The sequence below is a fragment of the Serratia inhibens genome (genome assembly GCF_003591175.1).
GTDB classification, from domain to species: domain Bacteria; phylum Pseudomonadota; class Gammaproteobacteria; order Enterobacterales; family Enterobacteriaceae; genus Serratia; species Serratia inhibens.
This window is the reverse complement of sequence record NZ_QYYG01000013.1, coordinates 1-105,820: the sequence shown is the minus strand read 5'-3', so window position 1 is coordinate 105,820 and position 105,820 is coordinate 1. Positions and strand designations below refer to the sequence as shown.

The 105,820-nt window shown below is 55.6% G+C and carries 102 protein-coding genes and 1 rRNA gene; 46 read left to right on the top strand and 57 right to left on the bottom strand.

The genetic code is table 11. From position 1 onward, the window contains the following. Positions 1 to 4: 4 nt before the first annotated feature. Positions 5 to 120, top strand: a 5S ribosomal RNA gene (rrf, locus tag D4100_RS24835). A gap of 73 nt (positions 121 to 193) precedes the next feature. On the opposite strand, the gene mobB is transcribed toward rrf, so the two are convergent. Together mobB and mobA are read right to left on the bottom strand one after the other, a co-directional pair. Continuing rightward, on the bottom strand, positions 194 to 709 hold the full coding sequence (gene mobB / locus D4100_RS24830; RefSeq protein WP_006320205.1) for a molybdopterin-guanine dinucleotide biosynthesis protein MobB: 516 nt from the start codon (positions 707 to 709) through the stop codon (positions 194 to 196). Further along, the gene (gene mobA, locus D4100_RS24825; RefSeq protein ID WP_119805444.1) at positions 702 to 1,295 is read right to left on the bottom strand and encodes a molybdenum cofactor guanylyltransferase MobA; all 594 of its coding nucleotides are present in this window, start codon (positions 1,293 to 1,295) and stop codon (positions 702 to 704) included. Before mobA ends, mobB begins: the two co-directional genes overlap by 8 nt. A 151-nt stretch (positions 1,296 to 1,446) precedes the next feature. On the opposite strand from mobA, the gene D4100_RS24820 reads away from it, so the two are divergent. From D4100_RS24820 to dsbA, 3 genes are all read left to right on the top strand, one after another. Next, the gene (locus D4100_RS24820; protein ID WP_006320193.1) at positions 1,447 to 1,716 is read left to right on the top strand and encodes a YihD family protein; all 270 of its coding nucleotides are present in this window, start codon (positions 1,447 to 1,449) and stop codon (positions 1,714 to 1,716) included. A 104-nt stretch (positions 1,717 to 1,820) separates the two neighbouring features. Next, a complete protein-coding gene (locus D4100_RS24815; protein WP_119805443.1) occupies positions 1,821 to 2,807 on the top strand; it encodes a serine/threonine protein kinase in 987 nt (328 codons plus the stop codon). Between the two features lie 29 nt (positions 2,808 to 2,836). Beyond that, entirely contained in the window at positions 2,837 to 3,460 is a 624-nt protein-coding gene (gene dsbA, locus D4100_RS24810) for a thiol:disulfide interchange protein DsbA (protein WP_006320191.1), read from the top strand. 42 nt (positions 3,461 to 3,502) lie between these two features. Here dsbA and D4100_RS24805 read toward each other — a convergent pair whose 3' ends face one another. Beyond that, positions 3,503 to 4,399, bottom strand: a complete 897-nt coding sequence (locus D4100_RS24805) for an acyltransferase (RefSeq protein ID WP_119805442.1) — start codon at positions 4,397 to 4,399, stop codon at positions 3,503 to 3,505. A gap of 499 nt (positions 4,400 to 4,898) precedes the next feature. Between D4100_RS24805 and polA the strand changes: the two genes are divergently transcribed. Together polA and spfP are read left to right on the top strand one after the other, a co-directional pair. Next, complete coding sequence (gene polA / locus D4100_RS24800) at positions 4,899 to 7,700, top strand: DNA polymerase I (RefSeq protein WP_006320189.1); 2,802 nt, start codon at positions 4,899 to 4,901, stop codon at positions 7,698 to 7,700. 206 nt (positions 7,701 to 7,906) lie between these two features. Next, the gene (spfP, locus tag D4100_RS26120; protein WP_071892919.1) at positions 7,907 to 7,954 is read left to right on the top strand and encodes a small protein SpfP; all 48 of its coding nucleotides are present in this window, start codon (positions 7,907 to 7,909) and stop codon (positions 7,952 to 7,954) included. Between the two features lie 277 nt (positions 7,955 to 8,231). On the opposite strand, the gene yihA is transcribed toward spfP, so the two are convergent. Continuing rightward, the gene (gene yihA, locus D4100_RS24795) at positions 8,232 to 8,879 is read right to left on the bottom strand and encodes a ribosome biogenesis GTP-binding protein YihA/YsxC (protein WP_006320188.1); all 648 of its coding nucleotides are present in this window, start codon (positions 8,877 to 8,879) and stop codon (positions 8,232 to 8,234) included. 742 nt (positions 8,880 to 9,621) lie between these two features. Between yihA and yihI the strand changes: the two genes are divergently transcribed. Both yihI and hemN read left to right on the top strand, forming a co-directional pair. Beyond that, positions 9,622 to 10,170 carry a Der GTPase-activating protein YihI gene (yihI, locus tag D4100_RS24785; RefSeq protein ID WP_119805441.1) on the top strand — a complete coding sequence of 183 codons (549 nt, stop codon included), beginning with the start codon at positions 9,622 to 9,624 and terminating at the stop codon, positions 10,168 to 10,170. Positions 10,171 to 10,352: 182 nt separating this feature from the next. Next, positions 10,353 to 11,726, top strand: coding sequence for an oxygen-independent coproporphyrinogen III oxidase (gene hemN, locus D4100_RS24775; protein WP_006320186.1), 1,374 nt, complete (start codon positions 10,353 to 10,355; stop codon positions 11,724 to 11,726). A gap of 33 nt (positions 11,727 to 11,759) precedes the next feature. Here the strand turns inward: hemN and D4100_RS25650 are convergent, their stop codons facing one another. The 4 genes from D4100_RS25650 to glnA all read right to left on the bottom strand — a co-directional run bounded on the left by D4100_RS25650 (position 11,760) and on the right by glnA (position 16,063). Next, a complete protein-coding gene (locus D4100_RS25650; RefSeq protein ID WP_006320185.1) occupies positions 11,760 to 11,882 on the bottom strand; it encodes a YshB family small membrane protein in 123 nt (40 codons plus the stop codon). Positions 11,883 to 11,995: 113 nt separating this feature from the next. Further along, the gene (gene glnG, locus D4100_RS24770) at positions 11,996 to 13,408 is read right to left on the bottom strand and encodes a nitrogen regulation protein NR(I) (RefSeq protein ID WP_006320184.1); all 1,413 of its coding nucleotides are present in this window, start codon (positions 13,406 to 13,408) and stop codon (positions 11,996 to 11,998) included. Between the two features lie 8 nt (positions 13,409 to 13,416). Continuing rightward, a complete protein-coding gene (gene glnL / locus D4100_RS24765) occupies positions 13,417 to 14,466 on the bottom strand; it encodes a nitrogen regulation protein NR(II) (protein ID WP_006320183.1) in 1,050 nt (349 codons plus the stop codon). Between the two features lie 187 nt (positions 14,467 to 14,653). Continuing rightward, entirely contained in the window at positions 14,654 to 16,063 is a 1,410-nt protein-coding gene (gene glnA / locus D4100_RS24760) for a glutamate--ammonia ligase (RefSeq protein WP_006320181.1), read from the bottom strand. A gap of 370 nt (positions 16,064 to 16,433) precedes the next feature. Here glnA and typA point away from each other — a divergent pair, with 370 nt between their 5' ends. The 5 genes from typA to fabY all read left to right on the top strand — a co-directional run bounded on the left by typA (position 16,434) and on the right by fabY (position 21,363). Beyond that, positions 16,434 to 18,257, top strand: a complete 1,824-nt coding sequence (typA, locus tag D4100_RS24750) for a ribosome-dependent GTPase TypA (RefSeq protein ID WP_006320180.1) — start codon at positions 16,434 to 16,436, stop codon at positions 18,255 to 18,257. 170 nt (positions 18,258 to 18,427) lie between these two features. Beyond that, positions 18,428 to 19,018: a glucose-1-phosphatase gene (gene yihX / locus D4100_RS24745; RefSeq protein ID WP_006320179.1), complete on the top strand. Its 591-nt coding sequence runs from the start codon at positions 18,428 to 18,430 to the stop codon at positions 19,016 to 19,018. Positions 19,019 to 19,067: 49 nt separating this feature from the next. Continuing rightward, complete coding sequence (locus tag D4100_RS24740; protein WP_006320177.1) at positions 19,068 to 19,958, top strand: virulence factor BrkB family protein; 891 nt, start codon at positions 19,068 to 19,070, stop codon at positions 19,956 to 19,958. Continuing rightward, on the top strand, positions 19,955 to 20,392 hold the full coding sequence (gene dtd / locus D4100_RS24735) for a D-aminoacyl-tRNA deacylase (RefSeq protein ID WP_006320175.1): 438 nt from the start codon (positions 19,955 to 19,957) through the stop codon (positions 20,390 to 20,392). Before D4100_RS24740 ends, dtd begins: the two co-directional genes overlap by 4 nt. Positions 20,393 to 20,415: 23 nt before the next feature. Beyond that, positions 20,416 to 21,363, top strand: coding sequence for a fatty acid biosynthesis protein FabY (gene fabY / locus D4100_RS24730; protein ID WP_006320171.1), 948 nt, complete (start codon positions 20,416 to 20,418; stop codon positions 21,361 to 21,363). Between the two features lie 38 nt (positions 21,364 to 21,401). Here the strand turns inward: fabY and D4100_RS24725 are convergent, their stop codons facing one another. Then, positions 21,402 to 23,063 carry an AsmA family protein gene (locus D4100_RS24725; RefSeq protein ID WP_119805439.1) on the bottom strand — a complete coding sequence of 554 codons (1,662 nt, stop codon included), beginning with the start codon at positions 23,061 to 23,063 and terminating at the stop codon, positions 21,402 to 21,404. Positions 23,064 to 23,194: 131 nt separating this feature from the next. Beyond that, a complete protein-coding gene (locus tag D4100_RS24720) occupies positions 23,195 to 24,595 on the bottom strand; it encodes a nucleobase:cation symporter-2 family protein (RefSeq protein WP_006320167.1) in 1,401 nt (466 codons plus the stop codon). Between the two features lie 241 nt (positions 24,596 to 24,836). Here D4100_RS24720 and gltS point away from each other — a divergent pair, with 241 nt between their 5' ends. Then, the gene (gene gltS / locus D4100_RS24715) at positions 24,837 to 26,048 is read left to right on the top strand and encodes a sodium/glutamate symporter (RefSeq protein ID WP_006320166.1); all 1,212 of its coding nucleotides are present in this window, start codon (positions 24,837 to 24,839) and stop codon (positions 26,046 to 26,048) included. Positions 26,049 to 26,105: 57 nt separating this feature from the next. Here the strand turns inward: gltS and recG are convergent, their stop codons facing one another. Genes recG through gmk form a run of 5 tightly spaced genes read right to left on the bottom strand, consistent with a single transcriptional unit; the run spans position 26,106 to position 31,968 of the window. Continuing rightward, a complete protein-coding gene (gene recG / locus D4100_RS24710; RefSeq protein WP_119805447.1) occupies positions 26,106 to 28,187 on the bottom strand; it encodes an ATP-dependent DNA helicase RecG in 2,082 nt (693 codons plus the stop codon). Beyond that, positions 28,184 to 28,879: a tRNA (guanosine(18)-2'-O)-methyltransferase TrmH gene (gene trmH / locus D4100_RS24705; protein WP_006320164.1), complete on the bottom strand. Its 696-nt coding sequence runs from the start codon at positions 28,877 to 28,879 to the stop codon at positions 28,184 to 28,186. Before trmH ends, recG begins: the two co-directional genes overlap by 4 nt. A gap of 5 nt (positions 28,880 to 28,884) precedes the next feature. Further along, on the bottom strand, positions 28,885 to 30,996 hold the full coding sequence (gene spoT / locus D4100_RS24700; RefSeq protein WP_006320163.1) for a bifunctional GTP diphosphokinase/guanosine-3',5'-bis pyrophosphate 3'-pyrophosphohydrolase: 2,112 nt from the start codon (positions 30,994 to 30,996) through the stop codon (positions 28,885 to 28,887). A gap of 18 nt (positions 30,997 to 31,014) precedes the next feature. Further along, positions 31,015 to 31,290, bottom strand: a complete 276-nt coding sequence (rpoZ, locus tag D4100_RS24695; RefSeq protein ID WP_004953385.1) for a DNA-directed RNA polymerase subunit omega — start codon at positions 31,288 to 31,290, stop codon at positions 31,015 to 31,017. A gap of 54 nt (positions 31,291 to 31,344) precedes the next feature. Beyond that, on the bottom strand, positions 31,345 to 31,968 hold the full coding sequence (gene gmk, locus D4100_RS24690; RefSeq protein WP_006320149.1) for a guanylate kinase: 624 nt from the start codon (positions 31,966 to 31,968) through the stop codon (positions 31,345 to 31,347). Between the two features lie 284 nt (positions 31,969 to 32,252). Here gmk and ligB point away from each other — a divergent pair, with 284 nt between their 5' ends. Further along, complete coding sequence (gene ligB / locus D4100_RS24685) at positions 32,253 to 33,956, top strand: NAD-dependent DNA ligase LigB (RefSeq protein WP_043912778.1); 1,704 nt, start codon at positions 32,253 to 32,255, stop codon at positions 33,954 to 33,956. Positions 33,957 to 33,963: 7 nt separating this feature from the next. Here the strand turns inward: ligB and D4100_RS24680 are convergent, their stop codons facing one another. Continuing rightward, positions 33,964 to 35,523: an MFS transporter gene (locus D4100_RS24680; protein WP_119805438.1), complete on the bottom strand. Its 1,560-nt coding sequence runs from the start codon at positions 35,521 to 35,523 to the stop codon at positions 33,964 to 33,966. 116 nt (positions 35,524 to 35,639) lie between these two features. Here D4100_RS24680 and D4100_RS24675 point away from each other — a divergent pair, with 116 nt between their 5' ends. Then, entirely contained in the window at positions 35,640 to 36,533 is an 894-nt protein-coding gene (locus tag D4100_RS24675; RefSeq protein ID WP_006320143.1) for a LysR family transcriptional regulator, read from the top strand. Positions 36,534 to 36,539: 6 nt separating this feature from the next. Here the strand turns inward: D4100_RS24675 and D4100_RS24670 are convergent, their stop codons facing one another. Beyond that, a complete protein-coding gene (locus D4100_RS24670) occupies positions 36,540 to 37,157 on the bottom strand; it encodes a trimeric intracellular cation channel family protein (protein WP_006320142.1) in 618 nt (205 codons plus the stop codon). 292 nt (positions 37,158 to 37,449) lie between these two features. Between D4100_RS24670 and D4100_RS24665 the strand changes: the two genes are divergently transcribed. Beyond that, complete coding sequence (locus tag D4100_RS24665) at positions 37,450 to 37,884, top strand: DUF3574 domain-containing protein (protein ID WP_119805446.1); 435 nt, start codon at positions 37,450 to 37,452, stop codon at positions 37,882 to 37,884. Positions 37,885 to 37,914: 30 nt separating this feature from the next. Here the strand turns inward: D4100_RS24665 and D4100_RS24660 are convergent, their stop codons facing one another. Then, a complete protein-coding gene (locus tag D4100_RS24660; protein WP_006320140.1) occupies positions 37,915 to 39,099 on the bottom strand; it encodes a NupC/NupG family nucleoside CNT transporter in 1,185 nt (394 codons plus the stop codon). Positions 39,100 to 39,443: 344 nt separating this feature from the next. On the opposite strand from D4100_RS24660, the gene D4100_RS24655 reads away from it, so the two are divergent. Then, positions 39,444 to 39,833 carry a hypothetical protein gene (locus tag D4100_RS24655; protein ID WP_119805437.1) on the top strand — a complete coding sequence of 130 codons (390 nt, stop codon included), beginning with the start codon at positions 39,444 to 39,446 and terminating at the stop codon, positions 39,831 to 39,833. 54 nt (positions 39,834 to 39,887) lie between these two features. On the opposite strand, the gene D4100_RS24650 is transcribed toward D4100_RS24655, so the two are convergent. After that, positions 39,888 to 40,751, bottom strand: a complete 864-nt coding sequence (locus D4100_RS24650; RefSeq protein ID WP_006320138.1) for a YicC/YloC family endoribonuclease — start codon at positions 40,749 to 40,751, stop codon at positions 39,888 to 39,890. A 126-nt stretch (positions 40,752 to 40,877) separates the two neighbouring features. On the opposite strand from D4100_RS24650, the gene rph reads away from it, so the two are divergent. Together rph and pyrE are read left to right on the top strand one after the other, a co-directional pair. Next, on the top strand, positions 40,878 to 41,594 hold the full coding sequence (gene rph / locus D4100_RS24645; protein ID WP_004953365.1) for a ribonuclease PH: 717 nt from the start codon (positions 40,878 to 40,880) through the stop codon (positions 41,592 to 41,594). Positions 41,595 to 41,687: 93 nt separating this feature from the next. Next, entirely contained in the window at positions 41,688 to 42,329 is a 642-nt protein-coding gene (gene pyrE / locus D4100_RS24640; RefSeq protein ID WP_004953362.1) for an orotate phosphoribosyltransferase, read from the top strand. A 47-nt stretch (positions 42,330 to 42,376) separates the two neighbouring features. Here the strand turns inward: pyrE and slmA are convergent, their stop codons facing one another. From slmA to coaBC, 3 genes are all read right to left on the bottom strand, one after another. Then, complete coding sequence (gene slmA / locus D4100_RS24635; RefSeq protein WP_006320137.1) at positions 42,377 to 42,973, bottom strand: nucleoid occlusion factor SlmA; 597 nt, start codon at positions 42,971 to 42,973, stop codon at positions 42,377 to 42,379. A 411-nt stretch (positions 42,974 to 43,384) separates the two neighbouring features. Beyond that, on the bottom strand, positions 43,385 to 43,843 hold the full coding sequence (gene dut / locus D4100_RS24630) for a dUTP diphosphatase (protein ID WP_043912776.1): 459 nt from the start codon (positions 43,841 to 43,843) through the stop codon (positions 43,385 to 43,387). Then, the gene (gene coaBC, locus D4100_RS24625; RefSeq protein WP_199685737.1) at positions 43,821 to 45,038 is read right to left on the bottom strand and encodes a bifunctional phosphopantothenoylcysteine decarboxylase/phosphopantothenate--cysteine ligase CoaBC; all 1,218 of its coding nucleotides are present in this window, start codon (positions 45,036 to 45,038) and stop codon (positions 43,821 to 43,823) included. The genes dut and coaBC overlap by 23 nt, the downstream gene beginning before the upstream one ends. A gap of 181 nt (positions 45,039 to 45,219) precedes the next feature. On the opposite strand from coaBC, the gene radC reads away from it, so the two are divergent. The 4 genes from radC to mutM all read left to right on the top strand — a co-directional run bounded on the left by radC (position 45,220) and on the right by mutM (position 47,471). Beyond that, the gene (radC, locus tag D4100_RS24620; RefSeq protein WP_006320129.1) at positions 45,220 to 45,903 is read left to right on the top strand and encodes a RadC family protein; all 684 of its coding nucleotides are present in this window, start codon (positions 45,220 to 45,222) and stop codon (positions 45,901 to 45,903) included. A gap of 263 nt (positions 45,904 to 46,166) precedes the next feature. Next, positions 46,167 to 46,403 (top strand): 50S ribosomal protein L28, encoded by a 237-nt coding sequence (rpmB, locus tag D4100_RS24615; RefSeq protein WP_004931195.1) that lies wholly within the window; start codon positions 46,167 to 46,169, stop codon positions 46,401 to 46,403. A gap of 11 nt (positions 46,404 to 46,414) precedes the next feature. Next, positions 46,415 to 46,582, top strand: coding sequence for a 50S ribosomal protein L33 (gene rpmG / locus D4100_RS24610; RefSeq protein WP_002208990.1), 168 nt, complete (start codon positions 46,415 to 46,417; stop codon positions 46,580 to 46,582). A gap of 79 nt (positions 46,583 to 46,661) precedes the next feature. Beyond that, a complete protein-coding gene (mutM, locus tag D4100_RS24605; RefSeq protein WP_006320127.1) occupies positions 46,662 to 47,471 on the top strand; it encodes a bifunctional DNA-formamidopyrimidine glycosylase/DNA-(apurinic or apyrimidinic site) lyase in 810 nt (269 codons plus the stop codon). On the opposite strand, the gene coaD is transcribed toward mutM, so the two are convergent. From coaD to waaA, 3 genes are read right to left on the bottom strand one after another with little or no spacing between them, the layout of a single operon-like run. Continuing rightward, a complete protein-coding gene (gene coaD, locus D4100_RS24600) occupies positions 47,472 to 47,957 on the bottom strand; it encodes a pantetheine-phosphate adenylyltransferase (protein ID WP_006320126.1) in 486 nt (161 codons plus the stop codon). Positions 47,958 to 47,960: 3 nt separating this feature from the next. Continuing rightward, positions 47,961 to 48,734, bottom strand: a complete 774-nt coding sequence (locus D4100_RS24595; protein ID WP_006320125.1) for a glycosyltransferase family 2 protein — start codon at positions 48,732 to 48,734, stop codon at positions 47,961 to 47,963. Further along, on the bottom strand, positions 48,735 to 50,012 hold the full coding sequence (gene waaA, locus D4100_RS24590; RefSeq protein WP_006320124.1) for a lipid IV(A) 3-deoxy-D-manno-octulosonic acid transferase: 1,278 nt from the start codon (positions 50,010 to 50,012) through the stop codon (positions 48,735 to 48,737). Between the two features lie 125 nt (positions 50,013 to 50,137). Here waaA and D4100_RS24585 point away from each other — a divergent pair, with 125 nt between their 5' ends. Beyond that, on the top strand, positions 50,138 to 51,151 hold the full coding sequence (locus tag D4100_RS24585) for a glycosyltransferase family 9 protein (RefSeq protein ID WP_119805436.1): 1,014 nt from the start codon (positions 50,138 to 50,140) through the stop codon (positions 51,149 to 51,151). A gap of 31 nt (positions 51,152 to 51,182) precedes the next feature. Here D4100_RS24585 and D4100_RS24580 read toward each other — a convergent pair whose 3' ends face one another. From D4100_RS24580 to rfaQ, 3 genes are read right to left on the bottom strand one after another with little or no spacing between them, the layout of a single operon-like run. Then, on the bottom strand, positions 51,183 to 52,280 hold the full coding sequence (locus D4100_RS24580; protein WP_119805435.1) for a glycosyltransferase: 1,098 nt from the start codon (positions 52,278 to 52,280) through the stop codon (positions 51,183 to 51,185). Positions 52,281 to 52,282: 2 nt separating this feature from the next. Next, a complete protein-coding gene (locus tag D4100_RS24575) occupies positions 52,283 to 53,410 on the bottom strand; it encodes a glycosyltransferase family 4 protein (protein ID WP_006320117.1) in 1,128 nt (375 codons plus the stop codon). After that, the gene (gene rfaQ, locus D4100_RS24570) at positions 53,407 to 54,489 is read right to left on the bottom strand and encodes a putative lipopolysaccharide heptosyltransferase III (protein WP_119805434.1); all 1,083 of its coding nucleotides are present in this window, start codon (positions 54,487 to 54,489) and stop codon (positions 53,407 to 53,409) included. The genes D4100_RS24575 and rfaQ overlap by 4 nt, the downstream gene beginning before the upstream one ends. A gap of 212 nt (positions 54,490 to 54,701) precedes the next feature. Between rfaQ and D4100_RS24565 the strand changes: the two genes are divergently transcribed. The 3 genes from D4100_RS24565 (at position 54,702) to D4100_RS24555 (ending at position 57,915) form a co-directional block, all read left to right on the top strand. Then, on the top strand, positions 54,702 to 55,658 hold the full coding sequence (locus D4100_RS24565) for a polysaccharide deacetylase family protein (RefSeq protein ID WP_006320113.1): 957 nt from the start codon (positions 54,702 to 54,704) through the stop codon (positions 55,656 to 55,658). A gap of 1 nt (position 55,659) precedes the next feature. Continuing rightward, on the top strand, positions 55,660 to 56,751 hold the full coding sequence (locus D4100_RS24560) for a glycosyltransferase family 9 protein (protein ID WP_006320111.1): 1,092 nt from the start codon (positions 55,660 to 55,662) through the stop codon (positions 56,749 to 56,751). A gap of 66 nt (positions 56,752 to 56,817) precedes the next feature. Continuing rightward, on the top strand, positions 56,818 to 57,915 hold the full coding sequence (locus D4100_RS24555) for a glycosyltransferase family 9 protein (RefSeq protein ID WP_119805433.1): 1,098 nt from the start codon (positions 56,818 to 56,820) through the stop codon (positions 57,913 to 57,915). A 41-nt stretch (positions 57,916 to 57,956) separates the two neighbouring features. Here D4100_RS24555 and D4100_RS24550 read toward each other — a convergent pair whose 3' ends face one another. The 5 genes from D4100_RS24550 to rfaD all read right to left on the bottom strand — a co-directional run bounded on the left by D4100_RS24550 (position 57,957) and on the right by rfaD (position 62,988). Then, positions 57,957 to 58,958 carry an O-antigen ligase family protein gene (locus D4100_RS24550; RefSeq protein ID WP_006320109.1) on the bottom strand — a complete coding sequence of 334 codons (1,002 nt, stop codon included), beginning with the start codon at positions 58,956 to 58,958 and terminating at the stop codon, positions 57,957 to 57,959. A 151-nt stretch (positions 58,959 to 59,109) separates the two neighbouring features. Next, positions 59,110 to 60,012 (bottom strand): sugar glycosyltransferase, encoded by a 903-nt coding sequence (locus D4100_RS24545; RefSeq protein WP_119805432.1) that lies wholly within the window; start codon positions 60,010 to 60,012, stop codon positions 59,110 to 59,112. Continuing rightward, positions 60,012 to 60,983 carry a lipopolysaccharide heptosyltransferase RfaC gene (gene rfaC, locus D4100_RS24540; RefSeq protein WP_006320107.1) on the bottom strand — a complete coding sequence of 324 codons (972 nt, stop codon included), beginning with the start codon at positions 60,981 to 60,983 and terminating at the stop codon, positions 60,012 to 60,014. The genes D4100_RS24545 and rfaC overlap by 1 nt, the downstream gene beginning before the upstream one ends. Positions 60,984 to 60,989: 6 nt before the next feature. Further along, a complete protein-coding gene (rfaF, locus tag D4100_RS24535) occupies positions 60,990 to 62,036 on the bottom strand; it encodes an ADP-heptose--LPS heptosyltransferase RfaF (RefSeq protein WP_006320106.1) in 1,047 nt (348 codons plus the stop codon). Between the two features lie 22 nt (positions 62,037 to 62,058). Further along, positions 62,059 to 62,988: an ADP-glyceromanno-heptose 6-epimerase gene (gene rfaD, locus D4100_RS24530; protein ID WP_004953280.1), complete on the bottom strand. Its 930-nt coding sequence runs from the start codon at positions 62,986 to 62,988 to the stop codon at positions 62,059 to 62,061. A gap of 240 nt (positions 62,989 to 63,228) precedes the next feature. Here rfaD and kbl point away from each other — a divergent pair, with 240 nt between their 5' ends. Together kbl and tdh are read left to right on the top strand one after the other, a co-directional pair. After that, positions 63,229 to 64,425: a glycine C-acetyltransferase gene (gene kbl, locus D4100_RS24525; protein ID WP_006320105.1), complete on the top strand. Its 1,197-nt coding sequence runs from the start codon at positions 63,229 to 63,231 to the stop codon at positions 64,423 to 64,425. Positions 64,426 to 64,434: 9 nt separating this feature from the next. After that, positions 64,435 to 65,460 (top strand): L-threonine 3-dehydrogenase, encoded by a 1,026-nt coding sequence (gene tdh, locus D4100_RS24520; RefSeq protein ID WP_006320103.1) that lies wholly within the window; start codon positions 64,435 to 64,437, stop codon positions 65,458 to 65,460. Between the two features lie 34 nt (positions 65,461 to 65,494). Here tdh and D4100_RS24515 read toward each other — a convergent pair whose 3' ends face one another. The 3 genes from D4100_RS24515 to gpmM are packed head-to-tail and all read right to left on the bottom strand — an operon-like array spanning position 65,495 to position 69,351. After that, positions 65,495 to 66,460, bottom strand: a complete 966-nt coding sequence (locus D4100_RS24515) for a divergent polysaccharide deacetylase family protein (RefSeq protein ID WP_119805431.1) — start codon at positions 66,458 to 66,460, stop codon at positions 65,495 to 65,497. 2 nt (positions 66,461 to 66,462) lie between these two features. Beyond that, positions 66,463 to 67,797 (bottom strand): murein hydrolase activator EnvC, encoded by a 1,335-nt coding sequence (gene envC, locus D4100_RS24510; RefSeq protein ID WP_043912134.1) that lies wholly within the window; start codon positions 67,795 to 67,797, stop codon positions 66,463 to 66,465. A 9-nt stretch (positions 67,798 to 67,806) separates the two neighbouring features. Further along, positions 67,807 to 69,351, bottom strand: a complete 1,545-nt coding sequence (gene gpmM, locus D4100_RS24505) for a 2,3-bisphosphoglycerate-independent phosphoglycerate mutase (RefSeq protein WP_119805430.1) — start codon at positions 69,349 to 69,351, stop codon at positions 67,807 to 67,809. A gap of 297 nt (positions 69,352 to 69,648) precedes the next feature. Here gpmM and D4100_RS24500 point away from each other — a divergent pair, with 297 nt between their 5' ends. The 5 genes from D4100_RS24500 (at position 69,649) to cysE (ending at position 72,896) form a co-directional block, all read left to right on the top strand. Next, a complete protein-coding gene (locus D4100_RS24500) occupies positions 69,649 to 70,083 on the top strand; it encodes a rhodanese-like domain-containing protein (RefSeq protein ID WP_004953261.1) in 435 nt (144 codons plus the stop codon). A 28-nt stretch (positions 70,084 to 70,111) separates the two neighbouring features. Then, on the top strand, positions 70,112 to 70,360 hold the full coding sequence (grxC, locus tag D4100_RS24495) for a glutaredoxin 3 (protein WP_006317728.1): 249 nt from the start codon (positions 70,112 to 70,114) through the stop codon (positions 70,358 to 70,360). A 59-nt stretch (positions 70,361 to 70,419) separates the two neighbouring features. Further along, positions 70,420 to 70,890, top strand: a complete 471-nt coding sequence (gene secB, locus D4100_RS24490) for a protein-export chaperone SecB (RefSeq protein WP_006317729.1) — start codon at positions 70,420 to 70,422, stop codon at positions 70,888 to 70,890. After that, on the top strand, positions 70,890 to 71,909 hold the full coding sequence (gene gpsA / locus D4100_RS24485; protein ID WP_006317730.1) for an NAD(P)H-dependent glycerol-3-phosphate dehydrogenase: 1,020 nt from the start codon (positions 70,890 to 70,892) through the stop codon (positions 71,907 to 71,909). The genes secB and gpsA overlap by 1 nt, the downstream gene beginning before the upstream one ends. A gap of 165 nt (positions 71,910 to 72,074) precedes the next feature. Next, complete coding sequence (gene cysE, locus D4100_RS24480; protein WP_006317731.1) at positions 72,075 to 72,896, top strand: serine O-acetyltransferase; 822 nt, start codon at positions 72,075 to 72,077, stop codon at positions 72,894 to 72,896. A gap of 65 nt (positions 72,897 to 72,961) precedes the next feature. On the opposite strand, the gene D4100_RS24475 is transcribed toward cysE, so the two are convergent. The 5 genes from D4100_RS24475 to cpxR form a co-directional block, all read right to left on the bottom strand. Next, a complete protein-coding gene (locus tag D4100_RS24475) occupies positions 72,962 to 73,633 on the bottom strand; it encodes a DUF3313 domain-containing protein (protein ID WP_119805429.1) in 672 nt (223 codons plus the stop codon). A gap of 131 nt (positions 73,634 to 73,764) precedes the next feature. Continuing rightward, a complete protein-coding gene (locus tag D4100_RS24470) occupies positions 73,765 to 74,514 on the bottom strand; it encodes a CHAD domain-containing protein (RefSeq protein WP_119805428.1) in 750 nt (249 codons plus the stop codon). A gap of 63 nt (positions 74,515 to 74,577) precedes the next feature. Beyond that, positions 74,578 to 75,051, bottom strand: coding sequence for a tRNA (uridine(34)/cytosine(34)/5-carboxymethylaminomethyluridine(34)-2'-O)-methyltransferase TrmL (gene trmL, locus D4100_RS24465; RefSeq protein WP_119805427.1), 474 nt, complete (start codon positions 75,049 to 75,051; stop codon positions 74,578 to 74,580). A 63-nt stretch (positions 75,052 to 75,114) separates the two neighbouring features. Continuing rightward, entirely contained in the window at positions 75,115 to 76,488 is a 1,374-nt protein-coding gene (gene cpxA / locus D4100_RS24460; RefSeq protein WP_006317735.1) for an envelope stress sensor histidine kinase CpxA, read from the bottom strand. After that, complete coding sequence (gene cpxR, locus D4100_RS24455) at positions 76,485 to 77,183, bottom strand: envelope stress response regulator transcription factor CpxR (protein ID WP_004953234.1); 699 nt, start codon at positions 77,181 to 77,183, stop codon at positions 76,485 to 76,487. Before cpxR ends, cpxA begins: the two co-directional genes overlap by 4 nt. Before the next feature lie 148 nt (positions 77,184 to 77,331). Here cpxR and cpxP point away from each other — a divergent pair, with 148 nt between their 5' ends. The 4 genes from cpxP (at position 77,332) to D4100_RS24435 (ending at position 81,215) form a co-directional block, all read left to right on the top strand. Continuing rightward, on the top strand, positions 77,332 to 77,826 hold the full coding sequence (cpxP, locus tag D4100_RS24450; protein ID WP_043912136.1) for a cell-envelope stress modulator CpxP: 495 nt from the start codon (positions 77,332 to 77,334) through the stop codon (positions 77,824 to 77,826). Between the two features lie 116 nt (positions 77,827 to 77,942). Further along, positions 77,943 to 78,845, top strand: coding sequence for a CDF family cation-efflux transporter FieF (fieF, locus tag D4100_RS24445; RefSeq protein WP_119805426.1), 903 nt, complete (start codon positions 77,943 to 77,945; stop codon positions 78,843 to 78,845). 231 nt (positions 78,846 to 79,076) lie between these two features. Then, complete coding sequence (pfkA, locus tag D4100_RS24440) at positions 79,077 to 80,039, top strand: 6-phosphofructokinase (protein ID WP_006317738.1); 963 nt, start codon at positions 79,077 to 79,079, stop codon at positions 80,037 to 80,039. A gap of 186 nt (positions 80,040 to 80,225) precedes the next feature. Then, positions 80,226 to 81,215: a sulfate ABC transporter substrate-binding protein gene (locus tag D4100_RS24435; protein WP_006317739.1), complete on the top strand. Its 990-nt coding sequence runs from the start codon at positions 80,226 to 80,228 to the stop codon at positions 81,213 to 81,215. A 279-nt stretch (positions 81,216 to 81,494) separates the two neighbouring features. On the opposite strand, the gene D4100_RS24430 is transcribed toward D4100_RS24435, so the two are convergent. The 3 genes from D4100_RS24430 to D4100_RS24415 all read right to left on the bottom strand — a co-directional run bounded on the left by D4100_RS24430 (position 81,495) and on the right by D4100_RS24415 (position 83,767). Then, a complete protein-coding gene (locus D4100_RS24430; RefSeq protein WP_276330842.1) occupies positions 81,495 to 81,701 on the bottom strand; it encodes an E492 group microcin in 207 nt (68 codons plus the stop codon). A gap of 580 nt (positions 81,702 to 82,281) precedes the next feature. After that, on the bottom strand, positions 82,282 to 83,049 hold the full coding sequence (gene tpiA / locus D4100_RS24420; protein ID WP_006317741.1) for a triose-phosphate isomerase: 768 nt from the start codon (positions 83,047 to 83,049) through the stop codon (positions 82,282 to 82,284). 127 nt (positions 83,050 to 83,176) lie between these two features. After that, positions 83,177 to 83,767, bottom strand: coding sequence for a DUF1454 family protein (locus D4100_RS24415; RefSeq protein ID WP_043912141.1), 591 nt, complete (start codon positions 83,765 to 83,767; stop codon positions 83,177 to 83,179). 201 nt (positions 83,768 to 83,968) lie between these two features. Between D4100_RS24415 and D4100_RS24410 the strand changes: the two genes are divergently transcribed. After that, positions 83,969 to 84,394, top strand: a complete 426-nt coding sequence (locus D4100_RS24410) for a DUF805 domain-containing protein (RefSeq protein ID WP_006317743.1) — start codon at positions 83,969 to 83,971, stop codon at positions 84,392 to 84,394. A 10-nt stretch (positions 84,395 to 84,404) separates the two neighbouring features. On the opposite strand, the gene fpr is transcribed toward D4100_RS24410, so the two are convergent. Next, the gene (fpr, locus tag D4100_RS24405) at positions 84,405 to 85,151 is read right to left on the bottom strand and encodes a ferredoxin--NADP(+) reductase (RefSeq protein ID WP_119805424.1); all 747 of its coding nucleotides are present in this window, start codon (positions 85,149 to 85,151) and stop codon (positions 84,405 to 84,407) included. A 3-nt stretch (positions 85,152 to 85,154) separates the two neighbouring features. Continuing rightward, on the bottom strand, positions 85,155 to 85,778 hold the full coding sequence (locus tag D4100_RS24400; protein ID WP_006317745.1) for a helix-turn-helix transcriptional regulator: 624 nt from the start codon (positions 85,776 to 85,778) through the stop codon (positions 85,155 to 85,157). Between the two features lie 296 nt (positions 85,779 to 86,074). Between D4100_RS24400 and emrD the strand changes: the two genes are divergently transcribed. Continuing rightward, a complete protein-coding gene (emrD, locus tag D4100_RS24395; RefSeq protein WP_119805423.1) occupies positions 86,075 to 87,259 on the top strand; it encodes a multidrug efflux MFS transporter EmrD in 1,185 nt (394 codons plus the stop codon). Positions 87,260 to 87,293: 34 nt separating this feature from the next. Here the strand turns inward: emrD and glpX are convergent, their stop codons facing one another. The 3 genes from glpX to D4100_RS24380 form a co-directional block, all read right to left on the bottom strand. Continuing rightward, the gene (gene glpX, locus D4100_RS24390) at positions 87,294 to 88,304 is read right to left on the bottom strand and encodes a class II fructose-bisphosphatase (RefSeq protein WP_006317747.1); all 1,011 of its coding nucleotides are present in this window, start codon (positions 88,302 to 88,304) and stop codon (positions 87,294 to 87,296) included. A 130-nt stretch (positions 88,305 to 88,434) separates the two neighbouring features. After that, positions 88,435 to 89,943 carry a glycerol kinase GlpK gene (glpK, locus tag D4100_RS24385; RefSeq protein ID WP_006317748.1) on the bottom strand — a complete coding sequence of 503 codons (1,509 nt, stop codon included), beginning with the start codon at positions 89,941 to 89,943 and terminating at the stop codon, positions 88,435 to 88,437. A gap of 43 nt (positions 89,944 to 89,986) precedes the next feature. Beyond that, positions 89,987 to 90,832: an MIP/aquaporin family protein gene (locus tag D4100_RS24380; RefSeq protein ID WP_006317749.1), complete on the bottom strand. Its 846-nt coding sequence runs from the start codon at positions 90,830 to 90,832 to the stop codon at positions 89,987 to 89,989. A gap of 538 nt (positions 90,833 to 91,370) precedes the next feature. Between D4100_RS24380 and zapB the strand changes: the two genes are divergently transcribed. Further along, entirely contained in the window at positions 91,371 to 91,610 is a 240-nt protein-coding gene (zapB, locus tag D4100_RS24375; RefSeq protein WP_004953193.1) for a septal ring assembly protein ZapB, read from the top strand. Positions 91,611 to 91,667: 57 nt separating this feature from the next. On the opposite strand, the gene rraA is transcribed toward zapB, so the two are convergent. The 7 genes from rraA to priA all read right to left on the bottom strand — a co-directional run bounded on the left by rraA (position 91,668) and on the right by priA (position 99,782). Continuing rightward, positions 91,668 to 92,153: a ribonuclease E activity regulator RraA gene (rraA, locus tag D4100_RS24370; protein WP_006317750.1), complete on the bottom strand. Its 486-nt coding sequence runs from the start codon at positions 92,151 to 92,153 to the stop codon at positions 91,668 to 91,670. Between the two features lie 75 nt (positions 92,154 to 92,228). After that, a complete protein-coding gene (locus tag D4100_RS24365; protein ID WP_006317751.1) occupies positions 92,229 to 93,146 on the bottom strand; it encodes a 1,4-dihydroxy-2-naphthoate polyprenyltransferase in 918 nt (305 codons plus the stop codon). A 93-nt stretch (positions 93,147 to 93,239) separates the two neighbouring features. Next, positions 93,240 to 94,574, bottom strand: a complete 1,335-nt coding sequence (hslU, locus tag D4100_RS24360; RefSeq protein ID WP_006317752.1) for an HslU--HslV peptidase ATPase subunit — start codon at positions 94,572 to 94,574, stop codon at positions 93,240 to 93,242. A gap of 12 nt (positions 94,575 to 94,586) precedes the next feature. Further along, positions 94,587 to 95,117 carry an ATP-dependent protease subunit HslV gene (gene hslV, locus D4100_RS24355; protein ID WP_004953184.1) on the bottom strand — a complete coding sequence of 177 codons (531 nt, stop codon included), beginning with the start codon at positions 95,115 to 95,117 and terminating at the stop codon, positions 94,587 to 94,589. A gap of 102 nt (positions 95,118 to 95,219) precedes the next feature. Further along, positions 95,220 to 96,203, bottom strand: a complete 984-nt coding sequence (gene ftsN / locus D4100_RS24350; RefSeq protein WP_119805422.1) for a cell division protein FtsN — start codon at positions 96,201 to 96,203, stop codon at positions 95,220 to 95,222. A gap of 65 nt (positions 96,204 to 96,268) precedes the next feature. Further along, positions 96,269 to 97,297 carry a DNA-binding transcriptional regulator CytR gene (gene cytR, locus D4100_RS24345; protein WP_006317754.1) on the bottom strand — a complete coding sequence of 343 codons (1,029 nt, stop codon included), beginning with the start codon at positions 97,295 to 97,297 and terminating at the stop codon, positions 96,269 to 96,271. Between the two features lie 289 nt (positions 97,298 to 97,586). After that, positions 97,587 to 99,782: a primosomal protein N' gene (gene priA, locus D4100_RS24340; protein WP_119805421.1), complete on the bottom strand. Its 2,196-nt coding sequence runs from the start codon at positions 99,780 to 99,782 to the stop codon at positions 97,587 to 97,589. 201 nt (positions 99,783 to 99,983) lie between these two features. Here priA and rpmE point away from each other — a divergent pair, with 201 nt between their 5' ends. After that, entirely contained in the window at positions 99,984 to 100,199 is a 216-nt protein-coding gene (gene rpmE, locus D4100_RS24335; protein WP_004953176.1) for a 50S ribosomal protein L31, read from the top strand. A gap of 77 nt (positions 100,200 to 100,276) precedes the next feature. Here the strand turns inward: rpmE and metJ are convergent, their stop codons facing one another. Further along, positions 100,277 to 100,594 (bottom strand): met regulon transcriptional regulator MetJ, encoded by a 318-nt coding sequence (gene metJ, locus D4100_RS24330; protein WP_006317756.1) that lies wholly within the window; start codon positions 100,592 to 100,594, stop codon positions 100,277 to 100,279. Between the two features lie 317 nt (positions 100,595 to 100,911). Between metJ and metB the strand changes: the two genes are divergently transcribed. The 3 genes from metB to metF all read left to right on the top strand — a co-directional run bounded on the left by metB (position 100,912) and on the right by metF (position 105,638). Continuing rightward, positions 100,912 to 102,072, top strand: coding sequence for a cystathionine gamma-synthase (metB, locus tag D4100_RS24325; RefSeq protein ID WP_006317757.1), 1,161 nt, complete (start codon positions 100,912 to 100,914; stop codon positions 102,070 to 102,072). A gap of 2 nt (positions 102,073 to 102,074) precedes the next feature. Continuing rightward, the gene (locus D4100_RS24320) at positions 102,075 to 104,510 is read left to right on the top strand and encodes a bifunctional aspartate kinase/homoserine dehydrogenase II (RefSeq protein ID WP_006317758.1); all 2,436 of its coding nucleotides are present in this window, start codon (positions 102,075 to 102,077) and stop codon (positions 104,508 to 104,510) included. 234 nt (positions 104,511 to 104,744) lie between these two features. Then, a complete protein-coding gene (metF, locus tag D4100_RS24315; RefSeq protein WP_006317759.1) occupies positions 104,745 to 105,638 on the top strand; it encodes a methylenetetrahydrofolate reductase in 894 nt (297 codons plus the stop codon). Positions 105,639 to 105,820: the final 182 nt, after the last annotated feature.

Genomic DNA, 105,820 nt, shown 5'->3' with positions numbered 1-105,820 from the left:
TTTGCCTGGCGGCAATAGCGCGGTGGTCCCACCTGACCCCATGCCGAACTCAGAAGTGAAACGCCGTAGCGCCGATGGTAGTGTGGGGTCTCCCCATGCGAGAGTAGGACACTGCCAGGCATCAAATAAAGCAACAAGCCCTACGTGAAAGCGTAGGGCTTTTTGTTTTTGGGTCGGGAAATAACGGACGCAGCTACGCTGCGCCTTTTAACCACTCGACTATGAACGCAGCTATTGTCTCAGGCTGGTTTAGATCCAAAGATGTAATCCCAGCAACAGGCCGATCGCTGGCTACCGCAATAACAAACTTATCCAGCATATCCTCCAGCGGTCTGCCTATATTTTCACGATACAGAATGATCTTGCTCACCGGCTCATGTTTAAACCCTTCCACTAAAATCACATCCACCTTGTCACTATCAAATCGGCTGGCCAGATAGTGCAAATCAAGTGGCAATTGCTCTGGTGTTTCTGTCATCAGTGCCCACCGGCGATCGCTGGCAACCAGTGTTTGATCGGCACCTGCCTTACGTAATTCATAACTGTCTTTGCCTGGCGTATCTACATCCATATCATGATGTGTATGTTTAATCAGCCCAACGCGGATTTCCCGCTGTCTCAATAACGGTATTAACTGCTTAAGTAGTGTGGTTTTACCTGTACCACTATAGGCTGCAATGCCCAGTAAAGGAGGGAGAGGATTATTCATGGGGGAATCCTTTTTCCTGCAGCCAACGCTGGCAGTCTTCTCGCGTGTTAAGGTTGTGGAAAGCCGCTTGTTGGCCCGTGAACGGTACCTGGTGTGCGCCTGCTGCGTCCAGGAACAACATAAGCTTTCGATCCCCCCGAGCCAGATAACTCGCCAGCTTAGGCGCGAGGCTGGTATGCAACAGCGCCAGAGTTGGGTGCGCGCGCTCCCCGTCGCTGGCATAGGCGGCCAGTGAGCGGCCTTTTTGCTGCCAGAGTTGTTCAACCAGCGTGGTGGGGAAATCGGGTACATCGCAGGGAACAAATACGACCCATTCAGTGGTGGCATATCTCAGCCCGGCCAGTATGCCGGCCAAAGGGCCGGGAAAGTCAGGCGTTAAATCACCGATCGTCGGAAGACCGCTTTCCTGATAGCGGGCCTGGTTACGGTTAGCGCTGATGGCCATCGGGCCTACCTGCGGCCGTAACCGGGTCAGAACGTGCTTATAGAGCGGTATTCCGGCAACCTGAACCAGGCCTTTGTCCTCTCCCCCCATGCGGGTGGCGCGCCCTCCGGCCAGAATAATGCCGGTAATGTCTTCGTGCATATTTCTCATCCTGCATTGTGGCTAACGTCCTGATTGTAGCGCTAAAGCCGGTGTGGCATCAGGATTTACCTTTATTGACAAGCTGCTTCTTTCACTGCGTTGGTAAGCCTGTTACTTTGTGTGCTTATTCATTCTATTGGACGATATTGCGATGAAAACGCACCGCGTAAACGAGCTGATTGAGCTGTTACACCCGGCCTGGCAGGAAGAGCCGGATCTCAATCTGATTCAGTTTTTGCAAAAACTGGCGCAGGAAGCCGGTTTTCAAGGTGATTTGGCTGAGTTGAGTGATGATATTCTGATCTACCACCTGAAAATGCGCGGCAGCGCCGGCACGGAACAAATCCCAGGGCTGAAAAAGGATTACGAAGAAGACTTTAAAACGGCCTTATTGCGCGCCCGTGGCGTTATAAAGGATTAGCATTTGTGCGGTAGGGCTGAACCAGTGCTCGTGAAATTTGTCATTAATGCTACTATTTCTCATTCCCGGCACAGTGTTGTCACCCAATGAAACTGAATGTTGTTATGAACAACTCTGCTTTTAATTTTCAAACCCTGTCGCCCGATCTGATCATGGACGCGCTGGAAGGGGTTGGCCTGCGTGTAGATTCTGGGCTAACGGCGCTGAACAGTTATGAAAACCGCGTCTACCAGTTTATGGACGAAGATCGTAAGCGCTACGTGGTGAAGTTTTACCGCCCGGAACGTTGGAGCGCGGCGCAAATTATTGAAGAACACCAGTTCGCCGGGGATCTTGCCCTGGCGGAGATCCCCGCGGTTGCGCCTCTGGCCCTGCAGGGCAATACGCTACATATTCACAGCGGTTTCTTTTTTACCGTATTTCCCAGCGTTGGCGGGCGGCAGTATGAGATCGACAATCTCGATCAACTGGAGTGGGTTGGCCGTTTTCTGGGGCGGATTCATCAGGTGGGCAGTGAAAACCTGTTTGTGGAGCGTCCCACTATGGGGATTGAAGAGTATCTCACCGCGCCGCGTGAGGTACTGGCCGGCTGTAAACTGTTGCCCAAGGCACAGCGCGACAGCTTCCTGACCGCGACGGACACTCTGATTGAGGCGATAAAACACCATTGGCATCTGGACTGGCAGCCGCGGCGTTTGCACGGCGACTGCCACCCGGGCAATATCCTGTGGCGCGATGGCCCGCTGTTTGTTGATCTTGACGATGCGCGTAATGGGCCGGCGGTACAGGATCTGTGGATGTTGTTGCACGGTGAGCGCCGTGATCGCCTGATGCAGCTGGACGTTTTGCTGGAGGCTTACTCAGAGTTTGCCGAGTTTGATCAGAGTGAGTTGGCGTTGATCGAGCCGCTGCGTGCCATGCGAATGGTGTACTACTTGGCATGGGTAGCTCGCCGTTGGCAGGATCCCGCATTTCCTAAAAGTTTTCCGTGGATGGCGGAGTCTGATTTCTGGTTATCTCAGACCGCGGCATTTACTGAACAGGTTAAGCTGTTGCAGGAACCCCCTCTGCAGCTGATGCCAATGTATTGAAGCTTTAACATAATGGAGAGTTTAGTCTTATGAAGAAAATATGGTTGGCACTCGTTGGCATGGTAATGGCATTCAGTGCCTCTGCTGCGCAGTTTAGCGATGGTTCTCAGTATGTAACCCTGGACAAACCTGTGACCGGTGAGCCTCAGGTACTGGAGTTCTTTTCCTTCTATTGCCCGCACTGCTATCAGTTCGAGCAGGTTTATCACGTTTCCGAGAATGTGAAAAAAGCGCTGCCTGTGGGCACCAAAATGACCAAATACCACGTTGAGTTTCTGGGGCCGCTGGGTAAACAGCTGACTCAGGCCTGGGCGGTCGCGATGGCGCTGGGTGTGGAAGATAAAGTGAGCCCGCTGATGTTTGAAGCCGTACAGAAAACTCAGACTGTGCAAACTCCTGATGATATCCGTAACGTGTTTGTCAAAGCGGGCGTGAGCGCTGAAGACTACGATGCGGCATGGAACAGCTTTGTGGTGAAATCCCTGGTGGTTCAACAGGAAAAAGCTGCGGAAGATCTGCAACTGCGCGGCGTACCGGCAGTCTTTGTTAACGGTAAGTTTATGGTTAAAAATGACGGTCTGGACACCAGCTCGATGGATGCTTACGTGAAGCAATTCGCCGACGTGGTCAAATTCCTCAGCCAGCAGAAATAACTGAAATTGAAAGTGAAGAACGCCGGCTCAGCCGGCGTTTTTTTAACGGTATTGCCGCTTTAACTTATCCAACAGTCTGTCTTTTTCCTGCCACAGCGTATTCAACCACAGTTGGAAACGCCGCTTAAAGAGCTTGTCGTTAAAGTAATCGCCATGCAGGGTTTCATCGATAGGCAGCAGCTCAATTCTCACCACAATACGCTTTAACCGGCCGCACAACATATCCATAAAAGGCCGTTCGCTATTTTCCGGATAAAGCAGGGTGACATTTAACACTTTATCGAACTGCTTGCCTAATGCACTGAGCGTAAAAGCAATGCCGGCGGCCTTTGGAGCGAGTAAATTGTGATAAGGGGAGCGGGTTTTAATTTTCTTGGCTTCAGTAAAGCGAGAACCCTCCACAAAATTGACGATAGTGGTCGGGCGTTTACGGAATTTCTCGCAGGAGCGTCGTGTGGTTTCGATATCCCTACCACGTTTTTCCGGATGCTTGAGCAAATAGCCACGCGAATAGCGCTTCATGAATGGCATATCCAGCGCCCAGCAGGCGAGGCCGACAAAAGGTACCCAGGCTAGCTGTTGCTTGAGAAAGTATTTATTCATGGGAATATGATTACGGAACAGCACGCACAGCACGACAATATCCGACCAGCTTTCATGGTTGCTGATAAGCAGATACCAGTTTTTACGTTCCAACCCCTCCAGCCCTTGAATATCCCAGTGCAGCTGCCGGTTAATGCGCAATAGCAGCGCCAATCCCTGACACCAGCACCACATCATAAAATCGGCAAAGGCGGAGATATGTCGCCAGATGGCAGGATAAGGGATCAATAGCTTAACGATACCGGCCAATGCGATGGGGATCGAACACAGTACGGTCACCAAAATGGCAAGCAAGGCAGAAAATATAAAGATAACAGGGGATAATAGTCTTGGCATGGTTATGGGCTGATGGTCTATGGGAGCAGCGTTACATGCCGATATGCATGAACAAAAAAATATTTTAACAGAAACAGCAGGGAGAAGACGCTCGTTAACAGCAACAGTTTTCATCGCCGAACAAATAATCATTTGCTGCGTTTTCGTGCAACTTGCTCATCTTGTGCTAGGGTAATTGAGGTGCCAAATTTGATCAATGGAGCGATTAAAATCGAGCGCAAGTTATATCCACAAATTGTGTAAAAGTCGACAAATACTCCTCGTCAAATTAACGCCATTTAACACTGTGATTTCAATAGGAATTTTATTTCCAATTATAACGATAAACGTATCGTTATAATCTGCTGTCTTTTCTATGCACAAAGTTATCCACAGGCAGGATCTTGCGGATCGCTTCGCATAATCACATCATTTTCATCCGCAATGCACGCTAAGGTTCGTCTCAGGCGGCCAGCTATGGCATGCTTACCACTATGTCCGATCACGATAAAGAAACGCTATGGCCCAAATTGCAGAAAACCCATTAATCCTGGTTGACGGTTCCTCTTACCTCTACCGCGCTTATCACGCCTTCCCTCCGCTGACCAATTCCGCGGGCGAACCGACCGGGGCAATGTACGGCGTACTGAATATGCTGCGCAGCCTGCTGCTGCAGTACCAGCCAAGCCATGTTGCGGTGGTGTTTGATGCCAAGGGAAAAACCTTCCGTGATGAGCTGTTCGCAGAGTACAAATCACATCGCCCACCGATGCCGGACGATCTGCGCGCTCAAATTGAGCCACTGCATAAAATGGTCAAGGCCATGGGCCTGCCGCTGTTGGTCACGCCTGGTGTAGAAGCGGATGACGTTATCGGCACGCTGGCACTGGAAGCCGAAAAGGCCGGCCATGCAGTGTTGATCAGCACGGGTGATAAAGACATGGCACAGTTGGTCACACCGAACGTTACGCTGATCAACACCATGAATAACACCATTCTTGGTCCGCAAGAAGTATGCGATAAGTACGGCATTCCGCCGGAGCTGATTATCGACTTCCTGGCGCTGATGGGCGACTCCTCGGATAACATCCCTGGTGTGCCCGGAGTCGGTGAGAAAACCGCACAGGCCCTGTTACAGGGGCTTGGTGGGCTGGATGCACTCTATGCCAACCTGGACAACATCGCCACGCTCAGCTTCCGCGGCGCCAAAACCATGGCAGCCAAGCTGGAACAGAACAAAGAGGTGGCGTATCTCTCCTATAAGCTGGCGACCATTAAAACCGATGTAGAGCTGGATCTTTCCTGCGCCGATCTCGAAGTCTCTGCGCTGGACGTCGACACGCTGCAACAGTTGTTCAAACAGTACGAATTCAAACGTTGGCTGGCGGATGTTGAAGCCGGCATTTGGCTGGAAGGCAAAAAAGGTACCGGCGCGAAAGCGGCCAGCGCGGTGAAACCTGCCGGCGTAGCCGTGGACACCCCAAAAGTTGCTGCGGAAGCGACGCTGTCGCAAGAGGGCTACGTCACTATACTGGACGAGGAGACCTTCGCTGACTGGCTCAAAAAGCTGAAAAAAGCCGAAGTGTTTGCCTTTGATACCGAAACCGACGGTCTGGATACCCTGACTGCCAACCTGATCGGCCTATCCTTTGCCATTGCGCCGGGCGAAGCCGCTTACCTGCCAGTGGCGCATGATTATCTCGATGCACCGGCACAGTTGGATCGCACCTATGTGCTGGAAACGCTGAAACCGTTGCTGGAAGACGAGAAAGCGCTGAAGGTTGGCCAGAATCTGAAGTTTGATATGGGCTTGTTGGCGCGTTACGACATCACCCTGCGCGGCATTGCCTTCGACACCATGCTGGAGTCCTATGTGTTGGACAGCGTGGGCGGTCGCCACGACATGGACAGTTTGTCCGATCGCTATCTCGGCCATAAAACCGTTACCTTTGAAGAGATCGCCGGTAAGGGCAAAAAGCAGCTCACCTTCAACCAGATTGCTCTGGAGCAGGCGGCGCCTTACGCGGCTGAAGATGCCGATGTCACGCTGCAACTGCATTTGGCGATGTGGCCGCAGCTGAAAGAAAGCGCCGAGCTGCTGACGGTGTTCAATGAGATTGAAATGCCGCTGCTGCCAGTGCTGTCGCATATCGAGCGCACCGGGGTACTGATTGATCAAAGCATTTTGGCCGCCCACTCCATCGAGTTGACCAAGCGTCTGGCCGAGCTGGAAATTCAGGCGCATGAATTGGCAGAAGAGCCTTTCAACCTTGCGTCGACCAAACAGCTGCAGGCGATCTTGTACGAAAAGCAAAAGCTGCCGGTACTGAAGAAAACCCCAGGCGGCGCGCCATCGACCAACGAAGAGGTGCTGGCCGAGTTGGCGCTGGATTATCCGTTGCCGAAGGTGATTCTGGAATACCGTGGGCTGGCGAAGCTAAAAACTACCTATACCGATAAACTGCCGCTGATGATTAACCCGTTCAGTGGGCGGGTGCACACCTCCTATCATCAGGCGGTGACGGCGACTGGGCGTCTCTCCTCCAGCGATCCGAACTTGCAGAACATTCCGGTGCGTAACGACGAAGGGCGCCGCATCCGGCAGGCATTTATTGCCCCTGAAGGCTACCGCATCGTCGCGGCCGACTACTCGCAGATTGAACTGCGCATCATGGCCCACCTGTCGCAGGACGAGGGGTTGTTGAAGGCTTTTGCTGCCGGTAAAGATATCCACCGGGCTACCGCCGCCGAGGTATTTGGTCTGCCGCTCGACAAGGTGACGAATGAGCAGCGCCGCAGCGCCAAGGCGATTAACTTTGGCCTGATTTATGGCATGAGCGCATTCGGTTTGGCGCGTCAGTTGGGGATCCCGCGTGGCGAAGCGCAACGCTATATGGATCTTTATTTCGAGCGTTACCCGGGCGTGCTGGAGTATATGGAACGCACCCGCCAGCAGGCTGCCGAACAGGGTTATGTCAGTACGTTGGATGGTCGTCGCCTCTATCTGCCGGACGTCAGTTCCAGCAATGGCATGCGTCGCAAGGCCGCCGAACGTGCGGCGATCAACGCCCCTATGCAGGGGACTGCAGCCGATATCATCAAGCGTGCGATGATTGAGGTGGACGCCTGGCTGCAAGGTCAGGACGAGCCATTGGTGCGTATGATCATGCAGGTACACGATGAACTGGTGTTCGAGGTGCATGAGTCAGCGATTGAGGCGTCCAGCCAGCGCATCCGCGAGTTGATGGAAAACAGCATGACGTTGGCGGTACCGCTGAAAGTGGACGTCGGCGTGGGTGCTAACTGGGATGAAGCCCATTGATAACGCGGTTGCCCACCCGTTAATCCCTCACTGAGGCGCTAACTGGTGATAACCTAAGCACTTTTCGTAATTTAGCTACAAGATGCGGCGATTGTTTCCCCAACCTCGCCGTTATTACGCACTAAGTTGTGTAAGTAAACTACAAAAAATTCTTTTGCACTGCGAAAAAATCATGTAGAGTTACAGGCGTAGGGTACAGAGGTAAGATGTTCTATCTTTCAGACCTTTTACTTCACGTAATCGGATTTGGCTGAATATTTAGCCGCCCCAGTCAGTATTGACTGGGGCGTTTTTTATTGTAAAAACAACACTTACCCATAGTTTTTTCCTATTCTCATCCGCCTATCATCCTCTGATAAATCCTCTGTTATTGCCCGTCGGTTCTGGTGTTGCCGATAAGGTGTCATAAGAAATTATGATGGTTTTTCGTCAAAGCTGTAATTAGATAACGAAAATCACCTACTACCATGAATAACAGGCATAAAAAAGCCGATGCGTTTCCACATCGGCTATTGCGGCATCTGCGGCAGGTTACTCGCCGGCAGCGTCGTCTTCCGGTAACACTTCCGGCGGGATCTCGTTAAACCAGGTATTCAGTTTCTGGCTCAGCTTGTCGACACCGATTTTTTTCGGTGAGGAGAAGGCTTCTACCTGGATATCGCCCATAAACGGCACTACCGCTTCGCGCACCATATTGAGCTGCGCTTTACGCGCGCCGGAGGCAAGTTTGTCCGCTTTGGTCAGCAGAACCAGCACTGGCGTACCAACATCGACTGCCCATTGAATCATCTGCTGGTCGAGATCCTTCAGCGGGTGGCGGATATCCATCAGTACCACCAGGCCTTTCAGGCAGTTGCGCATCTGCAGGTATTCACCCAGCGCCCGCTGCCACTTGCGTTTCATTTCTTCAGGAACTTCTGCGTAACCATAACCCGGAAGGTCGACCAGGCGGATACCTTCTTCTACTTCAAACAGGTTGATGAGCTGGGTACGGCCAGGCGTTTTACTGGTACGTGCCAGACCTTTTTGATTGGTCAGGGTATTTAACGCGCTGGATTTACCGGCATTAGAGCGGCCGGCGAAGGCAACTTCAATACCTTCATCCCCCGGAAGATGGCGAATATCGGGCGCACTGGTGACGAAATGGGTCACATGATAATTGTAATTCTTGCTGGTCAAAATTTTTCGTCTCCGCGAGGATGGCTAACTGGTTGGCGATTATAACTGCATCAGCGGCAAAAATGGTGTGTTTCTCTGTTTTTAAGCGCCGGGCCAGCAGGGCGTGGCAGTCACGTCGCCTTGAGCGTGTGAGACATTTGCCATTCGAATAGTAGGTAATGTCGCTTTATTCGAAAGTGATTTTTATTCTTTTTATTAAAAAACAAAAAGTTAATATTTCTCTGCGTTATTGATGATAGGCATTCCGCGGCAGATACCTTGAGCACCCCCCTCAATCGCGTAAAGTAGATTGCAGCACAAGGCTGTGCAGGAGTAAGGAACATCCGGGAAGGGTGACAAACCTCAGGGAACGCACGGGAAGTGCAATGAGTGCCAGGATGACCTCAGCAGGACGCCTTGTTTGCACCTGAATGTGTGAACAACACAAGGATGGTGAAGTTATTGCAATTAGGATGCCCGCAGGAAGCGCGCTCAGGAAGAGTGGATGCGAACGGATTGCGCCATGGACGATTTCCCTTTCAGGATGAAGGACGTAGTAGCAGGGAGTGCGTTTATAGCAGAGGGAAAAACCAGGATGTTGAGTGTGCGCATGGAGCGCGTGGCAGGAATATCCTTCGAAAGAGGGTGAGAAATAGGCGGCAGGTTTAACCTGCCGCCTTTTTTCTTTGTCCGCTTTCTGCTAGATTCCGCCGCAATCGTATAGCATCTCTATACTGAATCTACATACCTAAGAGCGTACGCTATGAACCAGCCATCAAAAGCACCTCGCGCCCCACGCAGCAGCGCGGCGACGTCGAAATCGAAAAAGAAAAGCCGTGTGGAGCTCGATCAGGAAGCCCGCGAACGCAAGCGCTTGAAAAAACGCCGTGGTCTCGCTTCCGGTTCTCGCACCCAGGTTGAGTCTGCTAATCAGAAAAACAAGGCCGAGGCGCAGGTCAAAGATCCGCGTATTGGCAGCAAAGTACCGGTAGCGCTGGTGGCTGAAGCTAAACCAAAAGCCAAACCGCAGCCTAAGCCGAAGGCTGAAGCCAAACCGCGCCTGTCGCCGGAAGAAGAGCTGGCGAAACTGGAAAATGATGAGCGTTTGGATGCGTTGCTGGATCGTATCGACGACGGCGCGACGCTGAACGCCGAAGATCAGGCTTACGTTGACCAGACGCTGGATCGCATCGATGCGCTGATGGAGCAATTGGGCATTGAGCTGGGCGACGACGAAGACGATGAAAAAGAAGAAAAGCAGGAAGACATCCTGAAACTGCTGAAAAGCGGTAACCCGAAAGACGTATTTTAACGTGCCATGTGGCCGATCCTGATAATAGCCCTACTCTTGATGTGTTATCTGCTGTGGTTATTCGGTAAACTATGGCGGCTGTCTAAACGCAAAACGCGTTTTCGCAGCGCTTCCGCGGCCAGACAGCGTAGACAACTGCCCATTTCCCGGCCCGGTAGGAAAAAATATCGGAAGGAGTGAGCATGTCAGAGCAGGCAATCGTCTGGGATCTGGCCCTGATCCAGAAATATAACTATTCAGGGCCGCGTTATACCTCATACCCCACGGCGCTGGAGTTTAACCAGGGTTACGACGAAGCGGCGTTTCAACGCGCCGCAGCGCGTTATCCTGAGCGTCCGTTGTCACTGTACGTGCATATTCCGTTCTGCCATAAACTCTGTTATTTCTGCGGCTGCAACAAGCTGGTGACGCGTCAGACGCACAAGGCTGATGAGTATCTGGCGGTGCTGGCGCGTGAAATTGCCCAGCGCGCCCCGTTATTTTCCGGGCGTAAGGTTGGCCAGATGCACTGGGGCGGTGGCACACCTACCTACCTCAGTAAATCGCAAATCAGCAGATTGACGGCGATGCTGCGACAGCACTTTGATTTTCTGCCCGATGCGGAAATGTCGATCGAGGTCGATCCGCGCGAGATTGAACTGGACGTACTCGATCATTTACGCAGCGAAGGTTTCAACCGCCTGAGCATGGGGGTGCAGGACTTCAATAAAGAGGTTCAGCGGCTGGTGAACCGTGAGCAGGATGAAGAGTTTATCTTTGCCCTGATCGCTCGTGCCAAGGCGTTGGGATTTAATTCCACCAATATCGATTTGATTTACGGTCTGCCAAAACAGACGCCGGAGAGTTTTGCATTCACCCTGGAGCGGGTGGCGGAACTAAACCCGGATCGCCTCAGCGTGTTCAACTATGCGCATTTGCCGAGTCTGTTCGCCGCACAACGCAAGATCAAGGACGCCGACTTGCCAAGTGCACAGCAGAAACTGGATATCCTGCAGCAGACCATCGCTTCTCTGACTGAGGCCGGTTATCAGTTTATCGGCATGGATCACTTTGCTCGCCCGGATGATGAGCTGGCGGTGGCCCAGCGCGAAGGCAAGCTGCACCGCAATTTCCAGGGCTACACCACCCAGGGCGACAGCGATCTGTTGGGGTTGGGCGTTTCCGCCATCAGCATGTTAGGTGACAGCTATGCGCAGAACCAGAAAGAGCTGAAGACCTATTACAGTAGCGTTGAGGTGCAGGGCAATGCGCTGTGGCGGGGCTTGGCGATGACGGAAGACGACTGCCTGCGGCGTGAAGTAATCAAAACTCTGATCTGCAACTTCCAATTGGGCTATCGCGCGATAGAACAGCAATACGCTATCGACTTCGCCGCTTACTTTGCCGAAGACTTGCAACTGCTGGCACCCTTTGAACGCGATGGGCTGGTGGAGCGTGATGAGCAAGGCATTCGCGTAACGCCACGCGGGCGTTTGCTGATCCGCAATATTTGCATGTGTTTTGATCTCTATCTGCGTCAGCAGGCGCGCACTCAGCAGTTCTCGCGGGTGATTTGATGCATAAAAAACGGCCGCTGATGCGGCCGCTTTTCAACTGAAGAAATTAATCAGTGCTGCGCACAGCACCGCAGCAACGGCTGCCTGCGGCGTGTGACTGGCGGAAGAGCCAAGCTCTGCGCCTTGGGAAATAAATACGATGAATGAGTCCAACATCCTGAGCCTCCAGAGTGTGCGACCCGATCATACTGCGACTATGCAGGCTGTAAAGCCTGGAGTAGCCGTTTTTTTGTGCGCTTGATTGCGTTTTTTATAATCAATGACGCAAACTATTCCATTCCCAGCTCTTTCAATTTCCGCGTTAAGGTATTGCGGCCCCAGCCCAGCAGCCGGGCGGCTTCTTGCTTATGCCCCTGGGTGTGACGCAGCGCGGTGGTGAGCAGCGTACGCTCCATCTCCGGTTGTGCTTCCGACAACAGGTTTTGATGACCGGAACGCAGGGCGCGATCGGCCCACTGCGCCAGCAGCGTAGCCCAACTGTCCGGCAGGCTGTGGCCGGCGGCTTCCGGTGCGGAGGTTTCAAACAGCTCGCTCGGCAGATCCTGGATCAGCACTTCCTGTCCGGCGGCCATCACGGTCAACCAGCGGCAGGTATTTTCCAACTGGCGCACGTTCCCTGGCCATGGCAGGCGGGTCAGTGCGGTTTCGGTTTCCGGATGCAGATTCTTCGCTTCAACGCCCAGCTCTTTTGCCGCTACCTGCAGGAAGTAGCGCGCCAGACGCGGAATATCCTCACGGCGCTCGCGCAGTGGCGGCAGGTGCACGCGGATCACATTCAGGCGGTGAAACAAGTCTTCGCGGAATTTGCCTTCCTGGACCCGCAGTTCCAGGTTCTGATGCGTGGCGGCGATGATACGCACGTCCACCTTCACTGGCGCATAACCGCCGACCCGGTAGAATTGGCCGTCTGCCAGCACGCGCAGCAAGCGGGTTTGAACGTCCAGCGGCATATCGCCGATTTCGTCCAGGAACAGTGTGCCGCCGTCGGCCTGCTCAAAACGGCCCTGGCGGATCTGATTGGCGCCGGTAAAGGCTCCTTTCTCATGGCCGAACAGTTCGGATTCGATCAGGTCTTTGGGGATCGCCGCCATGTTCAGCGCGATAAAAGGCGATTTGGCGCGCGGGCTGTGGCGATGCAAGGCATGGGCCACCAACTCTTTACCGGTCCCTGATTCACCGTTGATCAGCACGCTGATCGACGAACGCGACAGGCGGCCGATGATGCGGAAAACATCCTGCATCGCCGGTGCCTCGCCGATAATGTCCGCAGCCGGATCGTTGGCAGGCTGGCTGCGCGCCGGCTGTTGCTGTTCCTGATAGTGGCTGATGGCGCGTTCTACCAGCGCCACCGCTTCATCGATATCAAAGGGTTTGGGCAGATAATCGAACGCCCCTTGCTGATAGGCGCTGACGGCGGCGTCCAGATCCGAATGTGCGGTCATTATGATGACCGGCAACATAGGGTGGCGCTGTTTGATCTGCTTGAGTAACGCTAAACCATCCATACCCGGCATGCGGATGTCAGACAGCAACACGTCGGGAGTTTGCGTGGCCAATGCTTCCAGCACTGCGTTGCCACTGTCGAAGGTGGCGCAGCTCACACCCGCTCCAGTGAGCGCGCGTTCAAGCACCCAGCGGATGGAGCTATCGTCATCGACGATCCAGACTATCCCTCGTTGCATAGAAAACCTCACTGGCGAATAGGCAGGTAAACCGAGAATTCGGTATGTCCTGGCCAACTGTTAAATTCAATTTTTCCGCAATGCTGATCGATAAGATTACGGGCGATGGATAAACCCAGGCCGGTACCGCCTTCGCGGCCGCTGACCATCGGGTAGAACAGGGTGTCCTGTAACTGCGCCGGTACGCCGGGGCCGTCATCTTCTATATCGATACGTGCCGCCAATCGGTAGCGAGTGCCGTGCAGGGTGATCTGGAACGCGGTGCGGGTGCGCAGCGTGATAGTGCCACCTTCAGCGCCCAGCGCCTGCAGGGCATTGCGGGTAATGTTCAGTAATACCTGTTCGATCTGGTCCGGATCGTGCGCCATTTCCGGCAGGCTGGGGTCATAGTCGCGCACCAGCGTCACGTTGTCCGGTTTCTCCAGCGACACCAGTTGGCATACTCGTTCCGCCACCTGATGAATGCTCTGGGTAATGTGCTGACCTGGCCGTTGCGGCCCCAGCAGACGATCGACCAGGTTGCGCAGGCGATCGGCCTGTTCAATGATCACTTTGGTGTATTCGGTCAGCGCCGGGTCGGGGAGTGCCTTGGCCAGCAATTGTGCTGCGCCGCGCAGGCCGCCAAGCGGATTTTTGATTTCGTGCGCCAGGCCGCGTACCAGATCGCGGGCTGCCACCTGCTGGGCGTGTTGCAATTGTTCCTGGCTCAGACGGCGTTGGTTATCCATGGGTGCCAGCTCAACCAGAATAAAGCCTTCAGGCAGCGCCTGAGCGGTCAGGGAGAGGATATGCGCACGGCCGTCAACCACCAGGGTGACTTCGCTATCGGTAAAGCCCTGGCCGGCACGCAGGCTCTCACGCATCAGATCGACGTTCAGTGAGAAATAGCCTAGCAGATCGGGTAGTGGTGTACCGAAAAGTTTACGGGAACTTTGCGCCAGCAGTTGTTGTGCCGCCGGATTGGCGTAATGAACCGCCAGATCATCATCCAACAGCAGGATGCTGTTGATGAGAGAATTGAGGATCTGCCCAGCATCGGGCAGCTTGCCAGTTGCCATACAGCAGACTCCTGCACCTTTTTAGTGCATCTATGCTACCCCATCCGCGATGCGTGCGGTATGGAATAGTTTTGCAGAAAATACGGTGGAGAAAAAAACCCATCCGAAGATGGGCTGAAAGTTTCCACGGCAACAAAAAAACGACAACTAAAATGTGGTGCGCCATCCGCAGATGGCGCGGTAAGGCTTAAACGCTGTAGTACAGTTCGAACTCAACCGGATGCGGCGTCATGCGAACGCGGTCCATTTCTTCTTTACGCAGGTCGATGTAAGCGTCGATTGCGTCGTCGGTGAATACGCCACCGCGGGTCAGGAACTCGCGGTCTTCGCTCAGTGCAGCCAGCGCTTCGTCCAGGGAACCTGCAACTTTTGGAATTTCAGCTTCTTCTTCCGGCGGCAGGTCATACAGGTTTTTGTCCATCGCATCGCCAGGGTGGATTTTGTTAATCACGCCATCCAGGCCTGCCATCAGCAGAGCCGCGAAGCACAGGTATGGGTTAGCCGCTGGATCCGGGAAACGGGCTTCGATACGGCGCGCTTTCGGGCTGGCAACCACTGGGATACGGATGGAAGCGGAACGGTTACGGGCTGAATAAGCCAGCATGACCGGTGCTTCGTAGCCTGGGACCAGACGCTTGTAAGAGTTGGTGGTCGGGTTGGCCAGGGCATTGATAGCTTTAGCGTGCTTGATGATACCGCCGATGTAGAACAGGGCAGTTTCAGACAGGCCGCCGTATTTGTCGCCTGCGAACAGGTTGGTGCCGTTCTTGGACAGCGACATGTGGCAGTGCATACCTGAGCCGTTATCACCGAACATAGGTTTCGGCATGAAGGTCGCGGTTTTGCCAAATGCGTGAGCCACGTTGTGAACCACGTATTTGTAGATTTGGATTTCGTCGGCTTTCTTGGTCATGGTGTTGAAGCGGGTTGCCACTTCGTTCTGACCCGCGGTTGCCACTTCGTGGTGGTGCGCTTCGACCACCAGACCCATTTCTTCCATGGTCAGACACATGGTTGAACGGATGTCCTGTGAGGAATCGACCGGAGGAACCGGGAAGTAACCGCCTTTTACTGCCGGACGGTGGCCTTTGTTGCCGCCATCGTATTTGGTGCCGGAGTTCCATGCGCCTTCGATATCGTCGATAGCCACGTGAGAACCACGGATGCTGCTGCCGAAACGGATATCGTCGAACAGGAAGAACTCAGGCTCTGGCCCGAACAGCACGGTGTCCGCGATGCCTGAAGCGCGAAGGAAGTCTTCTGCACGCTTGGAAATGGAACGCGGGTCACGGTCGTAGCCCTGCATGGTGCCTGGCTCGAGAATGTCGCAGCGAATAATCAGGGTGGATTCTTCGAAGAACGGATCCAGCACCGCAGTGCTGGCGTCTGGCATCAGCACCATGTCAGATTCGTTGATGCCTTTCCAACCGCCGATCGAGGAGCCGTCAAACATTTTACCTTCTTCGAAGAAGTCGGCATTCACCTGATGAGCAGGGATGGTGACGTGTTGTTCTTTACCCTTGGTGTCAGTGAAACGCAGGTCTACGAATTTCACTTCATGCTCATTCAGCATCGTCAAAACGTGTTCAGCGGACATACTTAACTCTCCCGGATTTATCATTGTCGTCGTCGTGGAACGAATCTGTGGAACTGGCTGTTTTTGCCTTGAATAGACTAAAGCGAAAACTGTGCCAACTTTGCAAAAGCGCTTTAATGGCCTCCCTGCGCGGGTTTTGCACAGAATCAGTATGCACCATTAGTGACGCATTGCACTTGAATGGTGCAATTGGAGTGGTGTGGGGCACTGTAATGGTGCAAAAGTGCACCAACTGCTGCTTTTTGCACCGTGAAAGGGATCACAAACTGACCTGTACACAGTTGTTTATAAGAGACTGTTGTGATCTTGTTTAGTACCTCGCTTAATACGTGTACAATAGCGCGCTATTTCTAATGCCTGAGGCAAAGCTGTGATCGAAAATTTGCGTAACATCGCCATTATTGCCCACGTTGACCATGGTAAAACCACCCTGGTTGATAAGCTGCTGCAACAATCCGGTACTTTCGGAGAGCGTGTAGAAGCCACCGAACGCGTAATGGACTCCAACGATTTGGAGAAAGAGCGTGGGATTACCATCCTCGCAAAAAACACCGCCATTAATTGGAAAGACTACCGCATCAACATCGTGGATACCCCAGGACACGCCGACTTCGGCGGTGAGGTTGAGCGTGTGATGTCAATGGTTGACTCGGTGCTGCTGGTTGTGGATGCAATGGATGGCCCAATGCCGCAAACCCGCTTCGTGACCAAAAAAGCCTTCGCTAATGGTCTGAAGCCGATCGTGGTAATCAACAAGGTTGACCGTCCGGGCGCACGTCCTGACTGGGTTGTCGATCAGGTCTTCGACCTGTTCGTTAACCTCGACGCGACCGATGAGCAGCTCGACTTCCCAATCATCTATGCTTCTGCATTGATGGGTATCGCGGGCACCGACCACAACGAGATGGCGGAAGACATGACTCCGCTGTATCAGGCGATCGTAGACCACGTGTCTGCGCCGCAGGTTGAGCTCGAAGCGCCGTTCCAGATGCAGATCTCTCAGCTGGACTACAACAACTACGTTGGCGTTATCGGTATCGGCCGTATCAAGCGCGGTAAGGTCAAACCTAACCAGCAGATCACTATCATTGATAGCGAAGGCAAAACCCGTAACGGTAAAGTCGCAAAAGTTCTGACCCACATGGGTCTGGAGCGTATCGAAGCGGCCGTGGCTGAAGCTGGCGACATCATCGCGATCACCGGTCTGGGCGAGTTGAACATCTCCGACACCATCTGTGACACCACGGCGGTTGAAGCGCTGCCAGCACTGTCTGTTGATGAACCGACCGTAACCATGTACTTCAACGTCAACACCTCTCCGTTCTGTGGTAAAGAAGGCAAGTACGTGACTTCACGTCAGATCCTCGACCGCCTGAACAAAGAGCTGGTGCACAACGTAGCGTTGCGCGTTGAAGAAACCGAAGATGCTGACGCGTTCCGCGTATCTGGCCGTGGTGAACTTCACCTGTCGGTTCTGATCGAAAACATGCGTCGTGAAGGTTTCGAGCTGGCGGTTTCCCGTCCTAAAGTTATCAACCGTAAAATCGATGGCCGCATGCAAGAGCCATTCGAGAACGTGACGCTGGATATCGAAGAACAGCACCAGGGTTCAGTCATGCAAGCCATGGGTGAGCGCAAAGGTGACGTTAAGGACATGATCCCAGACGGCAAAGGTCGTATTCGCCTGGATTACCTGATCCCTGCGCGTGGCCTGATCGGCTTCCGTACCGAGTTCATGACCATGACTTCCGGTACCGGTCTGCTGTACTCCACCTTCAGCCACTACGACGATGTACGCCAGGGCGAAATCGGCCAGCGTCAGAACGGCGTGCTGATCTCCAACGGCCAGGGTAAAGCGGTAGCGTTCGCCCTGTTCGGTCTGCAAGATCGCGGCAAGCTGTTCCTGGGCCACGGTGCGGAAGTGTATGAAGGCCAGATCATCGGTATTCACTCACGTTCCAACGACCTGACCGTAAACTGCCTGACCGGTAAGAAGCTGACCAACATGCGTGCTTCCGGTACTGACGAAGCCACTACTCTGGTTCCGGCTATCAAGATGTCTCTGGAGCAAGCTCTGGAATTCATCGATGATGACGAACTGGTAGAAGTAACGCCAACGTCCGTACGTATTCGTAAACGTCACCTGACGGAAAACGATCGTAAGCGTGCAAGCCGCGGTCCTAAAGACGCTTAATCGCTGATTTAGTGTTCCATGCTTAGGGCGCAGTTCATTCTTGCGCCCTGAGTTTTTTCCTCTACCTTTCCCCATTTCTGCCACGCGCTATGCGCTTTTCCACCTGCTCTCTGTTCAGCTCCTTCTTTTCCCGCTACAGTGAAATCTCACCGGCCCATCAGGAGAGGACTATGCTGTATATCTTTGATTTAGGTAATGTGATTGTCGATATCGATTTCAAACGTGTACTGGGTGTATGGAGCAATTTGAGTGGCACGCCGCTGGCGGTATTGTCCGAGCGTTTCGCCATGGGCGAGTTGTTCCAGCAGCATGAGCGCGGTGAAATCAGCGACGAAGATTTTGCCGAACGGCTGAGTGATGAAATGGGTATCGCCCTCAGTTTTGAGCAGTTCGCCACTGGTTGGCAGGCGGTGTTTGTCGCCCTGCGCCCAGAAGTGATCGACATCATGAAACGCCTGCGCAGCGAAGGTCACCGGGTGGTGGTGTTGTCGAACACCAATCGTCTGCACTGCAACTACTGGCCACAGCACTATCCCGAAGTAGCCGAGGCCGCCGATCATCTGTATCTGTCTCAGGACATCGGCATGCGCAAGCCGGACGCCAACATTTATCTGCACGTTTTAAACGCCGAAAATACGTCGCCGGAAGCCGCAGTGTTCTTTGACGATCATCCGGCCAACGTCGCCGCTGCACAGGCGCTGGGCATCAAAACGGTACACGTGACCGATCGTGACGTGGTGCCGGCTTATTTTGCCCAATGACCGCGAAGGGTTAAGCTTAAGGCGTACAAACTGACATCAAGGAGTGACCATGTCGTTTTTCCGCCGTAAAAAGCTGCCCTCTGCGATCAAACCCGGCGTCACCTTCGGACGATTGCTGTTCAAACGCGTCGACAGCGACGGCCTGACCATGCTGGCGGGCCACCTGGCCTATGTTTCCCTGCTGTCGCTGGTGCCGTTGATTACCGTGGTGTTCGCGTTGTTTGCCGCGTTCCCAATGTTTTCCGACATCAGCGTTCAGTTGAAAAGTTTTATCTTCTCTAATTTCATGCCGGCCGCCGGGAACGTGATCCAAAGCTATCTGGAACAGTTTGTCGCCAATTCCAACAAGATGACCGCCGTCGGGACTTGCGGGCTGATTGTCACCGCGTTGCTGCTGATTTCCTCGGTCGATAGCGTGCTGAACACTATCTGGCGCAGCAAGAACAAACGGCCAATCGTATTCTCGTTTGCGGTGTATTGGATGGTGCTGACCCTGGGGCCGCTGCTGGTGGGTGCCAGCATGGCTATCAGCTCTTACCTGCTGTCGCTCAACTGGCTGGCGCAGGCGGGCGTGAACAGCCTGGTGGATCAAGTACTGCGAATTTTCCCTCTGCTCCTGTCCTGGATATCGTTCTGGCTGCTGTATTGCATCGTGCCGACGGTGCGCGTACCGCCTAAAGATGCGCTGATTGGCGCGTTGGTGGCCGGGATATTGTTTGAACTGGGCAAGAAGGGTTTTGCGCTGTATATCACCATGTTCCCGTCTTATCAGCTGATTTACGGCGTGCTGGCGGTGATCCCGATTTTATTCCTGTGGGTCTACTGGAGCTGGTGTATCGTGTTACTCGGCGCGGAAATCACCGTTACCCTGGGGGAATACCGTGACTACCGCCGGCCAAAGACGGAGCAAGAGGATCAGACACAAGAAGGGCAGTTATGATTGCGTTAATTCAACGGGTGCTAAACGCCAGCGTCACGGTCAAGGGAGAGACGGTAGGCAAGATTGGCCCCGGTTTGTTAGTGTTATTGGGCGTGGAGCAGGACGATAACGAGCAAAAAGCCGTGCGCCTGTGTGAGCGCGTACTGGGGTACCGCATCTTTGGCGACGAGAACGACAAGATGAATCTCAATGTCCAGCAGGCGGGAGGCAGCCTGTTGGTGGTTTCGCAGTTCACGCTGGTGGCCGATACCCAAAAAGGCATGCGCCCAAGTTTCTCACGCGGTGCAGCACCGCAGGAAGCCGATCGGTTGTATCAATATTTTGTTGGTCAGTGCCGCGAACGCGGCGTAGAAACCCAGACCGGCGAGTTCGCCGCCGACATGCAAGTGGCGCTGGTGAACGACGGGCCGGTGACGTTTTGGCTTCAAGTCTAAGTATTTTGAGAGAGAAGGCGTCTATGTATCACCTACGAGTACCCGTAACAGAACAAGAGCTGAAGGATTATTACCAGTTTCGTTGGGAAATGCTGCGCAAGCCATTGCACCAACCGGTGGGTTCGGAAAAGGATGCCTACGACGCCATGGCGCACCATCAGATGGTGGTGGATGAGGGCGGTAAAATTGTCGCTATAGGGCGGCTGTATATCAATGCCGACAACGAAGCGGCGATCCGCTTTATGGCGGTCGACCCTACGGTGCAGGACAAAGGCCTCGGCACGCTGGTGGCGATGACGCTGGAATCCGTGGCACGCCAGGAAGGGGTAAAACGGGTAGTGTGTAGCGCCCGTGAAGATGCGGTGGCGTTCTTTGCCAAGCTTGGCTTTGTTAATCAGGGCGAGATCACCGCGCCGCAAACCACCCCGATCCGCCACTTCCTGATGATTAAACCGGTGGCGACGCTGGACGATATTTTGCATCGCCCAGACTGGTGCGGCCAACTGCAGCAGGCCTGGTACGATCATATCCCGCTCAGCGAGAAAATGGGGGTGCGCATCAGCCAGTATACCGGCCAGCGTTTCGTCACTACCATGCCGGAGATTGGCAATCAGAACCCGCACCATACGCTGTTTGCCGGCAGCCTGTTCTCTCTGGCCACGCTGACCGCCTGGGGGCTTATCTGGCTATTGCTGCGTGAGCGCCATCTTGGCGGCACCATTATTCTGGCAGATGCGCATATCCGCTACAGCAAACCGATCACCGGCAGACCGCGGGCGGTGGCGGATCTCAGCTCGCTGAGCGGCGATCTGGCCCGCTTGGCGCGGGGCCGCCGTGCACGCGTGCAGGCTGAGGTGCATTTGTTCGGTGACGACGATAAAGGCGCGATATTTGAAGGTACTTATATGGTGCTGCCGGCCGAGTCGGACGTGCCTCTGGATCAGGGCGGTTCCGAGGCGCTAGAAAGCTGAGTCATTGGCCCTCTTCTCCGGGAAGAGGGCGTGAAAGACTAGGGTAACTGTTGGTTGACCGTCCGGCCATCGGCGGCGGTAGCCTGCAGTTCGCCCTTAAGTGAAGATTTAAACAGCCCATCGCTGTTCAGCAACCCTTTCAACTGCAGTTGCAGGTTTCCGTCACCTTCTAGCGGAACCGGCTGCCATCCCCATTGCTGCAAGGTATTCACCGGCACCGAGCGGCCGCTCAACGACAGCGTAAACGGCTTGCCCGGCAACTGACTGACCGTGGCTTTGGCTTCCAGTAATCCCTTTGGCATAAAGGCGCTTAGCTCGGTGACGTTGATCTGCCCGTCATCGGCGTTTAGCACCAACGATGGGCGCCGAACGTCAATTTTGTTGAAGGTGGCTTCGCTGCCATTCAGGTTCAGCGTACCGGACCAAATACCCCACTGGTGGTCGCGTGCCAACAGCAGGTTGCCGCCGTAGCCGTCCAGCGCGGTGATCTGGAACGGGAAGTCCGGATTAATGTCGATAATCAGGTTGCGGTTGGTGGTCAGTTTGTTGACGTACACCTCCGCCAACCAGTGCGGCAGCGGTTGCAGCCACAGCGCGCGCCAGTCTTGCGGCAAGGTGTATTCGAGTGCCGCGACGGCCACTTCGTCCAGTTGCAGGCGGTTGTTGGCGCGCAGCCAACTGCCGGAGGTACGCAGCAGCCCGCCTTCCCAGCGGCTGGTGAACTGTTGAATGGCAATACCGGCCGGTGAAAGCCGCATATTCATGATCGGATCGATCAGGTGGAAACCGCCGTTGATCAGATCGCTGGCGTTGAAGTTCAGCGAGCCGTCCTCACTGCTCCAGTCGCCCTGCTGGAAGGTCACGTTCTGCAGCGACAGATCGAGATCGTTGAACGCCCACTCTTTGCCTTCCAGCCGCGCGTCGATCAGATCAAAACGTTTGAGAGTGACCGGCGGCAGGGCCGTAAAGCGCTGCCAAAACTCAGCCAGCGTCAGCGGGGTTTGCATGCGTACGCCACTCAGCCGCAGGCGTTCCACCTGCCAGCTGCCGTCGGCGGCGCGGCTGGCTACCCCGGTCAGGTCACCCTGCGCCAGATCGGCGCCGAAATTGTTGAGCTTCAACTGGTTCTGTTTAAGCTCACCTTGTACCAGCACCTGCGAAGCCGGGATGCCATTCAGCGTCATCGAGCCGGCGCTGAACTGGAACTGATTATTTTCTCCCAGCAGATGTCCGGCTTTAGGCTGCCAGGGGGTAATGCCGGCATTGACCTGCTGCGCGTTGAGCTGCCAGGTTTCATCGTTGGATTGCAGCGCCATATTGCTCAACTGCAACACATCGGCCTGCACCGGCAATGTCGCGGCTTGCGGTTGAACGGTAAGCGTGCCGTCGCGCAGCGTTACGCTGTGAAAATAGCGCGGTTCGGTGATTTGGCGCAGGCTCAGGCCGAGATCTACCCGTTTGGCGACCAACGCCTGCGGCTGATTATTTTTGGCCAGTTTGACGTCTTCCAGGCTGATTTGGCCCGGCTGATTCCATGAGTGCGAGATTTTTGCCACCGACAGGCGGTATTCGCTGTTATCGCTGATCCAACGACTTAACCAGCCCGCCGCCCAACCGGTTTGCCCCACGACGTACAACAGCACAATGGCAAGCACTACCAGCAGCAGCAACGTCAGCAACAGTTTTCCGATAAATTTCATCGTTTACATCCGCGTCGGTCAAAAAAGATACCCTGTTTATGCCGCAATTGGCCGGGCATCTCAAGTGCAATGGTCTGACAGGCAATAAAAAACGGCCGCAAGCGGCCGTTTGAGGCAGGCAGCGTGGCGGATTATGGCTTCTCGTGTTCGTGCGGGAACACCAGGTTAAGCACGATGGCGGTGATGCCGCCGGCGGCAATGCCTGAAGAGAGCAGGGTTTTCAGCCAGTCGGGCGCGAACTGCAGGATCAGCGGTTGCTGGGAAACGCCCATGCCGACGGCCAGCGACAGCGCCATGATCATGATCGCGCGGCGGTTCAGCCTTTCGCGTGACACGATACGCACGCCGGAGGCGGCGATGGTACCGAACATCACCAGGGTAGCGCCGCCAAGCACGGGTTCAGGAATATGTTGCACGAAACCGGCCACCGCCGGGAATAATCCCAGCGCAATCAGCATCAGCGCCACCACAAAACCGACGTAACGGCTGGCAACCCCGGTCAGTTGGATCACGCCATTGTTCTGACCAAAACAAGAGTTGGGAAAGGTGTTGAACACTGCCGACAACATAGAGTTCAGGCCATTGGCCAGCACGCCACCCTTCAGGCGTTTCATATACAAGGGGCCGCTGACCGGCTGTTCCGACACGTCCGAGGTGGCGGTGATGTCGCCGATGGTTTCCAGCGAGGTGACCATAAAGATCAACATCAGCGGCAGCAGCAGGCTCCAGTCAAAGCCCAGGCCGTAATACAGCGGGATCGGAAGGGTGAATGCCGCCGTTTGCGGAGCCGGCTGGCTTGCCGGCAGCATGTCCATCGCCCAGGCCAGCAGGTAGCCGACCGCCATGGCGATCACCAGCGAGGCGACGCGCAAGTACGGGTTGCGCTGGCGGTTAAGAAGAATAATCACCGCCAGCACCGCGCCGGCCAGCAGCAGATTTTTCGGCGCGCCGAAGCTGCCCCCGTTCATCGCGGCATAACCGCCGCCGATGGAGGTCAGCCCGACCTGAATCAGCGACAAACCGATAATCATCACCACAATGCCGGAGACCAGCGGGGTGATGATACGCCGCGCCAGGTGCAGCACGCGCGACAGGAGAATTTCGGTACAGGAAGCGACCATCAGCGTGCCGAACAGTGCAGCCATCATGGTGGGGACGTCGGCACCGCCGTTTTTCAGCGCCAGCCCGCCCATAATCAGCGGCGAAACAAAGTTAAAACTGGTGCCCTGAATCGACAGCAGGCCAGAACCGACCGGCCCCCAGGTTTTAATTTGCAGAATAGAGGCCAGGCCGGAGGCAAACAGCGACATGCTGATAATGTGCTGAGTATCTTGTGCCGGCAGACCGAGCGCCTGACAGATCAACAGGGCCGGGGTGATCACCGCCACAAACATCGCCAGCAGATGCTGACCGGCGGCAAACAGCGTTTGCGGCAGCGGCGGGCGGTCTTCCAGGCGATAAATCAGTTCGCTGGTGTGGGGAGTGACGGCGGCTTTTTGCACTGCATCAAGCTCGGTGGATGGCATGGTCATGATGTGGCATTTCCAGAAGCGGCAAAGCAGGCATTTTAATGATCCACCCCGCAAAAGCAAACGGTTGCGCCCCAGTATTACATCAGGGTTATCAATACCTATGTCGTATTTTTGTTCATTTTTTCTTGTCTTCTCAGCATTTTTTACTTCTAATCCCACCCTCATCAAGTTTTAAAAACTAAGCGGTTTTCTATAACTTATTATTTCTTATTGGATCTTTTCCGTTACAGGGAGTACCCGGATGTTTCATCTCGATACTTATGGCACGTTAGTCGCGGCAACGCTGGTTTTGCTCCTTGGGGGCAAATGCGTCACAAGCATTCCGCTGTTGCGAAAATACACTATTCCCGCACCTGTCGCCGGTGGTTTGCTGGTGGCGCTCTTGTTGTTAGCCTTGAAAAAGTTTGCTAACTGGGAAATCAGCTTCGATATGTCGCTGAAAGACCCGTTGATGCTGGCCTTCTTTGCCACCATTGGCCTGAACGCCAACCTGGCGCGGTTGCGCGCGGGCGGCAAAGCGCTAATGGTGTTCCTGTTTGTGGTGCTGGGCTTGTTGGTGGTGCAGAACGCCATTGGCATCGGCATGGCGAAAATGTTGGGCCTGGATCCGTTGATGGGTCTGATCGCCGGTTCAATTACGTTATCCGGTGGCCATGGTACCGGCGCAGCCTGGAGCAAGCTGTTCATCGAGCGTTATGGGTTTGAAAACGCTACGGAAGTCGCGATGGCCTGCGCGACTTTCGGCCTGGTGCTGGGCGGCCTGATCGGCGGCCCGGTGGCGCGTTATCTGGTGAAACACTCCTCCACGCCGGAAGGCACACCGGAAGATAGCGTGCAACCGAGCGGTTTTGAAAAGCCGGAGAGCGGTCGGCTGATCACCTCGTTGGTGATGATAGAAACTATTGCGATGATCGCCATCTGCTTGAGCCTGGGGCAGTTTATTGCCGGTCTGTTGAACGGTACGGTGTTTGAATTGCCAAACTTTGTCTGCGTGCTGTTTGTCGGGGTGATCCTCAGCAATACGCTGGCGTTCAGCGGTTTTTACACCGTGTTCGAGCGGGCGGTATCGGTGTTGGGGAACGTCAGCTTGTCGCTGTTCCTGGCGATGGCACTGATGAGCCTGCGCCTGTGGGAGCTGGCATCGCTGGCGCTGCCGATGCTGGCCATTCTGGCAGTGCAGACACTGGTGATGGCGCTCTACGCGATTTTCGTCACTTACCGGGTGATGGGCAAAAACTACGATGCGGCGGTGCTGGCGGCGGGCCATTGTGGTTTTGGCATGGGCGCTACACCAACGGCGATCGCCAATATGCAGGCGATTACCGATCGCTTCGGTCCATCGCACCTGGCGTTTCTGGTGGTGCCGATGGTGGGGGCGTTCTTTATCGATATCGCCAACGCGATCGTGATTAAGCTGTATCTGCTGTTGCCGGTGTTCCCGGCGGTGAGCTGAATAACGTTCGAGATATAAAGCAAGGGCGCCATTGGCGCCCTTGTCTCTGGCAGAGGATCAGGCGTTGGAGTAGCGCGCTTTCTCCGGCAGCCAGCGTTCAATCAGGGCGCGGGCATGTTCCGGGTACTGCTGATGAATATGGCGGGCGACGCGTTGCACTTCCGGTATCATCGCCTGGTCGCGCAGCAAATCGGCTACCTTGAATTCCGCACTGCCAGTCTGGCGCGTGCCGAGCAGCTCGCCTGGGCCTCGGATTTCCAGATCGCGTTGGGCAATCACAAAGCCGTCATTGCTGTCGCGCAGCACCTGCAGACGTTTCTGCGCAGTTTTGCTCAGCGGGGTTTTGTACAACAGCACGCAATGTGACGCCACGGCGCCACGGCCAACGCGGCCGCGCAGCTGATGCAGCTGCGCCAACCCAAGCCGCTCCGGGTTTTCGATGATCATCAGGCTGGCGTTCGGTACGTCGACGCCGACTTCGATCACTGTGGTTGCCACCAACAGCTGTAACTCACCCTGTTTAAAGGCCTGCATTACCGCCTGCTTTTCCTGCGCCTTCATGCGGCCGTGAACCAGCGCGACTTTCAGCTCGGGCAGCGCAGTTTTCAACTCTTCCCAGGTAGCCTCCGCCGCCTGCGCTTCCAGAAGCTCTGATTCCTCGATCAACGTACAGACCCAGTACGCTTGCCGCCCTTCTTCCATACAGGCGCTTTTCACCCGCTGGATAATATCGGCGCGCCGGGTATCTGGAATGGCGACGGTGGTGACCGGCGTCCTGCCTGGCGGCAGCTCGTCGATCACCGAAGTATCGAGATCGGCATAGGCGGTCATTGCCAGCGTGCGTGGGATTGGCGTGGCGGTCATGATCAACTGATGAGCATGGAAGCCTTGCTCCTCGCCCTTTTCCCACAGAGCCAGCCGCTGGTGCACGCCAAACCGGTGCTGTTCGTCGATGATCACCAGTGCCAGCCCGGAAAACTGCACCTGTTCCTGGAAGATGGCGTGCGTACCGACCACCATCGACACTTTTCCGTTGGCGATCGCTTCCTGTTGCGCAGCGCGAGCCTTGCCTTTTTGCTTGCCGGCCAGCCAGCCGACTTCAAGCCCCAGCGGTTCAAACCACTGGCGGAAGTTATTGGCGTGTTGTTCGGCCAGCAGTTCGGTGGGTGCCATCAATGCCACCTGTTTGCCGTGGGCGATGGCGCGTAGCGCCGCCAGCGCGGCTACCAGCGTTTTGCCTGAGCCGACATCACCTTGCACCAGCCGCATCATCGGGAAGCCTTTTTGCATATCGGCTTCGATATCGGCCACCACGCGCTCTTGCGCGCCGGTCGGTGCGAAGGGTAATTCGGCAAGAAACCGTTTTTTCAGGCGGTCATCCGGCATCAGCGGCAGCGCCTGATAACTCTGCGCACCGGCGCGCACCGCCAACATGCTGAGGTTATGCGCCAGCAGTTCCTCCAGGATCAGGCGTTTTTGCGCCGGATGCTTGCCCTGCTCCAAATCTTCCAACTGGATATCCGGCGGTGGGCGGTGCAGGGTGTGCAGCGCCTGCGGCAGGCTCATCAGCCCGCCACTGAGTTCCGGTGGCAACAGTTCGGCGATAGCGCAGGTGTCCAACAGCTCCAGCGCCTGATCGGTCAGCTTGCGCAGCGTGGCCTGCCTGATGCCTTCGGTGGTCGGATAAACCGGCGTCAGCGATTCCTGCAGCTCAACCTCGCTGCTTTCCCCCTGAATGCGGTATTCCGGGTGGATGATTTCTGCGCCGTGGTTGCCGCGTTTGATCTCACCGTAAGCGGTTACGCGCCGGCCTGCGGCCAGGCTGTTTTTCATCGCTGCGTTGAAGTTAAAGAAACGCATGGTGAGCAGGCCGGTGCCGTCGCTGATCTGGCAAGTCAGCATACGCCGACGTCCAAAACTGATATCGCTGCGCAGCACTTCGCCTTCCACCGTGGCAAAAATGCCCGGCAGCAGGTCGTTGATCGGATAGAGACGGGTGCGGTCTTCATAACGCAGCGGGAGGTGCAGCAGCAGGTCCTGAATGGTTTCCAGGCCAATTTTTGCCAGTTTGCCCGCCTGGCTGGCGCCAACTCCGGAAAGCGTGGTGAGAGGGACGGCGTCCAGCAGGCGGCCTTTCATCGGCGTACCGTTGCCTGCATGGTCGCCCACCATTCGGCGTCGGCGACCACCTGGCCCTGTTGGTCAATCTGCGGACGCGGTAGCCCTTTACGCTTGGCGACGTTGGCCAGCACCGGGTAGCCGCCTTCGAACAGCAGGCGTTGTTGTTGTTCTTCGTCCAGCGCGCTGTGGGTACGCAGGTACATACCGGCGTTGTGGCGCTGGCGTTGCGCTTCGTACAGGATCAAGGCCGAGGCGACCGACACGTTGAGGGATTGCACCATACCGATCATCGGAATGATGATGTCCTGGTCGGCCAGGGCCAGCGCTTCTTCGGTGATACCGGTTTTTTCCTGGCCCAGCAGCACGCAGGTTGGGCGGGTGTAATCCACTTCGCGGAAATCAACCGCGCGGGTGGAAAGGTGGGTCGCCAGAATCTGCATGCCTTGATCTTTCAGGTGGGTCACCGCGTCAGAGATGGTGCGGTGGGTTTTTACATTGACCCAGCTGTTGCTGCCGGCAGCGGAAGAAACCAGGGTACGCATGCGTGAGGTCGGCCACACGGCATGCACCTGATGCACGCCGACGGCGTCGGCGGTGCGGATAATGGCGGAGACGTTATGCGGTTTGTGCACCTGTTCCAGGCAGACCGTCAGATCCGGCTGCCGGGTCGCCAGCATTTCACAAATCCGCGCATAGCGTTCAGGGCTCATAAGCGCTAATTTCGGTTACGGTTAACTTTAATCACATCCGGCATGATACGGATTTTACGCATAATATTTGCCAGATGGATGCGATCGCGGGTGGTCAGGCGAATAAAGGCGCTATAAACCCGGCCGTCTTTCTCTTCGGTATTCAGGCTCTGAATATTGGACTCGGCCGCGTTGATGGCCGCCGTCAGGTTGGCCAGCGCACCCTGATGGTTAAACATGTCCACTTTGATCTCGGCGATGAACTCCTGCTCGATATCTTTATCCCACTCTACCGCCATGAATTTCTCAGGCTCTTTCTGGTAGCCGCGGATGTTCCGGCAGGATTCATGGTGGATCACCAGCCCTTTGCCTGGGCTGACGTGGGCAATGATCGGGTCGCCCGGAATAGGTCGGCAGCATTTGGCGAAGGTGATCAGCACGCCGTCTGCGCCCTTGATCGCCAGGTTGCGAACCCCGGAGGAGGTGCCCAGGTTGGATTGGTCACCTTGCAGGTTTTTCGCCACCACCACGCTCATGGCATTGCCGAGGCCGATTTCAGCCAGCAAATCATCCAGCGTTGCCAGCTTCATGCGATCCAGTTCGTGTTGGATATTTTCCGGTGGGATCTCTGCCAATTTGCGGCTGCCGCCCAATGCATGGTTCAGCAGGCGGCGGCCGAGACCGACCGAATCATCGCGCTTGAGGTTCTTCAGCATCTGGCGGATTTTGGCGCGCGCTTTTGAGCTGACAACAAAATTCAACCAGGCGGCATTTGGCCGCGCGCCTGGTGCGGTGATGATTTCGACCGTTTGACCGCTGCTCAGTGACTGCGACAAGGGGTACGGCTGACGATCGACTCGCGCGCCAACGCAGGCGTGGCCGATATCGGTGTGTACCGCGTAGGCGAAGTCGACCGGCGTTGCGCCCGCAGGCAATTCAACAATGCGGCCTTCCGGGGTGAAAACGTAAATCTCATCCGGGAACAGGTCGGATTTTACGCTCTCGATAAATTCAAATGAACTGCCGGCGCTTTGCTGCAACTCCAGCAAGCTTTGCATCCAGCGCTGGGCGCGGATCTGCGCGGTGGTGCCGGTTTCGCCCTGTTCTTTTTCTTTATAAGCCCAGTGTGCTGCCACCCCCATTTCTGCCATTTGATCCATATCTTCGGTACGGATCTGCACCTCGACCGGCACGCCGTGAGGGCCGATCAGGGATGTGTGCAGCGATTGATAGCCGTTGGCCTTGGGAATGGCGATATAGTCTTTGACCCTGCCCGGGCGCGGCTTATACAGGCTGTGAGCCTGGCCCAGCACGCGGTAACAGGTATCGACTTCCTTCACGATCACCCGGAACGCGTAGATGTCCATAATCGAATGGAAACGCTGTTCTTTCAGGTGCATCTTGAGGTAGATGGAATACAGGTGTTTTTCTCGCCCGCTGACGCGGCAAGGAATGCCGGCTTCGTTCAATCGGCCTTCGATCTCGGAGAGAATCTTTTGGATCATCTCTTTACGGTTACCGCGAGCGGCTTTCACCACTTCTTTGATTACACGGTAGCGGTTTGGGTACAACGCTTCAAAACCCAGCTCTTCCAGCTCGGTCTTCAGGTGGTGAATACCCAGGCGATGGGCCAATGGGCTGTAGATTTCCAGGGTTTCACGCGCGATACGCCGCCGTTTGTCAGGGCGCAGCGAACCCAGGGTACGCATGTTGTGCGTGCGGTCTGCCAGCTTGATCAGCACGACGCGGATATCCTGCACCATCGCCATGATCATTTTGCGGAAGTTTTCCGCCTGGGCTTCTTTTTTATCCTGGAACTTCAGCTTGTCGAGCTTGGATACGCCTTCAACCAGTTCAGCGACGCTCTTGCCGAACAGCTGTTCCATATCCTGGTAGGTGGCCGGGGTGTCTTCGATGACGTCATGCAGCAGCGCCGCCATCAGCGTCTCATGATCGAGACGCATTTCCGCCAGAATGCAGGCCACGGCGACCGGGTGAGTAATGTAGGGCTCACCGCTGGAGCGTGTCTGTCCCTCGTGAGCATCACGTGCAACGAGGTATGCCTGTTTGAGGCGCTTAATCTGCTCCTCAGGCAGGTAACGTTGAATCAGCAGATTCAGGCTTTCAAACAGGTACAAGGCAGACTCGCAGTCTAATTAACGACGACCTTCAGCAATTGCGGTAACCGCTTGAATTTCTGCGGCTTCCTGCTCTTGCTGCTCCTGACGATCACGAACATCGAGGATTTGGCTGGTGATCAGGCCTTCTTCGATTTCGCGCAGAGCGATAACGGTGTACTTGTCGTTTTCTTCCGGAACAAGTGCATCTTTACCGCCAGTCTGGATTTGACGTGCCCGACGAGCAGCGACCAACACCAGGTCAAAACGGTTACCAATTTTCTCTACAGCGTCTTGAACAGTTACGCGTGCCATATTTGTGCTACTCCACAGGTGACGAAAAGACTGGGCATAATACTGAAACTGTCTTCAGTCTGCCAATAGTTTGCTGATTAAAGCGTCATGCCGCAGTAATTGCCGGCCTAAACGCAGGCGCTCGGCGCGAATAATGGTTTTCAGATCGGACAGGGCCAGATCGAAATCATCGTTCACGATTAAATAATCATACTCCGCGTAGTGAGTCATTTCCGCCACGGCTTGCGCCATGCGTTTGGCGATCACCTCTTCAGAGTCTTGCCCACGGCCACGCAGGCGGCGGCCGAGTTCATCCTTCGACGGCGGCAAAATAAAGATGCTGCGCGCCTGCGGCATTTTAGCGCGGATCTGCTGCGCACCCTGCCAATCGATATCCAGGAAGACGTCTACGCCGGTCGACAGCACCTGCTCAATGGCGGCGCGTGAGGTCCCGTAATAGTTGCCGAACACTTCGGCGTGCTCAAGAAACTCATCCTGCTCAATCATCCGGCGGAATTCATCTTTTGAGACGAAGAAATAATGCTCGCCGTGATGTTCACCCGGGCGAGTGTCGCGCGTGGTGTGCGAAACCGAAACCTGCGTGTCGTACAGCGGTTGCGTCTTTAACAAAGCCTGAATCAGGCTTGATTTCCCTGCGCCACTGGGTGCAGAGACAATAAAAAGCGTGCCTTGAGCCATGATGATGTTCGTTGATAGCGGTTGATGTGCCAATAACAGCGGATGTGTATTTTCTCCGCACAGTATACACGGCTAACGCGCCGGGTGCAGCGTTAGCTCGCATTTTGCCCGTCGCTTTGTGCTGAAAAAACCTCTAAACGGCGGTTTTGCGCAGCATATCGGTAAATTTCCGCGGTTTCATGCAACGTAATCTGCCTTTCTCGAGCCGCTCGGCAGATTGGGCAATGGACCGTTGCCGAAGCGTCGTCACCCGGTTTTACTGCCGGTTATCAGGGAGGTGCAGTATGCGAAAATGCGGAATGCGGATCGGAATGGCGCTGTTGGGCGGGTTGATGTTTTGTGGTGTGCTGCGGGCAGAAAGTTGCCCGGCGTGGCGACCGGAGCGGCTGCAACTGGAGATAACCACGTTAAAAAACCAGCTTGAACGCTGGGATGTGGCTTATTACCAACAGGGCGACAGTTTAATTGAAGATGAGGTCTATGACAGCCTGCGGCAAAAACTGCAGCTATGGCATCGTTGCGCCGGGCTGGAAAGGGTTGAGGAGCCCAGTCCGCTTTTACCTGCGGGTAAAACGCCTCACCCGGTGGCGCATACCGGGCTGCATAAATTGGCGGATCCTGTCGCCGTGGCCCAATGGCTGCGTGGCCGCAGCGATGTCTGGGTTCAGCCTAAGGTGGACGGCGTAGCCGTTACTTTGGTGTATCGCGATGGTGAGTTGGCGGCGGCTGTCAGCCGGGGAAATGGGCTGAAGGGGGAAGATTGGCTGGAAAAGGTGCGTGCTATTCCATCGATACCGGCGGCGGTGAAGGGCGCTCCGTCGACGTTGATTCTTCAGGGTGAGCTGTTTTTGATGGTGAACGATCATCAGCAAAAGCTTCATGGCGGCATCAATGCCCGAGCCAGGGTAGCCGGTGCGCTGATGAAAAACCGGCTTTCGCCGGTCTTGCAACAGATAGGCCTGTTTGTCTGGGCATGGCCGGATGGCCCACAAGAAATGACGGAGCGTTTACAGCAGCTTGCCGCAATGGGTTTCCCCCTGGCATTGGCTTATTCACAGTCCGTGAGTTCACTGGAAGACGTGCGGCAATGGCGCGAGCGTTGGTATCGCGAAGCATTGCCCTTCGTCACGGATGGCGTGGTGATTCATCAGGCTCGGTCACCTTCGGGGCATTACTGGCAGGCAAAGCCCGGTGATTGGGCTGTTGCCTGGAAGTATCCGCCGGTGCGGCAGATCGCCAGGGTCAATGATGTCGAGTTCAGCGTAGGCCGCACCGGAAAGATTGCCGTGGTGCTGAGGCTTGCTCCCCTCAGGATGGATGATAAATGGGTCTCGCGGGTTAATCTGGGATCGCTGCCCCGCTGGCGGCAGTGGGCGGTTGTGCCCGGTGACCAGGTGGCAATCAGCCTGATGGGGCACGGGATCCCGCGTCTGGATAAAGTAGTCTGGCGGGCCGCAGAAAGAGTAGAGCCTGAAGCGCCGGCCGCAGATCGTTACCATGCTTTGAGTTGCTTTAGCTGGCTGCCGGAGTGCCGCCAGCAGTTTCTGGCCCGGCTGGTGTGGTTGGGCGGCCCACAGGGGTTAGGCTTGCACGGCGTCAGTGAATCTACCTGGCAGGCGTTGATTGATCGGGGGCTGGTGCGGCATTTGCTGGATTGGCTGGTGTTGACGCCGGAGCAACTGATGTCAGCGCCCGGCATGGGTGACAAGCGTGGGCGCAGTATCCACCGGCAATTTCAGTTGGCGCGGCAACAACCGTTTGCTCGCTGGCTGATAGCGTTAGGCGCACCGCTTAACCCGCAACAAGCACGGGCGTTGAAAAACTGGCACCAGGTACAGCAATTACCGGCCGGAGAGTGGCGTAAAATGACCGGGATAGGCGCCAAAAAGGCTGAGCAAATCGCCGGCTTTCTTCGACACCCGCCATTTCTGGCGCTGGTCAACACGCTGGAGGAGCAGGAAATAGCGGGCTTTGCCGGAACCCGGTGATGTGCCGTTACTCCGTAGATCTCTCAGCAAGTGATTGTGCGTTTGTCGTCTGTGAGGGAACGATTGGCGAGGGTGAGGCATGACGCAGGAAAATAAAAACGATGCCTGCCGAAATCGCCGTCGTTAGCGCCAGAATGTATAGCAGGCCTTGAAATGCGGCTTCGTAGCTCTGTTTCAAGGCGGCAGTATCGACGTTCAGCAATGCCGCAGCTTGCTGCAGGTCACCCATTGCCAGCCGGTGGGCGCCGGCGGCTGCATTGGCCAGCGGGGAACCCGGCAGATGCTGTTCAACCAAAGCGGCCAGCAGCGCACCCACCACGGCGAGGGCGATGCCTTCGCCCGCCACGCGGACAGTGCTGAAAATACCGGTGGCCATGCCTGCGCGATCCTTCGGCACCACGCTGACCGCCAGGCCGTCCATTAATCCCCAGGGCAGGCTGATGCCACAACCGATGGTCAACAGCGGCAGGATCAATAGCAGGAAGGGTTGCCCAGGCGCATATTGCGCCAGCCATAACAGGCCGAAGGCGCAGATCAGTAAACCCAGGCTGGAAATGATACCGGCGGAAAACCGGTGCGCCAACATGCCTGCCAGCAACGGCAATATCAGCATTGGCGCTGAGAGTGCGAACATAACGATACCTGCCTCCAGGGTGCCGTAACCTTCGATGCCAATAAAGCGCAGCGGGAGTAAAACCAGCAGTACCACATAGGAATAGGCCGGGGCAGCCGCCAGAAACTGTACGCCGACGAAACGCGGATAGCGGAATAAAGACAGATCAAGCATCGGCCTGCGTACGCGATTCTCGATCACGACAAAGGCAATCATGAAAAGCAGTGCGCCGCTGAACAGGGCGATGACTTCAGGGTTGCTCCAACCGCTGTCGGGGGCTTGCAGTACGGCATAAGTCAATAATGTCAGAGCCAGCGTAAAGGTGGCCGCGCCGGGCCAGTCGAGTTTGGCCGCAGCAGGATCGCGTGACTCATGCATATAGCGTATACCGGCGAACAGGGCGATGGCACTGAACAAAGACACGCTGATAAAAATCGCGCGCCAGTCAAAATGCTGTACCAAAAAACCGGCCAGCAGCGGGCCAAATGCCAGGCCGATGCCAAAGGTGGTTCCCAACAGGCTGAAGGCTTTGGCGCGTTCTGTGCCATCGAATACCTGAGCCAGTCCGGCGGTTCCTCCGGCAAATGCAGCGGCGGCGGCAACACCCTGTAGCGCACGTATCAAATCAAAGGCGATGATGTCCTGCACCATCAGCATAACCAGCGAGCTTAAGGTAAGCACCGCCAGGCCGCTGATGAACACGCGTTTGCGGCCAAAGCGATCGGCGAGCGCACCGGCAATCATCAGGCTGCAGCCAAAGGTCAGCATAAAGGCGTTGGTGACCCAACTGAGAGCGACTACGCTGCCCCCCAGGCTGGTGGCGATCGCGGGTAAAGAGACTGCCGGGCCGGTAAAGTTAATCGGCATGATCAACCCCGCCAGGCAGACGGAGAACAGGATAATCCAGCGCTGCGGATCGGGATACGGGTCTGGAAGAGGGTGAGGATTATTCATGATGAGCTCCAGCGGCAATATTGTCGGTTGGGATGGATGATAAAGTGGATTTAATTGGCCTGAAATGGGGCTATATTCCACTCTTTAAGGACAATAACGCTCTAATTGGAGACCCTATGGACAGCCTCAGTGGCTTATTGGCTTTTGTGCGCGCTGCCGAGCTACGCAGTTTTGTCGCCGCAGGTGAACGGCTGGGCGTGTCCGCCTCCGCCGTCGGGAAAAGCGTGGCCAGGCTTGAGGAATCATTGGGCGTCAGGCTGTTTAACCGCAGCACCCGGCGCATCAATCTCACCGATGAGGGCGCGTTGTTTTTTGAACGCTGCCAACGCATCGTCAGCGAAATTGAAAATGCCGAAGCCGAAATGGCGAGGATCTCCGATGCGCCGCGCGGCAAGCTGCGCGTGAGCATGCCGGCTATCGGCTATCGAATGTTGGTACCTCTGCTTGCTGATTTCAGCGCGCTTTATCCCGAGGTTGAGTTGGACGTGGACTTTAATGACCGGATGGTGGATCTGATAGCCGAGGGAATCGACGTGGCTGTGCGCAGCGGTGAGCTGGCGGATTCCCGGCTGATGGCCCGGCGGCTGGGGCCGTTCCGGTTGATACTGGCGGGTGCGCCTGAGTATTTACAGCGTCGGGGCGTGCCGCAGGGGCCGGAAGATTTGCTCAACCATGCCTGTCTGCGCTACCGCTACCCGGGGGGCCAGCAATTGCAGGAGTGGAGGTTGTTTGCTGATGGAGAGCCGGTTTCCCTGCGAATCCCGGTGACACTGAGCTGCAACAGCATTGAAGCGCTGATCCACGCCACCCAGGAAGGATTGGGTATCGCTTACCTGCCGGATTTTACGCTGTGTCCGGCCGTTAACGCCGGGCAACTGGTGGCGGTGTTGGATCAACACACGCAGGAGCAGGGTTTTTTCTCGGCTCTGTGGCCGTCAAGCCGGCATATGCTGCCCAAGGTGAGGGTCTTTGTAGACTACCTGGCGCAGCATATGTTGCCTCTGAGGTGAGCCGTATTAATGGTCTGGATGCTGGTAGTTAAATACCGGCAGTCCCAGACGAAAGCGCAGGGCGATCAAGCGTGCGCTCAGGCCGGCGACCAACGTGATGATGACGACCAGATTGTGCGGCAGGCTGAAGTGTTGCAGGCCGATGTACAACCAGGCGGCGGCGAAGGAGATACCTGCATAGATTTCCTTCTGAAAAACCAGAGGGATGCGGTTGCAGAGCATATCGCGCAGCACGCCACCGAACACGCCGGTGATGACAGCCGCAATGGCGGCGATGATGGGGCCGTGACCCATATCCAAAGCGACCTGAGCCCCGATGATTGAAAATACAATCAGGCCAACGGCGTCCAGCACCAGGAACAGGCGGCGCAAGTGGCGCATCAGTGGCGCTACCCAGGTAGTGACGATCGCGGCAATGGCGACAATCACGATATATTCAGGATGCTTGACCCACCCCAACGGGAAGTGTCCGAGCAGCATATCGCGCACCGAGCCGCCGCCAATAGCTGTGGCCGAAGCGATAATAATCACGCCAAACATATCCATCTGGCGGCGGCCGGCGGCCAGTGCGCCGGTCATGGCTTCGGCGGTGATGCCGATGATATAAAGAATGCTCAGTAACATAAGATATTCACAGGGTGGGCGGGAATGAGTGTAAGGCCGAAAGGGTAATCGCCGACGGGACAAGTTGCCACTGAGTTTTTCTAACCAATGCCATTTCGGATTACTTAAATTAATCACCATTTGCTTTATCTGGCTTTTTTTTAGCCTTTTTTAACCTTTCAATGCTCATGCAAACATTAGATATTTCGTGTTAGTTTCTCTTGCTGACTATGCTTTTTGCATTCTATCTTTACGCCGCGCATCGGCGATGTCTCTAAGGCTGATGACGGGTTTGTTCACCGAGGAATATAAAATGAAAAATACTCCCATGCTGGCGGCGGTCTTGGCGGCAGCCATACTGTTGAGCGGCTGTGTAGCAACGGCGCAGAATGCCGCGCAGCAAAAAACGAAGGTTTGCGGCACCGGAGATCCTATGGTCCAGACCACGCTTTATTTTGGTCTGAACCGCCCCGCCGGGCCGATGATTACCGCAGCAGAGTGGCAGGGTTTTGTCGATCGGCAGGTGACGCCGCGCTTTAAAGACGGCCTGTCGGTATTTGATGCCAAAGGACAGTGGCTGGGCAATGATGGCAAGCTGGCGCGCGAGAACAGCAAGGCATTGATGTTGATTTATGCGCCGGGCAAGGACAGTGAAACCGACATCGAGGCGCTGCGCAGCAGCTATAAGCAGCAGTTTGCGCAGGATTCGGTGATGCGTGTTGATGCACCGGTGTGCGTTGCATTCTGAGGTTATCCCGGCCGGGGCCGGGATATTTACTTACAGTACCAGTCCGGCGATGGCTGCCGAGAGCAGGCTGACCAGCGTTGAACCGTAGACCAGTTTCAGGCCAAAGCGGGACACTACGTTGCCTTGTCGTTCATTCAGCCCTTTGATCGCCCCGGCGACGATGCCGATAGAAGCAAAGTTGGCAAAGGAGACCAGGAACACGGACAGAATGCCCAGGCCGCGCGGCGACAGTTCCGCAGCAATTTTCTTCAGCTCGATCATCGCCACGAATTCATTGGCCACCAACTTGGTCGCCATGATGCTGCCGGCCCGCAACGCATCCTGCGCCGGGATGCCGATCAACCAGGCCAGCGGATAAAACACGTAGCCCAGAATTTGCTGGAAGCTGATGCCGAACACGGCGGAGAACAGAGCATTCACCGCAGAGATCAGCGCAATAAAGCCAATCAGCATCGCGGCGATAATCATCGCAATCTTGAAGCCCGCCAGAATGTATTCACCCAGCATTTCAAAGAAACTCTGATCTTCATGCAGTTTGTTCAGTTTCAGCTCAGGCTCATCGTCCAGTTGATAAGGGTTGATGATCGACAGAATGATAAAGGTGCTGAACATATTGAGGATCAGCGCCGCGACCACGTATTGCGCATCGATCATCGACATGTAGGCGCCAACGATGGACATGGAGACCGTCGACATGGCGGTTGCGGCCATGGTGTACATACGGCGCGGCGAAATATCGCCGATAATGCCCTTATAGGCGATAAAGTTTTCCGACTGACCGAGCACCAGCGTGCTGACGGCGTTGAAAGACTCCAGCTTGCCCATGCCGTTAACCTTGGACAGCAGGGTGCCGACCAGGCGGATAATCAGCGGCAGAATACGAAAGTGCTGCAAAATACCGATTAGCGCGGAAATAAAGATAATCGGGCACAAAACACCCAGGAAAATGAATGCCAGCCCGTCCTTGCTCATGCCACCGAACACAAAATCGGAGCCTTGCGCTGCATAGGTCAGCAGCGTTTCAAAGAAGCCTGCTACGTGCTTGATTACGCTGAGACCACTTTCCGAATGCAGGAAGAAATAGGCGAGTGCACCTTCAATGACCAAGAGCTGAATAATATAGCGCAGGCGGATTTTCTTGCGATCGTTGCTGACCAGCAACGCCAGGGCGATGATCACCACCAGGGCGAAAATAAATTGCAGAATTTGCGGCATAAAGGGTCCGTACGGCTTGCGGGCATGAAAAAAACACATTTAGCCACAGCTTAGCCTGCCTTTCATTACCTTACGTGATAATTAGAACAAAATACTTCGGGTGGCCGGTATGAGTTATGGATTGTCATTCCCTGCGTGATCGTCGCAGTTTTTCGTAAAAGCCCCGCTTTTACGGCGGAGATGCCTGTAAACCCATCGCGGATGCGGCTGGCAGCTTGGAATCTGTCCCGCATAATCTGAACGTTATCCCGCTTAAATATTGATTTTTTCCTCGCTGAGAGAGAAAAAGAGTTCACTATTTCGCCGCGCAAGACGGCCTACTTTCTCAGGATGAGGATGCGGATATGAAGACACAGGCAATGTTGCGGGCGCTGGCAAATGGCATTAACCCCGAGACGGGGGAGCTGCTGGGTACGGCGTCAATGACCGGTTCGCCGGAGGCGATTCGGCTACTGTTTGCATTGGCCGAGGAGTTTCAGGCTGAGCCGGAGCGCCAGAAGAAAGTAAAGCTCTCACCGGAAGAACGGCAGCAGAAGAACATTGCCGAGGGGCGGCCGGCGAAATCGCACTTCCCATGGGCAGAGGAAGAAAAACAGCGGCTGCAGGAGAGCTATGCAGAGGGCGGAACGCTTGAGGCATTGAGCAGCGAATTTGAGCGCACCACTTGGGCCATCGCCGTTCAACTGCAAAAAATGGGGCTGATTACCGAGCAGCAGGCGGCCGGGTATGTATAGGGTTGGTCCATAAAAAAACCCGCATAGCGCGGGTTTTGGTTCGTGAAGAAAACATCACTCGATATTCTGAATCTGCTCGCGCATTTGTTCGATCAGCACTTTCAGCTCGATAGCGGAAGTGGTGACGTCGGCATTAATCGACTTGGATGCCAGCGTGTTCGATTCGCGGTTAAACTCCTGCATCATAAAGTCGAGGCGGCGGCCCACGGCTTCTTTCTTCTTCAGGATGTTATGCGTTTCTTTTACGTGGGCTTCCAGACGGTCCAGCTCTTCGGCAACGTCAATACGTTGCGCCATCAACACCAGCTCCTGTTCCAGGCGGGTGTTTTCCAACTGCACCTGAGCTTCTTCCAACTTGCTGACCAGGCGCTCACGCTGCCATTGCAGGATGTTTGGCATCTGGGCGCGCACTTTGGTCACTTCGGCGCTGACGCCGTCCAGGCGCTGTTCGATCAGGGCTTTCAGCGCGGTGCCTTCGCTTTCGCGAGCGGTGATGAAGTCATCCAGTGCGTCATCCAGAGCCTGCATAAGCTGTGCGCTGATGGCATCCAGATCCTGCTCCTGAGCAGACATCACGCCAGGCCAACGCAGTACGTCGATAGGATCGATTTCCCCTTCATCGCTCTGCATTTTCACCCAGTTGGCGGCTTCAACCAGCTGTTTAGCCAGTTTTTCGTTCAGGATCAGCGAGCTTTGCGCGCTCGGGTCCAGCTCGAAGCGCAGGTTGCATTCCACTTTGCCGCGGGTCAGACGGCCACGGATACGTTCGCGGATCACCGGCTCCAGGCTGCGAAATTGTTCCGGTAAACGGATGTAGGTTTCTAGATAGCGTTGGTTAACGGAACGCAGCTCCCAAGCTGCGCTGCCCCATTCACCCTTGATTTCACTCCGTGCGTAGGCGGTCATGCTGCGGATCATTGATGCGTACCCGTAATAGGAAAAGATGGAACGATTATAACGTTGGACCTCTGGGCAGGATAGGCATTACGTCACGAAGCCCGTATAATGCGCAGCCAATCGTAGATTAGAAGCCGGAGAGAGCCCATGCGTCCTGCAGGCAGAGCACCACAACAAGTTCGCCCACTGACACTGACCCGTCACTATACCAAACACGCTGAAGGCTCAGTGCTGGTTGAGTTTGGCGATACCAAAGTTTTGTGCACCGCCACGGTAGAAGAAGGCGTTCCGCGCTTCCTGAAAGGTCAGGGCCAGGGTTGGATCACCGCCGAGTACGGCATGTTGCCGCGCTCCACCCACAGCCGTAACGCTCGCGAGGCCGCAAAAGGCAAGCAGGGCGGCCGTACGCTGGAAATCCAGCGCCTGATCGCCCGTTCGCTGCGTGCGGCGGTCGATCTGAAAAAACTGGGTGAGTTCACCATTACTCTCGACTGCGATGTACTGCAGGCCGATGGCGGTACCCGTACCGCCTCCATTTCCGGTGCCTGTGTTGCGCTGGCTGATGCGCTTAATGCGTTGGTTGCTGCGGGCAAACTGAAGGCCAACCCAATGAAAGGGCTGGTGGCTGCGGTGTCTGTCGGTATCGTCAAGGGCGAAGCGCTGTGCGATCTGGAGTACGTTGAGGACTCTGCGGCAGAAACCGATATGAACGTGGTCATGATGGAAGACGGCCGCATGATCGAGGTGCAAGGCACCGCCGAGGGCGAACCCTTCAGCCACGATGAGCTGTTGGCGCTGCTGGCGCTGGCCCGAGGGGGCATCGAAACCATCTTCCAGGCGCAGAAAGCGGCGCTGGCAGAGTAATTTTTAAGGCGACTGAAGAGTCGCCTTTTTTACGCCCGACGGTCGGGCGGCAGTAATGACAGATCTAACAGACCCAGACGAGGAGAAGCAGTAATGAAAGCCTATCAGCGCCAGTTTATCGAGTTCGCGCTTAACAAGCAGGTATTGAAATTCGGTGAGTTCACTCTGAAATCCGGCCGTACCAGCCCGTATTTCTTTAATGCCGGCCTGTTTAATACCGGGCGTGATCTCGCGCTGTTAGGGCGCTTCTACGCCGAAGCGCTGATGGACTCCGGCATCGATTTTGATCTGCTGTTTGGCCCGGCATACAAAGGTATCCCGATCGCCACCACCACGGCGGTAGCGCTGGCGGAACACCATGAGCGTGACGTGCCTTACTGCTTTAATCGTAAAGAAGCCAAAACCCACGGCGAAGGCGGCACTTTGGTGGGCAGCCCGCTGCAGGGCCGAGTGATGCTGGTGGACGATGTGATCACCGCCGGCACCGCAATCCGCGAGTCGATGGAAATCATCGGCGCCAGCGGTGCGACGCTGGCCGGGGTATTGATCTCCCTTGATCGTCAGGAGCGCGGGCGTGCGGAGATTTCGGCTATTCAGGAAGTTGAACGCGACTATCACTGTAAGGTGATTTCTATCGTGACGCTGAAGGATCTGATTGCTTATCTGGAAGAGAAACCGGAAATGGCGGCGAGTCTGGCGGCGGTGCGCGCCTATCGTGAACAGTACGGGGTTTAATGCGCGATTCACTTTGCCGGGCGCGTTAAACGCGCCCGGCAAAGGGCTTATTGCAGCTGTGCCGCCAGCAGCGGCCAGCGGCCGTCGAAGTCTTGCGTAGGACGATAACGGAACTCGGAACGCACGTAGCGTGACAGCATGCCTTCGCAGAATGCCAGCAGTTGGCTGGCAAGCAGCGTTTCATCCACGATAAAGCCTTTGCCTTCCCGCAGTTTGCGCTCTTTCAGCACCTGCCGCAGTTGCGCCTCTATACGTTCAAACAGCTGGCTGATCCTGCCCTGCAAGCGATCCTGCTCAAACATCAACGCATGGCCGGTCATGATGCGGGTCAGGCCAGGGTTACGTTCGGCAAACCCCAAAATCAGCAACAGAATCAGGCGCAGGCGGTTAAAGGTTTCTTTTTCGTCCTGCAGGATCAGGTTGATGCGCGTTATCAGGCTGTCTTCAATAAATTCGATCAGACTGTCGAACATCCGTGTTTTGCTGGGAAAATGCCGATACAACGCAGCTTCGGAGACACCGACGTTAGCGGCCAACTTCGCGGTGGTGATACGCTGGCTGCCGTCGCTGGATTCCAGCATCTGGGCTAACGCCTGCAGTATTTCCTCGCGCCGGTTCCTTTTGGTATTTTCTTTTTCTGCCATGTCTGATTAGACCCTTGCTAAAACTGCTTAGACTTTCGGAAACCCGCGCACCGGCCATTGCAGAGAGATCTCTGTGCGGCTTATGTGATAGCTTTTTTACGATGCTGGGGTCAGCGGCCTTAACGACCTGTGTTCTCCGCGCGACCTGGTGTGCGCTGTAATCGTTGCCGGACAAACCTTGCCAATATACCCGTCATACTTGAAGCTGCATCTGTGTTGGCTGCACCTACTCATCTGAATCACTTACCACAGTAAGCTCACCCCGTAGGGGCCAGCGCAAGCGCTGTTCAACAAAGCCACGGCTTTGTTGTGATGCAACTCCAATCATTTTGGGTATAGAGATATCCTTCTCTCTGGGCGGCAAGGTTTCGGACGACATTTCCCTGCCGGCCATCAAGCCTTGGGCTGCGCTTAGTGGCGGCCAGAGTGGCCAAAGCCACCAGCGCCACGTTCGCTGCTGTCGAACTCTTCTACCAGATTGAACTCAGCTTGCACAACAGGCACAAAGACCATTTGCGCGATACGTTCGCCGGGTTCAATGGTGAAGGATTTTTGGCCGCGGTTCCAGACGGAAACCATCAACTGACCCTGGTAGTCTGAGTCGATCAGGCCAACCAGGTTGCCCAACACCACGCCGTGCTTATGGCCCAAACCTGAGCGTGGCAAGATCACCGCAGCCAGATCGGTATCGGCAATGTGAATAGCCAGACCGGTAGGCAGCAGCGTGGTTTCACCTGGAGCCAGTTCAACCGCGCTGTCCAGACAGGCGCGCAGATCGAGGCCGGCTGAACCTGGGGTGGCGTAGGTCGGTAAAGGGAAATCCTGTCCGATACGCGGGTCGAGGATTTTAACGTCGATTTTTTTCATCATAACGGCTGACTATCTCGTCTATTAAACGTTGGCCAAGGAGTGCCTTATCGCTCAGCGCCAGGCGCTTTTCTCCATCCTGCCAAAAAAGGTGCAAGGCATTGGTGTCACTGTTAAACCCATGCTCTGCAAGCGATACATCATTAGCGCAAATTAAATCCAGTTTCTTACGCGCCAGTTTTTGTCGCGCGTATTCTTCCACATTCTGGGTTTCGGCGGCAAACCCCACGACAAAGGGTCGATTTTTAGTCATTGCGGCGACGCCGGCAACGATGTCGGGGTTTTTTACCATTTTGAGGATGATTTCATCACCCTGTTTTTTTATTTTTTCACCGGCGATCTGCCCGGCACGGTAATCGGCTACGGCGGCACAGGAAATGAAAATATCCTGCTGAGCGACGCGCTGCTGCACCGCCTGCTCCATTTCCAGCGCGCTGATGACGTCTACCCGGGTTACCCACGGCGGCGTCGGCTGGTTGACCGGCCCGGTCACTAACGTGACTTGCGCACCTCGTGCGGCGGCGGCCCGGGCGATAGAGAAGCCCATTTTACCCGAACTGTGGTTGCTGATGAAACGCACCGGGTCCAGCGCTTCACGCGTTGGACCCGCGGTGATCATAATCTTTAAATGTTGCAGATCTTGCGAAGCGGAGAAATGACCGTTCGCCAGATCGACGATGTCCAACGGATCGAGCATGCGGCCAGGGCCAACATCACCACAAGCCTGGCTGCCGCTGTCCGGGCCCCACAGCAATATGCCGCGTGCCTGCAGCGTTTGCAGATTGGCCTGGGTGGCGGCGGCGCGATACATCTGCTGGTTCATGGCGGGCGCTGCGGCTATCGGCGCGTCGGTCGCCAGGCAAAGGGTTGTCAGCAGATCGTTGGCCATGCCGGCGGCGACGCGTGCCAGCAAATCGGCGGTGGCCGGGGCCAAAATCACTAAATCCGCCCACTTGCCGAGCTCTATGTGGCCCATCGCGGCTTCGGCGGCAGGATCCAGCAGATCGTCGGAGACCGGATAGCCTGAAACTGCCTGCAGCGTCAGCGGCGTGATAAACGCTTTCGCCGCGCTGGTCATTACCACACGTACTTCCGCGCCTCTGTCACGCAGGCGGCGCACCAGCTCTGGGCATTTGTACGCGGCGATGCCGCCACTGATGCCAAGCACAATATGTTTGCCGGAAAGTCCCGTCATCATGATTGTCCGATTGAAAACCGAAAGATGCGCCATTTTAGCATAACCGCCCGGCAGGTGAGTGATTCCGCTGCTTCTGCAGCCCGTTACATTGCGCTTTGCGCAGTACTTCGCAATGTTATCAAACACCTGTCGTTACCCTTCGCGCTGCGTGGCATGCTTTGACGCTTTCGGGGGGATGATGATGAGCAGTCAGGTAATAACTTTGTGGCCGGGAGCGCTGGCGCCCCGGGAAAAATTGCTGCGTTACGGTGCGGCGGCGCTGTCCGATGTGGAGTTGCTGGCCATTTTTCTGCGCACCGGGTTCCCCGGTCTGCATGTCATGCAACTGGCGGAGCAGCTGTTGGAGCAGTTTGGCTCGCTGTACCACCTGATGTCGGCGGACCATCAGGTTTTCTGCAGCCACAAAGGGTTGGGCAATTCGAGTTATGCGCAGTTGCAGGCGATTTCAGAATTGGCGTTTCGCTTCTTTTCCAGTCACCTGACACAGGAAAACGCCATGCTCAACCCAAAAATAACCCAGCATTATTTGCAAAGCCTGCTGGCGCACCGTGAGCGGGAGGTGTTTCTGGTATTATTTTTAGACAATCAGCACCGCGTTATTCGCCATCAGGAGATGTTTGCTGGTACCATCAGCAGCGTCGTCGTGCACCCGAGAGAAATTGTGCGTGAAGCGTTGAAGGCTAATGCGGCCGCCATTATTCTGGCGCATAATCACCCTTCGGGTAAGGCTGAGCCCAGTCACGCTGACCGTTTGATAACAGAGCATGTGGTTAATGCCTGCCTGTTATTGGAGATCCGAGTGCTCGATCATTTGGTGATAGGTCGGGGTGAGTGCGTCTCTTTTGCCGAGCGCGGATGGCTTTAAGCGATTTTTTCGCGATCCTTGAGGGATCTTTAGCTGTTCGGGACTTGAGCACTTACGCCTCAGAGCGTATACTACGCCACCTTTGAGAATCTTGGGTTTGGCGTAAGGGCCTATCTCAGCAGGTTTCTAACCTGATGTGTGGTTTCTGACCTGATGACGGGAGTCTCCTCAGTATGGAGTTTGCTGAGATGGGCTCTAAAAGCCTGACGAGGCGGCCATACCCTATACGAAGCTCGAGCTGATTTGATTTTTGGAGAATAGACATGTCCCGAGTCTGCCAAGTTACTGGCAAGCGCCCGGTGAGCGGTAACAACCGTTCCCACGCAATGAACGCGACCAAGCGCCGTTTTCTGCCGAACCTGCACTCACACCGTTTTTGGGTTGAGGCTGAGAAGCGCTTTGTAACGCTGCGTGTATCTGCTAAAGGTATGCGTGTTATCGATAAGAAGGGTATTGAGACGGTCTTGGCCGATCTGCGTGCCCGTGGTGAGAAGTATTAAGGAACTGCATCATGGCTAAAGGTGTTCGCGAGAAGATCAAGCTGGTTTCTTCTGCTGGTACTGGTCACTTCTATACCACCACGAAGAACAAGCGTACTAAGCCGGAAAAATTGGAACTGAAGAAATTCGATCCAGTTGTCCGTCAACACGTACTGTACAAAGAAGCTAAAATTAAATAATTTTAGTGGATTAATAAAAACCCGGCTTAGGCCGGGTTTTTTGTTTTATAAGGGTAGGAAACCGACGGGAGAGTGCCAGATGCCTGAATTACCAGAAGTTGAGACCAGCCGACGTGGGATTGAACCTTATCTTGTTGGCCATAGCATTCAATATGCTGTGGTGCGCAATGCGCGGCTGCGCTGGCCTGTTTCCGAGCAAATTCTGGCGCTGAGCGACCGGCCGGTACGCAGCGTGCAACGCCGCGCCAAGTATCTGCTGATTGAACTGGACCAGGGTTGGATTATCGTCCATTTGGGGATGTCCGGCAGCCTGCGTATGCTGGCCGAGGAAACCGAAGCCGGTAAGCACGACCACGTTGATCTGGTGATCAGTAACGGCATGACGCTGCGTTATACCGATCCCCGCCGTTTTGGCGCCTGGCTGTGGTGTGAAGACCTGGCAACCAGCAACGTGCTGGCGCATCTTGGGCCGGAACCGCTGAGTGAAGCCTTCACTGGCGCCTACCTGTACGAAAAATCACGCAACAAGCGTACGTTGATCAAACCCTGGCTGATGGATAACAAGCTGGTCGTGGGGGTTGGCAATATCTACGCCAGCGAATCCCTGTTTACCGCTGGGATCCTGCCCGATCGTCCGGCCGGTTCGCTGAGTAAAGCGGAAGCTGAGCTGCTGGTGGAAACCATCAAAGCGGTATTGCTACGCTCGATTGAGCAAGGTGGCACCACGCTGCGCGATTTCCTGCAGTCGGACGGTAAACCAGGCTATTTCGCGCAAGAATTGCAGGTGTATGGTCGTGCGGGTGAGCCTTGCCGCGCGTGCGGCACGCCGATTGAATCCGCTAAACACGGGCAGCGCAGCACTTTCTTCTGCCGGCGCTGCCAACGCTGATTATTGTGCGGCGAGCTTTTCCATCAGTGCCTGGGTGACCACGTCCGGCAGGAAAGGTGCGATATCGCCGCCGTGACGCGCCACTTCCTTCACCAGGGAGGAAGAGATAAACGACCACTCTTCGGAAGGCATCAGGAACACGCTTTCCAGCGTCGGCATCAGATGGCGGTTCATGTTCGCCAACTGCAATTCATATTCAAAGTCAGAAACCGCACGCAGGCCGCGCACCAGAATGTTGGCATTTTGATGGGCGGCAAAATGCGCCATCAGTTCACTGAATCCCAACACTTCGACATTATCCAGATGCGATGTCACCTGGGTGGCTAACGCCACGCGTTCTTCCAGCGTGAACAGCGGTTTTTTGCTGGGGCTGGCGGCAATGGCGAGAATGACGTGATCGAACATCAATGATGCGCGCGTCACCAAATCCAGGTGGCCGTTGGTCAGGGGATCGAAAGTACCGGGATAAATGGCTTTACTGGTCATGATTCACTTCTCTGAAGAGTTGCGGCCCAATGCCCACAATGCGGCATATTTATTGAAGGTATATTGCGCGTTGACCACGGCTAACAGCAACCCCTGTTTACCGTCGAGGAAGCCGGCGCGCAGCAGCCAGGTTTTGCAAAAGGCGCCGAGAGTATGGGTCAGTATTGAGGAATAACCGCAGCGCTTGCCGGCCTGATGACGCTGATTGGCCCATTCTTCGGCATAACGCAGCTGTTTGCGTTGGAAGGCGAAAAAGTCACGACAAGTCAGGTGCAGCAGATCGCCGCTGAGGGGGACCACTTTCGCGGTGCCTATATTGAGCGATTCATGCACCAGGTCGTCGTTATAGCGAAAGCGTCGGTTGGCGTACAGCCGGTTGACGCGATCCGGATACCAGCCGCTGTGACGCATAAAACGCCCAAGGAACAGGTTGCGACGCGCACAGCTGTAGACCTGATTGTCGTCGGGTGCGGCCAACGTCTGTTCAATTGACTGGCGCAGTTCAGGCGTGACGCGCTCATCGGCGTCGAGCATCAGAATATAGTCGTGGCTGGCGTAGCTTTGGGCCCGTTGGCGCTGTTTGCCGAAGCCCTGCCAGTCGGTATGGACGAACACTTTGGCGCCGAGGCTTTCGGCAATGGCGATGCTGTCATCCTGGCTGCCTGAATCGAGAATGACCACTTCGTCCGCCCAGGCCACAGAGTGCAGACAATCCGGCAGCAGCCCGGCTTCGTTCTTGGCGATGATCACCACCGACAGGCTTTTGCGGTCGCTCATTTAATGGCTCCGTGGCGGCAGGTGCGGTTCCAGCAGTTGCAGCAGGCGCTGCAGCGCTCCCTGATTCTGATACAGCACTTCCACTGCGTGGCGGCCGTAATAGCGGCGATAGTCTTCGTCGGTGAGCAGGGTGGCGACTTCCTTGACCAGAGAGTCTTCGTCGGTCACGGTGATCAGCCCTTCGGCCTGCGACAGCTTGGCGCAGATATCCTTGAAGTTGAAGATATGCGGCCCCATCAGTACCGGAATTGCGTGTGCGGCGGCCTCCAGCGGATTATGCCCGCCGCGTTCTACCAGGCTGCCGCCGACAAAGGCCAGATCGGCAATGCCGTACAGCAGCATCAGTTCGCCCATGGTATCGCCAATCACCACCTGGGTGCTGCCGGAGGGGATTTCACCGCTGCTGCGCAGGGTGTAGCTGAAACCGGCTTTCTGCACCAGTTCTTTGGCGGTAGGGAAACGTTCAGGATGACGCGGCACCAGAATCAGCAGCAGGTCGGGGTGCTTTTCCAGTAACTTGCGGTGCGCCGCCAGCAGAATGGTTTCTTCACCTTCATGGGTGCTGGTCGCGATCCACACCGGGCGACGCGGTGCCCACTGGCGGCGTAACGTGATCGCGCGTGCAGCCAGCTCGGGAGTGACGGAAATGTCGAATTTCAGGCTGCCAGTCACGGTCAGCTGTGAGCGCTTCAGGCCAAGTTCGATGAAGCGTTCGCCATCTTCCTGATTTTGCGCTGCGATCAACGTAATGCGGCGCAGCATGTCGCGGACAAAACCGCCGATTTTTTTATAACCGGCCGCAGAGCGGGCAGAAAGGCGTGCGTTGGCGATCACCAGCGGGATCTGACGCTGGTGCAGCGCGTTAATCAGATTTGGCCACAGCTCGGTTTCCATGATGATAACCAGCTTGGGGTTCACCTGATCGAGGAAACGGCGCATGGAACCGGGCAGGTCGTAAGGCAGATAAACATGATGAACGTCTTTACCGAAAGCGGACTGAACGCGCTCTGAACCTGTTGGCGTCATCGTGGTCACAGTAATCGGTAAATAGGGATAGCGGTGGCGCAGTGCGCGGACCAACGGGATGGCGGCCAGCGTTTCCCCCACGGAGACGGAGTGCAGCATGATGCCGCCCGGCACCACTTTTCCGGCGCAGAAGCCATAGCGTTCTGCCCAGCGTTTACGGTAGGCTGGAGCTTTGCGGCTGCGCAGCAGTAAGCGGAGCCAGATCAGGGGTTGGATGAGGTAGAGTAGTACCTGATATAAACGCAGCAACATTCTATCAATTTCATTTATATGGGTTAGTCAGAATAGTACCATAACCGGAAGGGAAAGGCGCTAATTTGGTAACCTTTGGTGTCAGTTTCAGACAACAGGCGAGAGATTTCGCTGATAGGCTTGGAATGAAGAATATTTTAATTATTCGCCGTGACAATATTGGCGATCTTGTTTGTACGACTCCTCTGATTGAAGGGGTGAAAATTGCCTATCCGGATGCCAAACTTTATCTGTTAATCAATAAAGTCAGCCAGGATGTCGTTAAAAATAACCCGCACCTTGAAAAGGTTTTTGTCTATAAAAAGGCAAAGCACAAGACGAAAAATGAAACCACATTAGGGGTTTATTTTGAACGTCTGATGATTTTTCTTAAGCTGCGTAAAATAAAGTTCGACGCGGCGATTCTGGCCAATCCGGTTCCTTGCAAGTACAGCCTGCGTTTGGCGAAAATGGCGGGGGTAAGCAATATTATTGGCGCAGATTTAGGCACGTCTGATATTCATCATCCTTTCCGCAAGCAAGATTTCAGCGGCAAGCATCAGGTAGAACATACCTACAGCTACTTATCGGCGATTACCGAACAGCGTATCCCGATCCCGCCGGTCCGCGTGTTCCTGACCCCGGAAGAACGCCAACAGGCAGCGCAGCGTATGCAAAAACTCTTGCCGCCGGTCGGGCGAGTTTGCGCGGTCCATATCAGCAGTCGCAGCCCTAAACGACGCTGGCCGATAGAACGCTATGCCGAAATTATCAATCGCTTAGTCGCCGATCAAAACACCGCAGTGCTGATCTTCTGGTCCCCGCAAGGCACGCTGACGCCTGATGATATTGGTGACCAAAAACGTGCAGAACAGCTGTTGGCGCTGTGTCAGAATGAACATATCGCGCTTTATCCTACGGCCTCGGTGCGGGAATTACTCGCCGGTTTTGATTTATGCGACAGGGTGTTGTGCAGCGACGGCGGGCAGATGCATCTGGCCGCGGCGTTGAATAAAGATATGGTGGTGTTCTTTGGCGATACGAATAAAGAATCCTGGCATCCATGGACTGGGCGTTATCACATTCTGCAAACCGAGTCGGGTGATTGCATTGATGTCACTGTTGATGATGTCTGGCAGAAAATAAAAACGTTCGATTAATTAAAATAAAGGCAGGAATTCCCTGCCTTATTTATTTTTTAAGTGCCAAATAGCTCTGGCAAATAGATTCAAGCCCGTAGCTCAGTAACTGTTGGTGATTAATTTCAGGCGGTTGGGCGTAAATTTCCGCCATTTTTTCTGCCAGCGATTTTTCATTGAGTTCCGCCAGTGCGTTACCCATTCCGGCATTTTCCAGAATTTCCGCAGGCCCACCCGGGCAGCCTGTACTGACCACCGGCGTACCGCATAGCAACGCTTCCACCAGCACATTGCCAAAGCCTTCGCTGTCGGAACTGAGCACCAACAACGACGCGTGCCGAATAAACGGATAAGGGTTGGCCTGGAAACCGAGGAACAGTACGCGGTCGGCGATGCCCAGTTGGCTTGCCAGCTGTTTCACTTCCCCTACGTTGGCTTCGCTGCCGGCGCCAATCAGTGCCAACGGCGCCTGGATGCCCGATTGCGCATAGGCTTTCAGCAGGCGATCGTGCCGCTTGTGCGGATGAAAGCGCCCGACATGCACCAGATACTCCTGACCCGCCAGTTCACAGGGTTCCGCCGCCTGTTGTTCGATGGCGGCAATATCAAACGGATTGTTGATTACAGCCAATCGGTTCGGGTGGATAGGCAGGTTTTGTTGCAGATCTTCACCGACGGCTTTTGAGACGGCAACGATATTTTGGCCCTGGTAAACGCCGGCGATTTTCCGCTGTTTCAACCAACGATCCAGGCCCTTGCGATGACCGAGATAAGAGGTCGATAGCATGCCGTGGATGCAAAACCACAGGCGATCCGAAGAGAGCAGCTTGCTGCGGCTGACGATGCGATCGGTTTTATGCAGGTTCGAGAACACCAAATCATAGGCGCCCTGCCGGCGTTCGTTGTCGGCAATCACCCGATCCAGCGCGGCGGCGCGGCGTGACAGTTCGGTCAGTTTGCGCCAGGGTGAGCGGCTGCGATCCGCCACCACCTGATAATGAACGCCAGGAGGGATAGGGTAGTTACAGACGTCGCGAAGCGAAATCAGGCTGACGTCATTGCCCATTTGCTGCATGCCCTGGCACAGCGTCAGCACCACTTTTTCTGCGCCGCCGCCGGGCAGGCCGTCGATAATCATCAGAATACGCATCGTTAATCCAGCAGCCGGTTATAGAGGGAGATCAACTGTTCCGACAGGTGCGCCGGGGTGGCAGACATAATACGCAACCTCGCGGCTTCGCCCATAGGCGAGCCCAATGCCTGACGAGGCAGTGCCTTGATCGCCGCGACCAGGGCGGGAACATCCAGCGCATCGGTTACGAAGCCGTTTTCTCCCTGGGCGATAAATTCCGCGCCACCGCAGGTGGTGCTGGTGATGACAGGCAGACCGCAGGACATCGCCTCCAGAATCACATTGGGGAACGGGTCGTACAGTGTGGGCAGCAGCAGAGCATCAGCCACCTGATAGAACGGCAGCGTCTGTTTTTGCACGCCCATAAACCGCACCCGATCGCCGCATCCCAGCGATTGTGCCAGCGTCTGATAGCGTTTTTCAGCCTTGTCTTTACCGACGACCAGCAGATAGCTGTCTGTAGACGCGACGGCGCGGATGGCGGCGGTCAGCCCTTTACGTTCAAAGCCGGAGCCAACGAAAATCAGGCAATGCGCTTGTTGAGGGATCTGGTATTGCCGACGTAATTGCTGCCGCTGATCGGGCGTGGCGGGCAGAAATTTTTGATTATCAATGGCGTTGTAGATCACCGTGATTTTATCGGCCGGTACCCCAAAGTCGTCGATGATCTCCTGCTTAATCATTTCTGCGTTGCAGATGACCGCTTTCAGCTCCGGCGCGGCATACATCGCACGTTCCGCACACATTACGTAACGGTGATAGCGGTTGGAAAACAGCCATTTGCGGCGCCATTCGGGCAACAAGCGCGCCCTCTGCAACAACCAGCGGCGGTGCACGCCATCACCGGCGCGGTAAATATCGCAGCCGGGAATGCGTTCGTGGCTCTGCACCAGATCGAATTTCTCTTTCTGCCATAGCGCTCTGGCGGCCTCGGCAAAGCCGCGTTCACGGCTGATGCGTCCAAGCTTTAGCGGATTGCACAAATGAATATGCCAGTTCGGATGGGTGTCACCCTGCCATTCGCGGGTGATAACGTTCAGATCGAGATCCTGCTGCTCCAGCGCTTCCAGGGCGCGTGAGACGAAACGCTCCGCTCCACCGTCCGGGCGGTACTTCTGACGAACGATCGCCAAACGAAATGCTTTCATGCTAGCCGGCTCCGCGCGGCTGCAATCACCGCGTCTGTAGGTATAAGGTCCAGGTAACGTTCATCAGTGCCGGTATTGATGGCGTCGGGATCGGGCAAGGTGCCGAAGTCGCCGGCCCATATCACGCAGCCGTTAACCTGCCATGGGCGCCAAAACACCAGCTTGGAAGGACCAAACAGTGCAATGCAGGGTGTCTGCAGTGCAGCGGCCATGTGCATGGGCACCGAATCTACACCGATAAACAGTTTAGCGTGGTCGATCAGGGCGGCAAGCTGACGCAGCGTTAACTGGCCGGCCAGCGAAACTACGCCCTGCGGGGGACAGAGTGCCAGAATGCGCTCCACCATTTCCCGCTCTTTTGTGTCCGGCCCCGAGGTGATCACCAACCGGTGGCCGTCGGCCTGCAACGCGCTGACGGTGGCGGCCATTTTTTCTTCGCTCCAGCATTTGAAAAACCAGCGGGAGGTGGGTTGTACCACGATATAATCGCCGCTAATGCCCTGTTGCCGTAACAACTGTTCGCAGGTCTGCCAGTCCTGCGGCGGATAACTCATGGTCACCTGCTGGCTGAGGGCGGGCAGGCCGAGCGGTTGTAACAGCGACAGATTTTGCTCAACGGTATGCAGCCGCGCGTGATCGCTTACCGGCACCAAATGCGTGTGGCAATGGCGCCATAAGAAGCCTCGCCGCTTGGGGAAATCGAACCCCAGTCGAATACGCGCTCCGGTCAGGCGGGCGATAATGGCGCTACGCCACTGATCGGCCAGATTGACCACCAGATCGTAGCCTTGGCCTTTGAGTTGCCGGATCAGATTAAGCTCGTGGCGCAAATGGGCTTTCGTACCCTGTTTTTTCCACTGGCGATCGATAACGAAGATATTCGACAGCGCCGGGTGGCTGGCCAGCATATCCTGGGTTTCTTTATACAGCAGCACGTCGATCTGCGCCTGCGGGTAGTTTTGCTGCAGGGTATTGATCACCGGCGTGGTCAGCAACATGTCGCCGTGATGGCGAAGCTTAACGATCAGAATACGCTGTATTGAGGTATCAGGAGCTAGGGCTGGCGCGTCGTTCATCATGAGTCGCTTTCAGGGAAACCAATCTTTGATTCTAAATGACCCGATCGCATGTGGCTACTGTTGCACGGTTTTCTTGCCGCGAAGTGAAAAAATAGCGTGGAGGAGAGACAAAAGGCCTTCAACGTTGTCCAAATCAGGCAGTAAAGTCGTTTGCCCTGGCGAAACGCCCTGCGTAACATAATGCATATCTGTTGATATCAGGCCCGATATTTATGACTAAACCGGCATTTCTCATCACTATTGATACCGAAGGCGACAATCTGTGGCAAAACCACGATCGCATCTCGACCGAAAACACGCGCTTTTTGCCGCGCTTTCAGGCGTTGTGTGAGAAATATGGCTTCAAGCCGGTGTACCTCACCAACTATGAAATGGCGGTAGACGCCGAATATGTCGAGTTTGCCCGCGATGTGATTGCGCGCGGTACCGGGGAAGTAGGAATGCACCTGCATGCCTGGAACAGCCCGCCTCTGACGCCGTTGACTGACGATGACTGGCGACACAAACCTTATCTGATCGAATACCCGGCCGATCAAATTCGCGCCAAGGTCGATCATATGACCAAGCTGCTGGAAGATGCTTTCCAGACCAAAATGCTCAGCCACCGCGCCGGGCGCTGGGCGTTTAACGAGTACTATGCGGCGTTGTTGCTGGAATACGGTTATCAGGTAGATTGCTCGGTCACGCCACGCGTCAACTGGCAATATTCACCGGGCAACCCGCAAGGGAAAGGTGGCACCGACTACCGGCACTTCCCGTCACGGGCGTATTTTATCGATCCGGAAAATATCGCCGAAACGGGGGCTTCAACGCTGCTGGAAGTGCCGATGAGCATCCAGTATAAGCATTCGGCGCTGATGAATACGATCAAGCAGGGCTATGATCGGTTGCGCGGCAAGCAGCGTTCACCGTCGGTAAACTGGCTGCGGCCAAGCGGCGGCAATCTGGAAAAAATGCAGCGGGTGGCTGAGCGTTGTTTGGCGCAGGGGCATGACTACGTTGAATTTATGCTGCACTCTTCCGAGTTTATGCCCGGCGGCAGCCCGACGTTTAAAACCGAGCAGGATATTGAAGTGCTGTACCGCGATTTGGAGCAACTGTTCGCCTGGCTGCAACAGCGTACGGTGGGTATGACGCTAGCCGAGTACTATCAACTTAAAGTGAACTGAAATGTCGAAGCAATGGAAAGTAAAGCTGGCGAATGCCTGTCTGCGGCTTTATACGAACCTTGGCAGTAATTTTAAAGATAAATACACGTTCGACAAAAAACGCGAGTTTGACCGTATCGCCATCTTCTCAACTACCGCGTTGGGCGATTTGATGTTCAATACGCCTGCCATCCGCGCCATACGTGAACGCTACCCTGCAGCAAAAATCACGCTGATCTCCAGCTATAAGAACGGCGGCCTGGTGGGTACCAGCCGCTATTTTGACGACGTCATTTATTGGGATCATAAAGCCAAGGATATGCTCAGCGTCATCTGCCGGCTAAAGAAAAATCGGCCGCAGTTGGCGGTGATTCTGCATTCCAAAGCCCCTTATGATGTGATCACCGCTATATTTTCCGGCTGCGAATATCTGTTTAAAGATGCGTATAAAAACGATCTGACCGGCATGGAGCAATGGCTCACCGGCACCAGCACCCGTGGAAAAGGCCATCTGATTCAGCGCAAGTTGGACCTGGTGGGGCAGTTGGGTTGCGATACGCAAAACCGGGAAATGTTTATCCCGGTAGATTTCCCGTTGCAGGAAAAACAGCCAGGCAAGGTGGTGATTGGGTTCCAGATGGGCGCGTCCGAACCCTTGCGTTGTTGGCCGGTCAGCCGGTTTGTCGGATTGGCCAAAAAGCTGTTGGCCCGTTCGCCGGATTACCAGATAGCCCTGATTGGCACGCCGAAAGAAAAGGCGATTGAGCATGAGTTTATGGCAGGGTTGACGGCGGAAGAGCAAACCCGGGTTATCAGCCATATTGGTAAAACTACGTTGCCGCAACTGTTGGCGGTGATGAAAAATATGGAGGTGCTGGTTACCGGCGATACCGGGCCGCTGCATCTGGCCATTGCGCTGAAAACCAAAACCGTCAGCCTGTTCGTGACGGCGAATCCGAAGCAAACCGGGCCCTATCAGAACACCGAGTTGCATCAGGTAATGTATGTGCCGATAGATACGCAGAACCTCAGTGAAGAACAACGTCATCAGCCTTTGAGCATTATCAGCAGCGAAGAAGTGATGGAAAGAGTGTTGCGAATAGTTGTCGAATAAAAAAACGTCGGTTTTATTGATCGATGCAAGGGAAGGCATGACTGCCAAAAAAATGAGTTATCAACGATGAAGCTATTTGGCAAAGTTACTCGGGTAAAAAACCTTTTACTGAGAAAGGTAAAGTTGCGGCTGCTCATTTCCTGGTGCCTTATGAGGAAAAGGGGCAACCGCAGCTTTGAACCTGCAAGCGCAAAGAAAGTCTTGTTGTTACGTCTGGATGATAAAATAGGCGATATGGTGGTTGCCACCGGGGTTATAAAGAAACTCGCTGACTCTGGCCATCAGGTTTCTGTCCTTTCCGGGGAGGCCTGCAAAAATATGTTGTCCGGCGTAAAGCACATTGCAAAATTTTATATTTATCAACGACGAGAGTCGCTGAGGGCGCTGAAAAAACAGCATTTTGATGTGGTGATTGATTTTGATGACGTCACCACTTATGAGCGCTGCCGATTAATTTATAAGCTTGGTGCCAGACATGCCATTGGTTTTAACAAACAAGGTTATCCAATGTATGACACCTCAATTGATTTCCTGGACGCTGATACGCACATCACTGAACGGCATAAACGGGTGCTGCGTTTGCTGGGCGTGGGTTGCGCGGAATATTGCTATGATCTGGAGCCCACATCGGCGTCGGTCGATAAAGTCAGCGCTGCTCTGGCCGGATTGCACTACAACGCTCTTATTGCCATCAATCCTTTCACCGGCTCCGAGGACAAGGATTTATCCCGCCAGCAAACGCAGGACATCATCAGCCTCATAAAATCGCGGGCTAAAAATTCGCTGATTGTTCTTATTGGACAGGAAAGCAAGGTCGCCGCCCTTAACATGGCTGACTGCATTTACATCCCCGGCAGCACCGTAAACACGGCCGTAGAAATTGTTAAAAGAGCGGATTTGATTATTTCACCCGATACGTCGATCGTGCATATGGCCTGTGCTTTCAACAAGCGTCTGGTTGCCATTTATAACCAGCGAAAACTTAAAGATACCGGCCTGCCAGGTCATGTTATCTGGTCACCCAACTATGGCAATGCGGTGCAGATCGTGACGGAAAAGGAAAACGTGAGCGATGTGCCGGTTGAGGTTATCAATCAGCAGATTGGTGAGCAGATTGCATTGATGGAAAATGAGTGCTCTCCGCGGCGAGAAGTGGCCCTCTAAGGCATAAAAGTGCCACCCGAAGAGGTGGCACTGACGATCGGTCAACAGGTCTGTAGTTTCAGTTTGGGCGTTATGGCGACGCCTAACGTGAACCAGAACAGGTACCAGAATTCTGCCGGGTTACCGATCATGAACATGCCCTGTGAGGAATAGAACAGCAGCATGAAAATGAACAACGCAGCCTCAAGCCGCATACCGCTGCGCATGTGGCGCACGACCAGGGAGCCGCAGTAGCTCAAGACAGCCAACAGCAAGCCCAACCCGACGATTCCCCCCTTCAGCAAAGCGCCCCAGTAAAGGCTGTGCGTGGTGCGAATATGTTCGCCAGAATAGTTGGTAAAATCCAACTCATAATTGAAGCCGTAACCAAAATACGGTGCCTGGCTCACCAGTTCGAAGGTGTGTCGCCAGATACTCAAACGCAGGAAGCTCTGCACATACATTTCTTCAAAGCGGGTGAGGAACAAATGCCCGATGGGCGAGATCAGCACTGCCGCAGCCACGATGGCCAGAGCAATCACAAAACAAGCCAGATGCTTCAGCTTCAGTTGCTTGAAGGGTAGCGTTATCAGCAGCGCGATCAGTAATGAAAGCACCGGGCCACGGCTTTGGGTGAGCAGCATGGTACCGAACAGTATCGGGATGGCGATCAGGATCGTTGCGTTCTTTTTTTCGCGAAAAGCGATCAGGCTGAGTATCACGCCAATCCCGGCCAATCCCGCCAGATCAATCACATTCTCGGGGCCAGGATTGTTTTTTGATACCGCTCTGTTAATCAGAATGTCTTGGTAGTCAAAGCATAATGTGTACAGACACAGGATCGTTAATCCCATTACTATGCTGATCAACAGCAGATTACGCTGAGGCCCGCTCAGAACGGTGATCAGCATGCCCAAATACAGCAACAGATAAATACTGTGCGTCAGGGTCGACTCGATATTTCCTGGGTCGTCTGTCCACAGATTACTGCAGGCAAAGTAGAGCAACATCGCACCAATGAGCGCCAGCCCCCAGCGTGTTTCCCTATGGCGGAAAAACGACATCCGCAGATCTTTATCGAGATACAGCGTGATAATGAATAGAATCGCCGAAAGGTGGAACAGATTATTAACTCTGGTAAAGCCGCAGAATATGGCGCTGAAAAAAGAAAAAAGTAGAAAAAACAAGACGTATAGCTTTTTCGGATGAAAAGCATTACTTGAATAATGCATCAGGATCGGCCTTCTCGAAAATATCATTGCTGATTGCGCTGGTTACAGAAAGGTTTTTTATGGCGATATCTTTTGCTTTCATTTGAAAGCTGGCATGGCGAAATGACGGTATTACCAGGTCGTCAACTTTGCTCTCCAAATCGGTGGAAAGCTTATTCTCTGCGGCTTCATAAAAACGCGGTTGTTGGAAATTATTCATGTCCAGGCCGATGATAAACAATCGCTTGAAGCCGAGGAAGGTGAGGATCTGCAGCGCCCAGTAAATAACGGTGCCGGCATCAAAGATGCCGCTGCGAATATCATGATTAAACGCGATGTCTTTTCGGTCATCGGCAAAAGTGACGTCGCTATTATCGCGGTAAGCCGTCCACAGTTCATCATGGCTAATTCTGGGCCGATAAATTTTAAATGCGGCGTCTTCGATTACGGCGAAACGGCACTTCACCTGCTCCAGGGTGAATCTGTCGATGATTTTCGCCACGCCGTGCACCGTGGTGAACAACGTTAGCCGATCGTCCGCGATAATACGGCCGATGATTTCCGGTTTCTGGTCGATAAATCCCATATCCACAATGACATAGAATCTAAAGTCGACGCGGTCTTGCAAGGAGTAGGCACCGTTGACTCCCATCGCCGGCATCGGGGGGAATTTTTCCAGGCAAAGGTTTTTCACTGACGGGCCGGTAGCCGTCAACAGGATATCACCGGAAAAATGCCCCTGCAGCGTAGCCAGTTGCACCATCGGCACCCGTTGTCGTTTGTAATGCAGCGCGACGATTTCCCCGCTGGCGGCGCGCTTAATCTTTACGTATGGCCAGAGATTTTCGTTATGCCGAAAGGGCCTGGCATGCGTATAACGATATATTTGCTTGAAAAAGGTTCCCATTACACCGGCATCCTGTCGTGAATCAATGCCGCGACTTTTTGCGCGGGGATCGCCGCCATACTGTTACCAGACTCTGGTCGGCAGGCATATTGATTTTGCCCATAACCGCCGATCAATCCCGGATCTGTCGGGCCGAACAGCGTGATGTTAGGCCTGTCGAGCGCCGCGGTCAGGTGGCTGAGACCGGTGTCGACCGAGACTACGCCTTTCGCGCCTGCCAGCACCTCGGCTACCTGTTGCAGACTGAGTTTTGGCAGCACTTCAACATGCGGGAAGCCTTCCGCCAAACGCAGCGCGCGCAGGCGTTCGTGTTCCGCGCCCCACGGCAATTTGAGCTTCAGCCCGCTTGGCGCCATCAGTTCAATCAGTTCACGCCAGTGCGACTCAGGCCAATGTTTCTCGTCGCGGGTCGTCGCGTGCAAAAACACCAGGTATTGCCCGGCGTCGGCCGGCAGGTGACTGAGAAAGCGCGCCGCAATGGCGTAATCGCCGTAGCTTTCCGGCTTGTCATAACCCAGGCTTTTGGCAAACAGCTCACGGGTGCGCTCCACGGCGTGCTGCTGTTTATCGATGTCATGACGGTGGTTGTAGAACCAGCTGGCAAAGGGTTCGCGGGCGCTCTTGGCATCCTGGCCGTGCTTGCTGCCTTTGGCGATGCGGGTGATCAATGCGGCGCTTTTGATTAACCCCTGGGCGTCGATCACCACGTCGTAGGTGCGCTCCTGCACCAGACGTTTAAAATCGCAACGCTCCTGACGGGTCTCGCTGCCAAACCAGTTTTTGCGCCAGCGGCGGATCGCCACCGGGATCACGCGGTCTACTGCCGGGTGCCAGGTGGGGATCTGGCTGAACCCTTCCTCCACCACCCAATCGAAGCGGATGCCGGGAATCGCCCGCATGGCGTCGGTCAACGCCGGTAACGTATGGAGCACGTCTCCCATCGAGGAGGTTTTTACAATCAACACCTGCATGCTTACTTATTCCTCGCTGGCGGCAAGTAACGGCGTCAGCGCGTCCAACACCTGCTGTGGCTGAATATCGATCAGGCTCTGATGGTAACCCTGATCGGCATCGCCTTTGCGTATCTTATGGTAACCACTGATTAAGCGGATAACTTTGGCTTTATCGGACAGCGGCGGCGTGAAGTCCGGGCTGCTTGGCCCGTACAAGGCTATCAGCGGCTTATTCAAAGCCGCGGCAACGTGCATCAGGCCTGAGTCGTTGCTGACCACCGCCTGGCAGGACGCCAGCAGGATCACAGCCTGTTCCAGCTGGGTTTCTCCGGCCAGATTCATACAAAATACTCGGGCGTCGTCATCCAGCGCCGCGCGGATTTGTTCGCCCGCTTCGTGATCCTTGGCCGAGCCAAACAGCGCGATTTGATAACCCTGGTCGATCAGCATCTGGGCCAGCCGGGCGTAGTGGTAGTGCGGCCAGCGTTTGGCCGGGCCAAATTCGGCCCCCGGGCAGAAACCGATAATCGGCCGGTGATCGGTCAGGTTGAAGGCCGCGGTGGTTTCGGCAATTTCTTCATCGCTCACCTTCAACTGCGGCCACAGCAACGGCTGCGGCAGATCTTCGGCACGCTGAATGCGTTGCTTGTCATAAGCCAGCGCCACATAGCGCTGTACCATCAGAGGAAAGGCCGCCTTGTCCAGCACCCGGAGATCATTCAGCAGGCCGTAGCGCATTTCGCCACGCCAACCGGTACGCTGCGGCACCTGAGCAAAGAACGGCACCAGCGCGGATTTGAACGAGTTGGGCAGCACGTACGCGCGATCGTAGCCGTTGGCGCGCAGCGCGCGCCCCAGACGGCGGCGTTCACCGAGCGCCAGCGCGCCGTGGCCTAATGGCATCGACAGAGCCTGATTGACCTCCGGCATACGCGCCAGCAACGGACGGCACCAGGCGGGTGCCATCACGTCTATTTCCGCTGTCGGGTGCTCGGCCTTCAGGGTGCGGTAGAGACTTTGCGACATCATCATATCGCCAACCCACGAAGGGCCGATAACCAGTATTTTCATACCCTGAATGATTTCCTTCAGCTTAAGCGGTGCGGTTCAACCAGGCCATGTACTCTTTCACGCCTTCGGCGACCGTTTTGAACGGCGCATCATAGCCGGCAGCGCGCAGCTTGGTCAGGTCAGCCTGGGTAAACGCCTGGTAGCGGCCTTTGAGTTTTTCCGGGAACGGGATATTTTCCACCGCGCCTTTCTGGTGGAAATCGACTACCGCGTCGGCTACCGCCTGGAAGGTTTCTGCACGGCCGGTGCCGCAGTTGAAGATGCCGGACACGCCGCTTTTCCAGAACCACAGGTTTACCGCCGCCACGTCGCCGACGTAGATAAAGTCACGCTTGAAGTCCTGGCTGCCGTCGAACAGTTTCGGGTTCTCGCCGCGGTTGATCTGGCTATTCAGGTGGAATGCAACGCTGGCCATGCTGCCTTTGTGGCCTTCGCGCGGGCCATAAACGTTGAAGTAACGGAAGCCGCAGATCTGTGAATCCGCCTCAGGCAGAATTTCACGCACGTACTGATCGAACAGGAATTTTGAGTAACCGTACACATTCAGCGGCTCTTCAAACTGGCGCTCTTCGATAAATTCTTCACGGCCGCCGTAGGTGGCTGCCGATGAGGCGTACAGGAACGGGATTTCGCGATCCAGGCAATAATGCAGCAAGTCTTTGGAGTACTGATAGTTGTTGTCCATCATGTACTTGCCATCCCACTCGGTGGTAGATGAACAGGCACCTTCATGGAACACCGCGTCGATTTCACCCAGATCGTCACCGGCCACGATGTTGGCGATAAAATCTTCTTTATCGATATAGTCGGCGATATCCAGATCGACCAGATTGGCGAATTTGGTGCCGTCTTTCAGGTTATCTACCACCAGGATATCGCGATACCCTGTGTCATTCAGCGCCTTAATGATATTGCTGCCGATCATGCCGGCGCCACCAGTAACGATAATCATTGGGTTACCCCTATTATTCTGCCCGGTGGGACAGGGTGCCCCACGCTCAATGTCGCTTATAATAGCATTTCATGCCGCTGCAAACATCGGACGGGCTCTGAATATCCCGCGATGTCGAGCATCAAAGCACTTTGCCGTGATATCTGCTGCAATTTTCATATTCTCTCCTGTGTATTGTCGTCAGTTTGGTTACAAATCAGTAAAATATGTGGAAAACAGACCCATCCTGGAGATAACCGAATGTCCGCGTCTTTTTATCAGCAGTTGGAACAACAGCTTGCAACCGCCCGTAGCGAAGGGTTGTTCAAGGAAGAGCGCATTATCACCACCGCTCAGCAGGCTGATATCGCCGTTGCCGACGGCCGCCATGTGATCAATTTTTGCGCCAACAACTACCTTGGCCTGGCTAACCATCCGGCGATGATCGCGGCGGCCAAGGCCGGTATGGACAGCCACGGTTTCGGCATGGCGTCGGTACGCTTTATTTGCGGTACCCAGGATAGCCATAAGCAGCTGGAGCGGAAATTGGCCGATTTTCTCGGTATGGAAGACGCCATCCTGTATTCCTCTTGCTTCGATGCCAACGGCGGGCTGTTCGAAACGCTGCTTGGGCCGGAAGACGCGATTATCTCCGACGCGCTGAACCACGCGTCGATCATCGATGGCGTACGTTTGTGCAAGGCGAAGCGTTACCGCTATGCCAATAACGACATGAACGAACTGGCTGCGCAGTTGAAACAGGCCAAGGCCGATGGCGCGCGCCACATCATGATCGCTACCGACGGCGTGTTCTCCATGGACGGCGTGATCGCCAACCTGAAAGGGGTATGCGACCTGGCGGACCAGTATCAGGCGCTGGTGATGGTGGATGATTCTCATGCGGTAGGTTTCGTTGGCGCCAATGGGCGTGGCACCCATGAGTATTGTGAAGTGATGGGCCGCGTCGACATCATTACCGGCACCCTGGGCAAAGCGCTGGGCGGCGCTTCCGGCGGTTATACCGCGGCGAAAAAAGAGGTGGTGGAGTGGTTGCGCCAGCGTTCGCGGCCTTATTTGTTCTCCAACTCGCTGGCACCGGCGATTGTCGCCGCTTCGATCAAAGTGCTGGAACTGCTGGAGCAGGGCGATGCGCTGCGCGATCGCCTGTGGGCCAATGCGAGCCTGTTCCGCGAAAAAATGACCGCGGCGGGCTTTGAGCTGGCCGGGGCCGATCACGCCATCATCCCGGTGATGTTGGGTGAAGCAAAGCTGGCGCAGGAGTTCGCCAACGCGCTGCTCAAGGAAGGCATTTATGTGACCGGTTTCTTCTATCCGGTGGTGCCGAAAGGCCAGGCGCGCATCCGTACCCAGATGTCTGCTGACCACACCCCGGAGCAAATTGAACGTGCGGTCGCGGCGTTCATTCGTATCGGTAAGGATCTTGGCGTTATTGCATAAGGTAAAACCATGAAAGCATTGTCAAAACTGAAAGCGGAAGAAGGGATTTGGATGACCGATGTGCCTCAGCCGGAGCTGGGCCATAACGACATCATGATTAAAATCCGTAAAACCGCAATCTGCGGCACCGATGTTCATATTTATAACTGGGATGAATGGTCGCAGAAAACCATTCCGGTACCTATGGTGGTCGGCCACGAGTACGTGGGTGAAGTGGTCGCCATGGGACAGGAAGTTAAAGGGTTTAACGTCGGCGACCGCGTTTCCGGCGAAGGCCACATCACTTGCGGGCACTGCCGTAACTGCCGTGGCGGCCGCACTCATCTGTGCCGCAACACCATTGGCGTGGGCGTGAACCGCCCGGGCTCGTTTGCTGAATACCTGGTGATCCCGGCGTTTAACGCTTTCAAGATCCCGGACAATATTTCCGATGAGCTGGCATCAATCTTCGACCCGTTCGGCAATGCGGTGCATACGGCGCTGTCGTTCGATCTGGTTGGTGAAGACGTGCTGGTTTCCGGCGCCGGCCCGATAGGCATTATGGCCGCGGCGGTGTGCAAGCACGTTGGCGCCCGCCACGTAGTGATCACCGACGTTAACGAATACCGACTGGAACTGGCGCGTAAAATGGGCGTGACCCGTGCGGTGAACGTCAGCAAAGAAAACCTGAACGACGTGATGACCGAACTGGGTATGACCGAAGGGTTCGACGTGGGGTTGGAAATGTCCGGCGCACCACCGGCGTTCCGTACGCTGCTGAATGCGATGAACCACGGCGGGCGTATCGCCATGCTGGGCATTCCGCCGTCGGATATGTCGATCGACTGGAATCAGGTGATCTTCAAAGGGCTGTTTATCAAAGGGATTTATGGCCGTGAGATGTTCGAGACCTGGTATAAGATGGCGGCGCTGATCCAGTCTGGTCTGGATCTGACGCCTATCATCACCCACCGTTTCTCGATCGATGAGTTCCAGCAGGGTTTTGACGCCATGCGTTCCGGACAGTCCGGAAAAGTGGTTTTGAGCTGGGACTGACGATAAAAAGGGCCGGAATTTTCCGGCCCTGATTTTATGCTTTCGGTTTGTCTGGCGCTGAGTCGGTCCAGCGATGCCACTGGCGCTTGATAAACTCTGCCGCCGATGATTGTGCCACGCTTTCGCTGATCACGCTTATCGCTTTGCCTGCGTTGACTTTTTCCTTCGGCAATTTGACCTTGCACTGTTTGATACCGCCGGTGAACGGGTTCTTCGGCTGTGGTTTCTGCGGCTTGACCGGTGGTGGAACGTAACTGCCGCCACCATTGTTACCCTGGGGTTCATTCAGCAGCGAGCTGGGTTTCACCAGCACGATATCGGCCGGCAGCGTCGGCAGCATTTGCTGCAACACCTTCACCGTTGCCGGGCGCGGGTGGCCAATCGCGATGGCGGAGCCGTTGCGCCGTGCCAACTCGACCGCGCGATTGAACTGGCGGCGAATATCGGCCTCGTTGGCTGTGTCGTCCAGGAATACCTTGCGTTTGATGACCTTCACTCCGGTGCCTGCGGCGGCGCGGGTGGCCTGGCTATTGCCGATGGTCATGCTATCGAGAAAATACAAACGGTAGCTTTCGAGCGCCTGCATGACTTTCTGCATACCCGGCAGGCTGGAGGTCATGGCGCTGCCCATGTGGTTGTTCATCCCCACCGCGTAAGGCACGTTATTCACCGCATTGCGCATGATGCGCTGGATCTCTTCGCTGCTCATGGAGGGCTGCAGCGTATCGCGCTCCAGCGGCTGTTTGCTGAGCGGAGCCATAGGCATATGGATTAGTACTTCGCGGCCCTGGCTGTGGGCGCGGGTGGCCATTAAACGGGCGTGGGGGGCGTTGGGCAGCACGGCAACGGAGATCGCCGTCGGCATTTGCAGCACGGCGTCTTCCTCATGTGGCCGATAACCCACGTCATCGATAACGATGGACAACTTCCCCGCCTGCGCGGCGCAAACCTGCAGCAGACAGCCAATCAATACGACAGTACGGGTTTTGATATAGCGCAAATCTATCTTCCCAACCACGGTAGTGGGTTAACCGCCTGACCCTGACGACGGATTTCGAAATAAAGCGACGGCGTTCCCTGACCTCCGCTGGTACCGACCAAGGCTATCGGCTGGCCGGCGCGGACCTGCGCCCCGACATTGACCAACGCGCTCTGGTTATAGCCATACAGACTCATGTCGCCCTTACCGTGCTCGACCACCACCACCAGACCGTAGCCTTGCAGCCAGTCGGCCAGCAATACGCGACCGTCGGCAATGGCTTTTACTTCACTGCCTTCGGCGGCCGAGATCACCATGCCTTTCCAGCGTAACTCACCCTGCAATTGTTCACCGAAGCTGTGCAAGGTGCGGCCACGAACCGGCCATATCGCCTGTCCGCCCGGTCTGCCGAGGCCGCCGGTACGGGCCATCAGCGAGCGGTCGGCTTCGCTGGGTTTGTAGCTGGTGCCGGTTTTCTTCGCCTGCTGTTCTTTGGCGCGCACTTGCTCACGCACCTTGGCGGCCTCACGCGCTTCGCGTTCGGCACGGGCGCGGGCTTCGCGTTCAGCACGGGCAATTTTATCGCGCATGCGGGTTTCGTTCTGACGCAGTTCCACCAGCCGCTGCTGATCTTTTTCCAGTGAGGCTTCCAGTGCGGTCAGGGTTTTTTTACGTGCGCCACGTGCCAGCTCCAGCTTCTGCTGTTGCGTCTGCTGTTCGCCCAGCAGCGATTTCTGTTGACCCTGTTTGGCCACCAGCGTGGTTTTTTGCTTTGCCAGCTCGGCGCGGGTTTGCTTCAGCTCTTCGATGGTTTGCTGACGCGCCTCGTTCAGATAGCCGAAGTAAGCCAGAATACGCTCGCTGCGTTGGCTCTCCTCACCGCTGAGGATCAGTTGCACTGCGCTGTGTTGCCCCTGACGGAAAGCGGCGTCGAGCTGTTTGGCGAGGATCTCTTGCTGAGTGGACTGCTGCTTTTGCAGCTTGGCGATGGAGGTATTCAGGCCGGAAATGTCTTTCCCCAGTTGGCTCAGCGTGCCTTGGGTGCCACGCAGCAGGCGGCTGGCCTGTGCGATGGTTTTTTCCTGCTGCTTAAGCTGATCCTGCAATGAGCTGCGTTGTTGCTGCTGCTGTTTAACCGCCTTTTCTTTTTCGGCGATACTTTGCTGGATATCTTTGAGCTGGGATTTGTTGTCTTCCGCCGCCTGTCCGGCTAACGGCAACAGCAAGACGCCAGCGCAAAATACGCTGGCGCACATGGCGGTCAACTTCCTTGGCGCGGTGCGTTCAGGCAGCGACTGGCTGCCTGCGTTTGCGCTTCGGGTTACCCTTGATAGTGCAAAAAACGCCTTCTCCCTCATGGAGAAGGATTATTCCACGATGAACAGCGGCTTACCAGTCATCTCTTTCGGGATTTCCATTCCCATCAGCGCCAGCATGGTTGGCGCGATGTCGGAAAGCTTGCCGCCGCTGACCGCGTGAGCAGGCTTACCGATGTAAATCAGCGGCACCGGCAGGCTGGTATGGGCGGTATGTGCCTGGCCGGTGGCCGGATCGCGCATTTGTTCGGCGTTGCCGTGATCGGCGGTGATCAACAGTTGCCCGTCGGCGGCCTTAACGGCCTCCACGACCTGCGCGATGCAGCTATCGAGGGTTTCGACCGCTTTCACCGCCGCGTCATAGACGCCGGTATGGCCCACCATGTCGCCGTTCGGGTAGTTGCAGATAATGGCGTCGTATTTGCCGCTGCTGATGGCACTCAGCAGTTTGTCGGTCAGCTCGGCCGAACTCATTTCCGGTTGCAGATCGTAGGTGGCGACCTTAGGCGAGTCGATCAACACGCGTTCTTCGCCTTTGAACGGCTCTTCCACACCGCCGTTATAGAAGAAAGTGACGTGCGCGTATTTTTCGGTTTCCGAGATGCGCAACTGGGTTTTGTCGTATTTCATCAGCCATTCGCCGAAGGTGTTGCTCAACGACGCCGGCGGGTAGGCGCAAGGGGTTTTGATGTCGGCGGCGTATTCGGTCAGCATCACGAAATCGCCGAAGCTCACAATCTTGGCGCGAGGGAATCCGTCGAAATCGGCATTCACGAAGGCGCGAACGATCTGGCGCGCGCGATCGGCGCGGAAGTTCATGAAAATCAGCGCGTCGCCATCTTGCAGAGCGGCCGAGGCTTCACCGGCGGCCTGGAGCACGGTCGGTTTCACGAACTCGTCGTTTTCGCCACGCTCATAAGCGGCCTGCAGAGCGGCAACGGCGTTATCGGTCACGTAGTCGCCCTGAGCCTGAGTCAGCAGATCATAAGCCAGTTGGACGCGGTCCCAGCGGTTGTCGCGGTCCATGGCGTAATAGCGGCCAATCAGTGAGGCTATGCGTCCGGTGCCCAGTTTGGCAAAGGCGTGGCTAAAGCGCTGCAGCGAGTTTTCTGCGCTACGTGGCGGGGTGTCGCGACCGTCCAGGAAGGCGTGCAGGTACACGGCTTTCGCGCCGCGTTGAGCGGCCAGTTCAATCATGGCCAAAATATGGTCTTCGTGGCTGTGCACGCCACCCGGCGACAGCAGGCCCATGATATGCACCGCTTTGCCTGCCCGCACTGCCTTGTCGACCGCCGCCGTCAGCGTTGGGTTAGCGAAAAAGTCGCCGTCCTTGATTTCTTTGTCCAGTCGGGTCAAATCCTGATAAACGATGCGCCCGGCGCCCAGGTTGACGTGGCCGACCTCCGAGTTGCCCATCTGGCCGTCAGGCAAGCCAACATCCAGACCTGAAGCGGCAATCAGGGTATGGGGCTGCCGTTGCCACAGGCGATCCATCACCGGCGTTTTGGCATTCAGAATGGCATTGTCCTGCTGCTCCTCCCGGTGGCCGTAGCCGTCCAGAATCACCAGCACCATCGGCTTTTTGTTACTCGACATTACATTAACCTCGTTATGAACTTTTAAGATGTGAATAGCCATCGGCCCACAGCCGGAATGATGGCTATTCACCCTAAAACCGCCTGATTTTACAACGCGTACGATTAAAAAGAGCCCCGAGAGATCAAAGTTGCGGCGAACAAGGCCGGCTTTTATGCTCTGACGCCGGCAATTTCTCAGCGTACCCCGCAGTTTCTGCAATAGCGTTTGCTTATTGGCTGTATTTGCCGCACTCGGCAGGTATACTCTGGAGCCTTGACTTATTTTTCCCTTAACTGACGGGAGTTGTTACACCCCATGCTGCAAGAAATTATGCAATTCGTTAGCAAGCATCCCATACTGAGCCTGGCTTGGATTGGCTTGCTCGTTGCCGTGATCGTCATGACGTTCAAAAGCCGTTTCTCCAAGGTGAAAGAGATCGCTCGTGGTGAAGCCACCCGCCTGATTAATAAAGAAGATGCGGTGGTGGTTGATACCCGCAGCCGTGATGATTTCCGTAAAGGCCACCTGGCCAATGCCATCAACCTGACGGCGAGTGAAATCAAAAGCGGCAGCCTGGGCGAACTGGAAAAACACAAGGCTCAGCCGATCATCGTGGTTTGCGCCAACGGCACCGCGTCCCGCGAGCCGGCGGAAAACCTGAGCAAGGCCGGTTTTGAAAACGTGGCCATGCTGAAAGACGGTATTGCCGGCTGGAGCGGGGAAAACCTGCCGTTAGTGCGCGGTAAGTAATTCTTTAACGTATTTGAGGTGGTAATCCATGGCTAACATTGATATCTACACCAAAGCGACCTGCCCGTTCTGCCATCGCGCCAAAGCGCTGCTGAACGATAAGGGCGCTGCGTTTAACGAAATCGCCATTGATGGCGATAATGAAAAACGCGAAGCGATGATTGCGCGCAGTGGGCGCACCACCGTGCCTCAGATTTTCATCGATGGCCAACACATCGGCGGCTGCGATGATTTATATGAACTCGATGCTCGTGGTGGTCTGGATCCGTTGCTTTAAACGGGCCGCTGCCGGTTACTGAGTGTCAATAAGGACGTTTAACCAAGGGTATTACACACATGTCAGAACAAAACAGCACAGAGATGGCTTTCCAGATTCAGCGCATTTACACCAAGGATATCTCCTTCGAAGCGCCAAACGCTCCGCAGGTTTTCCAGCAGGAATGGCAGCCAGAAGTTAAACTGGATCTAGATACCGCTTCCAGCCAACTGGCTGACGAAGTGTATGAAGTTGTACTGCGCGTAACCGTGACTGCGTCTCTGGGCGAAGAAACTGCGTTCCTGTGTGAAGTGCAGCAGGCGGGCATCTTCTCTGTTGCAGGCATCGACGGTACGCAGCTGGCGCATTGCCTGGGCGCATACTGCCCGAACATTCTGTTCCCGTATGCGCGTGAGTGCATCACCAGCCTGGTTTCTCGCGGCACATTCCCGCAGTTGAACCTGGCACCGGTTAACTTCGACGCGTTGTTCATGAACTATCTGCAACAGCAGTCGGAAGGCGAAGGTGCCGCACCACATCAGGATGCCTGATGAACACCGTCAATGCTTCAATGACTGTTATCGGTGCCGGCTCGTACGGCACCGCATTAGCCATTACGCTGGCGCGTAACGGCCACCCCGTGGTGCTGTGGGGGCATAACCCCGAGCAAATTCAAAAATTGCAGCGCGACCGCTGCAACCAGGCGTTTCTTCCCGACGTTGCCTTCCCCGACACGCTGTTGCTCGAAGCCGATTTGGCACGTGCGCTGGCTGCCAGCCGCGATGTGCTGGTGGTGGTGCCAAGCCATGTGTTCGGTGACGTATTGCACCAGTTGAAACCGCATCTGCGCCCGGATGCCCGCATCGTGTGGGCGACCAAAGGGCTGGAAGCGGAAACCGGCCGGCTGCTGCAGGACGTGGCGCGAGAAGTGCTGGGCGATGATATCCCGCTGGCGGTGGTCTCAGGGCCAACGTTCGCCAAAGAGCTGGCCGCTGGGCTGCCGACCGCGATTGCGCTGGCTTCCACCGATACTCAGTTCGCTGAAGATCTGCAACAGCTGCTGCACTGCGGCAAAAGCTTCCGCGTTTACAGTAACCCCGATTTTATCGGCGTGCAGTTGGGTGGGGCGGTGAAGAACGTGATTGCCATCGGTGCCGGGATGTCGGACGGCATCGGCTTTGGCGCCAATGCGCGTACAGCATTGATTACCCGTGGCCTGGCGGAAATGAGCCGCCTCGGTTCCGCGCTGGGCGCCGATCCGTCTACCTTCATGGGCATGGCCGGTTTGGGCGATCTGGTGCTGACCTGCACCGATAATCAATCGCGCAACCGCCGCTTCGGTATTATGCTGGGGCAGGGAAAAGGCGTGCAAGAAGCGCAAGACAGCATCGGTCAGGTAGTCGAAGGCTACCGTAATACCAAAGAGGTGTTGGCGCTGGCGCAACGGCACGGTGTGGAAATGCCGATTACCGAGCAGATTTATCAGGTGCTGTACTGCCATAAAAATGCCCGGGAAGCTGCGTTGAGCCTGTTGGGGCGTACCAAAAAAGACGAAAAGTACAGCGTCTGATCTCCATACCCCGGGGATTTCAGGCCACCGCCAACAACGGCTGGGCCTGAGAGGCGGCAAGTATAAAACCGATATGCAGGGCAGCATGCTGACCCGGCGATTGATTTGGGCTGCCTGACCGTGATGCGGTGGGGCAGCCTGTTTTGCAAGGTGGAGAGGAACCTGATGTCGTCAGAAGAGTTAGAGCAGGTCTGGAAGAGCATCAAATCAGAAGCGAGAGAGCTGGCTGAGTGTGAACCGATGCTGGCTAGCTTTTTCCATGCGACGTTGCTCAAGCATGAAAACCTGGGCAGTGCGCTCAGCTATATTCTGGCAAACAAGCTGGCAAACCCGATTATGCCGGCTATTGCGGTGCGTGAAGTGGTGGAAGACGCCTACCTTGCCGATAAGCAGATGATCGTCTCGGCTGCGCGCGATATTCTGGCGGTACGCCTGCGCGACCCGGCGGTAGATAAATACTCGACGCCGCTGCTGTATCTGAAAGGTTTCCATGCGCTACAGGCTTACCGTATCGGCCACTGGTTGTGGCTGCAGGGGCGTCAGGCGTTGGCGATTTACCTGCAAAATCAGATTTCGGTCGCCTTTGGCGTGGATATCCACCCAGCGGCTACCATCGGCTGCGGCATTATGCTCGACCATGCCACCGGCATCGTTATTGGTGAAACCGCAGTAGTAGAAAACGACGTATCTATCCTGCAGTCGGTCACCCTTGGCGGTACCGGTAAAACCAGCGGCGATCGTCATCCGAAGATCCGCGAAGGCGTAATGATTGGCGCCGGGGCTAAAATTCTCGGCAATATCGAGGTGGGCAAAGGTGCAAAAATCGGTGCTGGCTCGGTAGTGTTGCAATCGATACCGCCGCATACCACTGCCGCCGGGGTACCGGCGCGTATCGTGGGCCGGCCGGAAAGCGATACGCCTGCGATGGATATGGATCAGTACTTCAACGGCACTAACCAGGGTTTTGAATACGGCGACGGCATTTAAAACCGGTTTGCTGATGCATAACATCGGGGGAGCTTTTTGCTCCCCCGATGTTTTCCGCCAGAGAATTAACCCTGTTTCGGGAATTTTACGATATCGGTAACCATGTTATCGATTGCCGCTTTGACCTCGTTCGCCGTCACCGGCGCGGAGTCATTGCTGACGGTCTTGCCATAGCCCTTGCGCACCACTTCCATCACCGTTTTGCCGGTATCTTGATCGATCAGTTGCGCTTCGAGGAACAGCGTGGTGTTTTGCGTGCGGTGGCCGCTGACGGCCATGGTGCTGGCGATCACTGCGGTAACCGGGGTCACTTCATAGAACTTCATATCTTCATTTTCAGCCGACACGGCGGTGATCGCCACCTTGGCGAGCAGCACGCGCGGTCCTGACGGGCTTTGCAGCACGGTCATTCGCTCGCTCAGTGCGGCGTTGATTCGCAGATTGGCGTAGTCTTTGATTTTGTTCAGCGTATCCTGGTTGACGCGTGCCGTCGGTTTGGCCGCCGGGTAATAGGTCACAGGAGAAAAATAGACGCCACGGTAATTGGATTCTTTAAAGGTAGGATCGATCCAACGCAGCGTTTTATGGCCGGTGGCCGATTCGGTTTCCTGCAGCTTGCTGTAATCGCTCAGAAAACCTGAATACTGCTGCTTATTTGCTACTTTAGACGAACAGCCCGCCAACAACAGGCCTGTTGCCAGCACTGCCATGGCAACGCTCAAGCGTTTTTTTTTCATACGATTTCCTATGATGAATGTCTATTACCCTTACAAAACATAGCTCATTATCCTCTGTTGTAGCGAATGTTTTGGGGCCAGACGTGCACTGCCTTTACATACTTTGTCAGGATCGTGATGCGTCGAGGGTTTTAGAGGTTGAGGGCTCGCGAAAGCGCAAACAATTCAGCTTCAGCTCTCTCCAGCGTCGTTTCCTGAGCTTCCTGCCATTCTGGCAGCAGTGGCCAGAGATCTTGCTGATTTTCGGCTTGCCGGCACCAGACAAAACGATCGTGCCAGTCGCCCAATGCGCTTTGCGCCGTTTTCAGGCAGGCGGCGGCTTCCGGTGTGACAAGTGCGAATTGGGGGTAGGTGTCGGCAGCATAGCGCACCCGTTTGATCAGCAGGCGCAGCCGGTGGCGATCGTAGTGCGTATCGGCCAGCGCCAGACGCAATTGTTTAACTTGCCGGGACAGGCGATCAGCAACGCGGCGTTTTGCGTGCCGGCGTTTGGCCCGCCGGAAGCTTTTCGGCCAGCCATGCAGCAATTTGGGAAAGCGGAACAGCAAGGGATGTGACGCCAGGGCAAGGTTGCGGCTTTGCAGTTCGGTTTTGCGGACGTTGGTTTGCCACTCTAGTTGATGTCGCGCCAGCTCGGCAATCAGCACTTCCAAATCGCGTATCGGCGTGGTGAGTTTCCCCAGGCTGGCGGCAGCGTTGTCGAGCTGTGCGACGCCGGGTATGCCACGCAATGGCCTCAGCAGGCTTCTGATACGCCGCAGGTTGATGCGTACATCATGCAGAGCCTCGGTGTCCGTCGGGTCCTGTAAACGCAGCAGCGCCTGACTCAGCGCGTTTTCAAGCCTGCGGAACTGGGCGATGATACTCTCTGTGAAAGCCATGCGATGTCCCCGGAGAGGCGATCCCGTTGAGATTATCCTCCCCGTAGCGCCGATTGTCACCGCTTAAGGTTTAATCAGTGCGCCGGCATAGTCCAACTGCCGCCAGGCTTCGTATACCACCACTGCGACGGCATTCGACAGGTTCATGCTGCGGCTTTGTGCCTGCATCGGAATGCGGATTTTCTGCTGTGCAGGCAAGGCCTCGAGGATCTCGGCGGGCAAACCGCGAGTTTCTGGTCCGAACAGCAGGTAGTCGCCGGCCTGATAGCTGACCGCGCTGTGCGTTGGAGTCCCCTTGGTGGTCAGGGCAAACAGCCGCTGTGGGTTTTCGCTGGCGATAAAAGCGGCGTAATCGGCGTGGCGCCGGATATTGGCGAATTCATGATAATCCAGGCCGGCGCGGCGCAGCCGTTTGTCATCCCATGGGAAGCCCATCGGCTCTATCAGATGCAACTGAAAGCCGGTATTGGCGCACAGGCGGATAATATTGCCGGTATTGGGTGGAATTTCAGGTTCAAATAAAACGATATTCAGCATGTAAAAGGCCCCTCATGAAGAGGGGCGCAGAATAGCAAAATCTTGCTGACCTGTCTTAGGCGATCAACGCTGGTGCAGCGGGAGCCATAGCACCAGCCGCAGGCCGCCAAGCGGGCTGTCTTCCGCTTTCACCCAGCCGCGATGTTGATTGACTGCCGCCTCTACAATCGCCAGGCCCAAACCGGTGCCGCCCGAAGCGCGATCGCGGGCTTCGTCGGTGCGATAGAACGGCCGGAAAATCTGTTCGCGATCTTCCTCGCTGACGCCAGGGCCGTCGTCGTCGACCACAATAGTGATGCCCTGATTGTCGGCGCTGAATGCCACGGCAATGCGCGTGTGCGAATAGCGCAGAGCATTACGCACGATGTTTTCCAGCGCGCTGTCTAAAGCGCCTGGGTTGCCGAACAGTGTCCAGGGCCCTGGAGGGGAGGTGACTTCCAGATGTTTACCCATTTGCTCGGCTTCGAATCCGGCGTTATCCAGCACGTCGGCCCAGAGCTCGTTGGCCAGCAGCCGCTCACGCGCCAACTCGCTTTTTTGCTGCCCGCGCGACAGCACCAGCAGATCGTTGATCATCGAGTCCAGACGTTGAGCCTCGGTTTCGATGCGCGCCAACTCATGCCCTTCACCGTGACGTCGGCGCATCAGCGCGGTAGCCAGTTGCAGGCGGGTGAGCGGTGTGCGCAGCTCATGCGAGATGTCCGAGATTAGCCGCTGTTGGGCGGTCATCATGCGCTCCAGCGCACTAACCATCTGGTTGAAACTGGCACCGGTGGCCAGAAACTCTTGTGGCCCGGCTTCCAGCTCCGGATGCTGTTTCAGGTTGCCGCGCGCGACGTCATCGGCGGCGTTTTTCAACTTGCGCGCCGGTTTTGCCAGGCTCCAGGCCAGCCACAGCAGCAAGGGAGCGCTAATCAGCATGGTGACGATCAGCAGCAGCAGCGGCCGGTCGAACATCAGGTTGATAAAATCGGATTGCGGGCTATTGGCGGGACGAATGAGATACAGCTGATAATTGTCCTCGCCGTCGCGTACCGAGAACGGACCGACCAGTTCGACGCGGCCGTATTTTTTCTTCTTCGGATGATCAGAATTATCAGACTGGCCGATAAAGTTACGCACCAACTGCATTTCGTTGCGTTGCATGTTACCAATCACGCGGCCTTCGCTGGTGACCAGAAGCAGGCGCTGCCCCGGCGGGGCCCATTTTTCGATGGCGCGGAATAAACGCCGCCACCACATCAGGTCGTTGGCCGGATCGTTTTGCAACTCGGCCTCGACGTGCTGCTCTACCATTAATCCCTGCCGCTGCTCGCTGTCCAGCAGCGAGGTCATTTGGCGGGAGTCGAGCTTGGGCACCATCAACACCAGCATCAGCACCAGGGCTAATGTGAACCAAAAAATGGCGAAGATACGTGCCGTCAAACTGTTGATCATGTTGCCGATACCATTAAATAACCCCGGCCGCGCAGGGTCTTGAACCACGGATGGCCGTCTTTGCGGTTCGGCAGTTTACGCCGCAGATTGGAGATATGCATATCGATGGCGCGATCGAATGGCGTCAGGCGTTTACCCAGCACTTCCTGACTCAGCAGCTCACGCGACACGACCTGGCCGAGGTGCTGCGCCAGCAGATACAGCAGAGTAAATTCGGTGCCGGTGAGATCCAGCGTTTGGCCGTCAAAGCTGGCTTCCTGGCGACCCGGATTGAGCTGCAGGCCGTCAACGTCCAGCGTCGGTGCGCCGGTATCGACATTCTGCTGCTGTTCGCTCCAGTTGGAGCGGCGCAGGATAGCGCGGATACGCGCCACCAGCTCGCGATCGTTAAAGGGTTTCGGCAGGTAGTCATCGGCGCCCAGTTCCAGGCCCAGCACGCGATCCAGTTCGCTGCCGCGTGCGGTCAGCATAATGACCGGCGTCTGGTGATGCTGGCGCAGCTCTTTCAAGGTATCGATACCGTTTTTCTTCGGCATCATGATATCGAGCAGCAGCAGATCGATGGAGCTGTCGAGCAGCGACAACGCCTGTTCGCCATCGTAAGCAACGACGATAGTAAAACCTTCCATTTCAAGCAGTTCTTTTAACAGCGAGGTCAGCTCGCGGTCGTCGTCAACTAACAGAATTTTGTTCATTATGTTTTACCTCCTGACGCAAAATACGTCATCAACTGTTGGCATTCCATGACTTTACGTAGTTTTACATGCACTGACGCATGTTTGCAGGTGCAGCAGTACACTGCTCCTCGTTGATTCGCAAAGTGAGAAAGAACGAGGAGTTAAAATGCGTAAGGTGACCGCATTAGTTATGGCATCAATGCTGGCAATAGGTTCTACCGCTGCGTTTGCTGCCGAGACTACATCGGAAACTGCACCGACTCCCGGAAATGATGCGATAACCAGAACCCCTGGCCAGCACCACATGTTCGACGGTGTCAGCCTGACTGAACAGCAGCGCCAGCAAATGCGCGATTTAATGCGCCAGGCGCGCCACGATCTGCCTGGTGTCAATGTAGCTGAAATGGAAGCCATGCATAAACTGGTGACCGCAGACAAATTTGATGAATCCGCCGTGTATAGCCAGGCGGAAAAGATGGCTCAGCAACAGGTTAAGCGCCAGGTCGAAATGGCCCGGGTGCGTAATCAAATGTATAACCTGCTGACGCCAGAGCAAAAAAATGTTTTAGACCAGAAGCATCAGCAGCGCATGCAGCAGATGGAGCAACAAATTTCTGGTTTGCAGCAAACTTCTGCCCAGAAGTTGAGTATGACTGAGTAATCCCCTGTTTTTCCTTGCCATAGACACCATCCCTGTCTTCCCCGCCATGATGGCGGGGCTTTTTTTGCCTGTCATTCCGTTATACTGGCCCTCTCACGTTTTACCCAGGGTAGGTTATGGAACCGCAATATGCGCGTCTGGTGAAGTCTGCCGCGTTAGCAGTCACCGTGTTGGCCTCCACGCTGTTACTGATAAAGATTGTCGCATGGTACCGCACCGGCTCGGTGAGCCTGCTGGCTGCACTGGTGGATTCCCTGATGGACATTGCCGCATCGCTGACTAATCTGCTGGTGGTACGCTACTCGCTGCAACCGGCCGATGAGGAACACACTTTCGGGCACGGCAAGGCGGAGTCGCTGGCGGCGCTGGCGCAAAGCATGTTTGTTTCCGGCTCGGCGCTTTTTCTGTTTCTGACCGGTTTTCAGCATCTGTATTCGCCGGAAACCTTGCGCGCTCCCGGCATCGGTGTTGCCGTGACGATCGTTGCGCTGTTCAGTACCCTGATCCTGGTCACATATCAGCGATGGGTGGTCAGAAAAACTCGCAGTCAGGCAGTACGCGCAGATATGCTTCATTATCAGTCAGATGTCATGATGAATGGTGCTATTCTTATTGCGCTTGGGCTAAGCTGGTACGGTTTTCAGCGTGCAGATGCGCTGTTTGCATTGGGAATTGGCGTCTACATTCTCTATAGCGCGCTGCGGATGGGCTATGAAGCGGTACAATCGCTGCTGGACAGGGCATTGCCGGATGACGAGCGTCAGGCGATTATCGACGTAATTTCTTCCTGGCCGGGGGTGAAAGGCGCACACGATCTACGTACTCGCCAGTCCGGTCCGACGCGTTTTATCCAGTTGCATCTGGAGATGGACGATGCGCTGCCGCTGAGACAGGCGCATATTCTGGCCGAGCAGGTGGAGCAGGCGCTGCTGCATCGTTTTCCAGGGGCGGATGTCCTCATCCACCAAGACCCTTGTTCCGCGGTGCCAACGGGCCGACAGGGGCGTTGGGAGCTATAATTAATGCAGGGCGGTCAGGATAAGTTCGGCGGGCGAATGGCGAGTTAGCTCAGCGTGCCATGCCGATTTTTTACCGTAATATTGCGTGACTTGAATCAATTCAGCTGGGTGTTTTTGTTATAATATCCAGCAATAAAGCCGTAACGCTGGTTTTCTGCAACCGGAGAGGTTCCAAGGCAATCGGCGAATACAGAATTCTTAAGAAATTGCATCTACAGTTCAGAGGTAGTCATGATCAAGAAAATCGGTGTACTGACGAGTGGCGGTGATTCGCCGGGTATGAATGCTGCGATCCGTGGTGTTGTGCGTGCCGCGCTTTCGGAAGGTCTGGAAGTTTTTGGTATTTACGATGGCTACCTTGGTTTGTACGAAGATCGCATGGAACAATTGGACCGTTATAGCGTGTCCGATATGATCAACCGCGGCGGTACCTTTCTCGGTTCAGCGCGTTTCCCGGAGTTCAGAGACGACAGCGTACGCGCCAAGGCGATTGAAAACCTGCACAACCGCGGTATCGATGCGCTGGTAGTGATTGGGGGCGACGGCTCCTATATGGGTGCCAAGCGCCTGACGGAAGAAGGTTTCCCTTGTATCGGCCTGCCGGGCACCATCGATAATGACGTGGCCGGCACTGACTACACTATCGGCTTCTTCACCGCGCTTGAAACCGTGGTCGAAGCGATTGACCGCCTGCGTGACACTTCATCTTCACATCAGCGTATTTCCATCGTTGAAGTGATGGGGCGTTATTGTGGCGATCTGACGCTGGCGGCGGCCATCGCCGGCGGTTGTGAATTTATCGTGTTGCCTGAAACCGAATTCAACCGCGAAGACCTGGTCTGTGAAATCAAGGCCGGTATCGCCAAAGGCAAAAAACACGCGATTGTGGCGATCACCGAGCACATCTGCGATATCGATGAACTGGCGCGTCATATCGAACAAGAAACCAAGCGCGAAACCCGTGCTACCGTGCTGGGGCATATTCAGCGCGGCGGTTCGCCGGTGGCTTACGACCGTATTCTGGCTTCCCGCATGGGTGCTTACGCCATCGAACTGTTGTTGCAGGGTTACGGCGGCCGTTGCGTCGGTATCCAGAACGAGAAGATGGTGCATCACGACATCATCGATGCGATCGAAAACATGAAGCGTCCGTTTAAGGGCGACTGGCTGGATACGGCGAAAAAACTGTACTGATCTCCTTTCAGTCCGGCAATAACAAGCCTCCGCGTGCGGGGGCTTTTTTTTGTTTGTTGTGGTTATATTCCAGAATCGTCTAGCCCAAAATTTTTTATTCTTTAATTGGCGAGAGAGTTTCTGGCAGGCTCTGATGCTAAATCAACCGACTGAGGTTGCGATTATTTTTCCTGGGAGAGCGAGTCGATGCGTAAATGGGGTGTAGGTCTGACAATAATGCTGCTGGCGTCCGGCGCCATGGCGAAAGATATTCAACTGTTGAACGTTTCGTACGACCCGACGCGCGAGTTCTATCAGGAATACAACACCGCATTCGGTAAATACTGGCAGCAGCAGACCGGCGACAAAGTGACTGTGCGTCAGTCGCATGGCGGTTCCGGCAAGCAGGCTACCTCGGTGATTAACGGTATTGAGGCCGACGTGGTCACACTGGCGCTGGCCTATGATGTGGATGCTATCGCCGAACGTGGCCGTATCAACAAAGACTGGATCAAACGTCTGCCGGACAACTCCGCGCCTTATACCTCGACCATTGTGTTCCTGGTGCGCAAAGGTAACCCAAAACAAATTCACGACTGGGCTGATTTGATTAAACCGGGCGTGTCGGTGATTACACCGAACCCGAAAACCTCCGGCGGCGCACGCTGGAACTATCTGGCTGCCTGGGGTTACGCGCTGCACCATAACAATAACGATAAAGCCAAGGCGCAGGAGTTCGTGAAAAACCTGTATAAAAACGTTGAAGTGCTGGATTCCGGTGCGCGTGGCTCAACCAATACCTTCGTCGAACGCGGTATCGGCGATGTGCTGATCGCCTGGGAAAACGAAGCGCTGCTGGCGGAAAAAGAGCTGGGTAAAGACAAGTTTGAGATTATCACTCCGAGCGAATCGATCTTGGCTGAACCTACCGTGTCAGTGGTGGATAAAGTGGTCGATAAGCGCGGTACCCGCGAGGTCGCCAATGCTTATCTGAAGTATCTGTATACGCCGGAAGGGCAGACCATCGCGGCGAAAAACTACTACCGCCCGCGTGATGCGGCAGTGGCGGCCAAGTTTGTCGATCAGTTCCCGAAACTGAAACTGTTCACCGTGGATGATACCTTCGGCGGCTGGACCGAAGCGCAGAAGGTGCATTTCGCCACCGGCGGCGTGTTCGATGAGATCAGCAAACGCTGATCGCCAATTTTCGTCAACAAAAAAATCAACATGAACTGCACCCCAAAAGTTGGATATCAACAGATTAAGGTGCAGTTGAAATAATTCTGTCAACCGACTTAGTCCTTATGCTGATGCCGCCATGTGAACGACCACTTGACCGTCCTGTGACCATAGCTGCAATTTTTTAATGCTAGTTGGAATAGTTAGGTCCAGAAAGTGAAGCTGATGGCGAAGGGCGAGAGCCTCCAGCACTGCCATTCCATGATGGCCCGATTGGGACTTGAGGAATGGGGACATTTACGGGACCATGATTATAGCCCCCTGAACCACCGTCTGCACTGCACCACCAACAGCGCCAACACCGGCTCCAACAATGCCCCCACCACTTGCAGCTGCAAGCCCTGCTCCCCAAGCCATATTATTGCCTAAATTATTCATCAATTGTGTATTTGGATCTTTTCCTCCTGAAATAGCGTTCAGCATGGCGTCACTAAGTTCCTTCATTGTTTCATCCTTTTGTATATAGTAAATATTACTGTGTCTATAACCAAGGCGGTTAGCGACACGAGTAAAGATTTAATAAAGAAAATCTCATCCATGTCGTTGCTGTTATTAACAAGTGATCTGGAGATGGGGTATAGGAAACCAGTAAAAAAAGAGATCGCAAATACATAGGCCAGGTGAATGGAGTTGTTTTTACCATTCTTATATAAATATATAATACAGGCCATAATGGCGAAAAAAAGTGGAGAAAAAGCAAATGTGAACATTAATCACTCCCTGATATTCGGTACATTTTCCCTGATCCTATTCGATAATAATTCTCATTTCAACCATTTAAAAGGAACGCTTCTATATAGCAGTGGTGTTCGGGGATTACCATTGGTATGGGGTTAACAATAACGTTAATCCCGTAATTAACAGAATAAGGGAAATAGGGATGAATGATGGTATATCTTGGATAAGGGTTGTTGCTGAGGAGCGAGTTTTTGTGCGTAGAGGCCAGCCTGTTAACTGCACTGGTTTTATTAGATAAAAGTCCTGTCCTTACGGTCAGGACTTTGTTATTTCAGGCCGAATGAAATCAGGCTTTTTTAGCGGCTGCAGCGGCTTTGACGATCACGGCGAAAGCGTCAGCTTTCAGTGATGCGCCGCCAACCAGCGCGCCGTCGATGTCCGGCTGGGTGAACAGCTCGGCAGCATTTTTATCGTTCACGGAGCCGCCGTACTGGATGATCACTTCTGCAGCGACTGCAGCGTCCTGCTTGGCGATGTGATCGCGGATAAATTTGTGTACTGCCTGTGCCTGCGCAGGGGTAGCGGACTTGCCGGTACCGATGGCCCACACGGGTTCATAAGCGATAACGGTGCCTTTGAACGCTTCAGCACCCTGAGTTTTCAGCACGGCGTCGATCTGGCGTGCGCAAACTTCCTCGGTTTTACCCGCTTCGTTCTCTGCATCGGTTTCACCGATGCACAGCACCGGGATCAGACCGGCCGCTTTCAGCACGGCAAATTTTTCGGCGATCGCCGCGTCGGTTTCTTTGTGGTAAGTGCGACGTTCGGAGTGGCCGATGATGATGTATTGCGCGCCTACATCTTTCAGCATGTCAGCGGAAACTTCGCCGGTGAATGCACCGGACAGGTTCACGTCTACGTTTTGAGCGCCCAGAGCAATGCGGCTGCCGGCCAGAGCGTGCTTGGCCTGATCCAGGTACATTACCGGCGGTGCAATAGCGACGCCACAACCGTCAACGCTGCTCAGTTCATTGCGCAGAGCGGCAATGAGTTCGTTAACCATCTGAGTGCTGCCGTTAAGCTTCCAGTTACCCATAACTAATGGATGACGCATGTTTTTTCCTCCAACAAGGGAACGCGAGAGTCTAAATAACCACTGCCGGACCGGCAGTTTACCTGGCCAACAGTATAGAGATGATTAAGCGCGAAGGCTTTGCTTTTCGTCATTAAATGCCGTGCTGTTAAGGCTCGGATAACGCCAGCTTAACCGGTTCAACCGCGAAAGTTATCCCTTTATCGCCGTTGTCCGACACCACGTAGCGAATCGCGCCGACCTGCTGTTGGTAGAAGCGTGAGCCTTTACCCTTTTCCAGCAGGCTGGTCACTTTTGCCAGGCTTTGTTCCACCGTCAGCGCAGGTTCAAATTGGCGCATCAGCGCAGCCATGTAGTTGACGGCAACGCTGCGAGCAGCCTTCTCTTCGCCGCTTTGTTGCAGCGGCAGGTGCGTGATCTGCAGCGTTTTGATTTTACCGGTGCCCTTTTCCAGCGCGGTGGAGGCATAGAGGTTTTCATTCAGCTTGCTGGCGGCGCGCGTCAGCAGTGGCGAGTCATCTTCTGCGGTTGCGATGGCGCGAAACTCGCCGATCGGCAGCGTTGGATTATCGCGGTTGTATTTTTCGCGGAATTTTACCACCGTCAGATCAAACGTCGGTGCACCGGCCAGCAGATACGGTGCGGTGGGCGAAGCACTGGCGGCGGCATCCGGCGGATCGGCCCAAGCGTTGCCGATACTTAGCAACAGGCAGGCGAAGGCGGTGGTTTTTCTCAGCATGGCATACATGGCATCAAGAACAAAGATGACTCCGATTAAAGCGATAACCAAGGGGGATTGTCAAAGATCCCGCGCCATTATCGCTTGCTGACAGGAAAGCTGTGCGTTACTCCGCGTAATAGCAGGGCGTAAATCTCTGCCCAGCTGCGCCTATGTTACACTGCGCGACAGAATATGGGCAGGCAAAGAGCACAGGAATCGATGACGTTACAGCAGTGGTGTTTTTCTTTTAAGGGCCGCATCGGGCGGCGTGACTTCTGGATCTGGATGGGGGCCTGGCTGGTATTGATGGCCGCAGCTTTTACTCTGGCGAACTACCAACTGGTGGCTATCCAGTCGATCGCATTCTTCATTGTTGCGTTGCTGTGGCCAACGGCGGCGGTGCTGATTAAACGGCTGCACGATCGCAACAAGGCCGGTTGGTGGGCGCTGTTGTTGATTCTGGCGTGGATGTTGGCGGCGGGCAATTGGCAGATGCTGGCACCAATCTGGCAGTGGGGCGTTGGGCGTTTTATCCCGACGCTGATTATCGTAATGATGATGATTGATCTCGGCGCCTTTGTCGGCACCCCAGGGAACAACCGTTTCGGCCCGGAGGCCGAGCCGGTCAGGTTCCGCAGTAAATAACCCTGTAGGGTTACCAGTAATGCTCGCTGGTCATATGGCCCGGCTTGCGGCGCAGGTGTTTGCGCATTTGCCGCTGATCCTTCAACGTCTGCTGGGTATCTCGCACCATCTGCGGGTTACCGCACAACATGACGTGGCAGGTTTCGGCATCAAGGGGCAGCCCCACCGCGGCTTCCAGCCGGCCGTCTTCGATAAGAGCAGGCACGCGTCCGGTCAGTGAACCCGCGACGTCTTCACGGCTGACGACGGTCTGAATGCGCAGTTTACCGTTATAGCGCTGCTGCAATTGCTGCATCAACGGCAGGTAGCTGAGATCGCGCGCAAAGCGGGCTGCATGCACCAGCACCAAATTTTTGAAGCGCTCCAGGTCCTTGCCTTCCTGCAGGATGGACAGGTAAGGGCCGATGGCGGTACCGGTCGCCAACATCCACAAGGTATCGCATTCCGGCACTTCTTCCAGCACGAAAAAACCGGCGGCCTCTTTGGTCACCATCACTTCCGATCCCGGCCGCAGCTGGTTGAGCCGCGGGCTCAGTTTGCCTTCCGGCACGGTAACCAGGTAAAACTCCAGATTCGGATCGCTGGGTGCGTTGACGTAGGAATAGGCACGCTGCACGCGCTCACCGTCAACTTCCAGCGCCAGTTTGGCAAATTGCCCGGCGGTAAAGGTATCAATAGGGGCATCGACGGTAATGCTGAACAGCCCGTCGGTCCATTGCTCTACCTGCGTAACCTTGCCATTAACCCAGTCAGCCATACTCTAAAGCTCCAATGGTCGAATCAAATAAGCGCAATGTCGTGAGCCGGAAATGGCATGCGCCGCGCGTTCTATCCGGTAGCCGTGGCCAAACAGGCGGTGAAACAGCCGCAGTTCCGAATTGCACAGGCTGCTGCAGGCGGTGGCCGCCACGCCGATCGGGCAGTGGTTTTCCACCAGCAGCATGCCCTGCGGATGTTCGAACAGCTCGGCCATGTAACCATCGTGCTGCCGCAGGCGCACCAACCGGGCGAGTCTGCCCTGATGGCTGGTTTCTTCCGACAGCTCTTCGGCATAGCGCTGATAAAGCTTTTCTTCACGCTCGCTAATCAGCTGTTCCACCCCTTCGTCGCCAAACAGCGGATGGGCGGACTCCAGCAATGCCGTGGCAAGCGTATCGTGGCAATCGGCGAATTCGGCGTGGCCCTGATGGGTCAGCGACCAGTAACGCGTGGGGCGGCCCACTTTGGTACGCGCCTCTTCGTAGCAAACCAGCTCACGTCTTTCCAGGGATTGCAGATGCTGACGGATACCCATTGGGGTGATGTCCAGACGCTCAGCCAGCATTTTGGCGGAATGCGGCCCCAAGGTTTTCAACTGCAACAAAATCAGCTCTGGTGTTTTCATGAACCAAATCCCTATGGTGTTATTTTATTTCAATATGATGAAAATAATTATCGATTAAATGCTAAAGCCAAATTACGGCGAGTTCGCCATTTTTACCCCTTAAGCGTTATACGTACAGTTTAATTTACGAGGTTGGTTGCCTTTGCTGCCAGTGTGACCTGGATCAATATCTGTCTGAAACTCGCTAAAAAAATCAGATTTGTTAGCTTATGCCGCCATAGAGGGCTGCTCGCCGTTCTGGCTCAATCTGGAGTCATACCGAGACGCTGTGACGAGTTAATACGTTAACGAAGATAATGAGAAAAATAGACAATTTTCACCTGCTGGTGATGCTTACCCTGTTGGTGGCCGTCGGTCAGATGGCGCAAACCATTTATGTTCCTGTCATTGCTGACATAGCCCGAGATCTGTCGGTGCGCACCGGTGCGGTGCAGCGCGTGATGGCGGCATATCTGATGACCTACGGTTTTTCACAGCTGATTTACGGCCCTCTGTCGGACCGTATTGGCCGCCGCCCGGTGATCCTCGCCGGGATGATGATTTTCCTGGTTGGCGCTCTGGGCGCGCTATTGTCCAGTAGCCTGACGATGCTGGTCGCCGCCAGCGCCATTCAGGGCATGGGCACCGGCGTGGCGGGGGTGATGGCGCGAACCATGCCGCGTGATCTGTATGCCGGGACCTCGCTGCGCTATGCCAACAGTCTGCTCAATATGGGCATTCTGGTGAGCCCGCTGTTGGCACCGATCATCGGCGGAGCGTTGGCGATGATATTTGGTTGGCGTGCTTGTTACGCCTTCCTGTTGGCGCTTTGCGCCGGCGTTGCCTTCGCCATGTTCCGCTGGTTGCCGGAAACCCGGCCGCAACAGACAGAAAAACGGCGCATGCTGGCGAGCTTCGGCAAGCTGCTGGCGGACGGCACTTTCAGCTGTTATCTGGTGATGCTGATCGGTGCACTGGCGGGGATCGCGGTGTTTGAGGCCAGCTGCGGCGTGCTGATGGGCGGCGTGCTGGGTCTGAGCGGGCTGACCGTCAGTATCCTGTTTATCCTGCCGATCCCTGCGGCGTTTTTCGGTGCCTGGTACGCCGGCCGTGACGGCAAAACCTTCCCTAGCCTGATGTGGCATTCGGTCATCAGCTGTCTGCTGGCAGGTCTGATGATGTGGATCCCGGGTTGGTTTGGCGTGATGAACATCTGGACGCTAATCGTGCCGGCGGCGCTGTTCTTTTTCGGTGCAGGGATGTTGTTCCCGCTGGCTACCACCGGCGCGATGGAGCCTTTCCCCTATCTGGCGGGCGCGGCGGGCGCCTTGGTGGGCGGTATGCAGAATATGGGATCGGGTTTGGCGACCTGGCTCTCCGCCATGCTGCCGCAGACCGGGCAGTTTAGCCTCGGCTTGCTGATGTTTGCGATGGCGCTGCTGATTTTGCTGTGCTGGTGGCCGTTGTCAAATCGTCTCCAGCATCAGGGACATACCGCATAAAACCAACAGGGGTGCCAATGGCACCCCTGTTTAATTACAGCAGAAACTCGTGCAGCGCCGGATCTTTACGGTCCAGATAATGGGTTGAGCGAATGCGGCGGATAGTGCGGGACTTGCCGCGGATCAGCAAGGTTTCCGTGGTGGCCATATTGCCCTGGCGGCTAATGCCTTCCAGCAGATCGCCCTTGGTGATGCCGGTGGCGGAGAAAATGACGTTGTCGTTGCGCGCCATTTGGTCCAATACCAACACCTTGCCGGCCTCAATCCCCATCTCTTTGCAGCGTACCAGTTCTTCTTCGCCGATGCGGCGGTTCTCGGCGCTGTCGCCTTTCACCTGATGGCGCGGCAGCAGTCGCGCCTGCATATCCCCATCCAGCGCACGGATCACCGCAGCGGAAATCACCCCTTCAGGTGCGCCGCCGATACCGTACATCACGTCGACTTCGCTTTCCGGCATGCAGGTCAGGATGGAGGCCGCTACGTCGCCGTCAGGGATAGCGAAAACCCGTACCCCGAGCTGTTGCAGCTGCGCGATAACGCCGTCGTGGCGCGGTTTGGCCAGAATGACTACCGTCAGCTGCGCCAGCGGCTTGTTCAGCCGGGCTGCGACCTGGATAAGATTTTCTGCCAGCGGCAGGTTGAGATCGATAGCGCCGCGCGCTGCCGGGCCCACCACCAGCTTTTCCATATACATGTCCGGCGCGTGCAGGAAGGTACCGCGATCGCCCACCGCCAGCACGGCCAGCGCGTTGGGTTGGCCCATGGCGGTCATGCGAGTGCCTTCGATGGGATCGACCGCGATATCCACCGCATCGCCCTGGCCGCTGCCGACTTGTTCGCCGATATACAGCATGGGCGCTTCATCAATTTCGCCTTCGCCGATCACGATGCGGCCATCGATATCCACTTTATTGAGCATAATGCGCATTGCGTTGACCGCGGCACCGTCGGCGGCATTCTTGTCGCCGCGCCCCAGCCATTTGTAGCCCGCCAGCGCGGCGGCTTCGGTAACGCGGGAAAATTCGATGGCTAATTCACGTTTCATGGCAAAACCCGTTGTGAGAAAGGAAGAAAATATCGGCAAAGTTTATCACAGCAGAGCGGTGGCGGGGCGGGGCAAAAAAAACGCGCCGCCCGGAGGCAGCGCGTGATTCGGTCAACAACGCAAAAGGATATTAGTCGTGATCTTCCCATGCCTGGGCGCGGGCAACCGCTTTTTTCCAGCCGCTGTAACGGAAGTTGCGCTCGGTGGTTTCAATGCTTGGGCGGAACTCACGCTCGATAACGGCTTTGCTCTTCACCTCGTCCAGATCGTTCCAGTAGCCAATGGCCAGGCCCGCCAGGAAAGCTGCGCCCAGCGCCGTCGATTCACGCACTTCAGGACGCTCTACGCGAGTGCCGAGGATGTCGGACTGGAACTGCATCAGGAAGTTGTTGGCAACTGCGCCACCATCCACACGCAGCGATTGCAGGCGGGTGTTGGAGTCAGCCTGCATGGCATCCAGCACGTCGCGGGTCTGGTAGGCGATGGACTCCAGCGTGGCGCGGATGATGTGGTTGCTGTTCGCGCCGCGGGTCAGGCCGAAGATGGCGCCACGGGCATACGGGTCCCAGTAAGGGGCGCCCAGGCCGGTGAAGGCCGGTACTACGTAGACGCCATTGCTGTCCTTCACCTTGGTGGCGAAGTATTCGGAGTCGGCCGCGTCGCTGATCAGTTTCAGCTCATCGCGCAGCCACTGGATAGAGGCGCCGCCGATAAATACCGCGCCTTCCAGCGCATAGTTCACTTCACCGCGCGGGCCGCAGGCGATGGTGGTCAGCAGGCCATGGCTGGATCGCACCGCTTCTTTGCCGGTATTCATCAGCAGGAAGCAACCGGTGCCGTAGGTGTTTTTCGCCATGCCCGGTTGAACGCACAGTTGGCCGTACAACGCCGCCTGCTGGTCACCGGCGATACCGGCGATAGGAATACGCGTGCCGCCTTTACCGCCGATATTGGTCTGGCCGTACACCTCAGAGGACGGACGGACTTTCGGCAGCATGACGCGCGGAATATCCAGCGCTTCCAGCATGCGATCGTCCCAGTCCAGCTCATGGATGTTAAACATCATGGTGCGCGAGGCGTTGGTGTAATCGGTCACATGTACCCGCCCCTGGGTCATTTTCCACACCAGCCAGGTGTCGACGGTACCGAACAGCAGCTCGCCGCGCTTGGCGCGTTCGCGGGCACCTTCAACGTTATCGAGGATCCATTTCACCTTGGTACCGGAGAAGTACGGGTCAACCACCAGGCCGGTGTTGTGACGAATGTACTCTTCCAGGCCGTCACGCTTGAGCTTTTCGCAGATCTCGGCGGTGCGGCGGCATTGCCAGACGATGGCGTTGTAAATCGGCTTGCCGGTCTCTTTTTCCCAGACGATGGTGGTTTCACGCTGGTTGGTGATGCCGATGCCGGCAATCTGATCGGAGTTGATGTCGGCTTTTGCCAGCACTTCTACCAGCGTGGAGCTTTGCGATGACCAGATCTCCATCGGATCGTGTTCAACCCAGCCGGCTTTCGGGTAAATCTGCGTGAATTCGCGCTGAGATACCGCAACAATGTTGGCATCGTGATCTAGCACTACGGCGCGTGAACTGGTGGTTCCCTGGTCGAGAGCGACAATGTATTTTTTTTCTACTGTCATGATCTTAATCCTGCTGTTGTTAACCGTTTTAAAACTGTGTCAATCACGCTTTGCGCTGCTGGGTCTTGGTAGCGGGTTCTTCTTCCTCTACGCAGACGTCGCACGGCAGATGGCGGCCAATCAGTGCGCGGTAGCCGAAGGCGCCCAGGCCGGCACCGAGGATTGGGCCAAAGATTGGCACCAGGAAGTACGGGATGTCACGCGCGCCGGTAAAGGCCACTTTGCCCCAGCCTGCCAGATAAGCGAACAGTTTCGGGCCGAAATCACGCGCCGGGTTCAATGCAAAGCCGGTCAATGGTCCCATGGAGGCGCCGATAACGGCAATCAGAATACCGATCAACAGCGGTGCCAGCGGGCCACGAGGAATGCCGTTACCGTCGTCGGTCAGCGCCAGAATCAGGCACATCAGAATCGCGGTGATCACCGTTTCCACCAGGAAAGCCTGGCCGACGGAAATGTGCGCGTTAGGATAGGTGGAGAAGATACCGGCCAGAGCCAGGCTCTCGTCGCTGCCGCGCACCATGTGATTGGCCGCTTCGAAATCGAAGAACAGGTTGTAATACAACCCGTAGACCAAGGCTGCTGCGCAGAAGGCTCCGGCGATCTGCGCGACAATGTAAGGAAGTACTTTGCGTCCGTCAAAGCAGGCGAACAACCACAGCGCGATAGTGACGGCCGGGTTAAGGTGCGCACCGGAGATGGCAGCGGTCAGATAGATGGCCATGGCAACGCCCAGGCCCCAAATGATACTGATTTCCCACTGACCGAAACTGGCGCCTGCCAGTTTCAGCGCGGCAACGCAGCCTACGCCAAAAAAGATCAACAAACCGGTGCCGAGGAACTCGGCGATACACTGGCCTTTTAGGGTCGGACTGGTGGTTTGGCTCATAATGTTGTTGTCCTGCAAAACGGCGGTTATAGGTTTATAGGCTCACTGGGCTAATCCACCCGGCCTATGGGTACAGTTTTTTTCATCTCGTCCAATTATCAATTGAGGACGTGATGTAAATTTATCGTTAACGAACATAAACGAGAAATAGCGAAATCAAAATGTGTGTGCTTCGTCATAAAATTGAGCGAATTCGCGTCACTCGGTGTTCTTTCTGCGCCATGAAAGTGTGATCTGACCAGTGGTTTACCCGCCAATTGTTAACAAACCGCTTTTTGTCCGGCGGGCATTTTCAGTTTTTGCTGATGGCGGGGGCAGGAAAATTGCAACAGACTGCGCGATGAGCCGGTATGTTGCTAGACAGTCGGGGACAGGCTACTTACAATCGTTTTTATCGAAAGAAACGTTTTATCGAGACAGGCGCGTTTTTTCAATAAAAACGCGTGTCACTTGGCGCGATGCATATTCGCAGCAGTTGCAACCGAGTTGCGGCCGCTAGCTATAGATGTACGCCTTGCTATCATGAGGGGACTGAAGAATGTCATTTGAAGTATTTGAGAAATTGGAAGCAAAAGTTCAGCAGGCGATCGATACCATCACCCTGCTGCAGATGGAAATTGAAGAGCTGAAAGACAAAAACAACACGCTGTCTCACGAAGTTCAGGCTGCCTCAGGCAACCACGAATCCTTGGTGCGTGAAAACCAGCAACTGAAAGAAGAGCAGCACGTATGGCAAGATCGCCTGCGCGCGCTGTTGGGCAAAATGGAAGAAGTCTGATTCCCGGATGCCAGGATCGAAAAGGGCGCCTCAGGCGCCCTTTTTCATATCTGCGGGTTACTCGATGTCGAGCGGGTCCTCAGACAGAATGATCCCGGTATTGTCGGCATACAGATGATCGCCGGAGAAGAAGGTGACACCACCGAAATTAACGCGGATATCGCTTTCGCCGACGCCTTCACTGATGGCGCCCGCCGGAATGGCCGCCATCGCCTGAATGCCGATGTCCAGCTCTTCCAGATCGTCAACCTGGCGCACCGCCCCGTAAACCACGATGCCTTCCCATTCGTTCAGGGTTGCCAGACGCGCCAGTTCTGCGTTGATCAAGGCGCGACGCACTGAGCCGCCACCGTCGATCAGCAGAACGCGGCCACGGCCGTTCTCGTCGAGCAGATCGAATAACAGGCCGTTATCCTCAAAGCATTTCACCGTAGTGATTTGCCCGCCAAATGAAGTACGCCCGCCAAAATTGGAGAATAGAGGCTCAACAACGTTCACCTCTTCATGATAGATGTCGCAAAGTTCGGAAGTATCGTATTTCATAGGATTTTACGTCTGTTTGCCGCTGGAATAACCAGTATATCCCTTTATTCGCCCTGTTGGCAAAATCATCAGTTTTTAACTGAGCGCCACGCCAATGGCGAACAGCACGTTGGCCAGCAGCGCCGCCTTGACCATATGCTCCAGCATAGGCCGCATGCCGGTCGGGGTCGGATCGCGCAGTACGCGCAGGCCATGACGCACCAACAACGGGATGGCCAGCACAAACAGCCAGCCCCAAAGGCTATGCAGATTAAGCAGTGTGAACAGAGCAAAGCATACCACCGCGCCGATCAGCAGCAGTGCGTGGTAATAGCGCGCCTTCTGTGGCCCGAGCCGTACCGCCAGGGTATTTTTGCCATTGGCGCGGTCGCTTTCGATATCACGCAAGTTATTGATATTGAGCACTGCGGTTGCCAGCAGGCCACAGGCGGTGGCCGGTAACATCACGATGCTGTCGAAAACGTGGGTTTGCAGATAGTAGGTGCCCGCCACGCTTAGCCAGCCAAAGAATACCAGCACCGAAATATCGCCCAATCCCAGATAACCGTAGGGCTTATTGCCTACGGTATAGGTAATGGCGGCGACGATGGAAAGCCCACCCAGCACCAGGAAACCCACAACATCACTGGGCTGCTCACAGCCGACAGCGATCAGCGAACTGCCCGCGATAGCAATCAACACCACCGTCACGACCAGCGCGCGTTTCATCTGCGCCTGGGTGATCATACCTTTCTGCATGCCGCGCAGCGGCCCAATGCGATCTTCCTTGTCGCTGCCTTTTACCGCATCGCCATAGTCGTTCGCCAGATTGGAGAGAATTTGCAGCAAGCCGGCAGTCAGCAGCGCCAGCAGCGCCACGCCGGGTTTCAGGCTGTCATGCCAGGCGGCAATGGCGGAACCGACGACGATCGAGGCAAAGGCCAGCGGCAGGGTGCGTGGTCGTAAACTTTCAAGCCAGGCTCTGGCCGGGGAGGTGGAAGTTGATGAGCTCATTTTTCGCTTCAGAGTAAGTGGCTGTGTCCGTTAGAAATAATTGTGGGAGGCAATGCCTCCCACACAGATGACCGACAGGACATGATTGAGCGATTATAGGATAAAACGACTCAAATCTTCATCCGCTACCAGTTCATCCAGATGATTACGCACGTAATCCGCATCAATTGTAATGGATTGGCCGTTAATTTCACTCGCATCGTAGGAAATATCTTCCATCAGACGCTCAAGCACGGTGTGCAGACGGCGTGCACCAATGTTTTCGGTGCTTTCGTTAACCTGCCACGCGGCTTCGGCTATACGACGGATACCTTCGGCGGTGAACTCGATATTGACGCCTTCGGTGCCCATCAACGCTTTGTACTGCTCGGTCAGCGAGGCGCTTGGCTCGGTCAGAATGCGTTCGAAATCTTCGGTGGTCAGCGCCTGCAACTCAACGCGGATCGGCAGGCGACCCTGCAGTTCCGGGATCAAATCCGACGGGCTGGCGGTCTGGAACGCGCCGGAGGCGATAAACAGAATGTGATCGGTTTTCACCATGCCGTGCTTGGTGGAAACGGTACAACCTTCCACCAGCGGCAGCAGGTCGCGCTGCACGCCTTCGCGGGATACGTCCGGGCCGGAGCTTTGGCCACCGCGCTTACAGATTTTGTCGATCTCGTCGATAAACACGATGCCGTGTTGCTCAACCGCTTCGATCGCCTGCTCTTTCAGCTCTTCCGGGTTCACCAGCTTGGCGGCTTCTTCTTCGATCAACAGCTTGAAGGCTTCTTTGATCTTCAGCTTGCGCGGTTTGTGCTTCTGGCCGCCGAGGTTCTGGAACATCGACTGCAACTGATTGGTCATCTCTTCCATGCCCGGAGGCGCCATGATTTCGACGCCCATTGGCGCAGAAGCCAGATCGATTTCAATCTCTTTGTCGTCCAGCTGGCCTTCACGCAATTTCTTGCGGAATGCCTGGCGCGCGGCCGACGGCTCTTGATGCTCGTCCGGCTGGCCCCAGTTGTTTTTGGCCGGTGGGATCAGTACGTCGAGAATGCGCTCTTCCGCCATTTCTTCGGCGCGAGTGCGGTTTTTCTCGATCGACTGCAAGCGCACCATTTTGATTGCCGCATCGGTCAGATCGCGGATGATGGAATCCACTTCTTTACCGACATAGCCCACTTCGGTGAACTTGGTGGCCTCTACTTTAATGAACGGCGCATTGGCCAGCTTCGCCAGACGACGGGCGATTTCAGTTTTACCGACGCCGGTCGGGCCGATCATCAGAATATTTTTTGGCGTGACTTCATGACGCAGCATCTCGTCGAGCTGCATGCGGCGCCAGCGGTTACGCAGGGCGATGGCAACGGCACGTTTGGCCTTGTTCTGGCCGATAATGTAGCTGTCCAGCTCGCTGACGATCTCGCGCGGGGTCATTTCAGACATAGTATTCGATCCTTACGCTTTGGAAGGCAATTCTTCGATGGTGTGGAAATGGTTGGTGTAAATACAGATATCACCGGCGATGTTGAGAGATTTATCAACGATTTCGCGGGCGCTCAGCTCGGTATTTTCCAACATCGCACGAGCGGCAGCCTGGGCATATGGCCCGCCGGAACCGATCGCAATCAAATCATTTTCAGGCTGGATCACGTCACCATTGCCGGTGATGATCAGCGAAGAGTGTTCATCCGCTACGGCCAGCAGCGCTTCAAGCTTGCGCAGCATGCGGTCGGTACGCCAGTCTTTAGCCAACTCAACGGCCGCTTTAACCAAATGGCCCTGGTGCATTTCCAGTTTGCGCTCGAACAGCTCAAACAGCGTGAAGGCATCTGCGGTACCACCGGCGAAACCGGCAATCACTTTGTCGTTATACAGGCGACGCACTTTCTTGACGTTGCCCTTCATTACCGTATTGCCCAAGGTGGCCTGGCCATCGCCACCGATCACTACCTGGCCGTTGCGGCGTACGCTTACAATTGTTGTCACGAGCAGACCCTCGTTGAAGACGGAAAGAAGCCCTCGCAGCGTCTGCTTGCGCAGACACTACGAGGCATATTGAGAGTATAGATGGGGGGGGATTGACGCTTTTCAACCCCCAACGGAGAGGGGAATGCAACTTGACATGCCAACGCCCTTCAGGCGCGATAGGGTTTTGTCCGCCGTCGCGCGGCTGCTGTAGGGACCGAGCACCACGCGATTCCAACCGCCACCGGCGGTAATGCGGCTTTCTATACCTTCAAACGCCAGGCGCGCACGGACGGATTCAGCCTGATCGGTGGCGCGGAACGAACCGCATTGCACCATCCACTTCTGTTTCTGCTCAGGCTTGGTTTCCTGCTTGGCCGTTTCCTGTTTCACTTCCGGCTTGGTTTCCGGTTTTACTTCAGGTTTTACCTCAGGTTTTGGCTGCGGTTTAGGCTCAGGCTGCTTAACCTGGACTGGCGGCGGCGTTACCGGCTGCGGCTTGGGTTTGGGTTGAGCCTGCTGCTGGTGCTGCTGCACCGGCGCCGTGGTTGCACCGTTGTTAAACGGATTACGCGGCTGGGTAACCTGTGGTTGCTGCACTTGTTGCTGAACTTGCTGCTGCATTTGTTGTTGTTGCATCTGCTGCTGACGGCTGTTGTTGCCGCGCGCCGCAGCTTGAGAAGGGTCGTTATACGGCACTTCATTCAGCTGCGTTGGGCGCTGTTGCATGTCCGCCTGCATCTGTTCCAGCAGTTGGCGCTGTTCAGTGGTCAATTGAGTCTTGGAGTTGACTTCGCCGCCGGCCGTTGGCTCGGTCGGTGTTTGCACGCCAATCTGGCGGTTCTCCAGCTCTTTGATATAGCGCCAGCGCTCTTCCGGCTTCGGCGGCAGGCCATTGCCGGGGCGATTGCTGTGTGCAGGCAACAGCGGCACATCGTCCGCTTTGTTGTGCGTAATGAAATAGAGGCCACCGATAAAGATCACCACCAGTGCGACGGCTAACGCCAGCACGGTTTTGGATACTTTCGGAGAACTGCTTTTTTTACGGCTGGGGGTTTTGCGCCGCGCTCCTGTGCGCCCACGGCCTACATAGTCTTTTTGTGCCACTATTATTCCGCTGTGTCCTGATGAGGAGATAAGTCCTGCATGTTACTGAACCCTAAAATATTTGACTAGCGTTTAGGGGCAGCGGTGCTGCCTCTGATAATTAACTCACTGTCCAATAGCCGGGAGCCACTTGGTACTGCCTGTCCGTGCAGTTGTTCCAACAACAGCAGCATCGCTTGCCGGCCGATCTCATAGCGCGGTTGAGCCACCGTGGTTAACGGCGGATCGCAATACTGCGTCAGCTTGATGTCGTCAAAGCCGACGATGGAAAGGTCCTGCGGTATCCGCAGCCCCATTTTTTTCGCCTGCGACAGCACGCCGATCGCCATTACGTCACTGTGGCAGAAGATCGCCGTCGGGGGTTTTGGTTGCGCCATCAGCGCTGTCAGCGCCTGTGCACCGGCTTCGTAAGTGAAATCACCCCGGGTAATATAGCTGCTTTCGACGTTAATGCCATTACGACGTAGCGCCTGAATGTAACCTTGCAGCCGATAATGGCTGAGCGGCATCTGTTCCGGCCCGGCGACACAGGCGATTTGCTTGTGTCCGAGCTGGTGCAAATAATGTACGGCCTCGAAGGCGGCAGTCAGGTTATCGATGTGTACCGTCGGCAGTTCCAGCTCCGGGGCAAACTCGTTGGCCATCACCATCGGCGGCAGATTACGCTGCTCCTCCTTGCTGGCGTCAAAGGGCAGATTGGAACCGAGCAGCAGCATGCCATCGATTTGCTTGGTGATAATCAGATTGACGAAAGTGCGCTCCTGCTGGTTTTGCTGAGCGCAGTCGCCAATCAGCACCAGATAACCTTGCTGTGCGGCGGTCTGCTCGATCCCCTGGATCACGTCGGCGAAGAACGGATCGCAAATGTCGGGGACGATAACCAGAATGGTACGGGATTCATTACGCTTGATATTGCGCGAGAGGGCATGGGGAGAGTAGCCCACGGCCAAAACGGCCTGCTCCACTTTCTGACGCGTCGGCGTTGATACCTTCTCCGGGTTCATCAGTGCGCGCGACACGGTTGCCGTTGAAACGCCAGCCATCTCGGCAACGTCTTTCATGGTTGCCATGGGTAATTCTTTCTTGTGTTCCAACGCCTTTCTCCTTGCGTTAGCCCCATGCCAACGCGACTACTGCAGTTTGCTCACAAATTCTGGCGTACGGTGGTGTTGTTATCATTTAGCGCCATCCGCATTCGAACATTCTGTCACGGCGCTACTTTAGGTGACAAAATTGCCTTGGCAGACATTCTAAACAGAATGTGTCCTGCTTTTGTTACCTAATTTGCATAAAAAATGTGACCTGGGAAGGTTTTTTAGCGTTCGCTCGCAATTTCAAGGGTAAACGTTTGCCTTGCCTGAACTGAATCAGACTTTTCCGGGTTCAGCTATCTATCGGATCGACGTCCAGCGTCCATTTCACCTTACGTGCCTGCGGCAGCGTGCCGATCAGCGGCAAAGAGCTTTTCATCAACTGTTGCAGCAAGCGTCGCGAAGGGTGTTGCAACAGCAGTTGCCAACGGAAGCGGCCACCGCGTTTTGACTGCAATGCCGGGACTGGCCCCATGACCCACAAAGCGTCGTCTTTCAGCGGGCTGGCCTCCAGCAGGTTGCGCAGCTGCTGCAGGAACAGCGGCGCCTGTTGGTTATCGTGATCTTCCGAACGCACGATAATATGGCTGGTGTAGGGCGGCAGGAAGACGCTGTTGCGCTCCGCCAGCGTCTGTTTGGCGAAGGCGTCGTAGCCTTGCTGCAGCAGAATTTGCAGCAGCGGGTGTTCCGGGTGGTGAGTCTGCAGGAGGACCTCTCCCTGTTTGCCGGCGCGGCCGGCACGACCGGAAACCTGGGTATACAGCTGGGCAAAGCGTTCGGCGGAACGAAAATCAGCCGAAAACAGCGCGCCGTCAACGTCCAGCAGGGCGACCAGCGTCACGTCCGGGAAATGGTGACCTTTTGCCAACATCTGGGTGCCGATCAAAATGCGCGAGCCGCCACGGTGAATATCCGCCAGATGCTGTTCAAGCGAGCCCTTGCGGCTGGTGGTATCTCGGTCAATACGGGTGATCGGCGTTTCCGGGAACAGCGGCGCCAGTTCGTTTTCCAATTGCTCGGTGCCGACGCCGACCGAGACCAGATGCGTTGAACCACACTGCGGGCACTGGTGCGGCACCGGGCGCTGGCTGTCGCAGTGGTGGCAGCGCAGCTGGCGCTGGTTCTGATGAAAGGTGTAGTAATGATCGCAGCGCTGACATTCTGCAATCCAACCGCACTCGTGGCACAACAACGCCGGCGCGTAGCCGCGGCGGTTAAGGAATAGCATCACCTGATTACCGGCTTTCAGGTGGTGCTGCATGCTTTTCAGCAGTGGCTGCGACAGGCCGACCTTCAGCGGCAGGCCCTTCAGATCGATCAGGTGCTGCGCTGCCGGTTTGGCGTTGCCCGCGCGCTGGGTGAGCTTGAGCTGACGATATTTACCGAGTTGCACGTTGTGCAGCGTTTCCAGCGCCGGTGTGGCGGAACCCATGACCATCGGGATGTTCTCTTCGCGGGCACGAAACACCGCCAGGTCGCGTGCGTGGTAGCGCCAGCCTTCCTGCTGTTTATAGGAGTTGTCGTGCTCTTCGTCGATAATGATCACGCCCAGGCGTGAGAACGGGGTAAACAGCGCCGAGCGGGTACCTATGACGATCGCCGCCTCGCCGCTACGGGCGCGTAGCCATACCGCCAGCCGTTCGCTGTCGTTGAGGCCGGAGTGCAGCACGTCCACCGGCGCATTGAAGCGTTCGCGAAAGCGGGCGATGGTTTGCGGCGTCAGGCCGATTTCCGGTACCAGCACCAGCGCCTGTTTGCCCATGGCCAGAATGTTTTCCAGCACGCTGAGATAGACTTCGGTCTTGCCGGAGCCGGTGACCCCGGCCAGCAGCCAGGCGGCGAACTGATCGTCTTCGCTGCGGATCGCCCCCACGGCGGTGGCCTGTTCGGTATTCAGCCGCAGCCGTTCGCCGAGCACTTCAAAGCCCGGCCTCCAGTCCTGCGTCGCCAACGCCTGAGCACGTAAGTCGATCAGCCCCTTGGCGCGCAATGCCTGCAGGGCGCTCTCGGTCAGTTCAAGTTCGCTGACCTGGTGGCGATACACCGGGCGCTGCAGCAGCGCGGCCAGCGCCTGCTGTTGTTTGGGCGCGCGTTTCAGGCTGTCCGGCGGCGTGGCGCGGCCCTGTTCAGTGGCGAACCATTGCCACAACGGCGCAGCTTCCGCCGGTTTCCCTTGCCTTAGCAGGATGGGTAACGCGTGGAACAGCACTTCGCCGATCGGGTAATGATAATAGTCGCTGGCCCAGCGAAGAATGCGCCACAGGCTGGGGGAGAACAGAGAGGCGTTGTCGATGATGCTGTCGATGGGCTTAAGCTTATCCAGCGGCAGTTCGCTGGTGTCGCTGCTGCCGGTGACGATGCCGATCGCCCGTTGCTTACCCCAGGGTACACAAACGCGCGCGCCGGCTACCGGTTGCAGGCCTTGCGGCAACAGATAGTCGAAGGTGCGGGCGAGGGGAACCGGTAAAGCAACGTGTACAACGGGCATGTGGCGGCCATCCAGATGGAAAAAGTGTCGGGTAGTTTACACCGCGGGCCGCAAAATGTACGGATCCAATTGCGCGCTAGGTTGAATTTCTGTATAGTTTGCCGCCTTTGGTATAATCCGATACCAAAATATATTATCAACCACGTGTGGTGTCTGGCGAAACAGGGCTGGATAGCGACACGGCCTTAACTGAGGTTTCCCATGAAACAAGGTATCCACCCAAAATACGAAGAAGTTACTGCTAACTGCTCTTGCGGTAACGTGATCAAAATCCGCTCTACCGTGGGTCACGATCTGAACCTGGACGTTTGTGGTCAATGCCACCCGTTCTACACTGGCAAGCAGCGTGATGTTGCTACCGGTGGCCGCGTTGACCGCTTCAACAAGCGCTTCAGCGTACCAGGCGCCAAGAAATAATATTTCTTATCGTCAGATGAAAAAGGCGCCTTCGGCGCCTTTTTTCGTTTCTGCCGCCTGCTTTCGCAGGCCGCCAGTCAGTATTCCCAGGTATCGGGATCCACACCCAATTCACGCATCAGCACTTTTGCGGCTTCCGGGATTTCATCGCTGCGTTCTTTGCGCAGGTCTTCATCGTTCGGCAGCGGCTGGCCGGTAAAAGCATGCAGGAATGCTTCGCACAGCAATTCGCTGTTGGTGGCGTGGCGCAGGTTATTGACCTGGCGACGAGTCCGTTCATCGGTGAGGATTTTCAGGACCTTCAGCGGAATGGATACCGTGATTTTTTTTACTTGCTCGCTTTTTTTACCGTGTTCAGCGTAAGGGCTGACATACTCGCCGTTCCACTCAGCCATGGGACACCTTAAATTTGTCAGAAAAATTACAAAATTCTAAAAACCGGCCGATTATGCCCGATCTTCACTGTTCTCACTAAATAAATGTCAATTTTACGCGACCAGGGTCACTGTATGCTCAAGATCAATAGGTGTCGCCTATGCATTCCGCGTTAACATCGTATCGTCATATCAAACTGGCATAATTTTAGCGGGTATTATCGCTTTGCTCAATCTATACGCAAAGAAGTTTAGATGTCCAGATGTATTGACGTCCATCTCTACTGCGATTAATCTTTAGCCCTCATTCATCCGAATCCTGAGAGCCGAGCGACCCTATGACGCGTAAACCAGCCACGATTGCCGTACGTAGCGGCCTGAACGATGACGAACAGTACGGCTGCGTTGTCCCGCCGATCCATCTTTCCAGTACCTATAATTTCACTGATTTCAACCAGCCTCGCGCCCATGACTACTCACGGCGCGGCAACCCGACGCGTGATGTGGTGCAACGTGCGCTGGCGGAACTGGAAGGCGGCGCCGGCGCAGTGATGACCAGCAGCGGCATGTCGGCGATCCATCTGGTGACCACCGTGTTCCTGAAACCCGGCGATCTACTGGTGGCACCGCACGATTGCTATGGTGGCAGCTACCGTCTCTTCGACAGCCTGAGCAAGCGTGGCGCTTACCGCGTGTTGTTTGTCGATCAGAGTAATGAAGAAGCGTTAGCGCAGGCGTTGGCGCAAAAACCAAAGCTGGTGCTGATTGAAAGTCCAAGCAACCCGTTGCTGCGCGTGGTGGACATTGCGGCGATTTGCGATGCGGCACACGCGGCAGGCGCGCTGACGGTGGTGGATAACACCTTCCTCAGCCCGGCGCTGCAGCAACCGATTGGGTTGGGCGCCGATCTGGTGGTTCACTCCTGCACCAAATATCTCAACGGCCATTCCGATGTGGTGGCCGGCGCGGTGATCGCCAAAGACAAAGATCTGGCGGTGGAACTGGCGTGGTGGGCCAATAATATCGGCGTTACCGGCGGCGCGTTCGACAGCTATTTACTGCTGCGTGGCATGCGCACCCTGTCGCCACGCATCAAGGCGGCGCAACAAAACGCCGAAGCGATTGTCAGTTATTTACAGCAGCAACCCTTGGTGAAAAAGCTGTATCATCCTTCTCTGCCACAGAACCCAGGGCATGAGATTGCACGCCGCCAGCAACGCGGTTTTGGTGCGATGCTCAGTTTTGAACTGGATGGTGATGAGGCGCTTCTTCGCCGTTTCCTCTCTGCCCTTGAGCTGTTTACTCTGGCAGAATCCCTGGGGGGCGTAGAAAGCCTGATTTCGCATGCAGCGACCATGACCCATGCCGGTATGGCAGCGGAGGCACGTGCGGCGGCCGGTATCTCCGAGAGCCTGCTGCGTATTTCCGTGGGTATTGAAGACAGTGAAGATTTGATTGCCGATCTGGAACGTGCTTTCCAGGCGGCGGCAACGAGGTAAGCATGAATGCAATTGCGGTAGCAGGGCCGGTGAGCGGGCGTCAACTGCACAAGTTTGGCGGCAGCAGCCTGGCGGACGTGAAGTGTTATCTGCGGGTGGCCGGGATCATGGCCGAATACAGCCAGCCGGGCGATATGATGGTGGTGTCGGCTGCCGGCAGCACTACCAACCAACTGATTAGCTGGCTGAAGCTCAGTCAGAGCGATCGCCTTTCTGCGCATCAGGTTCAGCAGGCGCTGCGCCGTTATCACAGCGAACTGATCGGCGGTTTATTGCCACCGGAAACCGCCGAACCGCTGATCGCCGAATTTATTCAGGATCTGGAGCGTCTGGCGGTATTGCTGGATGACAAGATTGACGACGTGACCTATGCCGAGGTCGTCGGACATGGCGAAATCTGGTCGGCGCGGCTGATGGCGGCGGTGCTGAACAAGCTGGATATGCAGGCTGCCTGGCTGGATGCGCGCGATTTCCTGCGTACGGAACGCTCTGCCCAGCCGCAGGTTGATGAAGGCCGCTCTTACCCGCTGCTGCAACAGTTGCTGACTCAGCACCCGGGCAAACGCCTGGTGGTGACCGGCTTTATTTCACGCAACGACGCCGGTGAAACCGTGCTGTTGGGGCGTAACGGCAGTGACTATTCAGCTACCCAGGTCGGCGCTTTGGCCGGCGTGGAGCGAGTGACCATCTGGAGCGACGTGGCCGGTGTGTACAGTGCCGACCCACGTAAAGTGAAAGATGCCTGCCTGCTGCCGCTGCTGCGGCTGGACGAGGCCAGCGAACTGGCGCGTCTGGCGGCACCGGTGCTGCATACTCGCACCTTGCAACCGGTTTCCGGCAGCGATATCGATCTCCAACTGCGATGCAGCTACCAGCCGGAACAGGGATCAACGCGTATCGAGCGCGTGCTGGCTTCCGGTACTGGCGCCAAGATTGTCACCAGCCATGATGACGTGTGCCTGATTGAGCTGCGCGTCGCCAGCCAGCATGACTTCAAGCTGGCGCAGAAAGAGTTGGATCTGGTGCTGAAGCGCGCGCAGATCAAACCGCTGGCCGTGGGTATTCATCCGGACCGCAATCTGGTTCAGCTGTGCTACACCTCGGAAGTGGTGAACAGCGTGCTGCGTACCCTGCAGGACGCGGGGTTGCCGGGTGAGCTGAAACTGCGCGAAGGGCTGGCGCTGGTGGCGCTGGTGGGGGCGGGGGTGTGCAAAAATCCGTTGCACAGCCATCGTTTCTACCAACAGTTGAAGGACCAGCCGGTTGAGTTTATCTGGCAGGCTGAAGACGGCATCAGCCTGGTGGCGGTGCTGCGTCAGGGGCCGACTGCCTTGCTGATTCAGGGTCTGCATCAGTCATTGTTCCGTGCTGAAAAACGCATTGGCCTGGTGCTGTTCGGCAAAGGCAATATTGGCGCTCGCTGGCTGGAACTGTTTGCCCGCGAGCAGAAAAATATTTCCGCCCGCAGCGGTTTTGAATTCACTCTGGCCGGGGTGGTGGATAGCCGCCGCAGTCTGCTGAATTACGACGGGCTGGACGCCAGCCGTGCGCTGGCATTCTTCGAGGACGAAGCGCAGGAGCTGGACGAAGAGTCTCTGTTCCTGTGGATGCGTGCGCACCCGTTCGACGATCTGGTGGTGCTTGACGTTACCGCCAGTGAAAATCTGGCCGAGCAGTATCTGGACTTTGCCAGCTACGGCTTCCATGTGATTAGCGCCAACAAGCTGGCGGGCGCGTCGTGCGGTGATAACTATCGTCAAATCCGCGATGCCTTCGCCAAAACCGGTCGTCACTGGCTGTATAACGCCACCGTCGGTGCCGGCCTGCCGGTCAACCATACGGTGCGCGATCTGCGCGACAGCGGCGACAGCATTCTGGCGATCAGCGGTATTTTCTCCGGTACGCTTTCCTGGCTGTTCCTGCAGTTCGACGGCACGGTGCCGTTCACCGAGTTGGTGGATCAGGCCTGGCAGCAGGGGCTGACAGAACCGGACCCGCGGGTCGATCTCTCCGGCCAGGACGTAATGCGCAAGCTGGTCATTCTGGCGCGCGAAGCAGGCTATGACATCGAACCGAATCAGGTGCGGGTAGAGTCGCTGGTGCCTGCCGGCGCCGAGCAGGGCTCTATCGATCAGTTCTTCGAGAACGGCGATGCGCTGAACCAACAGATGCTGCAGCGTTTTGAGGCTGCCAGTGAAATGGGGCTGGTGCTGCGGCATGTGGCGCGCTTCGATGCCAACGGCAAGGCGCGTGTCGGGGTTGAAGCGGTGCGTCCTGAGCACCCGTTGGCGGCGCTGTTGCCATGCGACAACGTGTTTGCTATCGAAAGCCGCTGGTACCGTGATAATCCCTTGGTGATCCGCGGGCCGGGGGCCGGCCGCGACGTTACCGCGGGGGCGATCCAATCAGACCTTAACCGTTTGGCACAACTGCTTTAATTGTTTTTCGGGCGCGGGTTCACCGCGCCCTTCGTTTTTCCTGCCATAATTCCTCTTGTTCCAAACATGAAATTCTTTCTCTTTGCGGGTGAGGATTAATCATCTTATTCCCCCCAGTTTCCTGTTGACTCTTTAGCCAACATACGGCATTTTCTATCTAGACGTCTAAACGTATAGACGCTTATTAAAATAAAGCAAAATGCGAAACAGTGATCGATAAGAGGCGGACAGGGTATGAGTTTTTTTCACGCAAACCAGCGGGAAGCGCTGAATCAGAGTCTGGCGGAATTAAATGGTCAGATTAACGTATCGTTCGAGTTTTTCCCGCCGCGCACCAGCGAGATGGAAGATACCCTGTGGCAGTCCATTGATCGTCTGAGCAGCCTGAAACCTAAATTTGTCTCTGTGACCTATGGCGCCAACTCCGGTGAGCGCGATCGCACCCACAGCATTATCAAAGGCATTAAAGACCGTACAGGTCTGGATGCGGCTCCGCACCTGACCTGCATCGACGCCAGCCCGGCACAGCTGCGTGAAATCGCTACCGATTATTGGAACAGCGGCATTCGTCATATCGTGGCGCTGCGCGGCGACCTGCCACCGGGTGGCGGCAAACCGGACATGTATGCGACCGATCTGGTTCGGTTGCTGAAAGAGGTCGGTGATTTCGATATCTCCGTCGCCGCCTACCCTGAAGTGCATCCGGAGGCGAAAAGCCCGCAGGCGGATCTGATTAACCTGAAGCGCAAAATCGATGCCGGTGCCAATCGCGCGATCACCCAGTTTTTCTTTGACGTGGAAAGCTATCTGCGTTTCCGCGACCGTTGCGTCGCCACCGGTATTGATGTGGAAATCGTGCCGGGCATTCTGCCCGTATCCAACTTCAAGCAGTTGCAACGTTTCGCCACCATGACCAACGTGCGCGTACCGAGCTGGATGACCAGCATGTTTGAAGGGCTGGACGACGACGCCGAAACCCGCAAAATGGTCGGCGCCAATATCGCGATGGACATGGTGAAAATCCTCAGCCGCGAAGGGGTGAAAGATTTCCACTTCTATACGCTGAACCGCGCCGAGATGAGCTATGCCATCTGCCACACGCTGGGTGTGCGCCCGGCCGCTGCATAATCCATTCGCTATCGGGAGGGGCGCTGCGTAAAAACAGCGCCCTTTTTGTTGGGCGTGACCCGTCCTGAATAGCGTTGACACGTTTTCGACTTAAATCCGGAGAACGTGATAATGGCTGAGTTTAAACGCACACAACGTGACTATCCTTTGTCTTTTAAAATTGCTGTTGTTGAGCAGGTTGA

Coding starts and splice junctions, on each gene's coding strand:
- rpoZ (WP_004953385.1), bottom strand. CDS start 31,290: ATGGCACGCGTAACTGTTCAAGACGCTGTAGAGAAAATTGGTAACCGT.
- D4100_RS24380 (WP_006317749.1), bottom strand. CDS start 90,832: ATGAGCCAAACCACCAGTCCGACCCTAAAAGGCCAGTGTATCGCCGAG.
- D4100_RS24675 (WP_006320143.1), top strand. CDS start 35,640: ATGGACAGCCTCAGTGGCTTATTGGCTTTTGTGCGCGCTGCCGAGCTA.
- rfaQ (WP_119805434.1), bottom strand. CDS start 54,489: ATGATGAACGACGCGCCAGCCCTAGCTCCTGATACCTCAATACAGCGT.
- hslU (WP_006317752.1), bottom strand. CDS start 94,574: ATGTCTGAAATGACCCCGCGCGAGATCGTCAGCGAGCTGGACAGCTAC.
- D4100_RS24410 (WP_006317743.1), top strand. CDS start 83,969: ATGACGTTACAGCAGTGGTGTTTTTCTTTTAAGGGCCGCATCGGGCGG.
- gmk (WP_006320149.1), bottom strand. CDS start 31,968: ATGGCTCAAGGCACGCTTTTTATTGTCTCTGCACCCAGTGGCGCAGGG.
- tdh (WP_006320103.1), top strand. CDS start 64,435: ATGAAAGCATTGTCAAAACTGAAAGCGGAAGAAGGGATTTGGATGACC.
- D4100_RS24720 (WP_006320167.1), bottom strand. CDS start 24,595: ATGACCATGCCATCCACCGAGCTTGATGCAGTGCAAAAAGCCGCCGTC.
- rfaD (WP_004953280.1), bottom strand. CDS start 62,988: ATGATTATCGTTACTGGTGGCGCCGGCATGATCGGCAGCAATATCATT.
- D4100_RS24470 (WP_119805428.1), bottom strand. CDS start 74,514: ATGGCTTTCACAGAGAGTATCATCGCCCAGTTCCGCAGGCTTGAAAAC.
- polA (WP_006320189.1), top strand. CDS start 4,899: ATGGCCCAAATTGCAGAAAACCCATTAATCCTGGTTGACGGTTCCTCT.
- mobA (WP_119805444.1), bottom strand. CDS start 1,295: ATGCACGAAGACATTACCGGCATTATTCTGGCCGGAGGGCGCGCCACC.
- D4100_RS24550 (WP_006320109.1), bottom strand. CDS start 58,958: ATGTCGTTTTTCCGCCATAGGGAAACACGCTGGGGGCTGGCGCTCATT.
- coaD (WP_006320126.1), bottom strand. CDS start 47,957: ATGACCAGTAAAGCCATTTATCCCGGTACTTTCGATCCCCTGACCAAC.
- metF (WP_006317759.1), top strand. CDS start 104,745: ATGAGTTTTTTTCACGCAAACCAGCGGGAAGCGCTGAATCAGAGTCTG.
- glnL (WP_006320183.1), bottom strand. CDS start 14,466: ATGGCAACTGGCAAGCTGCCCGATGCTGGGCAGATCCTCAATTCTCTC.
- hemN (WP_006320186.1), top strand. CDS start 10,353: ATGTCAGAGCAGGCAATCGTCTGGGATCTGGCCCTGATCCAGAAATAT.
- dsbA (WP_006320191.1), top strand. CDS start 2,837: ATGAAGAAAATATGGTTGGCACTCGTTGGCATGGTAATGGCATTCAGT.
- rpmB (WP_004931195.1), top strand. CDS start 46,167: ATGTCCCGAGTCTGCCAAGTTACTGGCAAGCGCCCGGTGAGCGGTAAC.
- D4100_RS24575 (WP_006320117.1), bottom strand. CDS start 53,410: ATGAAAGCATTTCGTTTGGCGATCGTTCGTCAGAAGTACCGCCCGGAC.
- D4100_RS24435 (WP_006317739.1), top strand. CDS start 80,226: ATGCGTAAATGGGGTGTAGGTCTGACAATAATGCTGCTGGCGTCCGGC.
- pfkA (WP_006317738.1), top strand. CDS start 79,077: ATGATCAAGAAAATCGGTGTACTGACGAGTGGCGGTGATTCGCCGGGT.
- D4100_RS24400 (WP_006317745.1), bottom strand. CDS start 85,778: ATGAAAACACCAGAGCTGATTTTGTTGCAGTTGAAAACCTTGGGGCCG.
- rfaC (WP_006320107.1), bottom strand. CDS start 60,983: ATGCAGGTGTTGATTGTAAAAACCTCCTCGATGGGAGACGTGCTCCAT.
- metJ (WP_006317756.1), bottom strand. CDS start 100,594: ATGGCTGAGTGGAACGGCGAGTATGTCAGCCCTTACGCTGAACACGGT.
- glnA (WP_006320181.1), bottom strand. CDS start 16,063: ATGTCCGCTGAACACGTTTTGACGATGCTGAATGAGCATGAAGTGAAA.
- D4100_RS24580 (WP_119805435.1), bottom strand. CDS start 52,280: ATGCGTATTCTGATGATTATCGACGGCCTGCCCGGCGGCGGCGCAGAA.
- emrD (WP_119805423.1), top strand. CDS start 86,075: ATGAGAAAAATAGACAATTTTCACCTGCTGGTGATGCTTACCCTGTTG.
- tpiA (WP_006317741.1), bottom strand. CDS start 83,049: ATGCGTCATCCATTAGTTATGGGTAACTGGAAGCTTAACGGCAGCACT.
- D4100_RS24565 (WP_006320113.1), top strand. CDS start 54,702: ATGACTAAACCGGCATTTCTCATCACTATTGATACCGAAGGCGACAAT.
- D4100_RS24665 (WP_119805446.1), top strand. CDS start 37,450: ATGAAAAATACTCCCATGCTGGCGGCGGTCTTGGCGGCAGCCATACTG.
- cpxR (WP_004953234.1), bottom strand. CDS start 77,183: ATGAACAAAATTCTGTTAGTTGACGACGACCGCGAGCTGACCTCGCTG.
- D4100_RS24680 (WP_119805438.1), bottom strand. CDS start 35,523: ATGAATAATCCTCACCCTCTTCCAGACCCGTATCCCGATCCGCAGCGC.
- yihI (WP_119805441.1), top strand. CDS start 9,622: ATGAACCAGCCATCAAAAGCACCTCGCGCCCCACGCAGCAGCGCGGCG.
- ligB (WP_043912778.1), top strand. CDS start 32,253: ATGCGAAAATGCGGAATGCGGATCGGAATGGCGCTGTTGGGCGGGTTG.
- D4100_RS24555 (WP_119805433.1), top strand. CDS start 56,818: ATGAAGCTATTTGGCAAAGTTACTCGGGTAAAAAACCTTTTACTGAGA.
- zapB (WP_004953193.1), top strand. CDS start 91,371: ATGTCATTTGAAGTATTTGAGAAATTGGAAGCAAAAGTTCAGCAGGCG.
- D4100_RS24595 (WP_006320125.1), bottom strand. CDS start 48,734: ATGAGCGACCGCAAAAGCCTGTCGGTGGTGATCATCGCCAAGAACGAA.
- D4100_RS24815 (WP_119805443.1), top strand. CDS start 1,821: ATGAACAACTCTGCTTTTAATTTTCAAACCCTGTCGCCCGATCTGATC.
- D4100_RS24725 (WP_119805439.1), bottom strand. CDS start 23,063: ATGAAATTTATCGGAAAACTGTTGCTGACGTTGCTGCTGCTGGTAGTG.
- D4100_RS24475 (WP_119805429.1), bottom strand. CDS start 73,633: ATGAAAAAAAAACGCTTGAGCGTTGCCATGGCAGTGCTGGCAACAGGC.
- pyrE (WP_004953362.1), top strand. CDS start 41,688: ATGAAAGCCTATCAGCGCCAGTTTATCGAGTTCGCGCTTAACAAGCAG.
- D4100_RS24670 (WP_006320142.1), bottom strand. CDS start 37,157: ATGTTACTGAGCATTCTTTATATCATCGGCATCACCGCCGAAGCCATG.
- cpxA (WP_006317735.1), bottom strand. CDS start 76,488: ATGATCAACAGTTTGACGGCACGTATCTTCGCCATTTTTTGGTTCACA.
- gpmM (WP_119805430.1), bottom strand. CDS start 69,351: ATGTCGAGTAACAAAAAGCCGATGGTGCTGGTGATTCTGGACGGCTAC.
- fpr (WP_119805424.1), bottom strand. CDS start 85,151: ATGGCTGACTGGGTTAATGGCAAGGTTACGCAGGTAGAGCAATGGACC.
- gpsA (WP_006317730.1), top strand. CDS start 70,890: ATGAACACCGTCAATGCTTCAATGACTGTTATCGGTGCCGGCTCGTAC.
- D4100_RS24805 (WP_119805442.1), bottom strand. CDS start 4,399: ATGCCAAGACTATTATCCCCTGTTATCTTTATATTTTCTGCCTTGCTT.
- glnG (WP_006320184.1), bottom strand. CDS start 13,408: ATGCAACGAGGGATAGTCTGGATCGTCGATGACGATAGCTCCATCCGC.
- glpK (WP_006317748.1), bottom strand. CDS start 89,943: ATGACAGTAGAAAAAAAATACATTGTCGCTCTCGACCAGGGAACCACC.
- mutM (WP_006320127.1), top strand. CDS start 46,662: ATGCCTGAATTACCAGAAGTTGAGACCAGCCGACGTGGGATTGAACCT.
- trmL (WP_119805427.1), bottom strand. CDS start 75,051: ATGCTGAATATCGTTTTATTTGAACCTGAAATTCCACCCAATACCGGC.
- trmH (WP_006320164.1), bottom strand. CDS start 28,879: ATGAGCCCTGAACGCTATGCGCGGATTTGTGAAATGCTGGCGACCCGG.
- slmA (WP_006320137.1), bottom strand. CDS start 42,973: ATGGCAGAAAAAGAAAATACCAAAAGGAACCGGCGCGAGGAAATACTG.
- D4100_RS24545 (WP_119805432.1), bottom strand. CDS start 60,012: ATGGGAACCTTTTTCAAGCAAATATATCGTTATACGCATGCCAGGCCC.
- D4100_RS24740 (WP_006320177.1), top strand. CDS start 19,068: ATGTCGTTTTTCCGCCGTAAAAAGCTGCCCTCTGCGATCAAACCCGGC.
- dut (WP_043912776.1), bottom strand. CDS start 43,843: ATGATGAAAAAAATCGACGTTAAAATCCTCGACCCGCGTATCGGACAG.
- mobB (WP_006320205.1), bottom strand. CDS start 709: ATGAATAATCCTCTCCCTCCTTTACTGGGCATTGCAGCCTATAGTGGT.
- D4100_RS24650 (WP_006320138.1), bottom strand. CDS start 40,751: ATGATCCGCAGCATGACCGCCTACGCACGGAGTGAAATCAAGGGTGAA.
- rpmG (WP_002208990.1), top strand. CDS start 46,415: ATGGCTAAAGGTGTTCGCGAGAAGATCAAGCTGGTTTCTTCTGCTGGT.
- D4100_RS24500 (WP_004953261.1), top strand. CDS start 69,649: ATGCTGCAAGAAATTATGCAATTCGTTAGCAAGCATCCCATACTGAGC.
- D4100_RS24320 (WP_006317758.1), top strand. CDS start 102,075: ATGAATGCAATTGCGGTAGCAGGGCCGGTGAGCGGGCGTCAACTGCAC.
- glpX (WP_006317747.1), bottom strand. CDS start 88,304: ATGAAACGTGAATTAGCCATCGAATTTTCCCGCGTTACCGAAGCCGCC.
- gltS (WP_006320166.1), top strand. CDS start 24,837: ATGTTTCATCTCGATACTTATGGCACGTTAGTCGCGGCAACGCTGGTT.
- rpmE (WP_004953176.1), top strand. CDS start 99,984: ATGAAACAAGGTATCCACCCAAAATACGAAGAAGTTACTGCTAACTGC.
- D4100_RS24660 (WP_006320140.1), bottom strand. CDS start 39,099: ATGCCGCAAATTCTGCAATTTATTTTCGCCCTGGTGGTGATCATCGCC.
- fieF (WP_119805426.1), top strand. CDS start 77,943: ATGGAACCGCAATATGCGCGTCTGGTGAAGTCTGCCGCGTTAGCAGTC.
- D4100_RS24560 (WP_006320111.1), top strand. CDS start 55,660: ATGTCGAAGCAATGGAAAGTAAAGCTGGCGAATGCCTGTCTGCGGCTT.
- D4100_RS24415 (WP_043912141.1), bottom strand. CDS start 83,767: ATGCTGAGAAAAACCACCGCCTTCGCCTGCCTGTTGCTAAGTATCGGC.
- D4100_RS24820 (WP_006320193.1), top strand. CDS start 1,447: ATGAAAACGCACCGCGTAAACGAGCTGATTGAGCTGTTACACCCGGCC.
- fabY (WP_006320171.1), top strand. CDS start 20,416: ATGTATCACCTACGAGTACCCGTAACAGAACAAGAGCTGAAGGATTAT.
- grxC (WP_006317728.1), top strand. CDS start 70,112: ATGGCTAACATTGATATCTACACCAAAGCGACCTGCCCGTTCTGCCAT.
- cpxP (WP_043912136.1), top strand. CDS start 77,332: ATGCGTAAGGTGACCGCATTAGTTATGGCATCAATGCTGGCAATAGGT.
- metB (WP_006317757.1), top strand. CDS start 100,912: ATGACGCGTAAACCAGCCACGATTGCCGTACGTAGCGGCCTGAACGAT.
- rfaF (WP_006320106.1), bottom strand. CDS start 62,036: ATGAAAATACTGGTTATCGGCCCTTCGTGGGTTGGCGATATGATGATG.
- D4100_RS25650 (WP_006320185.1), bottom strand. CDS start 11,882: ATGTTGGACTCATTCATCGTATTTATTTCCCAAGGCGCAGAGCTTGGC.
- rph (WP_004953365.1), top strand. CDS start 40,878: ATGCGTCCTGCAGGCAGAGCACCACAACAAGTTCGCCCACTGACACTG.
- recG (WP_119805447.1), bottom strand. CDS start 28,187: ATGAAAGGCCGCCTGCTGGACGCCGTCCCTCTCACCACGCTTTCCGGA.
- yihX (WP_006320179.1), top strand. CDS start 18,428: ATGCTGTATATCTTTGATTTAGGTAATGTGATTGTCGATATCGATTTC.
- kbl (WP_006320105.1), top strand. CDS start 63,229: ATGTCCGCGTCTTTTTATCAGCAGTTGGAACAACAGCTTGCAACCGCC.
- radC (WP_006320129.1), top strand. CDS start 45,220: ATGAGCAGTCAGGTAATAACTTTGTGGCCGGGAGCGCTGGCGCCCCGG.
- rraA (WP_006317750.1), bottom strand. CDS start 92,153: ATGAAATACGATACTTCCGAACTTTGCGACATCTATCATGAAGAGGTG.
- waaA (WP_006320124.1), bottom strand. CDS start 50,012: ATGTTGCTGCGTTTATATCAGGTACTACTCTACCTCATCCAACCCCTG.
- dtd (WP_006320175.1), top strand. CDS start 19,955: ATGATTGCGTTAATTCAACGGGTGCTAAACGCCAGCGTCACGGTCAAG.
- D4100_RS24430 (WP_276330842.1), bottom strand. CDS start 81,701: ATGAAGGAACTTAGTGACGCCATGCTGAACGCTATTTCAGGAGGAAAA.
- coaBC (WP_199685737.1), bottom strand. CDS start 45,038: ATGATGACGGGACTTTCCGGCAAACATATTGTGCTTGGCATCAGTGGC.
- priA (WP_119805421.1), bottom strand. CDS start 99,782: ATGCCCGTTGTACACGTTGCTTTACCGGTTCCCCTCGCCCGCACCTTC.
- D4100_RS24365 (WP_006317751.1), bottom strand. CDS start 93,146: ATGAGCTCATCAACTTCCACCTCCCCGGCCAGAGCCTGGCTTGAAAGT.
- D4100_RS24655 (WP_119805437.1), top strand. CDS start 39,444: ATGAAGACACAGGCAATGTTGCGGGCGCTGGCAAATGGCATTAACCCC.
- envC (WP_043912134.1), bottom strand. CDS start 67,797: ATGAGGGAGAAGGCGTTTTTTGCACTATCAAGGGTAACCCGAAGCGCA.
- cysE (WP_006317731.1), top strand. CDS start 72,075: ATGTCGTCAGAAGAGTTAGAGCAGGTCTGGAAGAGCATCAAATCAGAA.
- D4100_RS24585 (WP_119805436.1), top strand. CDS start 50,138: ATGAAGAATATTTTAATTATTCGCCGTGACAATATTGGCGATCTTGTT.
- secB (WP_006317729.1), top strand. CDS start 70,420: ATGTCAGAACAAAACAGCACAGAGATGGCTTTCCAGATTCAGCGCATT.